The sequence below is a fragment of the Pseudomonas sp. yb_9 genome (assembly GCF_043103635.1).
GTDB classification, from domain to species: domain Bacteria; phylum Pseudomonadota; class Gammaproteobacteria; order Pseudomonadales; family Pseudomonadaceae; genus Aquipseudomonas; species Aquipseudomonas monteilii.
In genome coordinates this window covers 1-114,240 of the sequence record NZ_JBICKA010000007.1, presented here as the reverse complement: position 1 = coordinate 114,240, position 114,240 = coordinate 1, and the positions used below count along the sequence as shown (strand labels likewise).

Below are 114,240 nucleotides of genomic sequence, written 5' to 3'. Positions count from 1 at the left end.
AGCGCCCATCCTTCACGGCCTGTTCGAGGTTTTCGTGGGTGGCGGCGATCACCCTTACATCCACCGGCCGCGTGCGGCTGTCACCCACGCGCTCCAGTTCGCCTTCCTGCAGCACACGCAACAGGCTGGCCTGGGCGCGCGGGGTAAGCTCGACGATTTCGTCCAGGAACAGCGTGCCGCCGTTGGCCCGTTCGAAGCGGCCCATGCGTGCCTGCTGGGCGCCGGTGTAGGCGCCTTTTTCGACGCCGAACAGCTCGGCTTCGATCAGGTCCGGGGGTATGGTCGCGCAGTTCAGCGCCACGAACGCGGCGCCAGCACGCTCGCTGCGCAGGTGCAGGCTGCGGGCGATCACTTCCTTGCCAACCCCGGTTTCGCCCAGCAACAGCACCGAGGCCTTGCCAGGGGCGACTTTGTTGGTGAGTGCGCAGCAGCGCCGGTATACCGCCGACTGGCCGATGCCGTAGAACTGCCCCGACTCGTACTGCAGGCGCTGGCGCAGGTTGGCCACCTGCACCTGCAGCGACTGCAGCTCGTCGATCACCGGGTCGCTCTGGAAGTAGCGCAGGAAGGTGTCGGCATCCTCCCATTGCTCCACCGGCTTGCCAATGATGCGGCATTCGCTGCCACCGCAGCCACGGCAACTGACCTCCTTGTACAGCACCTGGCGGCCGAGGAAGAACGAGCTGTAGCTGATGGCGTAACCGAGCAGCATCCAGCACACCGGCTGCTCGGAATGCAGGGCTTCGGACTGGCAGTTTTCCACCTCGAAGGAGTCTTGCCATTCGATGTCGGCGTAGAAATGGCCGTTGTCCAGGTCGATTTCCAGCTGCAGCGGGCGCACCTTCACCATGCCCTTGAGCGAATGCAGTTGCGGGCCGATGAAGAACATATCCACCGGGTTGCCATTGGGCCGCAGCTTGCGCGCCAGCTCGGCGTCCTTCAGCCCCGACTGGTAGCCCAGGCGCAGGAAGAAGCCCTTGGCCCGCTCCACGCCGAGCATTTCGATCAGTTCGCGGCGCATGCTGGCCATGGTTGCGGCCTGCACCAGCAGCATGCGCTGCTCGTCCAGCCAGATCTTGCCTTCGGTGCCTTCGAACCGTACCCGTTCGGTCAGGTCCTTCAGCGCCGGCGCAGGTTCCGGCGCCCTGTACTGGGTAATCATTCGCTTGCGCCCCTTGCTTGTAGTTGTATGGGGAGTCGGCGTGCGCCCGCTCAGGCAAGGCGGGTTTGCTGGTCACGCCGGGACGACCGCAGTCTGCAGGCAAGGCCTGGGTCGTTCTCTTTTCTAAACCGCCTGAAAGCGGCGCAAAAGTCAATCGTCGGTGACGTTTGCCATTTGCTCAAACGGCGCTGGCGCATTTGAGCAAATGATCAAACGGGCAGCCGGCAGCGTGCGCATAGCGCTGCCTCAGGGCAACGCGTAAAAAAATTAAAAGCCATTAAATACAATTGGTTGGGTTGAGTTTTTGGCGAACTTAACGCGCCTGGCACAGCCGTTGCTCAAGCCCATGGCACGTCCAACCAGAGCACCAGCGCATGACTCAAACCACCACCACCTTCGAGCAAATGCCGCGCTACGTCCGCGTACGTAGCGAGCCGGACGCCGCCTTCGTCGAGTTCGACTTTGCCATCGGTTACCCGGACCTGTTCGTCGAACTGGTCCTGCCACGCACGGCGTTCGCCAGTTTCTGCGCCAGCAACCGGGTGCGCCATATGGACGCTGCGATGGCCGCTGCCGTCGATGCCGACATGCGCAAGTGGCGCTATGGCGAAATCCGCGACGCGGACGAGTAGCGCGCCGCTTGCTGGCGCATTGCATTCCCACAACAACAAGTACAGGACGCCTTGCATGAGTATCGAGATCAAGACGGCCACGGTCGAGCCGATCCGCCAGACCTTCAGCCACACCCGCCGCCGTTTCGGTGACAAGCCGGCCAGCCGCTACCAGGAAGCCAGCTTCGACATCGAGGCCGCCACCAACTTCCACTACCGCCCGTTGTGGCAGCCCGACAAGCTGCTCAACGACCCCAGCCGTACCGCCGTGCAGATGGCTGACTGGTACGCCGTCAGCGACCCGCGTCAGTACTACTACGGCGCCTACGTGCAAGCCCGGGCGCGCATGCAGGAAAACGCCGAGCACAGTTTTGCCTTCTGCGAAAAGCGTGAGCTGCTGGCCAGCCTGCCGACCGAAACCCGTGCATTGGTCGCGCGCCTGCTGCTGCCGCTGCGCCATGCCGAGCTGGGCGCCAACATGAACAACAGCGGCATTGCCGCCGATGCGTTCGGCACCAGCGTCACCCAGATGCACATGTTCCACGCCATGGACCGCCTGGCCATTGCCCAGTACCTGTCGCGCATCGGCCTGCTGCTGGAGGACGACGGCCTGGCGTTGTTGGCCGAGGCCAAGCAGCGCTGGCTGGACGAGCCGGCCTGGCAAGGGCTGCGCCGCTACGTAGAGGACAGCCTGGTGGTGCGTGACTGGTTCGAGCTGAGCCTGGCGCAGAACCTGGTTAGCGACGGCCTGCTGTACCCGCTGTTGTTCGAACACTTCGATGCGCAACTGGTGGCCATCGGGGCAGGGCAGCTGGGCATGCTCACCGAGTTCATGCGCCTGTGGTTTGCCGAGAGCCAGCGTTGGGTGGATGCCCTGGTCAAGACCGCCGTTGCCGAAAACACGCACAACCAACAGTTGATCGAAGGCTGGGTGTGTGAATGGCGCAGCCGTGCCGTGCAAGCGCTGCTGCCGCTGGCCGAGGCCGGCCCAGGCCGTGACGCGCTGGATGCTTGTGACAGCGCCTTTGGCGCACGCCTGAAAAAACTGGGCCTCAGTGGAGACGCCGCATGACTTCCCTCGTGTACATCGCCTTCCAGGACAACGACAGCGCCCGCTACATCGTCGAGGCCATCACCCAGGACAACCCGCATGCCCAGGTGCAGCACCAGCCGGCGATGATCCGCGTGCAGGCCGAAGGGCGCCTGGAGATTCACCGCGCCACGGTGGAAGAAAAGATCGGCCGTGAATGGGACGTGCAGGAAATGCTGATCGACGTGATCACCCTCGGCGGCAACGTCGAGGAAGACGAAGACTGCTTCGCCCTGCACTGGAACTGATCCGCACAACGACAAGAACAAGGGAGACCACCATGGCCGCCAAACGCCTCAACCAGAAAGACAAGTACCGCTGCCTGACCCGCGACCTGGGCTGGGAACCAAGCTACCAGAGCAAAGACGCCATCTACCCCTACGAGCGGTTCGAGGGCATCAAGATCACCGACTGGGACAAGTGGGAAGACCCGTTCCGCCTGACCATGGACGCCTACTGGAAGTACCAGGCCGAAAAAGAAAAGAAGCTGTACGCCATTTTCGATGCCTTCGCCCAGAACAACGGCCACCAGAACATCTCTGACGCCCGCTACGTCAACGCCCTGAAACTGTTCCTGAGCGGCGTCACCCCGCTGGAGTACCAGGCCTACCAGGGCTTCGCTCGTGTCGGCCGGCACTTTGGTGGCGCCGGTGCACGGGTGGCCTGCCAGATGCAGGCCATCGACGAACTGCGCCACGTGCAGACCCAGGTGCACGCCATGAGCCACTACAACAAGCACTTCAACGGCCTGCATGACTTCGCCCACATGCACGACCGGGTGTGGTTCCTGTCGGTGCCCAAGTCGTTCTTCGAGGATGCGCGCACAGCCGGCCCGTTCGAGTTCCTCACCGCCATCTCGTTCTCGTTCGAGTATGTGCTGACCAACCTGTTGTTCGTGCCGTTCATGTCGGGTGCCGCGTTCAACGGCGACATGGCCACGGTCACCTTCGGCTTTTCGGCGCAGTCCGACGAAGCCCGGCACATGACCCTGGGCCTGGAGGTGATCAAGTTCCTGCTGGAGCAACACGAGGACAACGTGCCCATCGTGCAGCGCTGGATCGACAAGTGGTTCTGGCGCGGTTACCGGCTGCTGACCCTGGTCGGGATGATGATGGACTACATGCTGCCCAACAAGGTGATGTCCTGGGCCGAAGCCTGGGAGGTGTACTTCGAACAGGCCGGTGGTGCGCTGTTCAAGGACCTGGAGCGCTACGGCATCCGCCCGCCGAAGTACGTCGAGCAGACCACCATCGGCAAGGAGCATATCAGCCACCAGGCCTGGTCGATCTTCTACCAGTACAGCCAGGCCACCAACTTCCATACCTGGATCCCCACCGACGAGGAGCTGGACTGGCTGTCGGCCAAGTACCCGGACACCTTCGACCGCTACTACCGGCCGCGCTACGAGCATTGGCGCGAGCTGCAGGCGCGTGGTGAGCGCTTTTACAACCCGACGCTGCCGATGCTGTGCCAGATCTGCCAGATCCCGCTGGCCTTCACCGAGCCGGATGCGCCCACGCAGCTGAGCCACCGCAGCCTGGTGCATGAGGGCGAGCGCTACCACTTCTGCTCCGATGGCTGCTGCGACATCTTCGCCTTCGAGCCGGACAAGTACGTGCAGGCCTGGCTGCCGGTGCATCAGATCCTGCAGGGCAACTGCGGTGGCGGCGATGTCGAGGCGGTGGTGCGTGATTACTACAACATCGACCCCGGGCAGGACAACTTCGAGTATCAGGGTTCGCCCGAACAGCAGCGCTGGCAGGCCTTGCAAGGTACCGGGCGCAAGGCCGGCTGAAGCACCGAACCACCAGGGCGCCGTTAACGCGCCCTGGCCCTACAAGAACAAGAGGAACAACGCCATGCCCGTGACTGCCATCGGCACCTACACTGCCCAGCCCCTGGACCGCCAGGCCAACTTCCACGGCGCCCAGCTGGTGTACCTGTGCTGGGAAAACCACCTGCTGTTCTGCGCACCGTTCACCCTGCCGGTGGACCCGGCGCTGCCCTTTGCCGCTTTCATCGAGCAGGTGGTCAAGCCGGCCATTGCCCTGCACCCGGATGCTGCCCAGGTGGACTTCGCCACTGCACGGTGGCGCCTGGATGAGCAGCCCTTCACGCCCGACCTGGCCCGAGGGCTGGCAGCCAACGGCATCACCCACAAAAGCCTGCTGCACCTGCACACCCCCGGCCTTGAAGGCCTGGGCGGCAGCCACAACTGAGGAATGCCGCCATGAGCTATCAAGTCACCATCGAACCCACTGGCGAACAGATTGAAGTGGAGGAGGGGCAGACCATCCTCGAAGCCGCCTTGCGCCAGGGCGTGTGGCTGCCGTTTGCCTGTGGCCACGGCACCTGCGCCACCTGCAAGTGCCAGGTACTGGAAGGCGAGGTCGACCTCGGTGCCGCTTCGTCCTTCGCCCTGATGGACATGGAACGCGACGAGGGCAAGGTACTGGCCTGTTGTGCCATCCCGCAGAGCGACCTGGTCATCGAGGCTGACATCGACGTCGACCCGGACTTCGCCGGCCTGCCGGTGCAGGACTACCACGCCGTAGTCACTCGGCTGGTCGAACTGTCACCGACCATTCGCGGTGTGCACCTGAAACTCGACCGGCCGATGGCCTTCCAGGCCGGGCAGTATGTGAACCTGCAACTGCCTGGAATTGAAGGCAGTCGCGCATTCTCACTGGCCAACCCGCCCCAGCAGGCGGACGAGGTGGAACTGCATGTGCGCCTGGTGGAAGGCGGCGTGGCCACCGGGTACATTCACCAGCAGCTCAAGGTGGGCGACGCGCTGGCGCTGTCCGGCCCGTACGGGCAGTTTTTCGTGCGCAGCTCCCAACCGGGCGACCTGATTTTCATCGCTGGCGGCTCGGGGCTTTCCAGCCCGCAGTCGATGATTCTCGACTTGCTGGCGCGTGGCGATACCCGCCGCATCACTCTGTTCCAGGGCGCCCGTACCCGTGCCGAGCTGTACAACCGCGAACTGTTCGAAGCGCTGGCTGCCCGCCATGCCAACTTCAGCTATGTGCCAGCCCTCAGCCAGGCTGCCGAAGACGCGCAGTGGCAGGGTGTGCGCGGTTACGTGCACGACGCCGCCAGGCAGCATTTCGAGGGCCGCTTCAACGGCCACAAAGCTTACCTGTGCGGCCCGCCGCCGATGATCGACGCGGCCATCACCTGCCTGATGCAGGGCCGCCTGTTCGAGCGCGACATCTTCATGGAGCGCTTCTACAGCGCCGCTGATGGGGCGTCTGAAGGCCAGCGCTCGGCCCTGTTCAAACGCATCTGACCCTTTGACGCCTGGCTCCCTGGCCACAGGGGGCTGGCGTGCACCCGACCGATAACAACAAAAAAGGTTGACCCGATGACTCCGACCCTTGCAAACCTGCTGCGCCTTGCCGTGTGCGCCTCGTTGTTCGGCGCTGCCAACCTGTCCCATGCAACCGAAGGCGGCGGCACGTCCTACCCGCTCGGTGCCGAAAACTACATGTCCGGCGCCATGCCACCGCCGGGTTTTTATGGCCAGCTGTTCGTCAACCACTACGAAGCCGACAACCTGCGTGGCAACGACGGTCGCAAACTGCCGGTGGACTTTCGTGTACGCGCCAATGCCATTGTGCCGCGGTTGATCTGGGTAAGCGATTACACCGTGCTGGGTGGCAGCCTGGCGCTGCATGCCATCGTACCGCTGGTAGACCTGAAGGTATCGCTCAACGGCCAGTCGCAGCATAACAGCGGCCTGGGCGACGTGATCTTCGGCCCGGCGCTGGGCTTTCACCACAGTGACAAGTTCCATAGCATCCTGGCCTTCGACATGATTGCCCCCACCGGGCGCTACGACAAGAACGACCTGGCCAACCCCGGGCGCAATTACTGGGTGTTCGAGCCGGTGTATGCGATGAGCTACATCGACCCGGCCGGGCTCAACCTGGATGCCAAGGTGATGTACGACTTCAACCGGCGCAACCCGGCCACCGATTACCGTTCGGGGCAGGAGTTTCATGTGGACTATGCCGTGGGATGGGGGCTTGGCAATGGCTGGGTGCTGGGGGTAGGGGGGTATTACTACCGGCAGACGACTGACGACCGCCAGGACGGTGAGCGTATCGAAAACAACAAGGGGCGCAGTTTTGCCATCGGCCCGTCGATCAAGTACAGCGGCAAGGATGGCTGGTTCGTGACGGCGAAGTGGTCGAAGGAAACCGAAGTGCGCAACCGCGCCCAGGGTGATGCCTACTGGTTGAAGCTGACCTTGCCCTTCTGAAAGGGGGCTGCTGCGCAGCCCATCGCCGGCAAGCCAGTGCAGGCATTACAAGGCTCCCTGCACTGGCTGATTCATCAGGCCACATCCACCAGCACGATCTCGCTGTCTTCGATGGCGGTCACCCGCAGCACTTCTTCCTGCTCGATTGCCACGCCATCACGTGCCTTGGCCCGCAACCCGTTGACCTCTACCAGCCCCTTGGCCGGCACCAGGTAACCCCGGCGTGCGGCATCGAAGCGGTACTCGGCGGTTTCCCCAGCTCGCAAGGTGGCAGCCACCAGCCGCGCATCGGTGCGAATCTGCAGGCTGTCTTCATCGCCCACGCGGCCGCTGGCCAGGGTCACGAAGCCTTCACCACGTTCGCCTTTGGGGAACGGCCGAGAGCCCCACTGCGGTGCTTCTCCGGTGCGCTCCGGCACGATCCAGATCTGGAAGATGCGTGTGTCGACGTCCTCCAGGTTGTACTCGCTGTGCACGATGCCGGTACCGGCGCTCATCACCTGCACGTCACCGGCTTCGGTACGGCCCTTGTTGCCCAGGCTGTCCTGGTGGCTGATCGCGCCTTCACGCACATAGGTGATGATTTCCATGTCGCGGTGCGGGTGCGGCGGGAAGCCGCTGCCGGCTGCGATCAGGTCGTCGTTCCATACCCGCAGGTTGCCCCAGTGCATGCGCGCCGGGTCGTAGTACTCGGCAAACGAGAAATGGTGGTGGGCGTCGAGCCAGCCATGGTTGGCGTGGCCGAGGCTATCAAACGGTCGCAGTTTCAGCATGATGGTGCTCCTTGAATCAGTGGAATGACGCCATGATGCGCGAAAAAAACATCGAAAATAAGCGTAAATATAGGCTTAAAGTAATCAGTTTAATAGATGTGATTTCTGTTGGCCTTTCTTCGCTTCATCGCCTAATCCACTGATCTGCAAGCATTCGCTGGCGATTTTCCTTCGATGCAGCGAACATGCCCGCTGATTTTGTTTTTCAACGGAGTGACCGTGGCCCACGAGCAACCCCAGGCCCCCGCCGACCTTACCCCGCCCGCCCAACTGCCCTGGTTTCGTCGCCTGGTCGCCCGCCTGCTGGGGCGTGGCCTGACCCGCCTGCAGGCTCAGCACCGCGACTCATGGTTCCTGGGGCACGCCGAGGGCCAGCGCAGTGGCCATGCCGAGGCTGAGCGTGAAGGGTTTGAGCGTGGACGGATGGAAGGCTATGAGGCCGGGCGCCAGGTGCTGGTGATCCGCGACTCCCGTCCAGACACCGCTGGTGTGCCGGGCCGGGACGATAACCTGTTCGACGACTGGCGCCTGCCGTTGACGGCCGAGCTGAAAAAGCGCTTCAAGGCCGATGTCGCCCAGCGTTTGCCCGCCGAGGCCCAGCCCAGTGCCGCACAGTGGAAGCTGATTTTCAGCGACACCCCGTCCACCTGCGTGGTGGCTGGGGCTGGCGCGGGTAAGTCCACGTCGCTGGTGCTGCGCATTTTGCTGCTGCGCCATTACCTGGGGTACGAGCTGGATGCGATGACCGTGGTCACCTTCACCCGCGAGTCGCGCAAGGATTTCATCAAGCGCCTGCTTCAAGTGTTTGCCCTGTGGCAGATCAATCTGCAACCGGTGCAGGCCCGCGAACTGGTGCGTACCTTCCATTCGCGCATCCTGCCGCTGGTGCGCAGCCTGCCGGGCTTCGACCAGGTGCGCGCCTTCGAGACGCTGGGCAACGAGATGCCCGCCGGGCGTGAGGCCGAGGCCGACAGCAACCCGTTCGACCTGCGCCTTAACGATGCCCAGCGTCAGCAACTGAACCAGTGCTACAGCAGCTTGCTGGGCGAGAGCCCGCGTTTTGCCGAACTGGTCGGCCTGTTGCGCAGCGAAGCGTTGCAACTGAAACCACTGGACCCGAACAACCCCGATGTGCAGAAGCGCGCACAGGTAACGCAGCTGGCGGCCCAGCGCGACGAAGAGCTGTGCGATGTGATCGAGGACCTGTGGTTCGCCGCTGGTGCCTGGCCGATCAAGGGCATCGAACCCTGCCGCGAAACCGTCGACATCCGTGGCAGCCGCTTCCATGTGCATGGCCGGCTGGAAGGCCAGGGGCCTTGGGTGGTGCTGGGCTTCGACCCCGCAGAAAGTGCCCAGTACCAGCGCCCCGGCGCCAAGCTGGCAGTGCGTGCCGAGTGGGCGGTCAAGCGCACTTTGTTGCAGGCCTTCTGCGACCGGCCGCTGATTTGGCTGGACAACTACGCCATGGCCCGGCGCCTGGCGGCCTCGCTGGCGGGTGATGCCGTGGCTGGCCCGGGGTTCGAGTACAAGGTCAAGGGTGAGCTGGCCCCGGCGCCACTGCTGGATGCCTTTGTCGGCGCGGCCAATTTCATCGAGAACCTTGGCCTGGACGTAAATAACGCAGTGGCGGCGATGAGTTTCCCGTCCGGCGACAGCGATGCCTTGTTCTTCGAGGCCCTGGCCCTGTACTGGAAAGCCCTGGAAGCGCACCTGCTGGACCAGTCGCCACCGGTGATGAGCTACAACCGCATGTTCGCCCTTTTTGGCGAGAACAACCCGGAAAACCTGCAACTGCTGCCCGACCCGCTGCTGCGGCCACTGGCGCACCTGATGATCGACGAGTTCCAGGACGTGTCGCCGCAGATTGTCAGCTGGCTGCGTGCCTGCCTGGCCGAAATACGCCGACGTGGCCCGGCCATGCACACCGGGCGCCATGCGCAGCATTCCTCGCTGCTGTGCGTGGGGGACGACTGGCAGTCGATCTACGGCTGGCGTGGCAGTTCGCCCAAGTATTTCATGGAGTTCACCAAGGCCTTCCCGTCGCCGGCCAACACCCGGGTGATGCTGGTCGACAACTACCGCTGCCAGCAGCAGGTGATCGACGCGGCCGAGCATCTGGTCAAGGGCACTCCGGCGATTGCCGGCAAGAAAGCCCGGGCCAGTGGCCCCGCAGCCGAGCTGCCGGGTTCGCCGGTCAAGGTGTTCGACCGTGACGAGGCCGCCTTGGGCGAAACGCTGATCGAGCACTACCAACGGGGCGAGACGGTGATGATGCTTTACCGCAAGGGCAGCGACAGGGCCTTGATGAACGAGCACCTGCAGAGCGTGCTGCACGCCGAGGCGGCATTGCCGGCCGAGCAGCGCCGACTGCGTCAGCTCACCTACCACAGTGCCAAGGGTTTGCAGGCCGATGCGGTGTTCATGTTGGGCGACTGCCAGTACCTGACGAGTTCGCCTTACAAGAACCAGGTGTACCGCCAGGCCGGGCTGGGCAGGGCCGGTGATGCGCAGGCGTTCGATACGGCGCAGAAGGAAGAAGTGCAGCGCCTGGCCTACGTGGCGGTGACCCGCGCCGTGCAGCACTGCTACTGGCATGTGGAGGCCGCCAATGGCGAAGCGGCGGCCCCGCGGGCGTCCAGCCAGGTGGATGGCCGGCAGGCCTTCTTCGAAGACCTGCGCGGGCAGTGATTACCGCTTAGCCGCCGAGGGTTTGCGCCTGGCGAGTGAGGCTGGTCAGCAGGCCGGTTTCAACCTGTTGCTGCTCGGCAGTCAGCACGTCCACCCCTTGGCGGTACTGCTGCTCGTTGATCGAGACGCGACGCAGCACTCCTTGAGCACTCAATGGGCTTTCAGGCATGACGCCGGCCAGCGCTCGTAGAACAGAACTGTCCAGGGAGGTGACCGGGTCGGCGGTTTCATCCAGGCAGTAGTACAGGTAGTCCAGGCCCGGCCGCCAAAAGTCGGTGATCAGGCTGAACTGTGCCGCATGCTCACGTTTCAGGTACTCGACCCAACCCGGCTGCTGGTTCAACCATTGTTCCCGCGCGTTGGCATCCGTATCCAGCGCCAGGACCGCAGCTTTCACTCGGTCGATGATGGTCTGGTTGATCCTGGCTGTGTCGCGGTACAACATGCCTCGGCTTGGCTCAGGATAGTCCAGCGCGGTGGCCAGAGACTGGCGCAACGCCAGGCGCACCTCGATATCGTCCACCAGCCCCGTTTCCAGGTCGAAGTCCGGAAACGCGGAGGGCTCGTCGAGCACATCGTAAGCGGGAAGATCTTCATCGAAGACGCCATCGAGCAGCGCCTGTTTGCGCAAGGATCTTTTCCAGCTGATGCGGTCGGCCAGTTGATTGACCTGGTCGCGTCGGTACAGCTTGCGATACAGCCTCAGCAGATCGGTGGGTCGGCTACCGGCACGGCCTGCGGCTTCGTGGGCCAGTACCTCTATTTCCAATGCGCTGAAAGCGTCGGCGCCTGCGTCTCCACAGGTTGGGGGGAAGTCGCCCGCCACGGTGGCCAGGCGCTCACGTAGCTCGGTGTCTTCAGCAGCCTTCTCCAGCAAGTCCCAGACACGTTCGCTCACGGTTTCGGCATCGCGCAGCGCTTCTGCCGACTGGGCGAGACGCTCCAGTACCCCTAGCAACGCCGCGTTTTCACCTTGGTCGAACAAGTCGCTCCACAGTTGCTCTTCGGCATTGCTCGCGTCGCCACGGAAAATGCTTTGCCACTGTGGCACGTCCTCTGCGTGTTCGAATACGTTGACGCCACTGCTGCCCAGGCGTGCACGTGTCTGGGCTTCCAGCGTGTTGTAGTTGAACAGCCAGCGGCGCTTAGGCAGGCGCGCGGCGACGTCACGGGCGAAGGGGGTACGCAGCACCCTTGGCAGGTCTGGCAGTGTGCGAATGCGGTTGGAGGAGAGGTTGAGATAGCGCAGTTGGTACTGGGGCTGGCTCATGAGGGTGGTCAAGCTGTCGGGCCATTGCTGCAGTTCGCAACGCTCGAGGTCCAGGTGGCTGAGGCGGGCCATGAAGCGCAGGTCGGGTGGCTGCTGCAATGGGTTGCCGGGCATGTGCAATACCATGGGGTGAATCATGTCCTGAAAACGGGCTGCGAGGGTTTCATCGAGTGTGATCTGATTGTTGCCCAGGCCCAGTGCATCCAGTGGCAAGCGCGCAAGGAAACTCAAGCTGGCGTCATCAAGTTGCAGGCGGTTACGGCTGAGGCCAAGTATTCTCAGGCCGGGCATCGCCTCTATGGCTTGTTGGGCAGTGGCTGTAAGGGCAGTCAAGCCATTGCTTGTCAGGCCCAGCTCGCGTAGCCGTGGCGCAGACTTGAGCGCCTCGAACAGTGTTTCGGCGTCCATGTCGGGGTTGCCGATGATTTCCAGTTTTTCCAGGTTAGGGAAGTTTGACAGCAAGCCGCTGTCCAGGCGCCGCAGTTGCAACCCTTCAAGCGTCAGTTGCCGGATATGCGGCATGCGAGCAGTGAACGTTGGCAGCGCTTCCAGCCGCATGCGGTCCAGCACGAGTGCCTCGCGTTGCGCGCCACCTTCACGCCGGGAAGCACTCATCAGCCGTTCGGCGCATTGCTGGCGATCAAAGCGCTCTTCCAGCGAAGCTGAAGCGTTGGCCCAGCGGTTGAGGTCACGGCTGAGGGTACGCTGTTCTGCTTCCAGCCGACTGATGGCGATACCCAGGTCGCCCCCTTGGGCAAGATCAGCTTGCAGCGCACTGATTTGCGGGCTACTGAGTTCGGGGTAGAGTGCTCGAAGGCGGCAGGCGGCGGGCAGGCCCCGACCACTCAAAGGGTAGCCAAGTTGGCCGTTGGCCATGCGCAAGGGGGAGCGGAAGCTCGGCTTGACGGGCTGTTGGCCAAGCAGTGAGGCGCAGCGCTGGCGATCGGCGAGGGCAAGTTGCAGCAACTGGGCCGAGTCAGCCTGTGGGTGCTCGGCTTGCAGGGCCTGTTTCAGGCGTTGGCTGTCATCGTTAGCCAGGCTGCGCCTGAACATGCCGAGGATGGCGCGGTCTAGCCGCGCACGGGCTTGCAGACGGCGGGCTTCTTCGGCAATGCGAAGCGGCACCCGTCCGTTTGTCAGGCTTAGCCGTTCGGCGTTGCTGATGTTGGCCAGTAACGCTTCAAGCGCACTGTCCGGCAAGCCGGGAAACTGCCGGGCGAGGGGGTGGGCGGCTGGGGGGAGGACGGGCCGGCGGCTTTGCTGCAGGCTGCTGAACAACGCCTCGCGATGCGCTTCCAGATGTGTCGCGAGCGCGTTGTTCAAGGCAGAAGATCGTTGCTCGGGCGGTGTGTCACCCAGCAGTCTCAGCGAGACTTCTTCATCCATTTGAGCCAGCACGGTCTGGCTCAGTTGGCCATTTTCCAGGTCGCTGCGGGTGACTTCGATTTCTATTTGCCCCGTCGAATGGGGCGGGCCGTAGCGCATAGACTCGCCCCAGGGTTCTGGCCCTTTGTAAACCTTGAGTACAATCCCCTCAGACCACCCCGGCAGGCGCAGCAGTTCAGGTAAGACAAAGTCCTTGTACGCTGCCAGCGGCAACCCATGGCGTACGCGATCGATGATCTGTCGAGCCTCGTTGTCGAGTTGCAGGCGTTGCAAGGTGTCGATCAACAGGGCGGGTGGGCGTGAGCCTGTTGCCTGGTTACGGCGTAATACACTTTCATCGGTACCGGTACTGCGCATGGCGTAGTCCAGCTCGCTTTTGTCCAGGCCAGTGGTGTAGTTGCCCAGGCGGCTCATGAGTTGCTGGTGGTCCCATTCCAGCGGTTGTTCATGGTCGAGTTGCCAGCGAGCGTCACCCTGATGCAACAAGCGCGGCGCATAGGCCTGTGCATCCTCGGGGTGGCGCACGCGCCATTGTTGCTCGGCGTCCTGAAACACTTCGTATAGCGTCCCATTCAGCTTCAGGTAGGTCTTCCCATCGACGTGCACATGGCCGAGCGAATCGGGTTGAACTCCCTCAGGGATAGCCGCTGGGCTTGCATACGGCTTCATGTCGGGGTGCCAGAGCACCTCCTGATCGTCGTGCCACACACTCGTCAGTGCATCGACGAAGCCTGATGCCTGAACGATCTTGGCGCCTACCGCAAAACCGGCGATGACCGCCGCATTGATGGCCAATGATTCCAGTTGCACCAGCGCTTGCTGGGTATCGCCTTCTTCCCAGGCCTCGAACCCGGTGAACACAGAACTCATCAGGTCGTAGGCGAAAACACCAAGCATGACGGTGTTCAGCCCGGGCACGAAGAACGCAGCCACGTTGAGCACAGTCATGCCGATATCGAGCCAATGCTTCAGGCGCTCGTTGCGGGCCTTGGCGTCTACGTCGGCAGTGGGGACAGCAATGATTTTCGCGTCGGCCTTCATGCGCGCAAGGTGCGCGTTGTACAAGGTGGCCCAGGGATCGGTGCGGATGGGCGAGGGGGTGAAATGGAGTACAGGCTTGTGTCGGGGTCTGTGTATGCCTGCATCGTCCTTCTCGAACAGCGCGTTCTCCAGTTTGTCGGCCAGCTCCTGTTGCCTGTCCTTGTAGGCGAAATGGACCAACGCACGACGGAATGTCCTCTGCAGCAAGCGTCTGCGCAGGTGCTTGCCTGCTGCCTGGAGTGAGGCAAATTCCCTGACCGGGTGCTCGTTGTCTTCAGGTATGTAAACAATGCACGGGTTTATCTGGCTAGGCTCGTCGGGCCCGATGAAGAGGATCTCGTGGATGGGGATACCGAACAGGCTGAAGTTCCAGCAGCGCAACGGCTGTTCATCATAGGTGGGCCGGGGCTTGCCATCGCATAACTGAATGAGCGCATTGCCCCCGCGGTCGCTCAGCAGGCCTTTGAGCTTTGCGATCAGTGCCTGCACCCTCAAAGCTTCACGGCTGGCTTGAATCGACAGGCGCTGGACTTCAGCGCGGTTGGCGCCCTCATGGGTTGCCAGCAGGTGATCTTGATAGCGCTGGCCCAGGTCCAGTGCCCGACAATGCTTGACGAAGTCCGCCATCGTCAGCCCTGGCAAAGGGGTTTCGCTGCCTGGTGCACAGGTGAGCCTGCTGTAGGCGCCTACTTCATCCAGGCTTTCGAAGTTGTGCAGGGCCGCCTCCAGCAAGCTACGTGCTTGCGGCTCGCCCATGGGGCGGGTGGCCAGCACATCCACCTTCCGGTCAGGAAACAAAGGCACTTCCAGGTCAGGAACGCCGGTCCAGATATCGGCATCGGCTTCAAAGGGCTGAAAGACATACTGCGCCCTGTCTACGGGCACACTCACATTCAACTGCTTGGTTAGCAGAGGCGTGCTGAATGTGATGATGTCCTTGAAGCCCGCAAGAGCTGCCTTGAGTTGCGCCAGGCATTTGTTTCGCGCCTTGATGGCGTTGCGCAACTGCTCGCGCGCGGGCGCATCGGCAGTGGCATACCATGGGTAAGGGGTGCCATCTTCAGCCAGATAGTCCCTGCGCAGGCTTTGCACCACTTTTTGCGTGTGTGCGGGGTGTAGCGCCTTGCTCCATTTGGGCAATGCACGGGTTATCTGGTTTTTATGCAGCGGCGTGGGGGTTGTCATGGTCATGACCTCTTGCGTAGAGGGGATAGTCCACACTCATCAAGGCGCCGTGGTGCGGTAGATAGTTGTCGGTAGCGGTCGGTCTTGCGCATGCGTGTGTCGGTGAGGGGCCAGCAGCAGGGGGAGATCTGCGAGAGGGTGGAGGCAGGCCATGGCGCAGGCTTCAGCCAAGGAGAGTTGCAATGCGTTCGCTGTGCAGTCCGAAAGACCACCTGCTAGACCTTGATGGTATTGAAATAGCGGTCCGCACCTGGGGCGCCGAAGACGGTATTCCCGTATTGGCCTTGCATGGCTGGCTGGACAACGCTGCCTCGTTCGAACGCTTGGCACCGATGCTGGACGGTTGTTTCGTGGTGGCCCCCGACCTGGTTGGTCACGGCCGTTCGGACCATCGCCGCCGCGACAGTGGCTATTACCTCTGGGAGCATGCCGAAGATATGCTGGCGGTGACCGACAGTCTGGGGCTGGCGCAGTTCCATGTGCTGGCCCACGGCATGGGGACCGGGGTGGCATCGCTGCTGGCGGCCATGACCAGCGGCATTGCCAGCATGACCTTCCTCGACGGCATGGGGGCACCGTTCACGGTGGCCGAGGATGACCGCGTGCAGCACCTGGCGCGGGCCTACCGGCTCAAGCGCATGGTGCAGCGCAGCCAGCTGCCGGGGTTTGCCGAGCCAGACCCCGGCCGCTTCGACGACCTGGACACCGCCCTGGCGCAACGCCGCGAACGCCTGGACACCGAGCTGTCGGAAGGTGCCGCACGGCTGCTGGCGCTGCGCGACCTGCTGCAACTGGGCGATGGCTACTGCTGGCGCCACGACCCGCGGCTGGTGCTGCCCGAACCGATGCCGCTGACCGAGCGCGAAGCCTGCGAACTGCTCAACCAGATCAGCTGCCCGTTGTACCTGCTGTTTGGTCGCCAGGGGGCATTCACCGGCGAAGCCTTTACCCGGCGCGAGGCCGCCTTGCCTGGTCAGGCGAAGATTTCGTGGCACCCGGGCGGGCACCACTTCCACTTGGAGACCCCGGACCGGGCGCTGGTCGACCAACTGTTGCGCATCCTGACGCGGCATGAAGGGCGCGTGCTGCAACGGTTGGTTAACGAGTAGCTGATTCTGGTCACGCCGGGCGAAGCTGGGCTATGGTGGCGAACGTATTCGCGCACACGGAACAAGGAGCCCGGCATGCGACCGTTCGCTATCAAGCACATAGACCATCTTGTTCTGCGCGTCAGCGACCTGCCGCGCAGTGTTGCCTTCTACACCGAGTTGCTGGGTTGCGCTGTCAGCCGCGTGCGCGACGACCTGGGCATGGTGCACCTGGCCACGGGCACGGCGATGATCGACCTGGTGACCCTGGACGGCCCGCTGGGCCAGCCAGGCGGGGCGGCACCGGGGGTGGAGGGGCGCAACCTGCACCATTTCTGCCTGCGTATCGAGCCGTTCGATGAGGTGGCATTGACGGCCTACCTGGAAGCCGCCGGGGTCAAGGTTGAGCCCGCAGAGAAGCGTTATGGTGCCGAAGGCGAGGGGCTGTCCCTGTACTGTTACGACCCGGATGGCAACCAGGTCGAGTTGAAGGGGCCGGTGCCGGCGGCGGTATGAGCGCACTGCACAGCCATGAGCATTGGATCGACACCGCCCAAGGCAGGCTGTTCGCTCAGGAGTGGGTACCCCTGCAGGTGCAGGGGGCGCCCATTGTCCTGCTGCATGATTCGCTGGGTTGTGTGGCGTTGTGGCGCGACTTTCCGGTGCAGTTGGCCCACGCCACCGGGCACCGGGTAATCGCCTACGACCGCCTGGGCTTTGGCCGGTCCGACGCACACCCGGGCAGGTTGCGCCTGGGGTTTGTCGAGAACGAGGCGCAGCAAGGGTTCACGGCGCTGCGCGAGTACTTTGGCATTACCGATTTCATTGTCTTCGGTCACAGCGTTGGCGGTGGCATGGCCGTGGCCTGTGCGGCGGCCTTCGCCAGCCAGTGCGTGGGGCTGATTACCGAGTCGGCGCAAGCGTTTGTCGAAGCGCGTACCCTTGAGGGCATTCGTGCCGCCGATCTGCGGTTTGCCGCGCCCGGCCAGCTGCAACGGCTGGAGCGCTACCACGGCAGCAAGGCCGAATGGGTACTGCGCGCCTGGGTGGACAATTGGCTGGCTGAGGATTTTGCCGAGTGGAACCTGGATGCCGTGTTGGCGCAGGTCCGCTGCCCGCTGTTGAGCCTGCATGGCGATAACGACGAGTTCGGCTCGCCAGTGCACCCCGAGCGGCTGGTGGCGCTGGCGGGTGGGCCGGCGGCGATGCAGTTGCTGCAAGAGTGTGGGCATGTACCGCATCGGGAACAGGCTGAGGGGGTGCTGGCAGCGGTCGTGCAGTTTTTGCGGTAACGCTGTTCTTGAAGTGGACGCCGGTTCCGCGTAGCGGCCAAGCATGCGCCGTTCTTTCAAGCGCCCACCTTGCCTAAGGCCTAACACTGGCGGCTCCTGACTGACTGGAGTCGCCCATGCGCACCCTGTATGCCCCACTGTTCTTCTTTGGCTTCATTGCCGCCGCACTGTCACTGGCAGCCCAGCCGTTGTGGCTACTGCCCCTGCTGGCCAGTGCCGTGTTGCTGTCATTTATCTGCGAACGGCTCATCCCCTTCAAGGTTGTCTGGAATCAGGTACAAGGCGAGGGGCGACGTGACCTTTGCCATGCGCTGGTCAATGAATGCCTGACCCTCTGCAGCGTGGCGACCATTCCGCTGCTTGCCACCTGGCTCCCGGGTACGGGGCTTTGGCCTGATCACTGGCCGTTGGCCCTGCAGTTGCTGCTAGCCATTGCGCTGGCCGATCTGGGCATCACCCTGGTGCATTACGCCAGCCACCGCAGCCCGCTGCTGTGGCGGCTGCATGCGGTGCACCACAGTGTCACGCGCCTGTACGGTTTCAACGGCCTGATGAAGCATCCTCTACACCAGTTGCTCGAAACCCTGGGCGGCACCTTGCCGTTGTTGCTGCTTGGCTTGCCCGTCGAGGTGGCATCGCTGCTGGCGTTCAGTGTGTCTATCCAGCTGTTGCTGCAACACAGCAACGTGGACATGCGCATTGGCGGCTTGCGCCATGTGTTCGCCTGGGCGCCGGTGCATCGCCTGCATCACCTGAAGTACGGCAGCACTGGCGACGTCAACTTCGCGCTGTTCTTTCCGCTCTGGGACCGGCTGCTTGGCACGGTCCTGTACCTGCCAGGCTATGCGCTCGCGGACGACGACATGGGCATCGGGGATCGGCCCGACTATCCGCAGGCCTACCTGGCGCAATTGCGCGAGCCGTGGGTGAACGGCGATGCTCATTCACCTGCGGTATTGCCAGCGGGGTTGTGTCAGGCGTTAGCCGACCGTACGTAGACGCAATCCGCACAAGGCGGCCCGGGGGCTGAGGCCGAACTGCCGGCGAACGCTGCGGGTGAAGTGGGCCGAGTCGGCAAACCCTGCCGCCAATGCCGCTTCGGTCAGGCTGGCGCCGCTCAGCGCCCTTTGCATGGCCACACGCAAGCGCTGCCACAACACCAGCCGCCGCACCGACAGCTTCAGTGAACCGCTGAACAGGCGCTCCAGCTGGCTGATCGACAGCGTCGCGGTACTGGCCAGTTCCCGGGCCGGCAAGGCTTGCTCATCGAGCGCGCGGATGCGCTGCAGGGCTTTTCCCAGGCGGGGGTCGAGCCGGCGGCGCGGCCAATGCCCAAGGCTTTCTGCCAGGTGTTCTGCACGGTTGCCCGCGTGCTCGCAGGCCAAGGCAAGTTCTGCCAGGTCGAATGCCAGCGGCTCGGCGAACAGGGTAAGGCACGGTAAGCCATGACTGAGGATGGCATGAGGTTGCTGCGAGGCAATCAGCACCTGCGGGCCGCTGCAGATCTGCTCGCCCACGCGCACCTCGATATCGGCGCCGAGGCCGACAAGCACCTGATGCGCGTAGTGCACATGACGGTCGGTCGTGCCGAGTGTAGAAAGCAGCAGGCAGTGATCGTCAGCCAACCAGATATCGCCTAGCCAGCCCGGTGTAGCCGTATTGTTCATGCTGCCCTCCGCAGTGCGGCCAGGCGGGTGGATATCCCGCCAAACCCGATTATGCTTCAGTTACCTTGCTGCGATCCGAGGCGGCCTGCCTCGTCGTGCTTCGCGCAACCAAAGCAAGCCCCAGGGCCTGGGTGCGACGGTGAAGTGGTTGTGAGGTGCTCCGGCCTGCATGAAGACATGACGGAGGCAACCCATGGCGGTTTTCGACAGCACATCCACGGGCAGTAGCGCGCCCCAACGCGGTATCTCCCGGGAGGAGCGCAAGGTCATCTTCGCCTCTTCCCTGGGCACGGTGTTCGAATGGTACGACTTCTACCTGTACGGTTCCCTGGCGGCGATCATCGCCAAGCACTTCTTTGCCGGGGTCAATGAAACCACCTCGTTCATCTTCGCCTTGCTCGCCTTTGCTGCCGGGTTCGCCGTACGGCCATTCGGTGCCATCGTATTCGGCCGCCTGGGCGACATGATCGGGCGCAAGTACACCTTCCTCATTACCATCGTGATCATGGGCCTGTCCACCGCTGTCGTCGGCCTGCTACCTGGCTACGCCGCAATCGGTGTGGCCGCGCCGATCATCCTGATCACCCTGCGCCTGCTGCAGGGCCTGGCACTGGGTGGCGAGTACGGCGGCGCGGCCACCTACGTGGCCGAGCATGCACCGAAGGGGCGGCGCGGCTTTTTCACCGCCTGGATCCAGACCACAGCCACCTTGGGGCTGTTTCTGTCGCTGCTGGTAATCATGGCGTGCCGCACGGCCATGGGGACCGAGGCCTTCGAGGCCTGGGGCTGGCGGGTGCCATTCCTGCTGTCGATCCTGCTGCTGGCGATTTCGGTGTACATCCGCATGCAGCTCAACGAGTCACCGGTGTTCATGAAGATGAAGGCCGAAGGCAAAGCCTCCAAGGCACCTCTGACGGAGTCGTTCGCCCGTTGGGACAACCTCAAGGTGGTGATCATGGCGTTGTTGGGCGGCACTGCTGGCCAGGCCGTGGTGTGGTACACCGGGCAATTCTATGCGCTGTTCTTCCTGTTGCAGATGCTCAAGATCGAGCCACAGACGGCCAACCTGCTGATTGCCGGCTCGCTGCTGATCGGCACGCCGTTCTTCATCTTCTTCGGCAGCTTGTCTGACCGCATTGGCCGCAAGAAGATCATCATGGCCGGCTGCATTATCGCTGCGCTGACTTATTTCCCGATCTTCAAGGCGCTGACCGAATACGGCAACCCGGACGTGTTCGTTGCCCAGGAGCAGAACCCGGTGGTGGTGGTGGCAGACCCTGGCCAGTGCGCGTTCCAGTTCGACCCGGTGGGCAAGGCCAGATTCACCAGTTCCTGCGACATCGCCAAGAGCCTGCTGGCCAAGCGCGCCATTCCCTACACCAACGAGGCGGCCGAACCTGGCAGCGTGGCGCAGATCCGTATTGGTGAGCGGTTACTGCCGAGCTTTGAAGGCAGGAGCATGGCCGCAGCGGACTTCAAAGTGCAGAGCGAGGCGTTTACTGCAACCTTGAGTGGTGCATTGAAAGAGGCGGGCTACCCGGAAAAGGCTGACCCGGCGAAGATCCACTACCCGATGGTGCTGTTGCTGCTGACCCTTCTGGTGATCTACGTGACCATGGTCTACGGCCCGATTGCCGCCTGGCTGGTAGAGCTGTTCCCGGCGCGTATCCGCTACACCTCGATGTCGCTGCCTTACCACATCGGCAACGGTTGGTTCGGCGGCTTCCTGCCGACGGTTGCGTTTGCCATGGTGGCGGCGACCGGGGATATCTATTACGGCTTGTGGTACCCGATCGTGATTGCCGTGATGACGGCGGTACTGGGGATCTTCTTCATGCCAGAGACCAAGGATCGGGATATCAGCCATACCTGAGATTAATGGGTCGCCTGCGCGGGCCCTTTCGCGGGCAAGCCCGCACACAGGTACAGTACAGCTTTCAAGTCCTGGGCTGTACCTGTGGGAGCGGGCTTGCCCGTGAAAGGGCCGGAACAGGCTATCAATCAATCGAAATAGCCACGCAAGCCAAAGGCATATCCGGTATCCACATCAGCAGCCTGACCCCGACTCCAGCGCTTCTTCAAAACAAACTCGAACGCCGGCTCGTACACACCGTCCCGCACCAGTGCCCCCGCCAGCACCTCCACGTCATACCAGCCATTGTCCAGCTCGATGATCGGCCGCCCCGGCACCTGGTAGCGAGCCATCAGGTCGCCCAAGGTCTTGGGCGTGAAATGCTGCAGGATGCGCCAGGTGTACAGCATCAGCGCACCGTGCTCCACCCGCAACACGTAGCCATTGCGCCGGTGCTTCAGGCGGCTGCCGGGTTCGCGCAGGGCCGGGGTGTAGCCATCGAGGGTGAAGAGGATGCGATAAGGCAGGTTGTCGACCCCGGCCAGCGGCAGCACGATGCCTTCGCGTACGGCCTGGTCGCCACTGTCGTCATGGGTGAATGCATAGGCAAGGTCGTCGGGCAGCTCATGTTCCTGTTTGAAGCGTTCGAGCAGCTGGATATCGCCAAGCAGAAAGTAATCGACCAGGTCGTTGAGCACTTCGCTGAATTCGTGGCGCATCTGTTTTCCTTGTTGTTGCGCGTGAGGGTGGATTATCAGTGCTTCTGGGCAATCTGGATCAGGTTGCCACACGTGTCATCGAACACGGCCACCGTGACGGGGCCCATGTCGGTGGGGGTCTGGGTAAACTGCACGCCCGCCGCGCACAGCCGGGTGTATTCGGCCTGGATATCGCGCACGCCGAACGAAGTGGCAGGAATGCCGTCTTGCTTCAGCGCGGCCTTGTACACCTTGGACGCCGGGTGCGCGTCGGGTTCCAACAGCAGCTCGACACCGTTGGGGTCGTTGGGCGAAGTGAGGGTCAGCCAGCGGTGCCGGCCCATGGGGATGTCATGCTTGGGCTCGAAACCGAGTACATAGTGATAGAAGGCCAGGGCCTTGGCCTGGTCGTCGACGAAAATGCTGGTAACCACGATCTTCATTGGCGCACTCCGTATCGCTGAGGCCGTTGGGTATCAGTAAAGACGTTCAGAGATTATTGGCCAGTGGCCGGGTTTCCAGATGGGGTACCGGGTGAGCGGACGATAGAGTCTATCTGGCAAGTTCACCCAACCCAGGAGTAACGTACATGCAAGATGAACCGAAAGCCGAATTGCCAGGTAACGCTGAACAACAGACGCTGGAACATGTGGAGTCTGAAGTGAAACTCTCCAGGCGCAAGCGTGGCGTGGCCCCTGTCGTGGGGATGCCATGTGAATCAGGGTACAAACTTGTTGGGGATGACTGTGCGATGGCGAATATAGACTTCGAGTGATCCGGTGGGGGCTTCAGGTGGCCCCCCTCAAAAAACCTGCTCAAGCCATAGGTAAATCCTTTATCACCCAGCCCCCATTCGCCAGCGCCCAGGGTTAAAGTGTCAGCCATGATCCCTGCGTGCCCATCGGGCACCAAAGAGGTACCCGTGGCTGCCTATACCCTGCGACAACTCAAGTACTTCGTCACCACCGTGGAGGCCGGCAGCGTTGCCGAGGCTTCGCGCCAGCTGTACATCGCCCAGCCGTCCATCTCCACGGCCATCAAAAGCCTGGAGGAAAGTTTTGGTGTGCAGCTGTTCATCCGTCACCATGCCCAGGGTGTGTCGCTGACGCCCAGTGGCAAGCGCTTCTACGCCAAGACCAAGTCGCTGCTGCAGATGGCCCATGAGTTTGAGCAGAACGCCCTGGCCGACAACGACACCGTGGCCGGGCAGATCGACATCGGCTGCTTCGAAACCGTGGCACCGTTGTACCTGCCGCGGCTGATTGCCGGCTTTCGTCAGCGTTACCCGGGCGTGGATATCCGGCTGCGCGACGGCGAGCAGCAGGACCTGATCCAGGGCCTGACGGCCGGCACCTTCGACCTGGCATTTCTCTACGATCACGACCTGGACGGTACCATCGAAGCCGAGCCGCTGATGCCGCCGCAAAAGCCCTATGTGCTGCTGCCGGAAAACCACCGTTTTGCCGGCCAGGCCCAGGTCTCGCTGCGCGACCTGTGCCCGGAGCCGATGATTCTGCTGGACGTAGCCCCCAGCCGCACCTACTTCGTCAGCCTGTTCAACGAGATGAGGCTGACGCCGAACATCGTTTTCAGCTCGCCGTCGATCGAGATGGTGCGTGGCATGGTCGGGCAGGGCTTTGGCTTTTCGCTGCTGGTGACACGTCCGCATTCGGAATACACCTACGACGGCCAGCGCCTGGCCATGCTGGACATTGCCGAGCCGGTGGCGCTGTCAGGGTTGGCGGCGGCGTGGTTGAAGCGGGTGCAGCTGACCAAGCCTGCACAGCTATTCGTGGAGTTCTGTAGGGAAGAGCTGGCGAAGTTCTGAGGCCGGCACGCCATGCCGCCTGATTCAACGGCATGGCGTGCCAGGGTGGTCAAGGATTGACCTGATAGCCGCGGCCTTGCAGGCAGCCGCTGTAGGCACTGGCATGGGCCTGGGTTTTTGCTTCGTCCTGGCCGCGCCTGTCCTGGCACCGATCCTGACGCTGACGCATGCCACCGACTGCGGCACCGGCGGCAGCCACTTCGCCAGCGCGGTTTTGCCGGTATTGCTGCTTGGCATCGTCACTGGCCCGGTCATACAACGTTTCATGCTGGTTGCCGCGCACTTGCGCGCCCACTGCACCGGCAGCCGCGCCGCGTACCTGAAAACAATAAAGGAGTCTCTGTATCCGCCGTGGATAAATGCCCGGCACGATACCAGGTGTGCAGCCGATCAAGGAGATCATCGATGAACCAGCCCCATGGAACACTCGCCACACTGGCCATGACGGCCACGCTGTTCAGCCTCGCTGCCCAGGCCGGTACCTATCCGGACTATGGCTATGCACCACCCGACAGCTACAAAGGGCCGACATTTACCCTCAGCCAAAGCTACCCGACGTCACCACCCAATGGCGTGCCGGCGTTCTTTGCAAAGCTGCCTGACAAGCGCGACAACAACTTCGAGACATGGCGCCCGTACATGGAGGCGGCGAAGCGCTATTGCCTGGAGGGTAACGTCGAGGCTGACTGGTATGTGCAGCACAACAGGATTCGGCAGTGGTACCACATGCCCTGGCAGCATTACGGGCCGCTGGGGCGTGAGGGCATACACGGGCTGACCAAGGAGGCGCAGATCCAGGTCAAGCAACTGGCCAGCACGCAGACAGCGACCGGCCAGACCTATGCCGTGGGTATCTACAACGACATTGGCGCCTACACCCTTGGGCAAGTCTGGAAAGACCCGAACAACCCGGACCCCAGCCATACCGCCCAACCCAACAGCTTTACCAACGGTACGGTGGTGTGCAAGGCGCTGTTCGCCGACATCGACCGCAGCACGGTGCCGTTCCTGGCCAACCCGGTACTGTGGCAGGGCTATATCACGGACACGTTCACCTCGGCCAACCGCAAGCTCAAGGACGTGGCGCTGATCCAGATGGACGTTGCCGTGCGCGACACGCGCATTGCCGAAACCGGGTGGATTTTCGGTACGTTCCAGTACAACGGGGCCATGAGCGGCAAAGCCAGCTGGGACAACCTGGTACCGGTGGGTGTCATGTCGGGCAACGACCCGCAGGTCACCGGTAATGAACACACCAACCCTGAGCCCACCCAGACCCGGATCAACAAGGCGCTGCAACAGACGGCCATCAACGCCAATACCCGAGAGCTGCCGCCCACCCACCTGGGGTGGAACGGCCGCCTCAACGGGCCGGTGGACAACCCCAACAGCTCCTGCCTGAGCTGCCATGCCACCGCCGAGGCGCCGCAAGTGGCGATCATGAATCCGCTGTTCCAGTCCAACCCGCCATCTCCGGGTTCGGACGAGTGGATGAAGTGGTTCCAGAACATACCGGCAGGGCATGCCTTCACCCCGGGTACGCAAAGTACCGACTACAGCCTGCAGATGTCCGGTGGCATGGTTAACTTCTACCAGTGGAAGTGCGACATGAGCGGTATCTATGCGGACGGCAGGAATGCCTGCGCCAAAGTTGCCAGCATGAAGTTGAAGATGGCCACCCCGGGTAGCGCCGCGCAGCAGCAGCCGGTGCAGCGTGTGATACGTGACCCGAGCCTGGAACAGTTGCTGGAGTAACCCTGTGCAAACCTCCGGGTAGCACGTGCCCGGAGGTTTCACGACAAGGTGCGCATGCACCGAACGCATTACGGTTTTCCCGTCTAGGCTTGCTGACGTAGCTGTGCCCTGCAGGCCTACCCGCGGGAGCCAACATGACCCAGCCCCAAGGTCTGATCATTTGCGAGTACTGCGACACGGTGTATCACCGTGCGACGCTGCGCAAGCATCAGCGCGCCCTGTGCCAGCGCTGTGGCGGCGTGCTGTACCGGCATACGTCCTTGACCCTTCAGCAGAGGCTGGCACTGAGTGTGACCGGTGGCATCCTGCTGGTGTTCGCCAATGCCTACCCGGTGATGACCATCGGCATGCAGGGGCTTACCCATTCGGCGACGTTGTGGGACTCGGTGCAGATCCTCAGCCACGGCAGTATTACCTTCATCGCCCTGGTCATGGCGCTGTCGATCATCGTTGCGCCGGTGCTGCAGATTGCCGTGTTGTGCTGGGTGCTGAGCTTTGCCCTGGCTGGTCAGCGTGCCCCCGGCTTTGCCCTGTGCATGCGCGGGCTGGAGAGCCTGCGGCCCTGGAGCATGCTGGAGGTGTGCCTGCTGGGGGCGATGGTGGCGGTGATCAAGCTGGCCGGGTTGCTCGATGTGATCCCGGGCATCGGTTTGCTGGCCCTGGCCGCGCTGAGCATGCTGATCATTCATATCGCCGGCAAGGACATCCGCGATTTATGGGAGCAGGTATGACTGCCCCGGCCAGCGCTGACGACCTCGGCCTGTGCCTGTGCCATGGCTGCGGCCAGGCGTGTGACCTGAGCAGCGGCGCGCAAACGTGCAACCGCTGTGGCGCTGCCATCCATCGGCGCAAGGCCAATGCCATCAGCCGCGGCTGGGCGTTTCTGCTGGCCGCGCTGGTGTTTTACATCCCGGCGAACCTGCTGCCTGTCATGCACACCGAAATGCTCGGCAGTGGCAGTGAAAGCACCATCGGCGGTGGGGTGCTGGAGTTCTGGGAGGCGGGGGCCTGGGACATCGCACTGATCATCTTCATTGCCAGCGTGGGTGTGCCTGCCATCAAGTTCTTTTCGCTCGGCCTGCTGCTGTATACCGCCCAGCGTGGTTCCACCTGGGCCTGCCGGCAACGGTCGCAGCTGTACCGCTTCGTCGAGCTGATCGGCTACTGGTCGATGCTCGATGTCATGGTGGTGGCGCTGGTGGCGGCACTGGTGCAGTTGCGCGGGCTGGGCACCATCGAGCCACGGGTGGGCATCCTGTTTTTCGGCATGGTGGTGGTGCTGACCATGTTGTCTGCAATGAGCTTCGATCCACGCCTGATCTGGGATAGCCATGCCAACGAGGGGAGGCCGCACTGATGGGGCAACAGACTGACGAACGTGAGGGGGTGGGGCAGGTTGAAGTGCGCACCCGACGCTGGAGCGTATCGCTGGTGTGGATCGTGCCGATACTGGCCATCCTGATCGGCGCTTCGCTGGTGGTGCGCAACTGGATGCAGCAAGGGCCGGTCATTGCCATTTCCTTCCACACAGGGGAAGGGCTGGTGGCGCACAAGACCCAGGTGAAGTACCGCAGCGTGGTGATTGGTGAAGTGACCACGGTGGAACTGGCCGACGACAGGAAGAGCGTGGTGGCCAAGGTGCAGTTGTCGGACGATGCCCGTTCGTTCGCCACACAGGGCGCGCGCTTCTGGGTGGTGCGCCCGCGCATCGGCGTGGGTGGGGTGTCCGGGGTGGACACGCTGCTTTCGGGCAGTTTCATCGGGGCTGACTCCGGCGAGTCGAACGTGCCGGAAAAGGCCTTTGTCGGCCTTGAACTGCCGCCCCCGATCACATTCGACGAAAAGGGCAAGCGTTTTACCCTGACTGCCAGCGACCTTGGCTCGCTGGACGTGGGCTCATCGATCTACTACCGCAAGATTCCAGTGGGTGAGGTGGTGTCGTTTGCCCTGCAGGACGATGGCAAGGGGGTAGAGATTGGCGTGTTCGTGCAGGCACCCTATGACAGCTTCGTCACCACGGATAGCCGCTTCTGGAACGCCAGCGGCATCGACATGCAGATTGGCGCCAACGGCCTGAAGGTGGATACCGAATCGCTGTCATCGATCCTGGTGGGTGGGCTGGCTTTCGGCTCGCCTGATTTTTCCCCCCAGGCCGAGGCTGCTGCCGACCAGGCCCGCTTCCAGCTGTTTGCCGACCGCGACACCGCGTTGGCACCCCCTAATGGCCAGGCGCAGTATTTGCGTTTGCGCTTCGACCAGGCCATGCGCGGCCTTTCGGTGGGTGCGCCGGTGGAGTTCAAGGGCGTGGAGTTTGGCCGGGTTACCTCGGTCCAGCTTGACTACGATGCCGCCCGCCAGAGCTTTCCGGTGGTGGTCGATGCGGTGATCTACCCGCAACGGCTGGGGCCGGTGCACCGCAAGATGCTGTCGGTGTTCAAGCACGCCGAGGGCGATATGGATGGGGCCAGGCGGTTGATCGGCACCTTCGTCGAACATGGCCTGCGGGCCCAGGCGCGCAGCGGCAACCTGATCACCGGGCAGATGTTCATTTCCCTGGATTTCTACCCGGATGCCCCCAAGGTCGCCTTCGACATGGCCGCCAACCCCATCACCATCCCCACACTGCCGGGTAGCCTGGAACAGTTGCAGGAGCAGTTGCAGCGGGTGGTCGAGCGCATTGCCAAGCTGCCGCTGGAAAGCATCGCCGGCAACCTGGACGGCAGCCTTCGAGAATTGCGCGCCAGCCTCAAACAGTTCAATGGCCAGACGCTGCCGGACGTGAAGGTCGCGCTCGATGAAGTGCACAAGACCCTGCGCACGGCCAACTCGGCCATTTCCGAAGGTTCGCCACAGCGCGAGCGGATGGGCGAAACACTGGATGAGCTGGAGCGCATGTCGCGTTCGCTGCGTGACCTCGCCGATTACCTGGGCCGGCACCCCGAGTCGCTGATTCGCGGGCGGCCAAAGGCGGCCGGCGCCGAAGCGCTTGAACCCTGAGGAGACAGCCGATGCAACGACTGCGCAATGTGTGTGTGGCCAGCCTGCTGGTGTGGCTCGGGGGCTGCAGCAGTACGCCGAACAACTACCACACGCTGATGGCGAGCGAGCCGGTGCGCGACAGCGGGCAGCGCATCCAGGTGACCCGGGTGGTGGTGCCGCCGCAGGTGGACCGCCCGCAACTGGTGGTGCGGCAGGGCCAGAGCGGCCTGGCCATTCTTGAAACGGAATGGTGGGGCGCCAACCTGGTGGATGAATTTCGCAGCGCCTTGCAGGACCAGTTGGGCGGGCCGGCGGCAGGCAGCAAGGCGGCACTGCGGGTGGATGTGCAGCGCTTCGATACGGTGCCGGGCCGCTATGCCTCGCTGGAGGCCGTGTGGCGCCTGAAGCAGGCAGGGCAGGCCGAACTGACCTGCCGCACGTCGGTGCAGACGGCCGCGGACAACAGCATCACCAGCCTGGTGAATGCGCACCAGGCCAACCTGCGCAAGCTGGCCGAGGCGGTGCGGGGGAGTGCCCGGAAAGGCAGTTGCGCTGCATCGGTATGAGTCCCACGCGGGCGGCGCGCTGGCATCCTGGCTTCAGGACTGTGTGGCGCGGCGCAGCGGCACTTCGCGCAGCAGCCAGGACAGTGCAAAGGCCACGCTGGTGATCAGCCCGGCCAGCAGGAATACACCGTGCATCGCAACAGCGACACACCAACGATGAAACCGATCTGCCCGGCGAGCACGAAGCGGACGGGATATCGCAAACCCTGCAGGAGCAGCACAAGGCTGCTCCTGCAGGTGTCGGCTTACTGCCGGGTGCTGGCTGTTTCCTGTGCCTGCTCAGGCTTGTCCAGCGGCAGGTGGTCGAACTCGCGCAAGCCATCCTTGCGGTAGGGGTCGCCGATCCAGCGCTGTGTTGCCACGAACTGCGGGCTTACCAGGCTCTTGGCCGGCTCGAAGCGGTCATAGCTCAGCCCGGCCAGGTCGGACAGGGTATGAATCAGGTGCGAGCTGCTGTACGGGCGGTTGGCCATCGCCTGCAAGTCACGAGGGTGCTCGGCCTGCCAGCTGGGCGAGGTCCACAGCAGGAACGGAATGGTGTACATCGGCCGGGTCGGCGCGCCCTCGTTGCGCCCGAGGCGGTCGTGGTCGCCGGAGCTGTACACGTCTTCACCGTGGTCGGACAGGTACACCAGGAAGCCATTGGGGTTACCGGCCGAGTAGCGCTTGATCAGGCTCGAGACCACGTAGTCGTTGTAACGCACCGCATTGTCGTAGAAGTTGTAGGTTTTGACCTGGTCCGGCGTCAGTTTGCCTGGCACACCCTGGTTGTCGGTGAAGTGCGTGTAGTCGTCCGGGTAGCGGTAGCGGTAGTCCATGTGCGTGCCCAGCAGGTGCACGATGATGAACTTGTTCGGTGCAGGGTCCTGCAGGGCCTTTTCGAACGGCGCCAGCACCACGTCATCGTACTGGCTGGCATTCTGGTTGCGCTGGTTGTTCAGGTACACCGGCGCGTCCGTCTGCTGCGAGAAGGTGGTGAGCATGGTGTTGCGCTTGGTCATGGTCTGCTGGTTGGTGATCCAGAAGGTCTTGTAGCCTGCCTGTTTCATCAGGTTGATCAGCGACGGGTCGGTGAGGAAGCGGTCCGGGTTCTGCTCATCGCCGAAGGTGAGTATCTGCTGCATCACTTCGATGGTGTACGGGCGTGGCGATACCACATCGCGAAACACCGTCAGGCCTTTGTCGCTGGCGGCCAGGGCGTCGAGGTTGGGCGTGGTGTCGCGGTTATACCCGTACAGGTGCATGTGCTCGCGGGTGGTGGACTCGCCCAGTACCAGCACCAGGGTGCGGGGCGCCGTTCCGCTGCTGTCACGCAGGTTTTGCAGCGGCGGCAATGCGGCGTTCTGGGCCAGCAGTTCCTGCATGTTGTCCAGTTGCTGGCGGTACTGCCGGTAGCCGACCAGCAACTGCCAGGGCACGGCGGGTTCCATGCGCTGCTGCACCTTCTCGGCGGCATCGGCGAAATTGCGCTCCTGGGTGACCATCTGCTTGTAGAACGGGTACACAAGGTTGGCTACCAGCAACAAGGCGACCACCGGCAGGCGGCTGCGCAGGGGCAGGCTGACCGGGCGTACGCGTTTCCACAGCAGCACCGCCACCAGCGTGTACAGCAGCAATGCCAGGCCCAGCCAGATGCTGAAGTACTGGCTGAAGTACTCACCGGCTTCGGCGGTGTTGGACTCGAACATTACGAAGATGACGCTTTGCGAGAACTCCTGGCGATAGATGCCGAAGTAGCTCAAACCCACCAGCGATGCCCCCCACAGCACCAAGCCGATGACCGCTGCAGTCGCGCGGGTGAAGCGCGGCACCAGCAGCACCGGGGCCAGCCACAGGCTACTGAGGAAGAGCGCATCACGAAAACCGGCAAACCCGGTCGTTCCGCTGAACAGCAGCAACGCCTGGGTTACACCGGAAAAGTACCAGAAGAACAGCAAAAGCCAGCCCAGGCCGGCCCAGTCCACGCGCTTGTGCGCGGCGGGGGATGTAGTGTGTGACACGTATGCCTCGTCGTACCTTGGTAGCCAGCAGGATTGCTGCGGCCAGAAAGGGTGTGACGCTAATCTGTGGGCTGTGAAAATAACGTCAACGTGGCGAAATGCGCAGGCCGCACGGGTATGATGGCAGCCGCTAAAACGTACTGACAGGCCCTGTGGATATGAACCGTCGTAAGAAGATCAAGCAGCTATTGCAGGCGCATGCCAAAAAGGCCAGTGCCAAGCTGGCACCGCGCAAGCCCAAATACATTTGCAAGGCTGACCGTTTGAAGATGGAAGCCGAGGCAGCGGGGGATGCCGCTAACCTTACTGAAAGCTGATGCCAGAAACGCCTGCCATGGATCAATGCATAAAGCTCTGATTAAGCAGCGATCCTGTGAGAGCGTGCTTGCCCGCGAACACCGGCGAAGCCGGTGCCATACACCGCGTCGTCTTCTTCGCGGGCAAGCCCGCTCCCACAGGGTAGAGAGGCGCCTGCCGGGGCTCGCCGGTCAGCGGCGGTAGTAGCGGTGGTCGTCATAGTGACGCTGGTGCATTGCCCGCTCATGGCGGCGCTCCCAGTCACGGCGGCGTTCCCAGTCCCGCCGCCGCTCCCAGTCCCGTCGGGCTTGCTCGCGCCGCCATTGCTCACGGCGCCAGTCGCTTCTGTGGTCATGCCAGCGGTCGTCATCATGCGCCAACAGCGTGGCCGGCTGTTCGACGGCCATGGACGCCACGCTCGACCAAGGGTTGCCGGCAGGCTGCAACGGTGACTGAACGGCGGGGGCCTGGGCCACCGGGGCTTTCATTTGTGTTGCCGATGCCGAACCCATTGCCGCGAACGAGAACAGGCCGAGCAGCATCAACCTTGCGACATGTATTTTCATGAGCGAAGCCAACCTCTGATAACAATTGAGCCATCTGGCCAGCAGGTGGGGGCGCGGCGTGTCTCACGTTACGCTACCTTTCTGTGCCTCCCTCATAGACACGCAATCAAGAAAAAGTTCGCTGCAGCAACAACTTGTAGAACTTCGATGGCCTATCACCCGGCGGCGGCCGTTGATAGGCACCCAGTCATTCTTCTGCGAACACCTCTCGCAGGTGCGCCCGGTAACTGTCGAACGCGGCAATCGCGCCAGCGACCACTGCGGCTTCGTCCTGCTCGTCCAGCACCAGGCCGTCGAGCCGGGCAACGAACTCGCGCCAATGCAGCGCCCGGCCGTCCGGGTGTGGCGCCAGGTGGCGGGCGCCTTGGTCGCCATCGAGCCCCAGGCGCTGGGTTTGCTTGAACAGAAACGCCGCACCCAGATTCGAACCTTCGCTGCAATATAGCCAGCCCAGGGCCTCGACTGGGTCGACGCAGACTTGTTGAGGGTGCGTGGGCAATGGCAGGCCGAGATCACGCAGGTCGGTTTCGACCGCAGCGAAGCGCGACAGCCCAACCAGCCCCGGCAGGTGCTGGTTGAGCTGCGCATCGTTGTACAACGTCAACAGGCTGCCGTGAAAGCGGTACTGTACCTGCAGGAAGCGGCCATAGCGCTCGCGGTTTTCGAAAGGGCGTGCCGCCATCACCAGTTGATCGACGCTGTCATGGTCCCTACTGCTGGCTGCTTTCAAGCGTTTGCAGCGGCCGGGCTCCACGAGGGGGGAGGGTGCAGCGGTCATAGGCGTATCCGTGGTGTGAGGGGTATACGCCCATCATGCTTGCCATCCTTGGCCAGCATCAAGCACCACGTGGCTGGCTTGGCCGAGGGTGGTGGCCCGATATCGCCAGAACACACGCCTGATTTACCATGGTAGACGCTTTCACGTTTCCAAGGAATCAGCCATGAGTACTCCCCAGTTCCGCACCCCCACCGCCGCAGACGCCGAGCGCTGCTACGCCATTGAAATCGGCGCCTATGAAGGGGATGAGGCGGCCACCCTGGAGAAGATCCGCACCCGCATCGCACAGTACCCACAGGGTTTTCTCATTCTGGAAAACGCGGGTGAGATCGTCGGTTTCATCAACAGCGGCTGCGCCCACGAAGTTGTCATGTCTGATGAAAACTTCAAGGAACTGGTCGGCCACGACCCGGTAGCACCGAACGTGGTGATCATGTCGGTGGTGGTGGACCCGGCACATCAGGGCAAAGGCTACGCCAAACGGCTGATGGAAGCATTCATCGCCCGTATGAAAGCGTCGGGCAAGCAGACCATTCACCTGATGTGCAAAGAGCAGCATGTGGCCCTGTACCAGAAGCTGGGCTACCGGTATGTGAAGCCGTCACCGTCGGACCATGGCGGCATGGCCTGGCACGAGATGATCATGGGCCTGTAAGCGAGGACGTGCTTCAGGCCGGGCGGCCGAACAGGTTGTGGATCACCTCCCTCAGCCAGCGGTTGCCACTGTCCTGGTGGTAGCGAGCGTGCCAGTGTTGCTTCACCGTGAAACCCTCAACTGCAAACGGGCAGTCGTGCACTTGCAGGTCATGCATATCGGCTAGCGTCTGCCCGATGTGCCGAGGCAGGGTTGCGACCAGGTCCGTAGTGCCGACGATCATCCCCAGCCCGAGAAACGCGGGTAGCTCCAGCACGATGCGACGTTCGATGCTGGCGCGCGCCAGCCCCGCTTCCAGCAACTTCTGGCCGGTCCCCGCGCTGATCTGCACATGGCCCTCAGCGTGGTAGCGGGCCAGGTTCATGCCGCCTTCCAGCCGCGGGTGCTGGCGGTTGCTCAAACATACCCAGTCCTGTTCGAACAGGACCTGCTGGTACATCCCGCCACCCAGCCAAGGGACAAAGCCGATGGCGAGGTCGGCCTCACCCGACTCCAGCGCGCTTTCACTATTGCCATCGATGCGCACAGCCTCCAGGCGGATGCCCGGCGCATGCGTGCGCAGGTGGTTGAGGATGCTTGGCAGCAGGGTGATATGGCTGGCATCGCTGACACACAGGCGAAAGCGCCGTTGTGCCGTGGCGGGGATGAACTGCGGCTCCCAGGCGGTGAGCCTGCGCAGCGACTCAAGGACTTCGCGGCAAGGCCCGATCAACTGGTCGGCGCGCGGGGTAGGGGCCATGCCGCCGGGGGTGCGCACGAACAGAGGGTCGTTCAGTTGCTGGCGCAGGCGGGCCAGCCAGATGCTGATGGTCGGCTGGCTCTGGCCCAGCTGTTCGGCGGCACGCGTAACGCTACGGCAGTGGTAGAGCACATCGAACAATTGCAGCAGCTTGGGCTCGGGCAGGGCGTCGGCAGCAGGCATTATTGTAAATCTCAATTAGCATATTGCGGTCATTGTATAGCGCGAATAAAGCCCGCTGCATAAGGTAATCGCAAACCACAGGAGGTCTGCGATTTGAAAGTCTGCATTCTGGGTGCCGGCGCCTTGGGCTGCGCCATTGGTGCGGCGCTGAGCGAGGCCGGGCATGAAACCTGGCTACTAAACCGTGGCCGCGAGCATGTCGAAGCGATGAACCTGCACGGGTTGCAGGTGCAGGATGAGCGCGGTGAGCGCCAGGTGCTCGTCAACGCCACCACTGATGCCAACGACGTGGGTGTGGCCGAGCTGGTCGTGGTGCTGGTGAAGTCATTCCACACCGCCGAAGCGATGGCCGGGGCCACCGCGCTGCTGGGGCCGCAGACGCTGGTGCTGTCGCTGCAGAACGGCTTGGGGCACGAGGACATTCTGGCTGAGGTGGTCGGACGGGAACGGGTGCTGGCGGGTAAGACCTATGTGGGCGGCGTGCTACTTGCACCCGGTTCGATTCGCGCTGGTGTGGCGGGCAAACACACTTACATCGGTGAACTCGACGGGCAGCTTTCAGCGCGTGTCCAGGCCATCGCCGAGGCCTTCAACGCTGCCGGGCTGGCCACCACGGTCAGTGACAACATCCTCGGTACCATGTGGGACAAGCTGTTGGTCAATGTCGCCACGGGCGCACTCAGCGGTATCACCAAGCTCAGCTACGGCCAGTTGTACAGCGAGCCGCTGCTGGCCAGCACTGCCAAAGCGGCGGTGGCCGAGGCGATTGCGGTGGCCGAGCGTGCCGATATAAGCCTGAGCCTGACCAGCCCCGACGCCGCGTGGGCCTTGGCCGCCGAGGGCCTGCCATCGAGCTTCCGCACCTCGATGCTGCAAAGCCTGGAAAAAGGCTCGTTCACCGAAATCGACTTCATCAATGGCGCTGTCGTGCGCTGGGGCCAGCGCCACGGCGTCGCCACACCGGTAAACGCCACGTTGGTGGCCTGTATCAAGGGCATCGAACGCGCGATGGCCGATCATCAGAAAAGGGACAACCCATGAGCCAGCCAAAAGCCTACCTTGAACACGTGGCGTTCTGGGTGCAGGACATCCAGTGGCATATCCGTTTTTTCAGCGAAGTGTGTGGCATGACCATGCGTGAGGTGCAGGGCAGCGTCGAGCAACCGGCGCAGTACTGGACGCTGGGCGGCCTGCAGTTCATTCACCAGCCCGACTTTGCCGGCCCTGAGGGGCGCATGGCACACCTGGGCATCATGTGCGAAGACCTGGAGAGCGTCCTGGCAGCCGCCCAACGCTATGGCGTCAGCGAAATGCCCCAGGGCCGCAACTGGCTGCGCTTGCCGGACGGTCTGGCGGTGGAGTTCATTCAGGCGTTGCCGGCGAAGTGTGTTGCCCAGGCACTGGCCATCGACCCGCGTGCGCAGGTGCAGGCATGAGCGTGGTGCAAAGGTACTGGGATGATGCCCGCGAAGGCGATGAGTGCATCAGCCCCACCTATACCGTAACCCGTGAGCGCATCCTGGCCTACGCCGATCTCACGGGTGATCACACCCCGGTGCACGTTGACGAGGCCTACGCCAACGCCAGCCACTTCGGCTGCCTGGTTGCGCACGGTCTGTTCGGGCTGTCGATCGCCGATGGCCTGAAGACCCAGTGCGAGTACCGCTTCTTGCCGGGCATGTCGCTGGGCTGGACCTGGGATTTCGTGTTGCCGATCAAGGTCAACGATGTGTTGCATGTACGCATGCGGGTGGGGGCGATGCGGCCGAGCAACAGCCGGCCAGGCTGGGGCATCGTGGTACTGCCGTCAGAGCTGGTCAACCAGCATGGCCAGGTGGTGCAGCGCGGCGAGCACCGGTTGATGGTGCCACGGAGGGGGCAGGCATGAGCCAGGCATTGCCATTGGCGGGTATCCGCGTCATCGATTACAGCCACTTCCTTGCCGGGCCCTATGTGGGGCGCTGCCTGGCGGCGCTGGGCGCTGAAGTGATCAAAGTCGAGCGGCCGGGCAGCGGCGATGCTGGCCGCCAGCACGCCTTTACCCTGGATGATCAGCAGAGCGGCTACTTCCTGCAGATGAACATGGGCAAGCAGGGCGTCAGCGTGAACATGAAGGACCCACGAGGAAAAGCCTTCATGCAGCGCCTGGCCGACTCGGCCGATGTATTCATTGAAAACTACCGCCCCGGCGCGCTGGACAAGCTGGGGCTGGGCTATGCCGAGCTGTCGGTGCGTAACCCGCGCCTGGTGTACTGCTCGATCTCCGCCTATGGCCACACCGGGCCGGATGCCCACCGCGCCGGTTTCGGGCTGATTGCCGAGGCCAAGAGCGGGATCATGCAGATGGTCGGTGTGCCGGGTGAGGCGCCGCCATTGCTGCGCATTTCGCTGGGCGACATGTACACCGGTATTCACGCCGTAGCAGCGATCAACGCGGCACTGTTGGGGCGCGTGAGCAGTGGGCGCGGCCAGCACATTGACATGGCGCTGTACGACACCTTGGTGTCGATGCACGAGTACGCCGTGCAGTGCTACACGCTGTCCGATGGCACAGTGCTGCCCGAGCAGACCGGCCACGACATGCCCACGTCTACCTTGTACGGCGTGTTCCGCGCCGCTGATGGCGATCTGGTGATTGCAGCCCAGGTCGATGATGCCTGGCGGCGCTTCGCCGCCATGCTCGAAGCCAACGGCGGCCCGGCAGGTTTTGGCAGCGATAACCGCTACCACGACCTGAATGGCCGCAATGCCCACCGCGAGGCGATTCTGGCGGTGGTGCGTGAATGGGCGGGTGCGCGCTCGGTGGCGGAGATCCTTGCCTTGCTCGACACCGTCGACATTCCCAGTGCCAAGGTACAGCGTATCGATGAGGTGTTGGCCGACCCGCAAATCCAGGCGCGCAACATGGTCATCGAACAGCTGCACCCTCGCTACGGTACCCTGCGCCTGCCCAATCTGCCGTTCCGGTTTTCCGACTGTGACACCACGATCCATCAGGTAGCCCCGGACCTCGGCCAGCACAACGCCGAAGTGGCCGCAGCGCTTGGCTTCAGCCCTGAAGAAATCACCGCCCTGCAGGCAGACGGTGTGTTGTTTACCCACGGAGATACACGATGAGCGACCGCTACGCAGTGATCGGCCGACCGATCAACCACACCAAGTCACCGCTGATTCATGGCCTGTTCGCTCAGGCCTGCGGCCAGCAACTGGAATACGGGGCTATTGAAGGCTCGCTGGACGGTTTTGAGGCCCAGGTGTTGCAGTTTTGCACTGACGGTGGGCTGGGCATGAACATCACCGCCCCGTTCAAACTGCGTGCCTTCGAGCTGGCCGACCGGCGCAGCGAGCGCGCGCAGTTGGCCCGGGCCGCCAATGCGCTGAAGTTCGAGGATGGCCATATCACAGCTGAAAACTTCGACGGCATCGGCTTGCTGCGCGATATCGAAGCCAACCTCGGTGAGCCGCTGCGCAACCGCCGCGTGCTGATGCTTGGCGCCGGTGGTGCAGTGCGCGGCGCGCTATTGCCGTTCTTGCACGCGCAGCCCAGCGAGCTGGTGATTGCAAACCGCGACATGACCAAGGCCTTGGCACTGCGTAACGAACTGGATCACCCAAGGCTGCGTATCAGCCGTTACGAAGCGCTGGAAGGGCAAACCTTCGACATTGTGGTCAACGCCACTTCCGCCAGCCTTGTCGGTGAACTGCCGCCGCTGCCTGGCGGGGTGCTGGGCGACGCGCGACTGGCGTATGAACTGGCCTACGGCAAAGGCCTCACGCCGTTCCTGCGCCTGGCGCGCGAGGCCGGTGTGGCACGCCTGGCGGATGGCGTGGGTATGCTGGTCGAGCAGGCCGCAGAGGCGTTTGCCTGGTGGCGAGGCGTACGGCCTGAAACCCGTGCCGTGATCGACCGCCTGACGATTGCGCTGGAATAAGCCATGGTTGCCAATGTCCTGATGCTGCACGGTATCAACCACAACATGTTTGGCAAGCGCGACCCGCGCCAGTATGGCACGGCAACCCTGGCCGACATCGACCAGGCCTTGGAGGCGCTGGGCGCGGAGCTGGGGGCAAGGGTCGAGAGCTTCCAGAGCAACTTCGAAGGTGCCCTGTGCGAGCGTATCCATCGGGCCTTTGACGACCGGGTGGATGCAGTGCTTATCAATGCCGGGGCGTGGACGCATTACAGCTACGGTATTCGTGATGCACTGGCCATTCTTGAGGTGCCGGTGGTTGAAGTGCATATGTCGAACATCCATGCTAGGGAACCGTTTCGGCACCATTCGGTGTTTGCCGAGGTGGTGCGTGGGCAGATCTGCGGGTTTGGTGTCGAGACTTACCTGCTGGCGTTGCGTGCAGTCATGCGCATGCTCTAGGTCCCGGCTCCCACGGGGCCGCTCACGGCCCCATGGATTCATTGCCAACCAGAAGGACGCGTACCTTGGCCAATCCGGCAGCCCCCTATACCTCGCGCCAAGCCACCTGCATCGCCTTGCTGGTCGCCATCACCTTCTTCATGGAAAACCTCGACGCCACTGTCATTGCCACGGCGCTGCCGCAGATGGCCAGTGATTTCGGCGAAAATGCGGTCAGCCTGAACATCGGCATCAGTGCCTACCTGCTGGCGGTGGCGGTATTCATTCCGCTGAGCGGCTGGGTGGCCGACCGCTTCGGCGCGCGACAGGTGTTCGCCGGGGCCATTGGCCTGTTTACCGTGGCGTCGCTGCTGTGTGGGATGGCCACCAACCTGCAAACCTTCATCGCCGCGCGGGTATTACAGGGTATTGGCGGTGCCTTGATGGTGCCGGTAGGCCGGCTGGTGGTGCTGCGTACCACCGAAAAGAAAGACCTGGTGAAAATGCTTGCGGTGATCACCTGGCCCGGGCTGGTGGCACCAGTCCTGGGGCCACCGCTCGGTGGCCTGATCGTCACCCATTGGTCGTGGCCCTGGATCTTCTACCTGAACATCCCCCTCGGGTTGGTGGCGATCGCGGCGGCCTGGTTACTGGTTCCGAATGCCCGTTTAGATGAAACGCGCCGTTTCGACATGCTGGGCTTCGTGTTTCTGGCTTCGGCTTGTGCGGCGTGGCTGGTCGGCCTGGAAATGCTTGGTTCACTGGCGGGGGGCAGCCTGGAGGGCGGGCTGACGCTGGTGTTGCTGGGTGGGGGGTTGAGCGGGTTGGCGATCCGTCACTGCAAGCGCCATCCTGCACCGCTGTTGCCACTGGAGACCTTGGCTATCCCCACGTTCAGGGTCAGCATCGTGGGCGGTACCTTGTTCCGCCTGTCGATCAGCGCCTTGCCGTTTTTGATCCCTCTGCTGTTGCAGATCGGTTTTGGCCTGTCGCCAGTGGATGCCGGGCTGCTGGTGCTGGCGATCTTCGCGGGCAACCTGGCGATGAAGCCGTTCACCACCCGCTTGCTGCGCCGTTATGGCTTTCGCCGGGTGTTGCTGGTCAATGGCGTGATTGGCGTTGGATGCATTCTGGCTTGCCTGGGCTTGCAGCCAGGCATGCCGTGGTACTGGATGGCGGTGGTGCTGTTCGTGGGCGGGCTTTCGCGCTCGATGCAATTCACCACCTACAACGCTGTCGGCTTTGCCGAAGTGCCCAAGCAGCAGATGGGCGAGGCTTCGACGTTGTTCAGCATGTGCTTCCAGCTGGCGATGGCCTTGGGGGTGGCGGTGGTGGCGCTGCTGCTACGCGTAGCGATGATGGTGCGGGGGGGCGAGAGTGAGATGTCAGTCAGCGACTTTCACTGGGCGTTGATCGGCGTTGCATTGATCGCCTGTGTCGCGTTGGTGGATGCCATCCGCTTGCCGAGCAACGCCGGGGAGCACGTGCTGCGCACTTGATCGTTGAAGGGTCCGGCTACAAGGCATCACGCAGCTGGATGACACCGTCGAGCGCCAGCGCCTGGGCCGAGTAGCACAGGCCGATGCGTCGGCGCAGGTCCAGTTGTGGCATAGGCTCGCTGTGTACGCCACGGTGCTCGGCCGCCAGTGACTCCGGCACGATCGCGGTGCCCAGGCCTGCGGCGACCAGCTCCAGGGCCAGGGCAAAGCTATCGGCCTCTGCCACAGGCGTGCCGCTGTAAAACGGTTGCAGGCGCTGATGGCTGGGCTGTGCAGGGCAGGTGATCCACTGGGCCTTGGTGGGGGCCTGCGGTGCGGTCGCCAGGACGAACCGGTCGCTGTGCAGCGGCAGAAACAGTTCATCCTCACAACGCAGTTCCTCGCTGGCGAGCCGCACTGCGCCCATGCAGCCGGTCACCAGTTGCAGGCGCACCGGAGGCTGGAGGGCTGCCGCTGCCAGCACCACCTTGCCCAGCACCGCCGCGCTCACATCCTGCTCGACACCGATCTGCAACGGCGTGCGTTCACGATCCCCTTTGAAGCGCCCAAGCAGGCGGTTGGCATCGGCGACCATGCGCTGCGCCTCGGGGTACAGCGCCCGGGCATCCTCTGTTACCTCAACGCCGCGGGCCTGGCGAACGAACAGCGTGGTGCCCAGCGCTTCTTCCAGTGCCTTGATGCTGCCGGAAAGCGCCGGTTGGCTAAGGTGAATCGAGCGCGCGGCGGCGGTGATGTTGCGCTCTTCGAACACGGCGATGAAGGCACGAAGCTGGCGATAGTCCATAGGGTACCCATAAGTGATGCCGATGGCTGTGAAAGGAATTTCCCATTTTTCGCAAGAAAAACAGGTTTCTATACTGGCTCTACTTCTTACCCATAGGCAAATCGGATAACAGGATGGTGACCATGACCAACACCCATAAACCCTTGGTAGTCATTACCGGCGCCAGCTCCGGCATCGGCCTGGCCACCGCCAGGCTACTGTCCAGCCGTGGCCACGCCTTGCTGCTGCTTTCGCGTCGCCTGGCGCCGATGCAGCAACTGCAGTTGCCAAACACGCTGGCACTGTCGGTTGATATCACCGACCGCACTGCGGTGCAGGCCGCCGTCGCCGAAGCCGAAACGCGCTTTGGGCCGGTAGACGCGATCATCAACAATGCGGGGGTGATGCTGTTGGGCAACATCACCACCCAGGACCCGGAGCAGTGGGACCGCATGCTCGACGTCAACGTGCGTGGGCTGCTCAACGGCATCCATGCCGTGGCCAGCGGTATGGTCGAGCGCAAGCACGGCACCCTCATCAACGTCAGCTCCGTGGCCGGTCGCAAGGCATTCCCCAACCATGTCGCCTACGTCGGTACCAAGTTCGCCGTCACTGGCCTTTCGGAAAACCTGCGTGAAGAACTGGCGCCGAGCAACGTGCGGGTGATCACCATCGAGCCAGGCGCGGTCGATACCGAGCTGCTCAGCCACACGACCGATGATGCCATCAAGGCCGGCTACAACGACTGGAAGCAGGAAATGGGCGGGGTACTCACGGCCGAGACCATTGCCGAGACCATCGGCTTTGCCTACGGCCAGCCTCAATCGGTGTGCATTCGGGAAATCGTGGTGTGCGCTACCCGCCAGCAGGCGTGACGGGTAACGCGGGGTGCATCACGCACCGCTGACCAGTTGGTGCGCCAGCTGGTTGTGGCGCTCCAGCACGCGGGGCAGGTCGACGGTGGTCAACTGGCCGTCCTGGACCACCACACGGCCGTTGATCACGCTGGTGTGCACCTGGGTCGGGGTGCAGAACACCAGTGCCGCCAGCGGGTCGTGATGGCCGCCGGCATAGGCCACGTGGCCCAGGTCGAAGGCGACGAAGTCGGCGACCATGCCGGGCGCCAGGGCGCCGATGTCATTGCGGTTGAGCACCTTGGCACCGCCCAGGGTGGCGATTTCCAGGGCTTCGCGTGCGGTCATGGCGTCGGGGCCGAAGCCTACCCGTTGCAGCAGCAGGGCCTGGCGCACTTCACCGATCATGCTGGCGCCATCGTTGGACGCCGAACCATCGACCCCCAGGCCCACCGGCACGCCGTGGTCGCGCATCTTGCGCACCGGGGCGATGCCCGAGGCCAGGCGCATGTTCGAGCAAGGGCAGTGGGCGACCCCGGTGCCGGTGCGGGCGAACAGCTCGATGCCGTGCTGGTCGAGCTGCACGCAGTGTGCATGCCAGACATCATGACCGACCCAGCCGAGGTCTTCGGCGTATTCGGCGGGTGTCATGCCGAATTTCTCGCGGCTGTAGGCGATATCGTTGACGTTTTCGGCCAGGTGGGTGTGTAGCGACACCCCGTATTGGCGCGCCAGCGCGGCGGCTTCGCGCATCAAGTCGCGGCTGACCGAGAAGGGCGAGCAGGGCGCCACCACGATACGGCGCATCGCGCCATGGCTGGCATCGTGGTAGTCCTCGATCAGGCGCTGGGACTCCTTGAGGATGTCGGCCTCCTTTTCCACCACCGCGTCAGGCGGCAGGCCGCCCTGGCTCTGGCCCACGCTCATGCTGCCGCGCGCGGCGTGGAAGCGCATGCCGATTTCGGCGGCGGCATGGATGCTGTCGTCGAGCTTGCAGCCGTTGGGGTAGATGTACAGGTGGTCGCTGGAGGTGGTGCAGCCGGACAGGATCAGTTCGGCCATCGCGGTCTGGGTCGACACCGCGATCATTTCGGGGGTAAGGCGTGCCCAGATCGGGTACAGGTTGGTCAGCCAGTTGAACAGCTCACCGTCCTGGGCAGCAGGCACCACGCGGGTGAGGCTCTGGTACATGTGGTGGTGGGTGTTGACCAGGCCCGGGATCACCACTTTGCCGGCCATGTCCAGGATGACATCGGCCTGTTTTGGCAAGGTGTCGCTGGAGCCGACCTGCTTGATCAGGTTGCCTTCGATGAACAGGCCGCCGTGTTTGATTTCGCGGCGTTCGCCGTCCATGGTGACCAGGAGTGCAGCGTTTTTGACGAGGAGGGTTTTCTTGCGGGTTGCAGATGACATGGCTAAGGCCCGTCGCAATACGCATCGGCGTTTACCGATGTCGTAGGCGAATGGTTATGTAATCAGAATTCCTGAAAGTTGTATACATTGACCGGTTATTGATGAATATGGATCATTTAATTTGTGAAATATGACCAGAAATAGGAATTCATTTTGCCAATAGACTGACAGCCTCTTTTCTGGAGCCTGTCTTGATGTCTGTTCATGAATCCAGCCTTGGGGCTGCCACTGCCGGCCGAAACGTTGCTATCAGCATCGCCATCCTGGCCTTCTCGGCATTCCTGATCGTCACCACTGAGTTCCTCATTGTCGGGTTGCTGCCCGCGCTCAGCCAGGACCTGGGGATATCGATCTCGATGGCGGGCCAGTTGGTCACGCTGTTTGCCTTTACCGTCATGCTTACCGGCCCGGTCTTGACAGCCGCACTGGCCCATCTGGACCGCAAGCGGTTGTTCATCACCATCCTGCTGGTGTTTGCCGCAGCCAATGCGCTGGCTGCGGCATCGAACAGTTTCTGGGTGCTGGCTATCGCGCGGGTGATTCCGGCTTTGGCATTGCCGGTGTTCTGGGGCACGGCCAGCGAAACGGCCGGGCACCTGGCCGGGCGTGATCGCGCGGGGCAGGCCATCGCCAAGGTTTATCTGGGCATCTCGGCGGCGATGTTGCTGGGCATTCCGCTGGGTACCGTGGCGGCCAATGCCGTGGGCTGGCGTGGCGCGTTCTGGATACTGGCCGCGCTGTCGCTGCTGATGGCGTTGGCCATGGGGTTGTGGATGCCGCGAGTCGCCCGCACGGCGAAAATCGATTTCATGCAGCAGGCGCGCATTTTCAAGGAGCGCTATTTTCTCGCCAATGTGCTGCTGTCGGTGGTGGTGTTCACTGCGATGTTCACCGGCTACACCTACCTAGCCGATCTGCTGCAGCGGGTTGTCGGCGTCGCACCGGCACATACCGGCTGGTGGCTGATGGGCTTTGGCGCAGTCGGCCTGTTTGGCAACTGGATCGGCGGGCGCGCAGTGGACCGTTCACCGCTCTGGGCGACGGCGCTGTTCCTGCTGCTGCTGGCCATAGGTATGGCGGCGCTGGTGCCGCTGGCAGGTTCCGGCCTGGCATTCTGCCTGGCACTGGCGGTGTGGGGCATTGCCAACACGGCGCTGTACCCCGTCAGCCAGGTGCGGGTGATGGGTTCGGTGACGCATGCCCAAGCCTTGGCCGGTACCACCAATGTGTCGGCGGCCAACGCTGGGATCGGCCTGGGCGCCGTGCTCGGTGGCATGACCATCCCTGGTTTGGGTATCGAGTACCTGGGCTACATGGCCGCCGGTGTCGCGCTGTTGGCGCTGGGCCTGGTGCCGCTGGTGAGCAGCCTTTCGCGTCAGCCCGCTGTGCTGGCACGGGTGCCGTGAGGCGACAACCGGGGCAGCAGATAGTCACGCAAGGCGCGCACCTTGGGTAACCCTTCGCGGCTTTTCAGCCACACCAGGTTCATCGGCAGGCCGTCGGTGGCCAGGGCCGGCAACACCTCCACCAGGCGCCCTTGATCGAGGTGTTGCTGGGTCAGCCAGGTGGGCAGCTGGCCGATGCCATGTCCGGCCAGCACGGCTGCAACTTCCCCCTCGCCGTCGCCCACCGCGATGCGCGGCTGCACGGTGCGTCGCTCCATCTCGCCAGGTTGGCGGCCCTTGAAGAACCATGGGCTGACCATGCCGTCGGTGTGGCCATAACCGATGCAGTGATGGTGTTCCAGGTCGCGCTCGTCTTGCGGCACGCCGTGCTTTTCCAGGTAGGAGGGGGCGGCACAGAACATCAGGCGCTGGGCACCGAAGTACTGGTGGCCGAGCGCGGCCGGCCATGCATCCGGGCCTCCGATGCGCACGACGATATCGATGCCTTCGTGCACCGGGTCGACAAAACGATCGGAAAACGACACATGCGGCTGCAGCAGAGGGTGCAGGCGGATGAAGTCGAGGATCAGTGGCAGCACATGCAAGCGACCGTAGGAGGCGGGCAGCTCTATTCGGACTTTGCCGTGGGGTTGACTATCGCTGGCGACCAGTGCGTGCTCGACCTCTTCCAGGTCAGTCAGCACCGAGGTGCAAGTGCGGTAGAACACCACGCCCGCCTCGCTGAGCGACAGGCTGCGGGTGGTGCGATTGAACAGGCGTGCGCCCAGGCGAGCCTCCAGCCGGGCCACGCTCTTGCTGATGGCCGAGCTGGTGAGGTTGAGCCGCTCGGCGGCTGCGGTGAAGCTGCCCATATCGGCGACGGCGACGAAAACATCGATGCCTTTGAGGCGTTCGGAGGAGTACATGGCCGGCCTTTTGATGAATTGGGTTTGATTGTCGGTGCTGCATTATTCAATGCTGACAACCAAAATTCATCAATGGTGTGAGCCTGTAACGTCCTCTTCGCGGCGATTAGGCGCCTCGAAGAGGACGGCACAGGCTACCTCAGTGCCCGATCAAACCGTCTCCCGGGTGGCCACACCATCCACCAACCGCGCAATCCCCAGCGGGTTGGCGCTTTTCAGCGCATCCGGCAGCAGTGCCTCCGGGTAGTTCTGGAAGCACACCGGGCGCAGGAAGCGGTCGATGGCCAGGGTGCCGACCGAGGTGCCTCGGGCATCGGACGTGGCCGGGTAAGGCCCGCCATGCACCATCGCGTCCGATACCTCTACGCCGGTCGGGTAGCCGTTCAGCAGCAGGCGCCCGGCCTTGCGTTCCAGCAGTGGCACCAGTCCGGCAAAGGCGTGCAGGTCGTCAGGCTCGGCAATCAGGGTGGCCGTCAGCTGGCCCTGCAGGTGGCGCAACGCCTCGGCCAGTTGCTGGGCATCGGCCACTTCCACTACGACGGTGGTCGGGCCGAATACTTCTTCCTGTAGCAGTGGGTCGCCGTTCAGCAGCAGGCTTACGTCAGCCTTGAACAGCTGTGGCCGGGCCTGGTTACCGGTTTGCGGCTGCCCGGCCAGATGCTTGATGCCTGGGTGTGCCAGCAGGTGCTGCACATCGTTCTGGTAGCTGCGCAGGGTTCCGGCATTGAGCATGGTCTGTGGACCCTGGTCGGCCATCCGCGCCACCAGCGTGTGCACGAAGTGCTCGAACTGCGGCGACCGAATACCGATGACCAGGCCCGGGTTGGTGCAGAACTGCCCGCAACCCAGCACCACCGAGGCGGCCAGCTCTGCAGCCACTTGCTCGCCACGGGCCAGCAGCGCCTGGGGCAGCACGATGACCGGGTTGATGCTGCTCATTTCGGCGAACACCGGGATTGGCTGCGGGCGCGCGGCAGCCATGTCGCACAGGGCGCGGCCACCCCGCAGCGAGCCGGTGAACCCCACTGCCTGAATGGCCGGGTGCTTGACCAGCGCTTCGCCCACGCCGGCACCGTAGATCATGTTGAACACCCCTGCCGGCATGCCGCTGCTGGCCACGGCGCGGTCGATGGCTGCGGCGACATAAGCGGCCGTGAGCATGTGCCCGCTGTGCGCCTTGAACACCACGGGGCAGCCCGCTGCCAGCGCCGAGGCGGTGTCACCCCCTGCGGTGGAGAAGGCCAGTGGGAAGTTGCTGGCGCCGAACACGGCCACCGGGCCCACGCCGATGCGGTACTGGCGCAGGTCCGGGCGTGGCAGCGGGGTACGCTGGGGCAGGGCGCGGTCGATTCGGGCGGCGTAGAAGTCGCCACGGCGTACCACCTCGGCAAACAGGCGCAACTGGTTGCTAGTACGGCTGCGTTCGCCACGGATGCGGGCTTCGGGCAGTGCGGTTTCGCGGGTGACATGCTGGATGAAGTCGTCGCCCAGGGCGTCCAGTTCGTTGGCGATGGCGTCGAGGAAGGCGGCGCGCTGTGCCGGGCGGGTACTGCGGTAGGCCGGGTAGGCAACCTCGGCAGCCTGCACGGCAGCCTCGATTTCGTCGCCGGTTGCCTGGTGGAAGGCGTACGGCAGCGGCTCGCCGCTGTGGGCGTCGAAGCTGTTCAGCAGCACGTCCCCGTTGCCGCTGAGTTGGCCGGCGATGTGGTTCAGGCGATGTTCGATGGACATTTCGGTTCCCGTTGGCAATGACAGTCGTTGCGCTGGGACTGTAGGCGGCTAACGGGAGGCTGAATAATGATTAATGCGGATCGGGTGATAACGAACGGTTATCACCCGGTGCTCAGCGTCACTCGGCCATCTGCAACTCCGGCAGCTTCACCCGGAACGCCTTGGTCAGCCCCATCAGCACCACCAACCCCATGCCCATCCAGCACAGGCCGATGGTGAACGACAGGCTGGTCAGGCTGCTCCACAGCCACAGGGTGCTAAGGAAACCCAGGCCGGGAATGGCGCCATACAGCAGGTAGTTGCGGCCACCGCGTAGCTTCTGATCGACCAGGTAGTGCTTGACCACCGCCAGGTTTACCGCCGAAAAGGCGAACAGGGCGCCAAAGCTGATCATGTTGGCCACGGTGTCGAGGGTGATGACCAGGGCGATGAGGGACAGCAGGCTGACCACCAGAATGGCAGTCGCCGGTACGCGCTTTTTCGTCACCAGCTGGCCGAACGCACGCGGCAATGCGCCGTCGCGGCCCATGGCGAACAGCACGCGTGAGACGCTGGCTTGGGACACCATGGCCGAGGCGAAGCAGCCGGCCACGTAGGTGGCGGTGAACGCAGTTACCAGCCATTCGCCGCCCACACGGCGCATGACATCCACCGAGGCCGAGTCCGGGTCGGCAAAGCTGCCCCAGTCGGGGAACACCATTTGTGCGCAGTACGACACTACCAGGAACAGCAAGCCGCCGATCAGCGACACGGCCAGGATCGCCACGGGAATGCGGTAGGTCGGGTTGTTGGTTTCCTCAGCCATGGTCGACACCGCGTCAAAGCCGAGAAACGACAGGCACAGCACGGCGGCGCCCGTCATGATCAACGGCACGTTGAAGCCTTCGTGATGGAAGGGGGCCAGCAGCGACACCGGCTCCGCCTGTCCGTTGAGCTTGAGCACGGACAGGGCGACGAAGACGATGATGAACACCAACTGCGCTACCACCAGGATCCAGTTGACGCGGGTGATCGACTCGATGCCGATCAGGTTGAGGAACGTGACCAGGGCAATGGAGCCCGCCACCCACACCCAGGCGTGGATCGCCGGAAAGTATTCCGACATGTAGATGCCGATCAGCAGGTAGCTGAGCAGCGGCAGGAAGATGTAGTCGAGCAGCAGCGTCCAGCCGGTGATGAAGCCGATGTGGCTGCCGAAGGCTTTGCGCGTGTAGGTGTAGACCGAGCCGGAGTAGGGGTGGGCCTGGACCATGCGGCCGTAGCTGTAGGCGGTGAGCAGCATGGCGGCGAGGGTGAGCAGGTAGGCGGTGGGCAGGTGCCCTTTGGTCATCTGGGTGACCAGCCCGTAGGTGGTGAAGACGGCCAGGGGCACCATGTAGGCCAGGCCGAACAGCACCAGGGCGGTCATGCCCATGGACTTACGGAAGCGGCCGGTGCTGAAGCCGGGGTGTGACGGTGCATGCGAAGCAGGCGAATGGGCTGTACTTGTTGTTGTATGCATTGCTAACTCCTGGAAAGGGATGCAGGGCACCGCAGTACGCGAGCAGGCTCGCTACCGGTGGGGGGTGTGCAAGGAGGTCGAGCGCAAGGCTCGCAGCGCTGGGGCGGTTTGATGCTCCCACACCCTGTGGGTGCCCGGAATCACCCTTTGGGGTGAGGGGGCGCCCCTTGGCCGACTCACCCCAACGGGTGATTTCGGTACCTGCAGCGGCGTGGGAGTATCTGGTCAACAACGCACCGCACTGGCGGCGGTGCCACTGAATAGAAACGGCAGGCCCACAGTGACTAATCAATTGCTTTCAGAACAGTGGTTCGAGCACCTGGCCAAGGTCACCGAGGCCATCGGCCGCCCGGGCTTCGCCGACAACCTGTTTGCTGCACTTGGCGTGATCCGGTCGATCCAGGCGACCACGGTGTACCTCTACCCGCACGACGGCATGCCTTGCGCGCTGTTCGAGCAGGACGACAAGGCGCCCTGGCAGCCCGAGGGCAATGTCAGCCGCTACCTGTCGGGCTTCTACCTGCTCGACCCGTTTTACGGTGCTTGCGTGGAGCAGGTCGCGTCCGGTTGCTATGGCCTGTTCGAAGTGGCCCCCGACCACTTCGAGGTCAGCGAGTACTACCAGTCGTTCTACCGCCACTCGCACCTGGAAGATGAGCTCAACTACATCCTGCAGGTGGCGCCCGGGCAAAGCCTGGCGGTGTCGCTGGCGTTTACCGACAAGCTCGATACACAGACCCGCGAGCTGTTCGGGCGCGTCACGCCCTGGGTGCTGGCGGTACTCGGCAAGCACTTCGCCGGGCTGGACAGCCGCGCCGGGCGTTTCGAGAACATCCTCGAACAGCGCATCCACGCTGCGCTGAACAACTTCGGCAGCTCGTTGCTGACCGAGCGTGAATGCCGTATTGCCCAGCTGATCCTGCGTGGCCACTCGACCAAGTCGCTGGCCGAGCGCCTGGGTGTTTCGGAAGACACCATCAAATCGCACCGCAAGAACGTCTACGCCAAGCTCGACATCGGTACCCAGTCCGAGCTGTTTTCCCTGTTCATCGACGCGCTGGCCAATGCCCAGGGTGTGCTGGGCAAGGACCCGCTTGAAAGCTACATGGGCAAGCTGCGCTGAGCGACGGCTGCCCTGCAACCCCACCGCAAAGGAAAACCAACAATGAACGCGCCTTTCGCCCCGCAACGCCAGACCCGTGACTACCAGGCAGCCGACGCCGCACACCATATCCATGCCTTCCTCGATCAGAAGGCGCTGAACGCCGAAGGGCCGCGGGTGATCGTGGGGGGCGAACGCATGCACCTGTGGGACAGCGAGGGCAAGCGCTACCTGGATGGCATGTCTGGCCTGTGGTGCACCCAGCTCGGTTATGGCCGCCGTGACCTGACGGCCGCCGCTGCCACGCAGATGGACCAGCTGGCGTACTACAACATGTTCTTCCACACCACCCACCCGGCGGTGATCGAGCTGTCCGAGTTGCTGTTCAGCCTGCTGCCGGGGCACTACAGCCACGCGATCTACACCAACTCGGGCTCCGAGGCCAACGAGGTGCTGATCCGCACCGTGCGCCGCTACTGGCAGGTGGTGGGTCAGCCAAGCAAGAAAATCATGATCGGCCGCTGGAACGGTTACCACGGTTCGACCCTGGCGGCCACTGCACTGGGCGGCATGAAGTTCATGCACGAAATGGGCGGGTTGATTCCGGACGTTGCGCACATCGATGAGCCGTACTGGTACGCAGAGGGTGGCGAGCTGACCCCGGCCGAGTTTGGCCGCCGTTGCGCCTTGCAGCTGGAGGAAAAAATCCTTGAGCTTGGCGCCGAGAACGTTGCCGGCTTTATTGCCGAGCCGTTCCAGGGCGCGGGCGGCATGATCTTCCCGCCGGAAAGCTACTGGCCGGAAATTCAGCGCATTTGCCGCCAGTACGACGTGCTGCTGTGCGCCGATGAGGTGATTGGCGGCTTTGGCCGCACCGGCGAGTGGTTTGCCCACGAATACTTCGGCTTCGAGCCCGACACCCTGTCGATCGCCAAGGGCCTGACCAGTGGCTACGTGCCCATGGGCGGCCTGGTGCTGAGCAAGCGCATTGCCGAGGCGTTGGTAGAGCGCGGTGGGGTGTTTGCCCATGGCCTGACCTATTCCGGCCACCCGGTGGCGGCGGCGGTGGCCATTGCCAACCTGAAGGCGCTGCGCGACGAAGGCATCGTGCACCAGGTGAAGGACGACACCGGGCCCTACCTGCAACGCATCCTGCGCGAGGTGTTCGCTGACCACCCGTTGATCGGCCAGGTGCAGGGTGCCGGACTGGTGGCGGCGTTGCAGTTTGCCGAGCACAAGCCAACGCGCAAGCGTTTTGCCAACGAGAACGACCTGGCCTGGCAGTGCCGTACGTTCGGTTTCGAGGAAGGGGTGATCATTCGCTCGACCCTGGGCCGGATGATCATGGCCCCTGCCTTGATCGCCAACCACAGCGAGCTGGATGAGCTGGTGGAGAAGACGCGGATTGCCGTGGACCGCACGGCCCGGTTGGTCGGCAAACTCTAACCCGCTCGCAAGCCCGACACATTTCTCTGTGGGAGCGGCCGAGCCCGCGAATCAGCCGCCGCAGTGCATGGCACCGGCTTCGCCGGTGTTCGCGGGTAAACCCGCTCCTACAGGAGACGCGCAGCCCTTCACCAAAAGACTGCTCCAAAGGTTTAAGGAGTACAAATGTACACCCTCGAATTCTGGCAACAACGCGCCTCGGACCTGTACCTCCCGTCGCAGGCACTTATCAGCGGCAAAGCCGTCCACGCCCAGGATGGCGCCACCTTCGCCGCCATCAACCCCGCCACCAACGCCGTACTGGCCCAGGTCACTGCCTGCGGCCAGGCTGAAGTCGACCTTGCAGTGGCCAGCGCCCGCCGGGCCTTCGAGCAAGGCCCGTGGCCACGCATGGCCCCCGGCGAGCGCAAGAAGGTGCTGCTGCGCCTGGCCGAGCTGATCATGGCCCATCGCGAAGAACTGGCCTTGCTGGACTCGCTGAACATGGGCAAGCCCGTCATGGATGCCTACACCATCGATGTGCCGGGCTCGGCCCAGGTGTTCGCCTGGTACGGCGAGGCGCTGGACAAACTCTACGACCAAGTGGCACCCACTGCACCCAACGCGCTTGCCACCATTACCCGGGAAGCGCTCGGTGTGGTCGCCGCCGTGGTGCCCTGGAACTTCCCGCTCGACATGGCCGCCTGGAAGCTGGCCCCGGCGCTTGCGGCCGGCAACAGCGTGGTACTCAAACCCGCCGAGCAATCCCCGTTCTCGGCCCTGCGTCTGGCCCAGCTGGCCCTGGAAGCGGGCTTGCCGGAAGGTGTGTTGAACGTGATACCGGGCCTGGGTGAGCAGGCGGGGCAGGCGCTGGGCCTGCACCCCGACGTAGACTGCCTGGTATTCACCGGCTCTACCCAGGTTGGCAAGTACTTCATGCAGTACTCGGCGCAGTCCAACCTCAAGCAAGTGTGGCTGGAATGCGGTGGCAAAAGCCCCAACCTGGTGTTCGATAACTGCCAAGACCTGGACCTGGCGGCGGAAAAGGCCGCCTTCGGCATTTTCTTCAACCAGGGCGAGGTATGCTCCGCCAACTCGCGGCTGTATGTGCAGCGCTCGATCCATGACGAATTCGTCGAGCGCCTGCAGGCCAAGGCACGCCAGTGGATGCCGGGTAACCCGCTGAACCCGGCAAGCCGCGCCGGTGCCATTGTCGATGCCGAGCAGACCGGCCGCATCGAGGCCGCCATTACCCGCGCCGGGCAAGAGGGCGCCAGGTTGGTGTGTGGCGGTCGGCGTTTGACTGTCGAAGGCTCGGACAACTACATCGAGCCGACCATTTTTGCCGGTGTCGAGGGGCGCATGCGCCTGGCGCGGGAGGAAGTGTTCGGGCCGGTGCTGGCGGTCAGCGCCTTCGACACGGAAGAAGAGGCGGTGCGCCTGGCCAACGACAGCCTGTATGGCCTGGCTGCCTCGGTGTGGAGCGATGATTTCAATCAGGTGCACCGGGTGGCGCGGGCGTTGAAGGCCGGCACGGTGTCGGTGAACACGGTAGATGCGCTGGATGTGACGGTGCCGTTCGGCGGGGGCAAGCAGTCGGGGTTTGGCCGCGACTTGTCGCTGCATTCGTTCGACAAATATTCGCAGCTCAAGACCACCTGGTACCAGCTGCGCGCCTGATGCGTTGTTCATGAACTGCGTCGCCTGCTTCGCGGGTTCACCCGCGAAGAGGCCAGCGCAGGGCAGCGATCAGGCCTTGCTGTCGAGCAAGCGCTGATACCGCGACAGGCTCTCTTCCAGGTGTTTGCGCAGCGCCGTGCGCGCACTGGCTACGTCGCCCATGCTGATTGCCGACAGGATTGCCCCGTGTTCACGGGCGATTTTCTTGATATGCGCCTGGCGGTTCTTGCCGGTGACCTGCCCATGCTTGAGGTTCAGGTCGAGGATGATGTCCGGCCCCAGCGCCTCCAGCAGTTGGGTGAAGTGCGGGTTGCTAGTGGCGCGGGCAATCGCCAGGTGGAACTCGAAGTCGGCCTTGGCTTCTTCCTCTTGCGTGGCGCCGTCCAGCGAGTTGAAGCGGTCGAACGCCTCGGTGATCGCCGCCATGCTCGCAGGGCTGCGGCGCTCGGCGGCGCGGGCGACCGATTCGGTCTCGATGCCCAGACGCAGTTCAAGGATCTGCGCTGCAGCGCGTACATCATCGACAACGCTGTCGATGGCGAAGCCGATGCGCTTTACATCCTGCTCGACCACGAATACGCCCACACCCTGGCGAGCGATCAGGCGCCCGCCAAGGCGCAGCGAGGCCACCGCCTCGCGGATGACCGGGCGGCTGACGTTGAACTCTTTGCACAGCTCCTGTTCGGACGGCAGTTTGTCGCCCGGGCCGTAGGTGCCGTTGTCGATCCGGCTGGAAAGCTCCTGGATCACGGTTTCCGCCAGGTTGGCGCGGCGCGTGCCTAACGACGCATTCATAGAAGGGTTGCTCCTGAAACTGATTGGCTCATCACGGTTGATTCTCCGACAGGTTGCGCGCAGCCCTGATGCCCCTTGCGGCGGGATCCGTAGCCAACCAGCGGTGATGTTGTCGGCATATGTTATCAAACATCTTACTAGTCAGGCTCACGCCCTGCTTTTTGATTGCGTGCATCGCTTGTCGCCGGAAAGATTATTTTACCTTCTCCCGTAGCATACACCCATTGACAGTTGCCTGCTGACTGTTATCTTACAAGTGCGATGGCGTTCCGGCCAATTCGCATGCGGTAAGCGATGTCGAGGTTCGTCCAACCACTACTGGGAGCTGAGCATGAATAACAACAAAGGAGGGCGTACAGCCCTCGCGACCGCGGTAACATTGCTGATGGCCATGGGGACGGCACACGCAGCAGACAGTGAAATCGTCAGGATCGGCTTCGCCGGCCCCCTGACCGGGCCTTCGGCGCACCAGGGACAGGACGTCGAGCATGGCATCCAGATCGCGGTGGAAGAGGCCAACCAGCAGCAGCTGAAAATCGGTGACAAGGTGGCCCGGTTCAAGCTGGTTTCCGAAGACGATGTCGCCGACCCGCGCACAGGCACTGCGGTGGCGCAGCGGCTGGTGGACTCGAAAGTGGCGGTGGTGATTGGTCACTACAACTCTGGCACCAGTATTCCCGCTTCGAAAATCTACGCCGCCGCCGGCATTCCGCAAATCTCGCCTTCGGCCACCAACCCCACCTTGACCCGCCAGGGTATCCCCTCGGTGTTTCGCACCGTCAATGACGACGCCACCCTCGGCCGTTATGCCGGCAATTACCTGGTCAGCCAGCTCAAGGCCCAGCGCATTGCCATCTTCGATGACCGCACTGCGTATGGCCAAGGCCTGGCCGATGAGGTGACCAAGGCGGTCAAGGCGGCGGGTGGCAACGTGGTGGTGCGCGAGTACACCAATGACAAGTCGACCGACTTCAATGCTATCCTCACCACGGCCAAGGCGCAAAAGGCCGATGCAGTGTTCTTTGCCGCCCTCGACTACCAGGCCGCCCCGATGGCCAAGCAGATGAAGAACCTGGGCCTGAAGGCGCGCTTCATGAACATCGGCAACCTGCCCAACGATTCGTTCAGGCAGATGGCCGGCAGCGCCGCCGAAGGCACCTACGCCTGGAACTACGGCACGCCGTTGCAGGACATGCCCAAGGGCGCGGCTTTCGAGCAGAAGCTCAAGGACAAGTTCGGCGTGGGCGTGGTGCAGTCGTCGCCCGCCGCCTATGACGCCACCTGGGCGGCAATCAACGCCATGGTCAAGGCCGGTTCCGACGACCCCAAAGTGTACCTGCCTGTGCTCAAGAGCCAGAGCTACGAAGGCGTCACCGGCACCATCGCCTTCGACGACCAGGGCAACCTGAAGAATCCGGCGGCCACCGTGTTCCAGTTCGCTGACGGCGGCTGGAAAACCCTGTCGGTCGAGCGCGACTAAGCAGCACCTCATAACAAGCAGGCGCCGGCCTGCGACATAACAAGAAGACTTTTCCCACCTGCCAGGCCTGTTGGCGTGTGGCGCTGAGCCGCCGCGCGCCGACGACAACGCAGTTTCGAGGATTCAGCGCGTGGACGGTAATTTCGATATCTTGTTGCAACAGGTCCTCAACGGCCTAGTGCTGGGCAGCATCTATGCCCTGGTAGCCCTGGGCTACACCATGGTCTACGGCATCATCGGCCTGATCAACTTCGCCCACGGCGAGGTGGTGATGGTTGGCGCCATGGTGACCATTTCGGTACTGACAATGCTCGCTGGCGCAGGCTTTGCCCCCGGGCTCATTACCTTGCTTCTGGCGATCATGGCCGCCGCGGTGGTGTGCATGCTGCTGGCCCAGGGAATGGAAAAGTACGCTTATCGGCCCTTGCGCAAAGCCCCGCGGTTAACCCCGCTGATTCTCGCCATTGGCATCTCCATCGCCCTGCAGAATCTGGCGATGATGATCTGGGGGCGCGGCTACAAGACCTTCCCTGAAGTGGTCGAGACGCAGCCGGTCGACGTGTTCGGCGCCACCATCACCAACGTGCAGCTGTCGATCATGCTGATAGCCGTGGTGATCATGCTTGGCCTGTGGCTGCTGGTGGACAAAACCCGCCTGGGCAAGGCCATGCGCGCCACCGCGCAAAACCAGGAAGTGGCCGGGTTGATGGGCATCAACATCAACCGCGTGATCAGCGCCACCTTCCTGATCGGCGCCAGCCTGGGTGCCATCGCCGGGGTAATGCGTGCGATCAACTATGGCCAGGCCGATGCCTACATGGGCTTGCTGCTGGGCCTGAAGGCGTTCTCGGCGGCGGTGCTGGGCGGTATCGGCAACCTGTTCGGCGCCATGGCCGGCGGCCTGTTGCTGGGGCTGATCGAGTCGCTGGCAGCGGGCTACACCGGCCAGATCACCGGCGGTTTCCTGGGCGCCAACTACCAAGACATCTTCGCCTTCGCGGTACTGATTCTGGTGTTGCTGTTCCGGCCAAACGGCCTGCTTGGCGAACGCCAGGCCGACCGGGCGTGAGGAGGCGGTCATGAAAAACCTCAAGACCCAGTACCTGCTGTTGATCCTCGGCTTCATTGCCTTGCCGTTCCTGATCGAGGCCATCCCCATGCTCGGCCCCACCTGGGTGCGCATCCTTGGCTTTGCCATGCTCTACGTGCTGCTGGCGTTGGGCCTGAACATCGTCATCGGTTACGCCGGGCTGCTCGACATGGGCTACATCGGCTTCTACGCCATTGGTGCCTACCTGTACGCACTGCTGGCCTCGCCGCACTTGCAAATGGCCGGCCTGATCGAGGCTGTGCTGGACTGGCCGGTGTGGGTGATCATCCCGCTGGCAGCCGTGGCCGCAGCCATTTGCGGTGTGCTGATCGGGGCGCCGGTGCTCAAGTTGCGCGGCGATTACCTGGCTATCGTCACCCTGGGTTTCGGCGAGATCATCCGCATTTTCATGAACAACCTGGACCAGCCGGTGAACCTCACCAACGGCCCCCAGGGCATCAGCAACATTGCCCCGCTGCACGTCGATTTCGGGCCATGGGCCCATGCGCCGGATGTAGGTGCGGCACCGGTGCTGTCGTTGCAGCAAAGCTGGAGCTTGCTCGGCCTGCAGGTTTCGCCGGTGATCAGCTACTACCTGTTCTTCCTGTTCATCGTCATCCTCTGCATCGTGCTGTCCAAGCGCCTGGAGGTGTCGCGCATCGGCCGTGCCTGGATGGCCCTGCGTGAAGACGAAGTGGCCGCCGAGGCCATGGGCCTGAACAAGCGCAACCTCAAGTTGCTGGCGTTCGCCATGGGCGCGACCTTTGGCGGGGTGTCTGGCGTGCTGTTCTCCAGCTACCAGGGCTTTGTCAGCCCCGAATCGTTCACCCTGATGGAGTCGATCATGGTGCTGGCCATGGTAGTGCTCGGCGGCATGGGCTCGATCCGTGGCGTGGTGCTGGGGGCGCTGATCCTGTCAGTGATGCCCGAGCTGTTCCGCGACCTGGTCAACTGGATCCAGCCATGGGTGATGGACAACGTTACCTTCATCAGCCGCGACATCCTGCGCAACGTGCTGGATGCCTCGACCCTGCGCATGCTGGTGTTCGGCCTGGCGCTGATCCTGGTCATGCGTTTCCGGCCCGAAGGGCTGTGGCCATCCGACCGCCGCCGTGCCGAGCTGCACGAGGGTGAAGCGCAAACAGAGCCCCCGCCGGTCGTTGCAGTACCTCAACAGGCACCCTTCGAACTCCCGATCAAAGAGGCTGACAAGGCATGAGCGATATCCTTCTCGAACTGCATCAGGTCAGTAAATTCTTCGGTGGCCTGCAGGCCCTGCACGGCATCGACCTGAATATTCGCCGTGGCGAGATTCGCGGGCTTTTGGGCCCTAACGGTGCTGGCAAGACCACCCTGTTCAACGTGCTTACCGGCCTGTACCGGGCCGAACAGGGTCGTGTGATGTTCGACGGCAAGCCGCTGCGCATCAGCAAGCCGCACAAGGTGGTGGAGGCGGGTATTTCCCGCACCTTCCAGAACATTCGCCTGTTCCACAACATGACCGCTCTGGAAAACGTGATGATTGGCCGCCATGTGCGCACCCGCAGCGGTGTGCTCGGCGCCATCCTGCGTACCCCGGCCTGCGTGCGTGAAGAGCGCGAAATCCGCCAGGCCGCCCGTTACTGGCTGAATTACGTGGGCATCGGCCACCTGGCCGGCGAGTTGGCCAAGAGCCTGTCCTACGGTGACCAGCGTCGCCTGGAAATCGCCCGGGCACTGGCCACCGAACCCAAGCTGATTGCGCTCGACGAGCCGGCTGCAGGCATGAACGCCTCGGAAACCGAAGGCCTGCGCCAACTGATGTGCAAGATGCAGGCGGATGGCAAAACCGTGTTGTTGATCGAGCACGACGTGAAACTGGTGATGGGCCTGTGCGACCACATCACCGTACTTGAATTCGGTCGCAAGATCGCCGACGGCTTGCCGGCCGACGTGCGCAAGGATCCACGTGTGATCGAGGCTTATCTGGGTGCAGAGGCAGTGGCATGAAGAACATTCTGCAGGTGAGCGACCTGAAGGTCAGTTATGGCGCCATCCAGGCCATCAAGGGCATCGACCTGAGGGTGGGCGAGGGTGAGATGGTGGCGCTGATCGGCGCCAACGGCGCGGGCAAGACCACCACCTTGAAAACCCTGGCCGGGCTACTGAAACCGAGTGCCGGCAGCATCACCTTCGATGGCAAGGCGCACGCGGCGATCAAGGGCCACGACCTGATCCGCGAAGGGCTGGCGCTGGTGCCGGAGGGGCGAGGGATCTTTCCCAAGCTGACGGTGCACGAAAACCTCGAAATGGGCGCCTTCAGCCGGCGCGACGGCAAGGACGCCATCGCTGCCGACATCGAGCGCATGTACGGTATCTTCCCGCGCCTGAAGGAACGCGCCTTCCAGCTGGCCGGCACCATGTCGGGTGGCGAGCAGCAGATGTTGGCGATTTCCCGGGCATTGATGGGGCGGCCCAAGCTGCTGTTGCTGGACGAGCCGTCCATGGGGTTGGCGCCGATCATCGTGCAGAAGATTTTCGAAACCATCGTCGAGGTGGTCAAGGGTGGGGTGACGTTGCTGCTGGTGGAGCAGAACGCCCGGCTGGCATTGCAGACCTGCCAGCGCGCTTACGTGATTGATGGTGGGCGCATCAGCCTGGAAGGCTGCGCCAAGACCTTGCTGCATGACGACCAGGTGAAGAAGGCCTACCTGGGCGAATGATTCACTCACAATGACAAGAGCGTCTGTCCTGGGGGTGAGCGTTTGTATCGCTGGCCTCTTCGCGGGCTTGCCCGCGAAGAGGCCGGTAAGCCCATGCCTGATTTTCGCCCTGGCGAGGCACACCAAAATGCTTAAATGTGTGGCGCGCTGTGAGCCGTCACTCCTGCCGCAAACTCAGGTTTCAGATGCCCCTGCTCATCCAGCAGATAAGCATCCATCACCTCCCGCACCACCGGCCCTGCCACCCGGCCCCCAGCCTCACCGTTCTCGATCATCACCGCCACCACCACACTCGGGTGGTCGGCCGGTGCAAAGCCGACAAACAAGGCGTTGTCACGGTGCCGCTCCAGGGTCTTGTTGCGGTTGTAGCGCTCACCTTGCTTGATCGCCACCACCTGCGCGGTACCACTCTTGCCGGCAATCCGGTACTGTGCCCCCGCTGCCGCCGCACGGGCGATGCCACGCGGGTCGTGCATGACCATCTGCATGCCCTGGCTGACCTGGTCCCAGGCATGTTTGTCGTGCAGCACGATGTTGGGCATCGGGTTAGGGTCGACTGGCGCATCGCCGCCCACGGTCATCGCCAGGTGGGGGCGGTGCCACACCCCTTTGCTCGCCAGCAGGCTGGTGGCCTGGGCCAGTTGCAGCGGGGTGACCTGCATGTAGCCCTGGCCAATGCCCAGGATCAGCGTTTCGCCCGGGAACCATGCCTGGCGGCGCGTGGCGCGCTTCCACTCGGCCGACGGCATCAGCCCGGAGGCTTCCTCGAACATGTCCAGTGACACCTTCTGGCCCAGCCCGAATTCGGCCATGTAGTCGTGCAGGCGGTCGATGCCCAGCTTGTGCGCCAGGTCGTAGAAGTAAGTGTCGTTGGAGCGCATGATGGCGGTGTACATGTCCACCCAGCCGTCGCCGCTGCGGTTCCAGTTGCGGTACTTGTGGTCGTAGTTGGGCAGCTCGTAGTAGCCCGGGTCGAATACACGGCTACCCGGGGTGATCACGCCGCTGTCGAGGCCTGCGATGGCTACCTCCGGCTTCACCGTCGAGCCTGGGGCATACAGGCCGCGCAGCACGCGGTTGAACAGCGGGCGGTCGATGGAATCGCGCAGTTCGGCGTACTGCTTGAAGCTGATGCCTTTGACGAACAGGTTGGGGTCGAAGCTGGGGTTGCTGACCATTGCCAGTACATCGCCATTGGCCGGGTCCAGCACCACCACCGAGCCGCGGCGGTCGCCCAGCGCTTTTTCTGCGGCTATCTGCAGGTGGGCGTCCAGGGTCAGGACGATGTCCTGGCCTGGGGTCGGGTCCTTGTGGTTGAGCACGCGCATCACCCGGCCCTGGGCGTTGGTCTCGACCTCTTCGTAGCCCACGTGGCCGTGCAGCTGGCTTTCGTAGAAGTGTTCGATGCCGGTCTTGCCGATCGATTGGGTGCCTCGGTACTCGGTACTGTCGAGGACCTTGGCCTCTTTCTCGTTGATACGCCCCACATAGCCTACCGAATGGGCGAAATGTTCGGCCAGCGGGTACTCGCGGATGAACTGCGGCTCAACCTCCAGGCCTGGCAGGCGGAACTGGTTCACGGCCACCAGGGCGATCTGCTCTTCGCTCAGGCCCACCATCAAGGTGACGGGCTCGAACGGTTTGCGGCCCCGGCGCAGGTCCTTGTCGAACTGCTTGCGGTCGTCGTCGGTCAGGCCCAGTACCTGGGTCAGGGCATCGAGCACCTTGGCCGAGTCGCCACCGGCCCGCTCGCGGGTCATGGTCAGGTCGAAGCTGGGTTTGTTGTCTGCCAATACCACGCCGTTGCGGTCGTAAATCAGCCCGCGTTCGGGGGCGATGGGCAGTACGTGCACGCGGTTGTTTTCCGACACGGCTGTCTGCTGGTCGTGCTGCAGCACCTGCAATACGTACAGCCGTCCCACCAGAACGGCACACAGGCTGAACACCAGGGCGGCGCAGGCCAGAAGCCGGCGGTTGACCAGGTGCTTTTCCTTTTCGTGGTCCTTGAGGGGGATGGGCTGTGGCATCGGGGCTCTTCTTTCTACGGGTATCGCGTTGGCCGTGCGGGCGCGCGAACGGGCGGGGGATGCTACGCAACACGCCCCGCAGCCTCAAGGTGAGTGGAGCCCATCAGAAAGCGCGTAGGGGCTGTGTGCCCCGTGATCAGGGCGCTGGCGCACATCATGAAGATTTGTTCATGGCTAACCCTGGGTGAAGGGGATTGGGGGCGATTCTGGTGTATTTGTGGATCCATAGATAAAATTTGTGCGATAAACGAACAAGAAATCATTTATAGGATAAATGTATAAGCTGTTGAAAATACGTAATAAAAATTTATTTTAGTCGTTTTATTTCTTTGTTAACCGCGTTTCACCCCGAGCCTCCACCTTCGAAGTGATTGTTTGTGGATCCACTATCTGGTTGATTAGCGCCTGACAACGGCCGGAGCCCTCCAGCCGTATGCGACAACAATTACAAAAAGGGTCCAGTCATGAGTGGTTTTCCAGGGCTACGGAACCGTCAGGGTTCCTTGCGCTTTGCCTGCGTGTGCGTATCTGTTCTCCCACCTGTGAACCGGCAGGTGACCTTATGAATGCCGATCTCAAGCAACGCCTGGACAATGACCCGATGGGCCGCTTCCAGTGCCTGGCCATTGGTATTTGCATCATCCTCAACATGATCGATGGCTTCGACGTACTGGTGATGGCCTTCACGGCTGCCTCGGTGTCTGCCGAGTGGGGCCTGAACGGGGCACAGGTAGGGCTGCTGCTCAGCGCCGGCCTGTTCGGCATGGCGGCCGGCTCGTTGTTCATTGCGCCGTGGGCCGACCGCTTTGGTCGCCGCCCGCTGATCCTGCTGTGTTTGGCGCTGTCTGGTGTCGGCATGCTGCTTTCGGCGATGAGCCAAACCCCGTTGCAACTGGCGTTGCTGCGTGGCCTGACCGGGCTGGGCATCGGCGGCATCCTGGCCAGCAGCAACGTGATTGCCAGTGAGTACGCCAGCAAACGCTGGCGCGGGCTGGCGGTGAGCCTGCAGTCCACCGGCTACGCCCTGGGCGCGACGTTGGGCGGCTTGCTGGCGGTGTGGCTGCTGGGGCAATGGGGCTGGCGCTCGGTGTTCCTGTTTGGCGGCATTGTCACCGTGCTGGTGATCCCGCTGGTGCTGCTGTGGTTGCCGGAGTCGCTGGACTTTCTGCTGGCACGTCGCCCGGCCAATGCGCTGGCACGGGTCAATCGCCTGGCCGTTCGCCTCGGCCAGCCGGCGCTGGCACAACTGCCAACACCCACTGCAAGGGAACAGGGCGCCGCCAGCGGCTTCCGGCAACTGCTGGCGCCTGCCATGCGCCGCACCACGCTGGTGATCTGGCTGCTGTTTTTCCTGGTCATGTTCGGCTTCTACTTCGTCATGAGCTGGACGCCGAAACTGCTGGTCGCCGCTGGCCTGTCGGCACAGCAGGGCATTACCGGCGGGGTGCTGCTGAGCGTCGGCGGCATCCTCGGTGCGGCGCTGATCGGCGGCCTGGCTTCGCGTTGGCCGCTCACGCGGGTGCTGGCGTTGTTCATGCTTATCACCGCAGCGCTGCTGGTGTTGTTCGTGGCCAATGGCGAGTCGGTCAGTGCGGCGCTGGCGCTGGGGCTGCTGATCGGGCTGTTTTCCAATGGCTGCGTGGCCGGGCTGTATGCGTTGTCGCCGGTGGTCTATGACGCTTCGGTACGTGCGACAGGCGTGGGTTGGGGCATCGGCATCGGGCGCATGGGGGCGATCCTGTCGCCCACCGTGGCCGGTGTGTTGCTCGATGGTGGCTGGCAACCGCTGCACCTGTACGGGGTGTTCGCCAGCGTGTTCGTGCTGGCGGCAGGGTGCTTGCTGTTGCTGCGACCGGTGGCCAAGCCGGCACCTGCTCTACCTACCGATGCATTGAGCCACTAAGTGCCGCCCGGCCTGGCCGGGCACCTGAATGCAGCTTATCGCCCCAGGTGTCTGTTGGTCTGGGGCTGGCGGCTGCGCCCAAGTAAAGCGGAGAACAATAATAATGATGCACACAACTTGCACGCTGGCCCGTTCGGTCCTGGCGGTATCGCTGGCGCTTGGCCTGGGTTTGCCGGCCTGGGGCGAGGAGGGAGGCTTCCTTGACGATGCCAAGGCCGGGCTGACCCTGCGCAACTATTACTTCAACCGCGATTTCCGCGACCCGGGGGCGGCCAAGAGCAAGGTCGAAGAATGGGCCCAGGGCTTCATCTTCAAGTTCAGCTCTGGCTACACCCCGGGGGTGATCGGTGTTGGCCTGGACGGTATCGCCATGTTCGGTGTGAAGCTGGACAGCGGCGGTGGCACCAGCGGTTCCGAATTGCTGCCGGTGCACGATGACGGGCGTGCAACCGACGATTATGGCCGGGCAGGGTTGGCGGCGAAGCTGCGTATTTCCGCGACCGAACTGAAGGTTGGTGAGCTGCTGCCCGACATCCCTCTGCTGCGCTACGACGATGGCCGCCTGCTGCCGCAGACATTCCGTGGGGCGATGCTTGATTCGCGAGAGATCGAAGGCTTGAGTCTGCAGGTCGGCCAGTACCGTGAAGTAAGCCTGCGCAACTCGTCCGACATGCAAGACCTTTCTGCCTGGGCCGCGCCCGGGGTCACCTCGGACGGCTTCAACTACGCCGGTGCCGAGTACCGCTTCAACCAGCAGCGCACACTGATCGGTGCCTGGCATTCGCAGCTGGAGGACATCTTCCAGCAAAGCTACTTCAACCTGCTGCACAACCAACGGGTGGGGGAGTGGACGTTGGGGGCCAATCTTGGCTATTTCATCGACCGGGATGACGGCCAGGCGCGCATCGGCGACATCCAGAGCCGTACGGGTTACGCCTTGCTGTCGGCCTCGCACAGTGGCCACACGCTGTACCTGGGGTTGCAGAAGGTCAGTGGCGACAGCCAGTGGATGTCGGTGTATGGCAGCAGTGGCCGTACCTTGGGCAACGACATGTTCAACGGCAACTTCAGCAACGCCGACGAGCGCTCGTGGCAAGTGCGTTATGACTACAACTTTGCCGCATTGGGGGTGCCAGGGCTGTTGGCCATGGTGCGTTACGGGCATGGTGAGAACGCGACCACGGCGGCCGGCCGCAATGGCAAGGAGTGGGAGCGCGATACCGAAGTGAACTACACCTTCCAGAGCGGGGCGTTGAAAAACCTTAACATCCGGCTGAACAACGCGACCAACCGGCGTAGCTTCAACAGTGATTTCGATCAGACCCGCCTGATTGTCAGCTATCCGCTGTCGCTATAAAGCTTTTACCGCGCCGCCTTTAAGGCATTGGGGCTGCGCAGCAGCCCCAATGACACGCCGCACCGTCTCTCGTATTGCCCGAACAAACCAACAGCACCTCCCCGCCATACGCTAAGATGCCCGCTCATGTCCCTGGAAGTAGCCCAGATGAGCAAGCCTGGTCAAATGGTGCTGGTCGCGTTGCGCAAGATGATCGCCTCGGGCGAGCTTGCAGCTGGCGAGCGCTTGATGGAAGTCCCCACCGCCGAACTGTTCGGCGTGTCACGCATGCCGGTGCGCATGGCGTTTCGCACCCTTGAGCAGGAAGGTCTGCTGGTGCGTTTTGGCGGTCGGGGTTTTCAGGTGCGTTCGGTCAGTGCCGATGACATCGCCGGCGCCGTCGAGGTACGCGGCGTACTGGAAGGCCTGGCTGCCCGCCAGGCTGCGGAACGTGGCCTGTCAGCCCAGGCCCGCGAAGCGCTGCAACGTTGCCTGGTCGAAGGCGACCAGTTGTTCGACAAGGGCTTCGTCACCGAGGAAGACCTGCAGGCCTACCACGACCTCAACATGCGCTTTCACCAGGTTATCATCGAAGCCAGCCACAACCCGGCCATCGCCGATGCCCTGGCGCGCAACGATCACCTGCCGTTTGCCTCCGTCACAGCGCTGGCCGTGGACCGCCACGACCTGCCCCGCGAATACCGGCGCTTCAACTTCGCGCACATGCAACACCATGCGGCGTTCGATGCCTTGGTCAATCGCCAGGGCGCCCGCGCCGAAGCCATCATGCGCGAGCACGCCAACGCCACCTTGCGCTACGCCGAAACCTTCGGCGGGGCAACGGTGGAAGAGGGCATGAAGGTGATTCTGCCCTCGTCGTAGGCCGGTTCAGATATCCAGCACCAGCAGGGGTGTCTTCGAGCGCGAGCAGCAGGGCGTGAACTGGTCGTTCAGCGCCTGCTCTTCGTCGGTCAGGAACATGTCGCGATGGTCTGGCGTGCCTTGCAGCACGCGCGTCAGGCAGGTGCCGCAAATGCCCTGTTCGCACGACACCGCAACCTCGATACCGTGCTGTTCCAGTACCTGCACCACCGTCTGGTCGGCAGGCACCTCGAACACCCGGCCGGTGCTGCCGACCTGTACCGAGAAGCTGCCGTCGTTGCTGGCATCCACCGGCGCTGCGGCAAAATATTCCCGATGCAGGCAAGCCTCCTGCCAGCCCAGGCCCCTGGCGCTGTCCAGCACATGCTGCATGAAACCACCTGGCCCACACACATACAGGTGTACATCCGGCTGCGGGTTATCCAGCACCCGGGCGATGTCCAGTGCCGTTTCCGGCTGCTCGTCAAAATGCACGAACAGGCGGTCGGCGAAAGGCGCTTTACGAATGCGTTCAACAAAGGCGGCACGCTCACTCGAGCGGGCGCAGTAGTGCAGTTCGAAATCCCCACCGCTTTGCGCCAGCTGCTCGGCCATGCATAGGATAGGGGTAATCCCGATACCTCCGGCAAACAGCACACTGCGCCGAGCCCCTTCCGCCAGCGGGAACAGGTTGCGGGGTTCGCTGATGCGCAGGCGTGCGCCGGCCTGTACCTGCTCGTGCAGGCGGCGTGAACCACCCCGCGAGGCCGGGTCGTTGAGCACACCGATCAGGTAGCGGTGGCGCTCTTCGGGGTGGTTGCACAAGGAATACTGGCGCACCAGCCCATCGGGCAAGTGCACATCTATATGTGAGCCCGCGCTGAACGCGGGCAGCAGGCTGCCATCCGCTGCTGCCAGCTCGAAGCTGCAAATGCCCTGCGCTTCATCGTTGCGGGAAACCACTATGGCATCGATCATCTTGGCTTCTCCTCAGGCAGGGGTAGCGCTGGTGGCAATCAGTTGTGGTTGCGGCATGCGCTCTTTGGCAATCAGCCGCTCCAGGATCTTGCGCGACTGCACGCCACCGGCATCGATGTTCAGCTTCAGCAGGTTGCGTTCCGGGTAGGCCAACAGGTTCTGTTGCTGGCGCTCCAGCATCTCCAGGTCTTCGCTGAAGATCTTGCCCTGGCCTTCCCGGATGTTGTCGGTCAGCGCCTGGTCCTGCGCCGCAAAATTGCGCGCCATGCCCCAGAAGTACCAGATCGAGGTGTCGCTCTCTGGCGTGATGAAGTCCACCACGATGCTCGACGCCTTATGCTGCGCCTGCGCGTGGTAGCCCCCTTTGCCGGCATGCGCCACGCCCACTTCGATCAGCACATGGCTGGGCGGGGTGAAGCGGCAGATCTGCCAGCGGTCCACCGGCACATCGTCTGCCAGCCCGTTGCCACGCAGGGCCATGCGCCAGAAGGGCGGGGCCATGATGTTTTCCATGTGCCGGGCGGTGACCACTTCGTCGCCGGTGACGGTGGTGACGGGCGGTGCCTCGTCGATTTCTTTCTGGCCGATGCTGGAGGCGTGCACGTAGGTTTCGTGGGTGAGGTCCATCAGGTTGTCAATCATCAGGCGGTAGTCGCAACCGATATGGAACAGCCCACCGCCATAGGCCCACTCTTCATTGACGGCCCATTCCAGGTGCGGGATCAGCGCCGGGTCGGCCAGCGCCTGGTCGCCGGGCCAGACCCAGATGAAGCCATAGCGCTCGACGGCGGCGAAGGTTTTGTTGCAGGGAAAGCCCCGTACCCGCTGGCCCGGCATCGACACGGTCTTGCCATCGCAGCCCATCACCAGGCCGTGGTAACCACACACCAGGTTGCCGTCTTCAACGTAACCCAGCGACAACGGCGCACCACGGTGCGGGCAGAAGTCCTCCACGGCGGCCACGCGGTTTTCCTGGGCGCGGTAGAACACGATCTTCTCGCCGCAGATCTGTCGGCCCAAGGGTTTGGTGGCGATTTCGTCGGGGGTGCAGGCTACGTACCAGGTGTTTTTGGGGTACATGGGGGAGGCTCTCCGGGTTTTGTTTTTATTTAATGGATCCATTAGAGCCAGGCCTGCCTTCCTTGGTCAACACAAAAATCTATGAATAACGATGTTATGGGCGATTATCGGATTTATAATGGATCCATAATTGATGGCGTACCGCGTTCCCTGTGGGAGCGGGTTCACCCGCGAACACCGGCGTAGCCGGTGCCATACACCGCGTTGCGCCTTCGCAGGTAGTCGCGTATCGCCATTCGGGTGGTGGCGATGACCACGGCCCTCACGACGGATTTCGCATCGAGTGGTGGTATGTCACCGCCAACCTCAAGGACGCCCAGGGGCGCGACTGGGGCGCGCAGTGGACGCTGTTCCGCTCGGCACTGCGCCCCGGCCCAGAAACCGCTGACTGGAACAGCCCGAACCTGTGGATGGGGCATGCGGCTTTGACCGGCCCGGATGGGCATCAGTCTGGCGAAAGCCTGGCGCGCGGTGGTATCGGCCAGGCCGGCGTGCACGCCCAGCCGTTTCGGGCGTGGATTAATGACTGGGTATTGCAGGGCAACGATGGCATCGAAAGCCTGCGGATGAGCGCCAGTGGTGAAGCGTTCCGCTACGACTTGCGCTTACGCAGTGAGCGGCCCTTGGTGCTGCACGGCGACCAGGGTTACAGCGAAAAATCTGGCAAGGGGCAGGCTTCCTATTATTACAGCCAGCCTTTTTACCGCGTGCACGGGGACGTGGAGCGTGATGGCCTGTGCATTGCTGTCACTGGTCAGGCCTGGCTGGACCGGGAATGGAGCAGCCAGCCGCTGGCTGCCGGGCAGGCGGGATGGGACTGGTTTTCCCTGCATCTGGACAGTGGCGCCAAGCTGATGCTGTTCCAGGTGCGCGAGGCCCAGGGTGAAGCGTATCGCGCCGGCACTTGGGTAGGCCCGCAAGGAGAGGTGGAGGCGCTTCATGGGGAGCAGATCCAGATGCAGGCGCTTGCTTTGGTGACTCAGAAAAATGACAAGCAGGTGCCAACGCGCTGGCGGGTGCAGGTACCAGCGCATGGGGTAGATATACACGTGGATGCAGTGGAACCGCAGGCATGGATGGATACGCGGTTTCCGTATTGGGAAGGGCCGGTGCGGTTGACGGGGAGTGCGGGTGGGCGCGGGTATCTGGAGATGACCGGATACTAGCCTCAGCCCATTCAATCCTTGATCAGGCCCCTTAACACGGTCCGTGCTTCCTCGGTACGCAAACAGTCGATAAACAGCCGGCTCTCCCGCGCCACCGTCGCCTCCAGCTCGGCCCGCTGGCTGTCCTTGAGCAGCCGCTTGCTGATACGCAGCGCCGCCTGCGGGTAGCCTTGCAGCTGCTGCGCAAGCCGCCGGGCGGCGGCCAGGCACTGTTCGCCATCCTCATGCAGCTCGTTGGCCAGCCCCCAGGCCACCATCTGTTCGCCATTGAGCAGTTCATTGCCCAGCAGCAAGCGGGCCGCACGGGCCTGGCCAAGCAAGCGAGGCAGCAGCAGGCTGGAGCCAAACTCCGGGCACACACCCAGTGGCGCGAACGGCATGCGCAGCTTGGTCGAACGGCTGACAAGCACCTGGTCGCAATGCAACAGCAAGGTGGCACCAATGCCGATGGCCGCGCCACTGACTGCCGCGATCAGCGGCTTGTCCAGGCCCATCACCACCCGCATCAGGCGAAATACCGGGCTGTCCAGATCACCGGGCGGGTTGTCGAGAAAATCGCGCAGGTCGTTGCCCGCGGTGAAGCACTGCGGCCCACCGGTGATGATGATTGCCTCCACACCCGGGTCTTCACTGGCCGCCAACAGCAGGTCACCCAGCCGCTGGTACATGGCCGTGTTCAGTGCGTTGAGCTTGTCGGGGCGGTTGAAGGCCAGGGTCAGCAGGCCCTGGTCCAGGTCGCGTGTGATCAGGTCGTTCATGGCAGCCGCTTTTGTTGTTGTGGGCAGGAGAGCCAAGGGTTTATCACGCACGCCGGCTTGTTGTACAGTCGTTCAGTCCAGCCCCCGAACCGAGAGCCGCCCATGAACCAGGAAGCCCGCTACCACCGCATGCTGCCGGAATTGCGCAAAGCCAACCTGGTCGAAGCGACCCTGGTGTGCCTCAAGCGCCATGGCTTCCAGGGGGCTTCGATCCGCAAGATCTCGGCCGAGGCGGGGGTTTCGGTAGGGCTGATCAGCCACCACTACGCCGGCAAGGACGAACTGGTGGCCGAGGCCTACCTGGCGGTTACCGGGCGGGTGATGGGCCTGTTGCGTGAAGCCATGGCCCAGGCCGCGCCCAATGCCCGCGAGCGGTTGTCGGCGTTTTTCCGCGCTTCGTTCTGCGCAGAGTTGCTCGACCCGCAACTGCTTGACGCCTGGCTGGCGTTCTGGGGCGCGGTCAAGACAGCTGATGCAATCAACCAGGTGCACGACCATTCCTATGGCGAGTACCGCAAGGAGCTGAGCCAGCTGCTGGCCTCGCTCGCCGGGGATGAGGGCTGGCAGGGCTTCGATGCCGACCTCGCCGCCATTAGCCTCAGCGCCTTGCTCGACGGCCTGTGGCTGGAGTCGGGGCTCAACCCCGGCACCTTCACGCCCGAGCAGGGCGTGACTATCTGCGAAGCCTGGGTCGATGGCCTGCAAGCCGGTGGTCGGCGCCGTTTCAGCCTGCCCGAGGGCTGTTGATCGCCTGTTCAGTAACGAGTACGCTGCTGGCGCGAGTGTGTAGAACAACACCAATAAAAAGAGACGACACGCAATGACGCCTCGGGTATTGATCGTCGATGACGATCCGCTTATTCGTGACTTGCTGCAGGCCTATCTTTCCCAGGAAGGCTACGACGTACACTGCGCTGATACGGCAGAAAAAGCCGAAGCCTTGCTCGGCAGCCAGGATGTCGACCTGGTGCTGCTGGATATCCGCCTGCCCGGCAAGGACGGCCTCACCCTGACCCGCGAGCTGCGGGTGCGCTCGGAGGTGGGCATCATCCTCATCACAGGGCGCAACGACGACATCGACCGTATCGTTGGCCTGGAATGCGGCGCCGATGACTACGTGATCAAACCGCTCAACCCCCGTGAGCTGGTGTCGCGCGCCAAAAACCTGATCCGCCGCGTGCGCCATGCTCGCGAAGTGCACCCCGTGCCGGCCTGTGCGCAGTCGCTGAAGCAGTTTGCCGACTGGGCGCTGGACACCGACCGCCGCCGCCTGATTGACGCGCGCGGGGGGCAAACCCTGCTCACCCACGGTGAATTCCAGTTGCTCAGCGTGTTTCTGCGCAACAGCGGCCATACCCTCAGCCGTGATCAGTTGATGGACCAGATTCGCAACCGTGAGTGGGTGCCCAACGACCGTTCCATCGACGTGCTGGTCGGCCGCCTGCGGCGCAAGCTGCACGATGACCCGGCCGAGCCGCAACTGATCATCACCATCCACGGTACCGGCTACCTGTTCACTGCCAGCGTGGCAGCATGACCCCCCGCGCCTTGGGGGTGGCGCTGGTGCTGCTCGCCGCGCAGGCCGGTGCGGCCGAGACGGTGCGCTATTGCGACTACCCGGTGTACCCGCCGATCTCCTGGAGCGATGGCCACCAGGTGCGCGGCCTGGCGCCGACCGTAGTGCGCGAGCTGTTCACCCGCATGGGCTACGACGTGCAGACGGTAGTGCTGGGCAACTGGAAGCGCTGCCTGATGGACGCCGCCGCCGGGCGAGTGGACGTGGTATTGGCCTACAACAGCGACCAGCGTGACCAGCGCATGCGTTTTTCCACCGAGCCGGTGGTACGCGAAGAGGTGGCGGTGTTCTACAACCGCCTTCGGCCGGTTCGGTTCCAGCGCGTGGAGGACCTTGCGGGCTACCGTGGCGGCCTGCTGTACGGTGAAAGCTACGGCGCCGAATTCGACCGCTTCGTGGCCCGCCACCAGAACATCGAGCGTGTGTCTTCCAGCCAGCAGAACTTCGGCAAGCTGATCCGTGGGCGCATCGATTATGTGATCCAGGAGCGGCGCACCGGCCAACTGTTCATCGAGCACCTGCCCGGGGCGCAGGATATCCGCGTATTGCCCAGCGCCCTGAGCGTGGACTACCTGCGCGTTGCGGTGTCGCGGCGATCACCCCTGAACCGGCACATGGACGAAATCGACGCGCAGTTGCAGCGTATGAACCAGGCCGGAGAGATCGCGCGCTGGCTGGAGCAGAGTGAAGTCACCTACAGGGACATGATCAACCTGCCGGTGGATGCCCGATGATCCCGCTGCGCGCTGACGGCCTGCTGCGCCGCCTGCTGTTGTTCATCCTGTTGTTCAGCTTGTGCTTCACCGTGCTGGCCAGCGGGGTGCAGCTGTACTTCGAGTACCGCCGCGAGATGCGCGACATTGACGCGCGTATGGCGCTGATCCGTGCCGGCTACCTGGCCAGCCTGGAGCGCAGCTTGTGGGACCTGGACGAGGCGCAGCTGGACACCCAACTGCGCGGCCTGGTGGACTTTTCCGATGTGGCCCGGGTGCGCCTGGTCAGCGACGACTTCCAACTGCAGCGAGGGGCGGCCGAGCCCAAAGGGCCGCTGCGCGTCGAGCGCTTCCCGCTCGACTTTCAGCCCCCTTCGGGGCCTGCCAGGCACCTGGGTGAGCTGGAAGTGACCATTGACCTGGGGGCCGTGCATCAGCGGCTGTATGCCACCGGCTTGACCAGCCTGCTGTGGATGGGCGTGTTTTTGTGCGGGTTGGCGGTGGCGCTGTCGGGGCTTTTCTACCGACTGGTCACCCGCCATCTGCAAGTGATGGCCGAGTTCGCTCGCCGTATTGGCGCCGGCCAGTGGCAGGAGCCGTTGCGGCTGGGCCGTCGCCCTTCATCGCGCCCGGATGAAATCGACACGGTGGCCAATGCCTTGGACGATATGCGCCGCGCCATCCTCAGCGACATCGAGCGCCGCGAGCGTGATCGGCTTGAACTGCAGGACAAGCGCGACGAACTGCAGGCCATGGTCGAGCGGCGTACCGCCAGCCTGGCCCGGGCCAAGGACGAGGCCGAGGCTGCCAACCTGGCCAAGTCGCGCTTTCTGGCGACCATGAGCCATGAGCTGCGTACGCCGCTTAACGGCATTCTGGGCATGGCCGAATTGTTGCGTGGCGGGCGGCTGGAGTTGCCTGACCGTCAGCGCGTCGAGGCCTTGTACAAGGCCGGCGAGGGGCTGCTGGCGATTCTCAACGAGGTGCTGTATTTCGCCCGGCTCGAAGAAGGCGAGAGCCGGGCCGAGCGGGTGGATTTTTCCTTGCGCCAACTGTGCCAGGAAGTGTTGACGCTGCTTGAGCCCATGGCCAAGGACAACGGCGACACGTTGCACCTGCATATCGATGAGCAGCTGGGCGAGTACCAGCACGGTGCTGAGCAGTACCTGCGTCAGGTGCTCAGCAACCTGCTGGCCAATGCCATCAAGTTCACCGAGCACGGCCAGGTGCAGCTTGGGGTGCGGGTGCTTGCCAGTAGCGAACACGCGCAGCGCTTGCGGCTGTCGGTCAGTGACAATGGCATCGGCATCGAGCCCGCCGTGCAGGCGAAAATCTTCGACCGCTTCGTCCAGGCCAGCGAGGCCGTGGCCCGTCGCTATGGCGGCACCGGCCTGGGCCTGGCGATCTGCAAGCACCTGGTGGAAAAACTGGGCGGCAGCATCGGCCTGGACAGCGTGCCGGGGCAGGGCAGTTGCTTCTGGTTCGAGCTCGAAATGGCCCACGGGCAACCCGTGCCGGGCCGGTCACCCGCCATGCCGCCCATGCCCAGCCTGGATATCCTGGTGGTCGAAGACGTGGCACTGAACCGCGAGGTGGCGAGTGGGTTGCTGCTGCGCGATGGCCATCGGGTGAGCTTTGCCGAAGACGCCGGGCAGGCCCTGCAGGTTTGCGCGCAGCTTCGCTTCGACCTGATCCTGCTGGACGTACACTTGCCGGGCATGAGTGGGGTGGCACTGTGCCAGAGGCTGCGTGCCTCGCCCGGACCGAACCGCGCCAGCCGGATTCTGGCGCTGACGGCCGGGGTGCAACCGGGGCAGGTATCGGGTTATCTGGCGGCCGGCATGCAGGGGGTATTGGCCAAGCCGTTGCGGTTGGAGACCCTGCGCAAGGCGTTGGCCGAAGTGGCGCCCAGCGAAGGGGGCGGCACTGACGCAGACATGGACTGGTCGCTGCTGGAGACCCACCGTTCGCTGCTGGGTGAGCAGAAACTGCAGGGCTTGCTGAAGGTGCTGCGCCAGTCACTGGAGCAGCACGCCACGGCACTGACCGAGGCGCTGCTGGCCCAGGACGATACCGAAGTGCTGCACCTGGCCCATCGTTTGGCCGGCAGTTGCGACTCCCTGGGCTTTTCTGGCCTGGCGGTGCTATTGCGCTGCCTTGAAGAGGCGGCCCGGCAGCACGACGAACAGGCGTTGAAGGCGCTTGGCGAGCCATTGGCAAGCCAGCTCGGTCAGGCCCGCGCCACCCTGGAGCAGCTGATCCAGGGCTGACGTACAAAAAACTTACGACTTTTTACATCTTCGATCCGTTCGTACAACGGCGCCTTACATCTGTTTCCAATAATCCATGGCAACCGTGCTGTACGCGGTCCATGAGGCTTACTGGAGACAAGAACAATGACATGCCCTAGTGCTCAGCCCTTCCTTCGTACCACCCCGCGCACCGGCCGTAATGGCGAGGTGCACCATGACTGACACCCACGAGAAGATCCAGCTCACCCGCGCACTGAAAAGCCGCCACATCTTCATGTTGTCGCTGGGCGGGGTGATCGGCACCGGCCTGTTCATGGGCTCGGGCGTGACCATCAACCAGGGTGGCCCGGTGGGCGCGATCCTGGCCTACCTGGTGGCAGGCTTGCTGATGTATCTGGTGATGGTCTGCCTGGGTGAGCTGTCGGTGCAGATGCCGGTGTCCGGCTCGTTCCAGGCCCACGCCACCAAGTTCATCGGCCCCGCCACCGGCTTCATGATCGGCTGGGTGTACTGGATGAGCTGGGCCACTACGGTGGGCCTGGAGTTCACCGCCGCCGGCATGCTGATGACCCGCTGGTTTCCCGAGGTGCCGATCTGGTACTGGTCGGCGCTGTTCGTGGTCGTGCTGTTCGGCCTCAACGCCTTGGCCACCCGCGCTTTTGGCGAGGCGGAGTACTGGTTCTCGGGCATCAAGGTGGCGACCATCCTTGGTTTCATTGTCATTGGCTTGTTGGTGATTTTTGGCGCCATCCCGCTGAGCAGCGGGGCACCGGCACCGATGCTGGACAACCTGGTGGGCGAGTCGCTGTTCCCACACGGCCTGTCGGCAGTCTTCGCCGTGATGATGACCGTGGTCTATGCCTTCCAGGGGTGTGAAATCATGGGGGTGGCAGCCGGTGAGACCGAGCACCCGGAAAAGAGCATCCCGCGGGCCGTGCGCAACGTGGTGTTCCGTGTGCTGATCTTTTATGTGCTAGCGATTGCCGTGCTGTCGGCCATCGTGCCGTACGAGCAGGCCGGCTTGATGGAAAGCCCGTTCGTACAGGTGTTCGACATGGTCGGCATCCCTTACGCCGCCGACCTGATGAACTTCGTCATCCTTACCGCCATCCTGTCAGTGGGCAACTCCGGGCTGTATGCGTCCACGCGCATTCTGTGGGCCATGTCCAAGAGCGGCATGGCGCCGAAAAGCCTGTCGCCGCTGAGCAAGCGTGGTGTGCCGCTGCGGGCGCTGAGCATCACCCTGTGCTTTGCGTTGATCTCGTTGATGACCAGCTTCATTGCCGCCGACACCCTGTTCATGGTGCTGATGGCGGTGAGCGGCATGTCCGGCACCGTGACCTGGATCGTCATTGCCCTGGCGCAATACCGCTTCCGCAAAGCCTACCTGCGTGAAGGTGGGCAACTGCAAGGGTTGAAGTACAGGGCGCCGCTGTACCCGTTGGTGCCGCTGCTGTGCATCACCTTGTGCAGTTCGCTGTTTGTGTTCCTGGCGCTGGATGAAACCCAGCGGCCGTCGCTGTACTGGGGCTTTGGCTTCATTGCCCTGTGCTATGCGGCGTACTTCTTTGTCAATCGCCGTCGGCAGGGGGCCTTGGAGGCAAGTGCACCGGGGATTTGATGCCGTAGTCCGTTGGTTGCTGGTGTTCGTCGCAGCATGTTTGTTGCCCGTGAGATCGAGCGCCGCCCGCGCGGCGCATCGCGAGCTACGCTCGCTCCTACGTTTGTTTCGGGCCAGTAACGCCTGTGGCAGGCGCGCGCGACCGCCTTGTTTATACGATGCGATATCGCGCCGTGCGCCAAGGCGTACGCGCGCGAATCCCCCAGGAATAATTGGCCTGAAACAAACGTAGGAGCGAGCGTAGCTCGCGATGCGCCGCGCGGGCGGCGCTCGATTTCACAGTCGGTAAACATGTCGCGGCATGCACAACAAAAACTGAGTTGTGCGAAGTTGTAACAGCCCATCCCGCCTTGCTGAACACTCGTTTAGTATCTCCCTCGTCAGCCCCTCAAATAGACACAACAATACCGAGGCCCACATGACCACCCCGTCGTCGTCTCTGTTGAGCAAGGTCGAAGCCGGCGTTGCCTGGATCACCCTCAACCGCCCCGAGCAGCGCAACGCGCTGGATATCTCCACCCTCAAGCAGCTGCACGCCTTGCTCGACAGCCACAACGGCGACCCGGCCGTACGCGTGGTGGTATTGACCGGCAGCGGCCGCAGCTTCTGCGCCGGTGCCGACCTGGCCGAGTGGGCCGCCGCCGAGGCCGCAGGCACCCTGGAAACCTATGGCTGGACCGAAACCGCCCACGCCCTGATGTTGCGCTTGCACAGCCTCGACAAGCCCACCCTCGCTGCCATCAACGGCACCGCCGTGGGCGGGGGCATGGACCTCAGCCTGTGCTGCGACCTGCGCATAGCCGCCGCCTCGGCGCGCTTCAAGGCCGGTTACACCAGCATGGGCTACAGCCCCGATGCCGGCGCCAGCTGGCACCTGCCTCGGCTGATCGGCAGCGAACAGGCCAAGCGCCTGTTGTTCCTCGATGAACTGTGGGGCGCCGAACGCGCCCTGGCAGCCGGGCTGGTCAGCGAAGTGTGCCCTGACGAACAACTGCCCGCCGTAGCCGCCGACCTGGCCGGGCGCCTGGCCAACGGCCCGACCTTTGCCTACGCGCAAACCAAGCGGCTGATCCGCGACGGCGCCCGGCGCACCCTGCCCGAACAGCTGGAAGCCGAGCGCCATGCCGGCCTGCTGTGTGGCCGTAGCCAGGACGGCGCCGAGGCGCTGCAAGCCTCGGTTGAACGTCGCGCCCCCCGTTTCACCGGCCAGTAACCCGATACAGACCCTGACCAGGACCTTCGCAGATGAATTTCCAACTGACCCAAGAACAAGAAATGTTGGTGGAAGCGGTACGCAGCTTTGTTGCTAAAGAGCTGCAGCCCCATGAGGAAGCGGTGGACCGTGCCGATGCCGTGCCCCCGGAACTGGCCGCGCAGATCCGTGGCAAAGCCCTCGCTGCCGGGTTCTACGCCTTCAACATGCCCGAGGAAGTCGGCGGCGGTGGCCTGGACTACCTGTCCCAAGCGCTGATCGAACGCGAGCTGTCCAAGGTGTCCTGGGCGCTGCATGTGTTCGTTGCCCGGCCTTCGAAAATCCTCATGGCCTGTAAAGATGAGCAGATCAACGACTACCTGCTGCCCTGCGTACAGGGCGAGAAAACCGATTGCTTCGCCCTCACCGAGCCGGGGGCCGGCTCTGATGCCAACGCCATCAAGACCCGCGCCGTGCGCCAGGGCGATGACTTTGTCATCAATGGCAGCAAGCACTTCATCAGCCACGCGGGCCATGCCGACTTCGCCATTGTCTTTGCCGTCACCGACACCTACGAGCACAACGGGCGCAAGCGCAACGCGGTCACGGCCTTCCTGGTGGACCGTGGTACGCCGGGCATGACCATCCGCCGTGGCCCCAAGTGCGTGAGCAACCGCGGCTATCACACGTATGAGCTGTTCTTCGACGATTGCCGGGTGCCGGCCAGCAAGGTGCTGGGTGAAGTCGACAAAGGCTGGGAAGTGGCCAACGCCTGGCTCACCGCCGGCCGGGTGATGGTGGCCGCCAACTGCGTAGGCCAGGCCCAGCGGGCCCTCGACCTGTCGCTGCAATGGGCCGCCGACCGCAAGCAGTTCGGCCAGGCCATTGGCAGCTATCAAGGTGTGTCGTTCAAGCTGGCCGACATGGCCACGCAGATCCGCGCTGCGGAAATGCTCACCCTGCACACTGCCTGGAGGATGGACCAGGGCAGCATGACCGATGGCGAGGCCGGCATGGCCAAATTGTTCGCCAGTGAAGTGCTGGGCAAGGTGGCCGACGAAGCCGTGCAGATCTTCGGTGGCATGGGCCTGATGGATGAAGGGCCGGTCGAGCGCATCTGGCGCAATGCGCGCATCGAGCGCATCTGGGAGGGCACCTCGGAAATCCAGCGGCACATCATCGCCCGTGAACTGCTGCGCCCGCTGTTGCGCTGACCGGCCTGGAGAACGCACATGTCGCAATCGATTCGTGACAACCTCAAGCGCCTGCTGGCGCCCCGGCACCTGGCCTTCGTGGGCGGGCGCAGCATGGCGCGGGCGCTCAAGCGTTGCGCTGAAGGGGGCTTTGGCGGCGAGCTGTGGCTGGTCAACCCGCAGCACGAAAGCCTGGAGGGCATCCCTTGCGTAGCGCGTGTGGCCGACTTGCCCTATGCCCCGGACGCGGTGTTCATCGCCACCAACCGCGAGCTGACCTTGCAGTGTGTGGCCGAGTTGGCTGCACGCGGGGCCGGTGGCGCCATCTGCTATGCCTCGGGCTTTGCCGAATGTGGCGAGGAGGGCCGCCAGTTGCAGCAGTGCCTGCTTGATGCTGCTGGCGACATGGCTTTGCTCGGCCCCAACTGTTACGGCCTGCTCGACTACCTGCACGGGGCCGCCCTGTGGCCGGTGGCCCATGGTGGTAAACAGGTGGAAAAGGGTGTGGCGATTCTCACCCAGAGCGGCAACTTTGCCTACAACCTGTCCATGAGCGACCGCTCGCTGCCGGTGGCCTACATGGCCTCGGTCGGTAACCAGGCGCAATTGGGTGTGGCCGAGTTGATGGACGTGTTGCTTGACGACCCACGGGTAACGGCGATCGGCCTGCATCTGGAAGGCCTGAAAAACGTGCCGGGCTTCGCGCGTGCCGCTCACAAAGCGCTGCAGAAGGGCACGCCGATCATTGCCCTGAAAACGGGCGTGTCGCAGATCGGTGCTGAACTGGCGCTCAGCCACACCAGCTCGTTGTCCGGCTCCGATGCCTTGTACGACAGCCTGTTCCAGCGCTTGGGGGTGATCCGTGTCAGTGGCCCGGTCAGCTTTGTCGAAACCCTCAAGGCCGCCGCTTGCGGGCGTCTGCCGGCAGGCGGTGAACTGATCGCGCTGGCCTGCTCAGGCGGCGATGCCGGCCTGATTGCCGACTATGCCGAACGCAACCAGCTGAATCTGCCAAGCCTTCAACAAGAACAGGTGACTGCACTGGCCGACGTGCTGCCAGCCTATGCCAACCTGGTCAACCCGCTGGATTTCACCACGGCCATCTGGGGCGATGAAGCCGCCCTGCAACGCATGCTCGACAGCACGATGAGCGGCGCAGCCGATGCGGCCATGCTGGTGCTGGATTACCCGGCAGCATTTACCGGCGAACGCAAGGAGTGCGACCTGTTGCTGGGGCTGTACTGCGATGCGCTGGAACGCCACGGCAAGATTGGCTTCGTTACCTCGGCCTTCCCGGAGCTGCTACCCGCCAGCGCACGTGAGCGCCTCCATTTACATGGCATCGCTGCCTTGCAGGGTGTGGAGGACGGCTTGGCGGCCTGGGGCCGCATCGTCGGCTACCAACGCAACCGCCAGCGGCTGCTGGAACAGGGCGAGACCGCACAGGTCCCGTTATGCCCGCAGGCGCTCACGGGCGAAAGCCAGTTGCTGGATGAATGGCAATCCAAGCAAGCGCTGCGGGCCTTTGGCTTGCCGGTGCCAGCGGGCGTACTGAGCACGCCCGAGCGTGCCGTGGCAGACGCCGCACGCGTGGGTTACCCGCTGGTGCTGAAGGCCGTCAGCGCGCAGTTGCCACACAAGACCGAAGCCGGTGCGGTGGCGCTGAACCTGCGCGATGCTGCTGCGCTGGAAGCCGCACTGGTGCAGATGCGCCAGCGCATCGCCGCCTACGCCCCGCACGTAGCATTCGACCAGGTACTGCTCGAACCCATGGCCGAGCCGCCGCTGGCCGAGCTGATCGTTGGCATCAAGCGTGAGCACGACTTCGCCCTGGCGCTGGTGATGGGTGCCGGAGGCGTGTTGGTCGAGCTGCTCAAAGACAGTGTCAGCCTGTTGTTGCCCACCACCGACAGCGCCATCCGTGCCGCACTGCTGAATCTGCGCAGCGCCAGCCTACTGCAAGGCTTCCGTGGTCGCCCGGCTGCGGACCTCGACGCCCTGGTTGCAGCCATCCGCGCGGTGGCCGACTACGCCTGCGAAAACGCCGGGCACCTGCTGGAACTGGATGTGAACCCATTGATGGTGGGTGCCCGCGGCACCACTGCGGTCGACGCGTTGATCCGTCTCGGCCAGGCGTAAGGAGAACGACATGAATAACCACAGCATGACTGCCGGTCAGGCGCTGGTACGGCTATTGGCCAATTACGGCGTGCAGACCGTGTTCGGCATCCCCGGCGTGCATACCCTGGAGCTGTACCGTGGCCTGCCGGGCAGTGGCATCCGCCATGTGCTGACGCGCCACGAGCAGGGCGCCGGTTTCATGGCCGACGGCTACGCGCGGGTCAGTGGCAAGCCTGGGGTGTGCTTTGTCATCACCGGCCCCGGCGTGACCAACGCCGCCACCGCCATCGGCCAGGCCTATGCCGACTCCATCCCGATGCTGGTGATTTCCAGCGTCAACCACACCGCCAGCCTGGGCAAGGGTTGGGGCTGCCTGCACGAAACCCAGGACCAGCGCGCCATGACCGCGCCGATCACCGCGTTTTCCGCTGTGGCCCTGCGCGGCGAAGACCTGCCCGAGCTGATCGCCCGCGCCTGGGCCGTGTTCGACAGCGAACGGCCGCGCCCGGTGCACATTTCGGTGCCACTGGACGTGCTGGCCGCGCCGGTAAGCCGCGACTGGAGCAATGAGGTGGTGCGCCGCCCCGGCCGTGGCCAGCCGTGCCGGGAAACCCTCGACCGGGCGGCCCTGAAGCTGGCGGCGGCCAAGCGGCCGATGATCATCGCCGGCGGGGGGGCGCTGCACGCTGCCGAGCCTCTGGCGCAGTTGAGCACGCGCCTGGCGGCACCGGTGTTCACCAGCGTGGCCGGCAAGGGCCTGCTGCCACCGGATGCGCCTCTCAATGCCGGCTCTAGCCTGTGCGTGGAGCCCGGTTGGCAACTCATCAGCGAGGCCGATGTGGTGCTGGCCGTGGGCACCGAAATGGCCGACACCGATTTCTGGCGCGAGCGCCTGCCGATCACGGGTGAACTGCTGCGCGTGGACATCGATCCGCGTAAGTTCAACGACTTCTACCCCTGTGCCATGGCCCTGCACGGCGATGCCCGGCAAACCCTGTGCGGTTTGCTCGACCACCTGCCGGAGCTCGCCCGCGAACCGGCTCAGGCCCACGAAGCCGTGGCCAACCTGCGCCAGGCCATTCGCAACGGGCATGCGCCATTGCAGGCCACGCACCAGGCCATTCTGGACCGCATTGCCGCCGTGCTGCCCGACGATGCGTTCATCAGCAGCGACATGACCCAGCTGGCCTACACCGGCAACTACGCTTTCGCCAGCCGGGCGCCACGCAGCTGGCTGCACCCCACCGGCTACGGCACCCTCGGCTACGGCGTGCCGGCCGGCATCGGCGGCATGCTCGCCACCGATCACCGCCCAGGCCTGGTGCTGGTGGGTGACGGCGGTTTTCTTTACACCGCCCAGGAACTGGCCACTGCGGTCGAAGAACTGGACCGCCCGCTGGTCGTGCTGCTGTGGAACAATGACGCCCTCGGTCAGATCCGTGACGACATGCTCGGCCTGGACATCGAGCCGGTCGGCGTACTGCCGCGCAACCCGGACTTCATCGGCCTGGCCCGCGCCTTTGGTTGCGCAGTGCGCCAGCCGCGAGACCTGGACGCGCTGCAGGCCGACCTGGCCATTGGCTTCGCCACACCTGGCGTGACCTTTATCGAACTCAAACACACCTGTGTGCGCTAAACCGCGCACAACACCCATAACAAGAGAAACCACCATGCCATTTCGCCGTACCCTTCTGGCCGCTTCCCTGGCCCTGCTGATCACTGGCCAGGCTCCGCTGTACGCCGCGCCGCCGCTGTCGATGGACAACGGCACCACCGCCTTGACCGTGCAAAACAGCAACGCCTGGGTCGAAATCAGCGCCAGCGCCCTGCAACACAACATCCGCACCTTGCAGGCCGAACTGGCCGGCAAGTCCAAGCTGTGTGCCGTGCTCAAGGCCGATGCCTATGGCCACGGTGTCGGCCTGGTGATGCCGTCGATCATTGCCCAGGGCGTGCCCTGCGTGGCGGTGGCGAGCAACGAGGAAGCCCGCGTGGTCCGCGCCAGTGGCTTCACCGGGCAACTGGTGCGGGTACGCCTGGCCAGCCTCAGCGAAGTGGAGGACGCCTTGCAGTACGACATGGAAGAACTGGTGGGCAGTGCCGAATTCGCCCGCCAGCTCGACGCCATCGCCGAGCGCCATGGCAAGCCGTTGCGCATCCACCTGGCGCTCAACTCCAGCGGCATGAGCCGCAACGGGGTGGAGATGAGCACCTGGTCCGGCCGTGGCGAAGCGCTGCAGATCACTGACCAGAAACACCTCAAGCTGGTCGCGCTGATGACCCACTTTGCGGTGGAAGACAAGGACGATGTGCGCAAGGGCCTGGCAGCGTTCAACGAGCAGACTGACTGGCTGATCAAGCACGCCAAGCTCGACCGCAGCAAGCTCACCCTGCACGCCGCCAACTCGTTCGCTACGCTGGAGGTGCCGGAGGCACGCCTGGACATGGTGCGCACCGGTGGCGCGCTGTTCGGTGACACGGTACCGAGCCACACCGAGTACCAGCGTGCCATGCAGTTCAAGTCGCGTGTGGCCGCCGTGCACAGCTACCCGGCCGGCAACACCGTCGGCTATGACCGCACCTACACCCTGGCCCGTGATTCGCGGCTGGCCAACATCACCGTTGGTTACTCCGACGGTTACCGTCGGGCGTTTACCAACAAGGGCCATGTGCTGATCAATGGCCACCGCGTACCGGTGGTGGGCAAGGTGTCGATGAACACGCTGATGGTCGATGTCACCGACTTCCCGGATGTGAAAGGGGGCAACGAAGTGGTGCTGTTCGGCAAGCAGGCCGGGGGCGAGATCACCCAGGCCGAAATGGAAGACATCAACGGCGCGTTGCTCGCCGACCTGTACACCGTGTGGGGCAGTTCCAACCCGAAGATCCTCGTCGACTGAACCCGCCATTGAAGGGAGATTGCCATGCGCTACGCCACGCTCACCCAACGCATCGCCGGCGACGGGGCTGCGGCCTGGGACATTCACTACCGCGCCCTGGCGCTGCAGGCCGAGGGCAAGGACATCCTGTTGCTGTCGGTGGGTGACCCGGACTTCGACACCCCTGCGCCGATTGTCCAGGCGGCCATCGACAGCCTGCGAGCGGGCCACACCCATTACGCCGATGTGCGCGGCAAGCTGGCCCTGCGCCAGGCCATCGCCAACCGCCACCGGCAGCGTAGCGGCCAGGCGGTCAGCGCAGACCAAGTGACCGTGTTGGCGGGTGCCCAGTGCGCGCTGTACTGCGTGGCCCAGTGCGTGCTGGACCCGGGCGACGAGGTGATCGTTGCCGAGCCCATGTATGTCACGTACGAGGCCGTGTTCGGTGCTTGTGGTGCCAAGGTGATACCGGTGCCGGTCAAGCCGGAGAACGGTTTTCGCGTCTGCCCGCGAGACGTGGCCGAGCGCATCACGCCGCGCACCCGCGCGCTGGCCCTGAACAGCCCGCACAACCCCTCGGGTGCAAGCCTGCCCCGTGCGACCTGGGAAGCACTCGCCGAATTGTGCATCGCCCATGACCTGTGGCTGATTTCCGACGAGGTATACAGCGAGCTGCTGTACGAGGGTGAACATGTGAGTCCAGCCAGCCTGCCGGGCATGGCTGAACGTACCGCCACCCTCAACAGCCTGTCGAAATCGCATGCCATGACCGGCTGGCGGATGGGCTGGGTGGTCGGTTCGGAGGAACTCGCCACGCACTTGGAAAACCTCGCCCTGTGCATGCTGTACGGTTTGCCTGACTTCATTCAGGACGCTGCGGTGGTGGCCCTGGAGCAGCAGCTACCAGAACTGGACGCCATGCGCGAGGCCTATCGCCAGCGCCGAGACCTGGTGTGCGAGCAACTGGCTGGCTGCCCGGGCCTCAAGGCGTTGAAGCCCGATGGTGGCATGTTCGTGATGGTTGATATCCGCGAAACCGGCCTCAGTGCCCAGGCCTTCGCCGACCGCCTGCTGGACAGCCAGGGCGTGTCGGTACTGGCCGGCGAAGCCTTTGGCCCCAGCGCCGCCGGGCATATTCGCCTGGGGCTGGTGCTGGGCAACGAGGCGTTGGTCGATGCCTGCCAGCGCATCGCACGCTGTGCCGGCGAGTTGATGCAAGGCTAAGCGACGGCGGCCAAACATCCTGTTTTGTGCAAGGAGAACACAAGTGAATGTACTGATCGTCCACGCTCACCCCGAGCCACAATCGTTTACCGCCGCACTGCGCGACCAGGCCGTGGAAACCTTCCGTGCCCAGGGCCGCCAAGTGCAAGTCAGCGACTTGTACGCCATGGGCTGGAACCCGGTGGCCAGTGCCGAAGACTTTACCCATCGTGAGAACCCGGACTATCTGGTGTATGCCCTGGAGCAACGCCAGGGGGTCAAGCGCGGTGCCATTGCCGAGGACATCCAGCAGGAGCTGGACAAGCTGCTGTGGGCTGACCTGCTGGTGCTTAACTTCCCGATCTTCTGGTTCTCGGCGCCGGCCATGCTCAAGGGCTGGATCGACCGGGTGCTGGTGTCAGGGGTGTGCTATGGCGGCAAGCGCTTCTACGACCAGGGCGGTTTGGCGGGCAAGAAGGCGCTGGTGACCGTGACCCTCGGCGGGCGCGAGCACATGTTTGGCGAAGGGGCGATTCATGGGCCGCTGGAAGACATGTTGCGGCCGATTCTGCGGGGTACCCTGGCCTACGTGGGGTTCGAGGTGTTGCCCCCGTTCGTGGCCTGGCATGTGCCGTACATCAGCGATGAGGCGCGCCAGGGCTTCTTGCAGCAGTACCGACAGCGGCTGGAGCAGCTCTCGGATGATCAGCCGCTGGTGTTCCCGCGGTTGGCGCAGTTCGATGAGGCGCTGTACCCGCTGACCTGATCTTTCTCCTGTACCAACCCTTGGGGCCGCAACGCGGCCCCAACCTGTTATCGGCATACGACATTGCGCAAACCTGGCAATGCCGTATGCCAAAAACGACCACCCACACATTCGGGGTATGTTCCCCCTCGGCAAATCCCCCGATAGTGAACCCAACGGCTCGAACCGGAGCATTCACACGATGGAGTTGCCATGCGCAAGGTACTGAAGGTGATGGGTGGTCTGCTGCTGGTGTCTGGCGCCAGCCTCGCCCAGGCGGCAGCGGTAGACAGCGGCAACACGTTGCGGTTGTACAACTGGACCGACTACATCGGCGAAACCACCTTGGCCGACTTCGAGAAGGCCACCGGCATCAAGGTCATCTACGACACCTTCGATGGCTACGAAACGGTGCAGACCAAACTGCTCACCGGCCGTTCCGGCTACGACCTGGTCATGCTCAACGCCTCCCTGGTACCCCCGCTGATCAGTGCCGGCGTGTTCCAGGCGCTGGACAAGCAGCAGCTGCCCAGCTGGCACAACCTCGACCAGCAAGTCGTCAACAACCTGCAAGGCTATGACCCTGGCCTGAAGTACTCGGCGCCCTACACCTGGGGCAGCTCGGGGGTCACCTACAACGTCGACAAGATCACCGCACGCATGCCCGACGCCCCCATCGGCTCGCTGGCCATGCTGTTCGACCCCAAGATCGTCTCGCGCTTCGCCGACTGTGGCGTCACCCTGATGGACGCGCCCACCGAGGTCATCCCGCTCGCCCTGCAATACCTGGGCAAGGACCCGCGCAGCGCATCTGCGGCCGACCTCAAGGCCGCCGAACAACTGCTGCTGAGCATCCGCCCCTACATTCGCAAGTTCGACTCGGTCAACTACCTCACCAGCCTGCCCAACGGCGATGTCTGCCTGGCACTGACCTGGTCCGGCGACTACGCCACCGCCCAGGCCCGGGCGGTGGAGGCGAAGAAGGACATCAAGCTGTCGTTCTTCATCCCCCAGGAAGGCTCGTTGATCTGGTTCGACAACCTGTACATCCCCAAGGATGCGCCGCACACGGCCAACGCCCACCGCTTCATCGAGTTTTTGCTGCAGCCGCAGACCATGGCCAAGGTCACCGACTACATCCACTACGCCAACAGCAACGCCGCCGCCACTGCACTGGTGCGTGACGACATCCGCCAGGACCCGGCGATCTACCCAGATTCATCCACCCGCGAACGCCTGTTCGCGCAGAAAACCCAGAGCCCCAAGGACATGCGCGCCATTACCCGGGTCTGGAGCACGGTCAAGACCGGTTTCTGAATACTGCCCAACGATTCCCGCCAAGGAGCTGCCCATGGCCACCCCAAGCAACGCATTCGCCATCGCCCACGACCCGCTGGTGGAAGCCGACAAGGCCCACTACATGCACGGCTACCATGTGTTCGACGAACACCGCGAGCAAGGCGCACTGAACATCGTCGCCGGCGAGGGCGCGTACATTCGCGACACCCACGGCAACCGCTTCCTCGATGCCGTTGGCGGCATGTGGTGCACCAACATCGGCCTGGGCCGTGAGGAAATGGCCTTGGCCATCGCCGACCAGGTTCGCCAACTGGCCTATTCCAACCCGTTCTCCGACATGGCCAACGATGTGGCCATCGAGCTGTGCCAGAAACTGGCGCAGCTGGCCCCTGGCGACCTGAACCATGTGTTCCTCACCACCGGCGGCTCGACCGCTGTCGACACCGCTTACCGGCTGATCCAGTACTACCAGAACTGCCGCGGCAAGCCACATAAGAAGCACATCATTGCCCGCTACAACGCCTACCACGGCTCCACCACCCTGACCATGTCGATCGGCAACAAGGCCGCCGACCGGGTGCCGGAGTTCGATTATCACCATGACCTGATCCACCACGTCTCCAACCCCAACCCGTACCGCGCGCCGGACGACATGGACGAGGCCGAGTTCCTCGACTTCCTGGTGGCCGAGTTCGAGGACAAGGTCCTGTCGTTGGGCGCTGACAACGTGGCAGCGTTCTTCGCCGAGCCGATCATGGGCTCGGGCGGGGTGATCATTCCACCCAAAGGCTATTTCGAACGCATGTGGCAGCTGTGCCAGACCTACGACATCCTGTTCGTCGCCGACGAGGTGGTGACCTCGTTCGGGCGCCTGGGCACCTTCTTCGCCAGCGAGGAACTGTTTGGCGTTACCCCCGACCTCATCACCACCGCCAAGGGCCTGACCTCGGCCTACCTGCCGCTGGGCGCGTGCATTTTCTCCGAGCGCATCTGGCAGGTTATCGCCGAGCCGGGCAAGGGCCGTTGCTTCACCCATGGTTTCACCTACAGCGGTCACCCGGTGTGCTGCACGGCGGCGCTGAAGAACATCGAGATCATCGAGCGCGAGCAGTTGCTGGATCACGTCAAGGACGTTGGCAGCTATCTGGAACAACGCCTGCAAAGCCTGCGCGAGTTGCCGCTGGTGGGCGATGTGCGTTGCATGAAGCTGATGGCCTGCGTCGAGTTCGTGGCCGACAAGGCCAGCAAGGCGCTGTTCCCGGATGAGGTTAACATTGGTGAACGTATCCACAGCAAGGCCCAGGCCAAGGGGCTGCTGGTACGCCCGATCATGCACCTGAACGTGATGTCGCCGCCGTTGATCATCACCCATGCGCAGGTGGATGAAATCGTCGAGACCCTGCGCCAGTGCATCATCGAAACCGCGCGCGAGCTCACCGCGCTTGGCCTGTACCGGGGCCGATGAGCCTGGCGCAAAGGGCTGTGCGGGGGCGTGCCTGGCAGGCTAGACTGCCGGGCATGACCCAGGCCACCCCCGACACCCCGCTTACCCTCACCATGGGCGCGCTGCAGCAATGGCATGCAGCGTTGCAGCGCGCGCTGGCCAATAGCGAAACGCCTGAGGCGCTGGAGTATGTGGCCGCTGCCATCGGCCAGCTGGTACAGGTGGAATCGATGATGATCAGCCTGGAGTGCCAGGGGCGGGCGCCGCAGCTGTTGTACCAGCAAGGCATCCCCGAACTGCACCGCGCCGCTGTGCTGGAACGCTACTTCAGCGCCGGTTACCTGCTCGACCCGTTCTGCCTGGCGGTGCAAGGCGGCCTGGCCGAAGGCTTTTACCACCTGCAGGAAATCGCCCCCGACAACTTCTTCGACAGCGACTACTACAAGACTTATTACCTGGCCACCGGTTGCAGCGAAGACAGCTACTACATCGTCGACCTCAGCGCGGGTCGCAAGCTGTCATTGAGCCTGTTCCAAGGTTGCAGCGGTACGCCCCTGAGTGCCGGGCAGGTCGACCTGCTGCGGGCGCTGGAGCCGATGGTGCGCGAACTGCTGGGGCGCTATGCCCGACACAACCTGGAGCCTGGCACTGCATCGGTTGAGCGCGGCGGCTTGCAGGCGGCATTTGATAGCTTTGGCTGCCAGGTGCTCACTGACCGCGAGCGCGAGGTGGCACACATGATCTTGCGCGGGCATTCGGTGAAGTCGACTGCGCTAGAGCTGGGTATCTCGCCTGAAACGGTGCGCATGCACCGCAAGAACCTGTACCTGAAGCTGGAGATCAACTCGCAGTCCGAGTTGTTTGCGCGGTTTATCGACTGGTTGCGCGGCGATCACCTGGAAATCTAGAAGCTATCGCCGCCCCTGTGGGAGCGGGCATGCCCGCGCAACAGGCACTGCGGTGGATGGCACGGGCTCTGCCGTGTTCGCGGGCTTGCCCGCTCCCACAGGGATCGCGTCAGCTTTGAAATTTCGGGTTGGTTACGAAGCGGCCAGCCGGGCCTCCAGTGCGGCAATATGCGCCTGCAGCCGTTCATGTTCCTGGCGCTCGGCGCTGATGTCTTCGAACACGCTGATCAGGTGTTCCGGCTCGCCATTGGCATGGCGCTGCAACGAGGTGCGGGCGCGCACCCAGATGTACGCGCCGTTTTTGTGGCGCACGCGTTTTTCTACCTCGTAACGCTCGGTTTCACCGGTCAGCATGCGTTGTAACAGCTGCAGGTTCTGCGCCAGGTCGTCGGCGTGGGTGATCTGCTGGAAGGTCATGCCGTAGAGCTCTTCGGCGCGGTAGCCCAGCAGCTCGCACAGGCTGTTGTTGACCCGCTGCCAGGTGCCGTCCGGGTCGATGTAGGCGAGGGCGCCCCAGGCGAGTTCGAAGATCGCCCGGAAGCGTTCCTCGCTTTGGCTCAGCGCCTGTTGGGCCACCTGACGTTCGGTGTTGTCCATGCTTATACCGACCATTTTCACCGAGCGCCCAGCGCTGTCGCGCACTACGGTGGCGCGGGAGGAAATCCAGCGTACTTCGCCATCGGGGCGGGTGATGCGGAAGTCGCACTCACAACCCGTTCCTTCGGCTACCGCCTCGGCGTACATCGCCTGCATGCGCTGCACGTCTTCGTCGGGCAGGTGCTTCCAGAAGTCTTCGTTGTGGTGCACCGGCCAGCCGTACACCTGCTCGACGTTAGGCGAGTAGGTGACTTCGTCGCTGATCAGGTTCCACTCCCAGGTGACGATGCGCGCGCCTTCCTGGGCCAGCTTCATGCGCGTTTCGCTCTCCATGATCTCGGCGGTCAGGCGCCGGCGCAGGTCGGTCATCGGCAGCTCGACCACCTGCGGTTGCTGGATGTTCTGCAGGGCTTCGTCGCCATAGCGCAACCAGATCCAGTTGACTTTGAGAAAGTCGGCCAGCTTGCGTAGGTTGTCGTAGTCGATCTCGCCGCCACGGGTCCACTTGTGCACCGCGGTGCGCGAGATGCCCAAGGCCGTGCCCACGGCTTGCAGGGTCAGCTTGTGATGCTCAAGCAGTTCCTTGAGGCGGAAGGCGAAGCTGTTTTCCAACATCGGCAGGGTGTCCTGATCTGGGCCAAGAGCCTGCCAGTATACGCAAGCCGTCAACTTTTGGTTGACGGCCGTTGCAGCGGTCACTTACAGATCCAGCACCAGCCGCGCTGTACGGGCGCGCGAGACGCACAGCATGATGCTCTGCTGGGCAGCCTTCTCCTCGTCGCTCAGGTACTGGTCATAATGCTCGGCCTCGCCCTCCAGAATGGCGGTCTCGCACGTACCGCACACGCCTTCGCGGCACAGGCACTCGACCTTGGCGGCCTTGGACTTTTCGATGGCCTGCAGAATGGTCATGCCTTCTTCCACCTGCAACTCCACGCCCGACTGCGCCAGCACCACGGTAAAGGCGCTGCCGGTAACGGGGGGGGCGGCAAACTGTTCCCAATGCACGCGGTGCTCGGCAATGCCGGCCTGGGCCGCGCAGGCGATGACCGCGTCAATCAGCGGTTTGGGGCCGCACACGTACAGGTGCGCTTGCTCGTCCAGCCCTGCGCACAGGGCGGCGAGGTCGAGCTTGCGGTCGAGGCTGTCGATGTAGAAACGGGTATTGGCCGCGTGCGGGCCACTGGCCAACTGGTCCTGAAACGCGCCATGCTCCGGTGCGCGGAAGGCATAGTGCAGCTCGTAGTCGGTGCTGCCACCTTCCAGTTCATGCAGTTGCGCCAGGAACGGGGTAATGCCGATACCGCCGGCAATCAGCACATGGCGGCCAGCAGAAGGGTCCAGGGCAAACAGGTTGTTGGGCGACGAAATGGTCAGGCGGGTGCCGACTTCCACCTGCTGGTGCATGAACGCCGAGCCGCCCTTGGACTGCTCTTCCAGGCGCACGCCAATCTGGTAGCTGCGGGTGTCGCGCGGGTCGCCCATCAGCGAGTAGGCGTTGCTGAACTGGCTGCCGTCGGCGCCTTGCATCTGCACGATGACGTGGCTGCCACCGGTGAAGGCGGGCATCGCCGCGCCGTCTTCGCGGGCCAGGGTAAAGCGCTTGATCAGCGGCGTGGCGTGTTCCACGTCGGTTACGCGGACGCTGAACATTTCATAAGTGTTGGCCATGGTTCACCTCGACTGCCGGGGTGCGCGGCAGGCCCTGCCGCGCACCTTTACGTGCCAAAAAACGTGGAGGGGTTGCCATCAATCGTCGAGGTGGGCCACGGCGATCAGGTTGTGGAAGTGGGCGATGCCGTGCTCGCTCATGCCGCTGCGCTCGCGGTCGGCCATGATGCGGCCCTGGCCACGGTAGCCACGCGATTTCAGGCCCTTCTGCACGCTTTCGACCAGGCGCAGGTCTTCTGGGCGGAACACTTCGCGGTACCAGTCGATCAGCTTCTGCTGCTCTTCAGTGATGTCCTTGTTGAGGAAGTAGATGTCGTAGTGCTGCAGGGTGGTTTCGGCATCGACCGGGAACTCGTAGATCACGGTCATGAAGTTGGCCCCTGGCGGCACGTTGAACATGGTGCACGGCCAGGCCCAGAAGCCGGCGAACGACGGGTCCTTCACGTTTTCGTCGAACTTGAACGACTGCTCCGAAGGCTTGGCCAGGCCGTACTGCAGGGTCCAGTTGCCGTGCAGGCTGTGGCTGTACTGGCCAACGTCCACCGAGTCGGAGAAGCCTGGGTGCGCCGGGGCGCAGTGGTAGCACTCCAGGTAGTTGTCGACGATCGACTTCCAGTTGGCCGGGGTGTCGCTGACGAAGCGCGCGGCCAGGTGCAGGTCGTCGATTACCGCGCAGGCTTCACGCATGCGGGCTTGCATACCTGGCAGCTGGTCTTCGACGGAGCCGGCGTCCATGTCCATGTTGATGAAGATGAACCCAGCGTATTCTTCTACGCGCAGCTGCACCAGGGTGGAATTTTCCTTGTCGAAGTTGACCACGTTGTCGCAGTTGCGGGCGTGGGCCAGTTCGCCGTCGAGCTTGAAGGTCCAGGCGTGGTACGGGCAGGTGATGACGTTCTTGGCCTTGCCGCTGCCGCTGAGCAGCTGGTGGCCACGGTGCGGGCAGACGTTGTAGAACGCACGCAGCACGCTGTCACGGCCGCGCACGACAATGATGCTTTCGCCAATCACTTCGCGGGTGATGTAGGCGTTGTTGTCTGCCACTTCGCTGCGGTGGCCCACGCAGATCCAGCTGCGGGCGAAGATGGCTTCTTTCTCGTGCTCGAACACGGCGGCCTGGGTGTAGAAGTTGGCCGGGAGGGTGAAGGCCTCGTCGGCATTCGCGCAGAAATCGGCGGGCAGGCGTTTGAAGTCGTTCATGACAGGTATCTCACAAGCTCGGTTTATAGTTGTTGGTTAACGCGTATCTGCTGGTTAACAGATCAGGCAAAAAAATTTGCAGTCTTGCAAAGGGGCTGTGGTGCAGCCCCGATGATTCAATCAATGCACGGCAGCGGCGCTGCGTGGGGCATGCTCGGCGGGTTCCTCTCCGGCCATGCGTGCAGCTTCTTCCTCGATGACGTGGGCCGACACTTGGCCGTAGTCAGCGATCATCCACTTGAAGAAGCCGTAGATCTTCACCAGCAGAATTACCATGAACGGGATCGCGGTCAGCACCACGGCCGTCTTCATGGTCGACAACGACGCCTTGGCGAACAGCATGGCCAGCGGCACCAGGGTCAGCACCACGCACCAGAACAGACGGTGGGTTGGCGTCGGGTCGTCGCCTTCACGCAGGTTGCGGGTGCTGGTGGCGGCCACCGCGTAGGCTGCGGCATCCATGTGCGAAGCACAGAAGATGGCCATGATGAACAGGTACACACCGAGGAACACCTGGCCCCACGGCAATGCCAGCAGCAAGTGCGTCACGGCCGATTCGCCGCCTTGTTCAGCGAGCATCTTCGGTACATCCACCGCGCCGGTGATGAACTGGTGCATGCTGTAGCTTTCCAGCGCGCCGAAGAAGAACCAGCAACCGAAGCTGCCACCCAGCAGCAGGGCCAGTACCACTTCCTTGATCTGCCGGCCACGCGAAACGCGGGTGACGAACATGGCCACGCCGGGTGCGTACGACACCCACCACAGCCAGTAGAACACCGTCCAGTTGCGGGTGAAGGCGCCGTCGCCGGCCGGGTCGGTGAACAGGCTCATGTGCACGTAGTTCTGGATCATCAGGCCAATCGAGTTGGCGGTGTTGTTGATGGTGAACTGGGTCGGGCCGACCAGCAGGATCACGGCAGCAAACACCAGCGCGCCGATGCACACCATCTTGCTCAGGCGCTGCAGGCCGCCATCGATACCGATGTACGAGCTGAGCGAGAACATCACCGCCACGCCACCGATCACCATCAGTTGCACGGTGAAGGTGTCCGGGGTGCCGGTCAGGTCATGCAGGCCACGGGTGAGGGTGGAAGCGGTCAGGGCCAGCGACACGGTCAGTGCGCCCATCATGGTCAGCAGGAAGATCAGGTCGACGCTGCGGCCCACCGGGCCGGTGGCCTTGAAGCCGGTCACCGCTTCGACGATCGAGGCCAGGTTCAAGCCGCTCTTCTTGCGTACATGGAAGTGATAAGCCATGGCCAGCGAAGCCAGGGCGTAGATCGACCAGGCGCTGATACCCCAGTGGAAGAACGAGTAGCCGACGCTGTATTCCAGTGCCTTCGGGGTGGCGGCGGCGATGTTCAGGCCCGGGGTCTGGTAGTAGTAGGCCCACTCCATCACACCCCAGTAGAGGGTCGACGACCCCATGCCGGCGCAGATGAACATGAACACCCAGGTGGCGGTGGCATATTCTGGCTTGCCACTGCCCAGGCGAATGTTGCCGTACTTGCTGAAGGCCAGATACAGCACGGCCAGGGTACTGGCGAACACCAGCACCTGCACGCTGGTACCGAAGGTGCGGGTGGACAGTTCGAACAACTGGTTGGCGGCGCTTTCAGCCTGGGCGGGGAAGGCTGCAAGGCCAATCACGGTGAGCAGTACGGCAATCAGGCTCACGGTAATCAGGAACACATCAATCTTTTTATTCTTGTGCGACATCATCGTCTCCTGGACGTTGGCGTACTTGTTATACCCGGCAGGCATCCGGGGTGTTGCGGTGCTGCTCCTTCCTTGGTTGTTAACCTTTAGTTTACTAGAATCTAATGGTTAACAGATTTTGCATACAATCCACGCCGCTCGCAAGAGGCAAGCGGCCGATTGTCAGACAGTTCTGACAATCGGCCCCTGTGTATCAGGCTTCGACCAGTGCGGTAATGGCCTGGCCCACTTGTTGGGTGGACTGCTGGCCGCCCATGTCGCGGGTCACCTCACCGGCGGCGATGACCTGCTCGATGGCCTTGAGGATGTCGTCGTGGGCGGCGCGGTAACGTGGATCGGCGCCGTCGTTGCCGAGGAAGTCCAGCATCAGTGCGCCCGACCAGATCATCGCGATCGGGTTGGCGATGTTCTTGCCGTAGATGTCTGGCGCCGAACCGTGTACCGGTTCGAACAGCGACGGAAACTTGCGCTCGGGGTTGAGGTTGGCCGACGGTGCGATGCCGATGGTGCCGGCGCAGGCCGGGCCGAGGTCGGACAGGATGTCGCCGAACAGGTTCGAGGCTACGACCACATCGAAGCGGTCGGGCTGCAGCACGAAGCGGGCGCAGAGGATATCAATGTGCTGCTTGTCCCAGCTGATTTCCGGATAATTGGCCGCCATGGCGGCGGTGCGCTCGTCCCAGTACGGCATGCTCACGGCCATGCCGTTTGACTTGGTGGCCGAGGTGACGTGCTTGCGCTCGCGGGTCTGTGCCACATCGAAGGCATACTTGAGGATGCGGTCGACACCGCGGCGGGTGAACACCGACTCCTGCAGCACGAACTCGTTGTCGGTGCCTTCGAACATGCGGCCACCCAGGGAGGAGTATTCGCCTTCGGTGTTTTCGCGGATGACCACGAAGTCGATGTCACCTGGCTCACGGCCAGCCAGCGGGCACGGCACGCCCGGGAACAGGCGCACCGGGCGAATGTTCACGTACTGGTCGAAATCGCGGCGGAACTTGAGCAGCGAACCCCACAGCGAGATGTGGTCCGGCACCTTGTCTGGCCAGCCCACGGCACCGAAGTACAGGGCGTCGAAGTCCTTGAGCTGTTCGAACCAGTCGTCCGGCATCATCTTGCCGTGGGCCAGGTAGTAATCGCAGCTGGCCCACTCGAAGAACTCGAAGCTGATGTCCAGGCCGTGCTTGCGCGCAGCGGCCTCGACCACGCGAATGCCTTCTGGCAGTACTTCGTTTCCGATGCCGTCGCCAGGGATTGCCGCGATTCTGAAGGTCTTGCTCATGGGGTGCACTCGTTGTCTAGGGAACAGGTGCTGGCCATGCTATAAGGGCTTGCTTCGGAGATAATCTGGCCAATCATGGATTCTTGGAACACGCTACGTGAATAATCTGCCCAGTCTGGACGACCTCAACATTTTCCTGCAGGTGGCCAAACGTGCCAGCTTCGCGGCCGTGGCCGACGAGTTGGGTATGTCGGCGGCGTACATCAGCAAACGCATTCGCATGCTCGAACAAACCCTGGAGGTGCGGCTGCTGCACCGCACCACACGGCGGGTAACGGTGAGCGAGGAGGGCGAGCGGGTGTATCAGTGGGCGTTGCAGATTTTCGATGCCGTGCAGCGCATGGGCGATGACATCAGCGCCCAGCACCGCGAGCCGGCCGGCCAGCTGCGCATAGCCAGCAGCCTGGGGCTGGGGCGGCGCTTCGTGGCGCCGGCCTTGTCGGAGCTGGCCGAACGCTACCCGCGACTGGACATTCGCCTGGACGTGCACGACCGCCTGGTGGACCTGATTGCGGAGGGCGTGGACCTGGACATCCGCGTGGGTAATGCCATTGCCCCCAACCTGATTGCCAAGCCGCTGGCGCGCAACCGCCGGGTGCTGTGCGCCGCGCCGGCCTACCTGGCGCGGCGCGGTGCGCCCAAGGTGCTGGGCGACCTGGCCAGCCATGATTGCCTGGTGATCAAGGAGCGCGATCACCCGTTTGGTGTGTGGCAACTGATGGGGCCTAACGGCGAAGAAAGCGTGCGGGTGACCGGCGGCCTGTCGACCAACCATGGTGAGGTGGCGCACCAGTGGTGCCTGGACGGGCGCGGGATATTGCTGCGTTCGTGGTGGGATGTGCACGACAGCCTGCAGGACGGGCGCCTGGTGCAGGTGCTGGAGGACTATCACCAGCCGGCGGATATCTGGGCGGTGTATACCTCGCCGCTGGCCAGTTCGGCCAAGGTGCGGGTGGCGGTGGACTTTTTTCGGCAGTACTTTGCCGAGCGTTACAGCTTACCGGGCTAACTTCTGCTGGCTGGCACAAAATCTTAGCGCTTGCGCGATCCCTGTGGGAGCAACTCACAAGCGGGCTTGCACGCGAACACCGGCGCAGCCGGTGCCATGTACCGAGTCGCCTGCTTCGCGGGCAAGCCCGCTCCCACAGGGTCCCTGCTAAATCAATGGGTTCGCTCGTGTATACCTCCCGGTATATGGACAGCCCATCACCTTGCCGCATAGCTTAACCCCTCGACGGGGCGCACCTTGCACACGCTATAACAACAGCGATGCCCCGGGACCTTTCAGTCCTGCCAACCCGACAACTCTAAAAATGAGGCGGCAAATGGAAAGCATCGGCACCTATGTCATCTACGTCATCATGGTGTGCGCGGTATTGGGTGCGGTGGCATCCATTTACAATCCCGAGGGCGAGCTGGGCCAGGAGTTCATCGCCGGCCTGCACAGTATCGGGCCCATCTTCATCCCGGTAGCGGGCATCATGGCGGCGATCCCCTACATTTCGGCGGGCATCAGCCATGTGATCGCGCCGCTGTTCCTGGCCATCGGTGCCGACCCCGGCATTGCCGGCCCCATCTTCATCGCCTCGGACATGGGCGGCTACCAGCTGGCCAAGGCCTTGGCGCAAAGCCCCGAAGGCTGGATCCTGGGCCTGATTACCGGCTTTCAGTGCGGCGCCACGATCATCTTCGTCATCCCGGTGGGGCTGGCCATGTTGCGCAAGGTCGACCACAAGTACATGGCCCTGGGGATCATGGCCGGGCTGCTGACCATCCCGCTGAGCATCATGATCATCGCCATGGCCATGCAGGCCCTGGGCCTGAGCGTGCGCCCCGACATCGCCACCACTGGCGCCGCCACCCAGGCGCTGCACTTCACCTGGGCGATGCTGCTGCGCAACCTGATGCCGCTGATCCTGTTCTGTATCGCCCTGGCGGCGGCGTTGCGCTATTTCCCGACGCTGATGGTGTACCTGTTCCTCAAGCTCGGCCAGTTCATGTACATCGCCGTGGTGCTGGTGCTGGTGGCGTCCATCGTGCAGTACTTCACCGGCCTGTTCAGCCACCTGTTCGGCAATTGGGGGTTCGCGCCAATCATTGCCGACGCCGACGACCAGTTCCGTGCCCTGGAAATAGCCGGCTACATCGGCCTGATGCTGTGCGGTGCGTTCCCCATGGTGCACCTGCTCAAGCGCTTCCTGGCGCGGCCGATCGAGCGGGTGGCCTCGCGCTTTGGCATGTCCGGTGTCGGTGCGGCCGGGGTGCTGGCGGCCTCTGCCAATATCCTGGCCATGTTCCGGCTGGTCAGCGAAATGCCGCCCAAGGACAAGGTGCTGGTGATCGCCTTTTCGGTGTGCGCCGCCTTTACCTTTGGCGACCACATGGCCTTCTCGGCCAACTTCCAACCCTCGTTGATATTGCCGCTGATGATCGGCAAACTCAGTGGTGGCCTGATCGCCATGCTGCTGGCCAGTTGGCTGGCGGTGCCCAAGGCGCAGGAGATGGGGCGCCAGGATGATGCCGCCGGTGCGTTCAAGGTAGCGGCCGAGCCGTCCTGAGCCAAAAACGTCATGCACATGATCTGGAGCGTCCAGGGCGCCCCGGATTTTGTGTTTTTTGCCAATCAAGCCGGTAAGGTCGCACAGGCCTTCCGTGCACGAGAGCGCGGTGAACAATGACAAAAGATGAGGCGAAGGGGCTGGCGGCGGTAATCGAGGCGACCGGCAGCGAGCAACTGGGGCCGGCGCTGGATGCCTGGCTGCGGGGCACGCTGGCGTTCGACATGAGTTGCGCTTACCTGTTCCAGTTCAACCAGCCTGCGCTGTTGGTGCATAACGGCTACAACCATTCGGTAACCGAGCGCACCCTGAATGCCTACGTGCGAGGCGGTTACCTGCTCGATCCTTTCTACGTTGCCTGCGTCAACGAGCATCCGGCCGGGGTGTGGCGCATGAGCGAGCTGGCGCCTGACTGCTTCTTCTCTTCGGGCTTTGCCATCTCCAAGGATATCCACCCTTGCGTGTCGTCCGACTACGGCACGGCGATTGAAGAGGTGGGCTTCATCATGCCGTTGCGGTCCCAGGTGGCGATGGTCTATTCGCTGATGCGCAACCACGGCAGTGGCGATTTCAGTGCTGCGGAAATGGACCTGCTGGCGGGCATGGTGCCACTGCTGGCGTCGGTGTTCGGCCAGCATTGCCGGTTGCGTTATGCCGATTGCCTGCGCGCTACGCCGGAGGGGGCGGTGTTGGAGGATGCTTTTGTCGAGATCCTGCAAGGGCAGTTGACCGAGACTCAGCGCCTGATCGCCAAGTTACTGTTGCAGGGGCACAGCAATGCGTCGATTGCGCGGCAGCTGAGTATTTCTGATGGGACGGTGAAGGTGCACAAGCACAACATCTACCAGCGTCTGGAGATTTCCACCAACGCCGAGTTGTTCCGCCTGTTCATCGACTACCTGGCCAAGGCCTGATAAAGCAAAGGGCTGCAACGCAGCCCTAGGATGTGAAAGCAGCAGGTTATTTGAACAGCGGGCTCAGGTGCTCGCTCAGGTAGATGCCCTGCGGGTCAAGCTGCCGGCGCAAATTACGGAAGTCCTCAGCCCGCGGGTAGATGGCGCTCACATCCTCACCGGTCAGGAAGTGCAGCTTGCCCCAGTGCGGCCTGGCGCCATACGAACGCAGAATCTGATCCACCGCCCGCAGGTAGTCCCAGTAATCGGTACCCGGTTGGCCAGACACCGAAATGGTCACGCTGTCCTGCTCGAAGAACGGGCTCATCCATGCGCCATCGCCGGCCGTGAAACGGTACTCGATGGGGTAGATGGCCTCGGGGAAGTCCTCCAGCATCAGCTTGCGCACTGCGCGCAGCGCTTCCTTGCTGTGTCGTAGCGGCACGGCGTATTCCAGTTCGTGGAAATTGGGCAGGTACTCGATCGGGTACACATCCGAGCTGTACGCCACTTTTTCGAATTCGCTTTCCCAGGCCGGGCGGTCGGTAATGTCCATGACCTTCACTTCGCACACGTCGGTAGTGCGCCCGGTGGTGGAGGTCGCGGCAGTATCGGGCAGGCAATAGCAGTGGCGGCTTTGTTCGTACGGGCACCAGAAGAAGCTGAAGTGGCGGTGCGTGCGCGCCAGTTCATCGTGCTTTTCCATCACGCTTTCGAAGTCTTCGCGCCAGATGCGCTCGTGCAGGTTGAAGCTGTCGGTTACCTGCAAGGTCAGTTCCGAAACGATGCCCAGCACGCCAAGAGAAACCCGGCCAGCCTGCAACAGGTCGGGGGTGCTTTCGTCCACCACAAGGATTTCGCCATTGGGCTGCACCAGCTTCATGCCAACGATGGACGAAGCCAGATTGCCCAAGGTAAGGCCGGTGCCGTGGGTGCCGGTGGTCAGGGCGCCGGCAATCGACTGGCTGTCGATGTCGCCCTGGTTGACCATCGACAAGCCCGCTGCACGCAGTGCCTTGCCAAAGGCATTGATGGTGGTGCCGGCGGCAGCGGTGACGCGCTTTTTCTCAGGGTCGATGTGGCGCACGCCACTCATGTTGGCCAGGCTCAGGTGCAGGCCATTGGTCAGCGCCACCGGGGTAAAGGAATGTCCGGAACCGGCCACACGCACATTCATGCCATTGCTGCTGGCCTGGTTCACCATCGAACACAGTTCGTCTTCACTGGCTGGCGCCCCGCGTGCTGCACGGATGCAGGACTGATTGCCGGCCCAGTTGCGCCAATGCGCGTGTTCCAGGCCAAATTCGTTGATGTGCATGTTGTTGGAAGAGGTGGTCACGTTGGTCTCTCCTGCTGGTTGTTCTTCTGCTCAGATGGCCGTGTAGCCGTTGTCGGCAAACAGGTGTGCGCCGTTGACGAAACTGGCGTCGTCACTGGCCAGGAACAAGGCTGCGCTGGCCACTTCCGAAGGCTCGCACAAGCGCCCCTGAGCGGCTGCAATGGCCTCTTCGCTCACATCCACGCCATGGCGGCGCAGCATGTCGATCTCGCGCAGGCCGTGGGCGGTGGCGATAAAGCCTGGGCAAATGGCGTTGGCGCGGATGCCCCGGTCACGGAACTCCACGGCGATGGCCCGGGCGAACATGTGCGTGGCGCCCTTGCTGGTGCAATACAGCACCTCCATGGGTGTGCCCACCACAGCCGAGATGGATGAGGTGCAGACGATGCTGCCGCCACCGGCGGCCAGCATGCCCGGCAGGACGGCGCGGGTGACCAGGAACATGCTTTTCACGTTCACTGCCATCACCCGGTCCCACTCTTCTTCGCTGGTGTCCAGAAAGGGCAGGGCCGCGAGGATGCCGGCGTGGTTCATCAGCACGGTAATGTGCCCGAAGGCTTGCTCTACAGCCGCCACTGCCGCCTTCACTTGCTGTGCGTCCGACACATCGGCCGCCGCGAAAATAACGTCGTGGCCTGCATCGCGCAGTGCCCGGGCTACCTCGGCGCCCTTGCTGTCTGGCAGGTCGACAATGCCCACCCGAGCCCCTTCAGCTGCAAACAGCTGCGATGCAGCCAGCCCGCAGCCCCCCGCGCCACCAGTAATCAGCGCTATCTTGCCGTTGAGACGTCCCGCCATGTTCGACTCCCGTTGTTTGTTATTGATCTGTTCTTGCAGCCCGGGCGTTTCGCGATTCGCGTGGCGGAGCATGAAACAGAACAACGGGAACATCCATATACCGATGGGTATACGGGCGGCGGGCTAGTGGTTTTGCCGTTCGATCAACGTCAGGCACCGCTGCACGACCGGGCTCACATCACCCTTGCGGCGGCTGAGGATGATCGGGCTCACCGCGCCGCTATCCAGCAAACCTACATACTCGATATCGGTACGGTGCTGCTGTTGCACCGACGCCGGCACCAGGGTCACCCCCACGCCCACCGCCACCAGGCCAATGGCGGTTTGCAGTTCGTTGGCCCACTGGCTGACGCGGATGCTCATGCCGTGCTGGGCGAACAGCGCCAGTACGTGGTCGGCATAACTGGGCCGGGGGTTGGCCGGATAGAGGATGAAGGCCTCGCTCGCCAGCTGGGCAAGGCTAAGCGGGCTGCCCGCCAGCGGGTGGCCCTTGGGCAGCACGGCCACCAGCGGGTCCTCGCGCAATACCTGTTGCGCAATGGCCGCGTCATCGATGCGAATCCGCCCGAAGGCGATGTCGATGCGCCCGCTTTTCAACGCTTCCACCTGCTGCAGCGTGGTCATCTCGCTCAGGCCCAGTTCCAGCTCGCTGTCCTGGCGCAGCTCGCGGATCAGCTCCGGCAGCACGTTGTACAGGGTCGAGGGGGCAAAGCCGATGCCCAGCCACTGGCGCTGGCCCTGGCCAATGCGCCGGGTGTTGTCGCTGATATTTTGCAATTGCTGCAACACGGTGCAGGTCTGCTCATAGAAGAAGCGACCCGCCTCGGTCAGCCGCAACGGGCGTTCGCGCACCACCAGCAGGGTACCGAGCTGGTCCTCCAGTTGGCTGATCTGCCGGCTCAGGGGTGGCTGGGCAATGTGCAGCAGCTCGGCGGCGCGGGTGAAATTGAGGGTTTCGGCCAAGACTTTGAAGTAACGCAGGTGGCGCAGCTCCACAAGACCTCCAGGGTATGGTGGGAGATTCATTTGATATTGGACGGTCATCAGGGTCTCGCGCAATCCTTGAACACGCAAGTAAATGCACCATTCGGGATTGCCACTGGCAGCCCGACCTGACGGGACCTGGCTACAATGACAAGCGCGCTGATTGAACGCATAGAAGCAATTATCGTCGACCTGCCGACCATTCGCCCGCACAAGCTGGCAATGCACACCATGCAGCAACAGACCCTGGTGGTATTGCGTGTGCGCTGCAGCGATGGCGTGGAAGGTATCGGCGAGGCCACCACCATCGGCGGCCTGGCCTATGGCTACGAAAGCCCCGAGGGCATCAAGGCCAATATCGATGCGCACCTGGCGCCTGCGCTGATCGGCCTGGCGGCAGACAACATCAACGCTGCCATGCTCAAGCTGGACAAGCTGGCCAAGGGCAATACCTTTGCCAAATCGGGTATCGAAAGCGCGTTGCTCGACGCCCAGGGCAAGCGCCTGGGCCTGCCGGTCAGCGAGCTTCTGGGCGGCCGTGTGCGTGACAGCCTGGAAGTGGCCTGGACCCTGGCCAGTGGCGACACCGCCCGCGACATCGCCGAAGCCCAGCACATGCTGGAGATTCGGCGTCACCGTGTGTTCAAGCTGAAGATCGGCGCCAACCCGGTGGAGCAGGACCTCAAGCACGTGGTGGCCATCAAGCGTGAGCTGGGGGACAGCGCCAGTGTGCGCGTCGACGTCAACCAGTACTGGGACGAATCCCAGGCCATTCGCGCCTGCCAGGTGTTGGGCGACAACGGCATCGACCTGATCGAACAACCGATTTCACGCATCAACCGGGGTGGCCAGGTGCGCCTGAACCAGCGCAGCCCGGCACCGATCATGGCCGATGAATCGATTGAAAGCGTCGAGGACGCCTTCAGCCTGGCCGCCGATGGTGCGGCCAGCATCTTCGCATTGAAGATCGCCAAGAACGGTGGCCCGCGTGCCGTGCTGCGTACTGCGCAAATCGCCGAGGCCGCCGGTATCGCCCTGTATGGCGGCACCATGCTCGAAGGTTCGATCGGCACCTTGGCGTCGGCCCACGCCTTCCTCACCCTGCGCCAACTCACCTGGGGCACCGAGCTGTTTGGCCCGCTGCTGCTGACCGAAGAGATCGTCAACGAGCCGCCGCAGTACCGCGACTTCCAGCTGCACATTCCCCGTACCCCGGGCCTGGGCCTGACCCTGGACGAACAGCGCCTGGCGCGTTTCGCCCGTCGCTGATCAGCAAGCAAGGAGATAATCATGCTGTTCCACGTGAAGATGACCGTGAAACTGCCCGTCGACATGGACCCGGCCAAGGCCGCCCGGCTCAAGGCCGACGAAAAGGAACTGGCCCAGCGCCTGCAGCGCGAAGGTACCTGGCGCCACTTGTGGCGCATTGCCGGGCACTATGCCAACTACAGCGTGTTCGATGTGCCCAGCGTCGAGGCGCTGCACGATACCCTCATGCAACTGCCGCTGTTCCCGTACATGGACATCGAGGTGAACGGCCTGTGCCGGCACCCTTCGTCGATCCACAGCGACGACCGCTGATTCGCACCTGACTACCCTACAAGAACAATACGAGGTAAGCACGATGACCGTGAAAATTTCCCACACTGCCGATGTTCAAGCCTTCTTCAACAAGGTGGCTGGCCTGGACCATGCCGAGGGCAACCCACGCTTCAAGCAGATCATCCTGCGCGTCCTGCAGGACACCGCGCGCCTGGTCGAAGACCTGGAAATCACTGAAGACGAATTCTGGCACGCCATTGACTACCTCAACCGCCTGGGCGGCCGGAACGAGGCGGGCCTGCTGGCCGCAGGCCTGGGTATCGAGCACTTCCTCGACCTGCTGCAAGACGCCAAGGACGCCGAAGCCGGCCTGGGTGGCGGCACTCCGCGCACCATCGAAGGCCCGCTGTACGTGGCCGGTGCGCCGCTGGCGCAAGGCGAAGCGCGCATGGACGACGGCACCGACCCGGGTGTAGTGATGTTCCTTCAGGGCCAGGTGTTCGATGCCGATGGCAAGCCGCTGGCCGGTGCCACCGTCGACCTCTGGCACGCCAACACCCAGGGCACGTATTCGTACTTCGATTCGACCCAGTCCGAATACAACCTGCGCCGCCGCATCATCACCGATGCCGAGGGCCGCTACCGTGCGCGCTCCATCGTACCGTCGGGGTACGGCTGCGACCCGCAGGGCCCGACCCAGGAATGCCTGGACCTGCTTGGCCGCCACGGCCAGCGCCCGGCGCACGTGCACTTCTTCATCTCGGCACCTGGGTACCGTCACCTGACCACGCAGATCAACTTCGAGGGCGACAAGTACCTGTGGGATGACTTCGCCTACGCCACCCGTGACGGGCTGATTGGCGAGCTGCGCTTTGTCGAAGATGCCGCTGCCGCGCGTGATCGCGGTGTTCAGGGTGAGCGCTTTGCCGAACTGGCGTTCGACTTCCACCTGCAGGCGGCTGCAGCGCCGGAAGCCGAAGCGCGCAGCCATCGGCCGCGTGCGTTGCAGGAAGGCTGAGTTCTAGCCTGGATTCACCGTGTTTTGGCCTGGGCCTTTCCGTGCGGGGAGGGCCTGGGCTTTTTGCTGTCGGCCGCTTGTCATCTAGAATCGGCCTTTTACCCCGAGCCCGCACCATGCTCCCGATCGCACTGCTACAGACTACCGCCGACCAGGCCCCGCTGATCCGTAACCTCTATCAGTTCTATGCTTACGAGTCCTCCGACTGGGAGCAGGAAGACGTCGAAGTGGATGGTCGCTTCTACATCCACGACGAGCACCTGCAGCGCCACTGGCAGGACGACGGTTGGGGCGCCTACCTGGTGCTGGCGGACGGCTTCATCGCCGGTTTCGTACTGGTGGAACGCAGCGAGCTGCCGGGCATCGATGCCCTCGAACTGGCCGACCTGTTCATCCTGAAGAAATACCGCCGGCAGGGTATTGGGCAGGCGGTGGCGTTGCAGTTTTTGAGCGGTGAGGGCGACTGGTTGCTGCGCTGTTACGCACAGGATCCACCCGCGGTGGCGTTTTGTAACGCTGTGCTGGCGAACCTGTCGCGCCCGGCACGGGCGATTGCCTTGGACGATGAACCTGACTTGCTGAATTTCCTGGTGAGTGGCGCCCGCCATTGAGGCTTTATCCGTCTTCGTTCGTTCTTGAAGGGGAATAGCGAGATTTTTGTGAGTCACTTCACAAAATCGCCGTGAGCGGCATAATGCCATCAACGCATTCCAAGACCCGGCCACAGCGTGCTGGGATCCCTTCTCATGCCCCTCGAGGGTTCAGGTAAAGTTCATGTCGCTAGCTGCAAACCCCGACATCATGTACCGGCTGTTGATCCAGAGCGTGGTGGACTATGCCATCTACCTGCTCACCCCCGAGGGTATTGTCGCCAACTGGAACCCCGGTGCCCAACGTGCCAAGGGCTACCATGCCGATGAAATTGTCGGCCAGCATTACTCGTTGTTTTATAGCGATGCCGAGCGTGGAGCCGGGCTGCCGGCGCTGAACCTGGAGCAAGCGCGCAGCACCGGGCGCTTTGAAGAAATGGGTTTGCGCCTGCGTAAGGACGGCACCGCCTTTCACGCCCATGTGGTCATCGAAGCGGTGCACGACGATGCCGGGCAACTGGTGGGGTTCGCCAAGGTCACCCGCGACATTTCTGAGCGCCATCGCCAGGAGCAGGAGTTGTTACAGGCCAAGGAACTGGCCGAGCAGTACAGCCAGGAAATGACCAAGCTGTCTCAGTTCCTGGATTCGGTGATTGCCAACATTCCTGCCAGCGTCATTGTCCAGGACCTGGAAAGCCAGCGCATCCTGTTGGCCAACCAGCAGGCCGAGCGCCTGTTCGGCGGGCCGGGGCGCAGCATGATCGGCCAGTTGCCCGGTGACTGCCTTGCCCCCGCAGCGGCCGACTACCTTGAGCAGCAACTGGCGCGTGGCGCCCGCAGTACCAAGGGCCATGCTGCCGAAACCCGCGTCGACACGGCCCGCGGCCCGCGCACCCTTCGCAGCCGCACCTTGCTCAGCCAGAACCGCGAGGGCCAGGCTGACTACGTGCTGTTCGTCGCCGAAGATGCCACTGAAGAGTTGGCCGCCCATGCGCAGATCCACCACATGGCGCACCATGATGCGCTTACCGGGTTACCCAACCGAACGCTGTTCAACGAACGCCTGCGACAGGCCCTGGTGCGCGGCAGCGAAAACGCCAAGCTGACCGCCGCCTTATGCCTGGACCTGGACAATTTCAAGAACATCAACGACTCGTTGGGCCATGCCTTTGGTGACAAGCTTTTGCGGGCCTTGGGCAAGCGCTTGCGCCGAGAACTGCGTGAGCACGACACCTTGGCCCGTCTGGGCGGTGACGAGTTTGCCGTGGTGCTGACGGGCCTTGATGGTCGCGATGCCGCGTGCAACACCGCGCAGCGGCTGATCAACGCCATTTGTCCGCCGTTCCAGATCGAAGGGCATCAGTTCACGGTAGGGGTGAGCATCGGCATTGCTATCGCCCCCGATGACCACGACCAGGCCGAGCAGCTGCTCGGTTATGCCGACATGGCGCTGTACGAGGCCAAGCGCAATGGCCGCAACCGCTACGAGTGTTTCGACGTTGAGCTGGACGTCGCGGCCCGCCAGCGCCGCCTGGTGGAAACCGACCTGCGCACCGCACTGCATCTGGGCCAGCTGCAGCTGCACTATCAGCCGGTGGTCGACCAGCAGACGAGCAGCGTTACCGGTTACGAGGCGTTGCTGCGTTGGGAGCACCCGACCCGTGGCATGGTCATGCCCATGGACTTCATCCCCATCGCCGAAGAAACCGGGCTGATCCACGAACTGGGCACGCGTGCACTGAACCTGGCTTGCCAGGAAGCGGCCAGTTGGGACAGCGAGCAGACCGTGTCGGTCAACCTGTCGGCGGTGCAGTTCAAAAATGGCAACCTTGTCCATATCGTCGCCCTGGCGCTGGCCGACTCAGGCCTGCCGCCGCAGCGGCTGGAGCTGGAAATTACCGAATCGGTACTGCTGGGCAACAGCGAGGAAAACGTGCGCACCTTGCGTGCGTTGAAAGACCTGGGTGTGTCCATTTCGCTGGACGACTTCGGGACCGGCTACTCATCGTTGGGGTACCTGCGGTCGTTCCCGTTCGACCGGATCAAGATCGACAAGTCGTTCGTGCACGACATGTGCGACAGCCGCGAAGCAATGTCGATCATTCGCGCCATTACTGACCTGTCCAACAGCCTGATGATCAAGACCACGGCCGAGGGGGTGGAGTCGGAAGAGCAGATGCGACGGTTGGCGGCGGAAGGGTGTTCGCACTTTCAGGGTTACCTGTACGGGCGGCCGGCGCCGGCGAGTGAGCGCCTCAAGGAGGTCATTACGCCAGGCTGACGGCTTACGCGGTCTTACTCAAAATCTAAAAGCTTGTGCAATCCTTGTGGGAGCGGGCGTGCCCGGGAGCACCGGCGCAGCCGGTGCCAGCCACTGAGTTGATTTCTTCGCGGGCGCGCCCGCTCCCACAAGGCCCGTGTCGCGCTTATGAATTTCAGCTATTCCAATCCGGCGCAAACGCCGGGCTTACCAGCCGCTGGTCCTTCGGCAACCCGGCAATCGCCGCACGGTCTTCGTCATCCAGTTGCACGTCCAGCGCTGCCAGGTTGGCCATCTGGTTTTCGCGGCTGCTGGCCTTGGGAATCGCTGCCACGCCATCCTGGTCCAGCAGCCATTTCAGCGCCACCTGGCTGGGCAGCACGCCGTGCTTGTGGGCAATCGCCTGGATCACCGGCTGCGCCGCCGCCTGGCCACGGGCCAGCGGGGTGTAGGCGGTGAGCAGCAGGTCATGGCGACGGGCGTAGTCCAGCAGCGGTTGCTGGTCGAGCAGCACGTGGTACTCCACCTGAATGGCCGACAATGGCGCACCGAGTGTTTCCACCACCTGGCGCAACAGTCCAAGCGGGAAGTTGGCCACGCCGATATGCCGCGCCTTGCCTTCGTCACGCAGCGCTACCAACGTTTCGATGCTGCGGGCCAGGTCCCAGTCCTGGCCGGGCCAGTGAATGTGGAACAGGTCGACGTGCTCGGTGCCCAGCGCGCGCAGGCTGTCTTCCAGTGACTGACGCATGGCCTTGGGTTCCAGGCGGTCCCACCACACCTTGGTGGTCAGGTGGATCTGCTCGCGCGGCACGTCGCTGTCGCGCAGGGCCTGGCCGACAGCCGCTTCGTTGTCGTAAGCGGTGGCGGTATCGATGTGTCGGTAACCCACGTCCAGCGCCTGGCGCACGGCCTGGGTGCACTCGGTGCCAGTCATCGGCCAGGTGCCCAGGCCAATTGCGGGCAGGGCCAGGCCGTTACGGGTGGTGAGCCTTTGCATGTCAATTCCTTGTAGGGTGTGCAGGGGTAGCGTCGATGGTCGACGATCAGCACGGCACGGACCATGCGCGCGGAGCACAAAGTGGTCGATCAGCGAACAGAAAATGCTGTCGGCCTGGACAAGCGGCAATTGAACTTCCTTATGCTGCGTCATCTCTTCTAGAATCCGAACTGTTGTACCCGCCAGGCCATGCCTGTGCGGCCTTCCCTGGGCGCTGCCTGCTGGCGCGCCGTCATCGAGAGAGCCATGAGTTCCAGCACACCGCTGTCCGGCGTCAACCAACCTCTGCGTGGCATCGCCCTCGTTGTGGTGGCGACGTTTCTGTTTGCCAGCCACGATGCCCTGTCCAAATTCCTCGGCGGCCTGTACCCGATCATCATGGTGGTGTGGGCACGCTATTTAGTGCATACGCTGCTGATGGCCGGTATCTTTCTGCCCAAGTCGGGTATGAACGTGCTGCGCACCCGTCGGCCGCTGTTGCAGACACTGCGTGCCCTTAGCCTGCTCAGCACCAGCCTGTTGTTCACCACGGGCCTGCAATACCTGCCGCTGGCCGAGGCCACGGCAGTCAACTTCCTTGCCCCGGTGCTGGTCACCGCGTTGTCGGCACCGCTGCTGAAAGAGCGGGTGACGGTGGGGCAGTGGGTGGCGGTGGTGTTGGGCTTTATCGGTGTGCTGGTGGTGGTACACCCGGGGGGAGCAATGTTCACCCCTGCCATTCTGTACCCGTTCGGTTCGGCGCTGGGGTTCTGTTTCTACCAACTGCTGACGCGCATCCTGGCGGCGCACGACAGCCCGACCACCAGCAACTTCTATGCGGGGCTGTGCAACACCTTGGCATTAAGTGCGCTGGTGCCATTCTTCTGGGAAATGCCGCGTTGGGACCATGCGTTGCTGATGCTGGCGCTGGGGGGCTTTGGCATGACGGCGCACCTGCTGCTGACCCAGGCCTTCCGCCATGCGGCGCCAGCGTTGCTGGCACCGTTCAGCTACTGCCAGATCGTGTTTGCCGGGTTGCTCGGGTTCGTGATCTACAGCCAGGTGCCGGATACCTTGAGCCTGGTGGGTATTTCGGTGATTTGCCTCAGTGGGCTGGGGGCGGCGTGGATGCAGCGGCGTAAATGAGGCGCTCGCCGCTGCGACAATGTCAGGGCTGGTAGTCGCCCGCCTTGATGTATTCAGCGCCTGTGAGATCGAGCGCCGCCCGCGCGGCGCATCGCGAGCTACGCTCGCTCCTACGTTTGTTTCTGGCCAGTAACGCCTGTGCCAAGCGCGCGCGATCGCCTTAGTTTGCACGACGCAATATAGAGGCATGCGCCAAGGCGTCCGCGCGCGAAACCCACAGGAATAATTGGCCCGAAACAAACGTAGGAGCGAGCGTAGCTCGCGATGCGCCGCGCGGGCGGCGCTCGATCTCACAAGCGCCAAACTTCTTCAGTCAGGCACCTACCGAGCCATGAACTGGAGGATGCGCTCGCGCAGCCAGCGCTCGGCGGGGTCGTTGTCCTGGGCGCCGCTCCACACCATCGACAGCTCGGCCTCGGTGATATCGAACGGCGCCGGGTCGGCGCGCAAGCTGCCGTCGTCGGCCAGGGCGCAGGCGGCGTAGTCCGGCACCGTGGCGATCATCTCGGTATTGCGTAGCAGGGCACGCAGGCTGCCGAACTGCGGCACCGCCAGCACCACCTTGCGGCAACGGCCGATGCGCGCCAGGTCCAGGTCGATATTGCCGCTCATGTCGCCGGAGAACGACACCATCACATGCGGGCGGGCGCAGTATTCGTCGAGGGTCAGCGGGCCGGGCCTGTCGTCGGCACGCAGCACCCGCACACCGATGTTACGCAGCTTGCGGCGCTTGGCGGTGGCCGGCAGGTCGGTGGTATAGCTCACACCCACCGAAATTTCACCGCTGGCCAGCAAGCCGGGCATCAGCAGGAAGTTGGCACGCCGTACCACCACGCTGATGTCCGGGGCCTCTTCGCGCAAGGCCTGCAGCAGGGCCGGGAACAGGCCGAATTCGGCGTCGTCCGACAGGCCCAGGCGGAACACGTTGCAACTGCTGGCCGGGTCGAACTCGCGGGCTCGGCTGATGGCGGCGGAAATCACGTCCATGGCCGGGCCTAGCTCCCTGAAGATTTGCATGGCCCTTGGCGTGGGCTCCATGGCCCGACCGCTACGGATCAGCAGCGGGTCGTCGAACAGCTCGCGTAGGCGGGCGAGGGCGGCGCTGACGGTGGACTGGGTGATGAACAGTTTTTCACCCACGCGGGTCAGGTTGCGTTCGATCATCAGGGCTTCGAACAGCACCAGCAGGTTCATGTCGACGCGGCGCAGGTCGTTGCGGTTCATTGGGCTCGGGTTCCGGGGGTAGAGGGCTTGGCGATGTATTGAAGCATGGGGGCGGCCTGCTTGCCTTGTATGGATGTGCCGGCCAACGCCTGACAGAGCCAGCCTATCACCCCCTAACAGCCACTCTATTAGAAGTCTGCCCAAGCTCGGCTAGTCTTTCCCCTGGCCCCGCGAATTGCGCTAGGGGGCGGTGTGTCAGCACCTGCGTGCAAGACCGCACCGGCCCGCCGTGACAGCTTCGCAAGCCCCGTGTAGACCTGATGAGGGGTAGCACGAGCCCACGCGCTCGGCTGAAAGAACACCTGGCATAGACCGGAAATCTGGATAACCGACCCAAAGGTACCCGCAGATGTCGAACGAATCGAAATGCCCGTTCCATCAAACCGCAGGTGGCGGCACCACCAACCGTGACTGGTGGCCCGACCAGCTCAACCTGAGAATTCTTCACCAACATTCGTCCAAGTCCAGCCCTGACCCGGACTTCGATTACGCCAAGGCGTTCAAGAGCCTGGACTTCCAAGCCCTGAAAAAAGACCTGACCGCCTTGATGACCGATTCGCAGGACTGGTGGCCCGCCGACTTCGGCCACTACGGCCCGCTGTTCATCCGCATGGCCTGGCACAGCGCCGGTACCTACCGCATTGGCGATGGTCGGGGTGGTGCGGGCTCGGGTCAGCAGCGTTTCGCCCCGCTCAACAGCTGGCCGGACAACGTCAGCTTGGACAAGGCCCGGCGCCTGCTGTGGCCGATCAAGCAAAAGTACGGCAACAAGATTTCCTGGGCCGACCTGATCGTGCTTACCGGCAACGTCGCTCTCGAATCCATGGGCTTCAAGACGTTCGGCTTCTCGGGCGGGCGCGCCGATGTGTGGGAGCCCGATGAAGACGTGTACTGGGGTTCGGAAAAGGTCTGGTTGGGGGGCGATACCCGCTACGGCAAGGACCAGGTCAAGGCCCAGCCGCCAGGCCAGGGTGACCTGGTGGCCGAGCCGGCCAAACATGGCGAAGAGCAGAACCGCGACCTGTCGGCCGAGCGCAACTTGGAAAACCCGCTGGCCGCCGTGCAGATGGGCCTGATCTACGTGAACCCGGAAGGGCCGGAGGGTAACCCCGACCCGGTGGCTTCGGGCAAGGACATCCGCGAGACCTTCGGCCGCATGGCCATGAACGACGAAGAAACCGTGGCGCTGATTGCAGGTGGACACGCCTTCGGCAAAACCCACGGTGCCGGCCCCGCCGACAACGTCGGCCCCGAGCCGGAAGCCGCAGGCCTTGAACTGCAGGGCCTGGGCTGGGCGAACACGTTCGGCAGCGGCAAGGGCGGTGATGCCATCACCAGCGGGCTGGAGGTGATCTGGACGTCGACCCCGACGAAGTGGAGCAACGAGTACCTCAACAACCTGTTCAACTTCGAGTGGGAGCTGACCAAAAGCCCGGCGGGCGCTCATCAGTGGCGGCCAAAAGAAGGCAAGGGCGCAGGCACCGTACCGGATGCGCACGACCCGGGGAAAAAGCACGCACCGTCCATGCTGACCTCCGACCTGGCGCTGCGCTTCGACCCGATCTACGAACCGATCGCCCGCCGCTTCAAGGACAACCCCGAGCAGCTGGCGGATGCGTTCGCCCGCGCCTGGTACAAGCTGATCCACCGCGACATGGGCCCGCTGGCGCGTTACCTGGGCCCGGAAATGCCCAATGAAGAGCTGCTGTGGCAGGACCCGTTGCCCAAAGCTGAGGCATCCACTGTCAGTGAACAAGACATCGCGGCCCTCAAGGCCAAGGTTTTAGCATCGGGTTTGAGCGTGGGCGAGCTGGTTTCCACCGCCTGGGCATCGGCCTCGACCTTCCGTGGCTCCGACAAGCGCGGTGGTGCCAATGGCGCCCGCTTGCGCCTGGCGCCGCAGAAGGGCTGGGCTGCAAACCAGGGTGTAGACAAGGTGCTGGCGGCGCTGGAGAAGATTCAGGCCGACTTCAACAATGGCGGTAAAAAGGTCTCGATGGCCGACCTGATCGTGCTGGCAGGTACCGCCGCCGTTGAAAAGGCCGCCAAGGATGCCGGCTACAGTGGCAGCGTTGGGTTCCGCCCGGGGCGTGTCGATGCGTCCCAGGCGCAGACCGATGTCGAATCGTTTGCCGTGCTGGAACCGTTGGCCGATGGTTTCCGCAACTTCACCAAGGCTCGCTATAGCGTCAAGGCCGAGAAGCTGTTGCTAGACAAGGCCCAGTTGCTGACCCTGACCGCACCGGAGCTGACCGTGCTGATCGGTGGCCTGCGCGTGCTGGGCGCCAACCATGGCGGCAGCAAGCAGGGCGTGTTCACCGACAAGCCCGGCACCTTGAGCAATGACTTCTTCCGCAACCTGCTGGACATGGGCGTGGAATGGAAGGCGACTTCGGCAGACAACGAAAGCTTCGAAGGCCGCGATCGCAAGACCGGGCAGGTGAAGTGGACCGGTAGCCGGGTTGACCTGGTGTTTGGTTCGCATGCCCAGTTGCGGGCGTTGAGTGAGGTGTATGGCAGCAGTGATGGGGGGGATAAGTTCGTCCGGGACTTCGTTGCGGCCTGGCAGAAGGTTATGGAACTGGACCGCTTTGACCTGAAATAGCAGCGCTGGAAACGGGGGCGCGTTGCGTCCCATTCGCGGGCAAGCCCGCTCCCACAGGTACAGCGCCGCCTTTCAGGGCTGCGAAGAACCTGTGGGAGCGGGCTTGCCCGCGAATGGGCTGCAAAGCAGCCCCCAGGGGCAGTGGCCATCCCGCCAATTCCAGGTCGGATAGATACAAAAGCGTCCTCGTCGGTTCTGTTGCAATGCTTCTCAGGCGGCAAGCCTGAACCGCGTGCTCACAACGACAAGGAACCCCGACCATGCAAATGCCCAAAACCCTGAAAATCCGCAATGGCGACAAGGTGCAGCCAACCTTCTCGGCCCAGGAATATGCGGCCCGCCATGCCCGGCTGCGGGCCTACATGGACGAGCAGGACATCGAAGCGGCGATCTTCACGTCGTACCACAACGTCAACTACTACAGCGATTTTCTCTACTGCTCGTTCGGCCGCCCGTATGCACTGGTGATCACCCAGGACAAGGTGGTCTCGATCAGTGCCAACATCGACGGCGGGCAACCCTGGCGGCGCACGGTGGGCACTGACAACATCGTCTACACCGATTGGCAGCGCGACAACTTCTTCGTCGCCATTCAGCAGGCCCTGCCGCTGGCCTCGCGCATTGGCGTGGAACATGACCACCTCAACCTGCAGAATCACGGCAAGCTCAGCGCCTGCTACCCCAAGGCCGAGCTGGTAGACATCGGTGCACCCTGCATGCGCATGCGCATGATCAAGTCGGCCGAGGAACAGGCGCTGATTCGCCATGGCGCGCAGGTGGCCGATATCGGCGGTGCGGCGGTGGTAGAGGCGCTGCGCGATCAAGTGCCTGAGTATGAAGTGGCATTGCATGCCACCCAGGCGATGGTACGGGAAATTGCCAGGCGCTTCCCCGATGCCGAGCTGATGGACACCTGGACCTGGTTCCAGTCCGGGCTCAACACCGACGGTGCGCACAACCCGGTAACCAGCCGCCGTGTGGGCAAGGGTGAAATCCTCAGCCTCAACTGCTTCCCGATGATCGCTGGCTACTACACCGCGCTGGAGCGCACACTGTTCCTCGACCACTGCCCGGACGAGCACTTGCGCCTGTGGCAGGCCAACGTCGAGGTACACGAGGCCGGGTTGAAGCTGGTACGTCCGGGCATGCGCTGCAGCGATATCGCCCGTGAACTGAACGAGATTTTCCTGCGCCACGACCTGCTGCAATACCGCACCTTCGGTTATGGCCACTCGTTCGGCACCTTGAGCCACTATTACGGCCGCGAAGCCGGGCTGGAGCTGCGCGAAGACATCGACACGGTGCTGGAGCCGGGCATGGTGGTGTCGATCGAACCGATGATCATGCTGCCTGAAGGGCGATCGGGGGCAGGTGGGTACCGCGAGCATGACATCCTGATCGTCAACGACAGCGGCGCCGAGAACATCACCAAGTTCCCGTATGGGCCGGAGCACAACATCATT

At 63.3% G+C, this 114,240-nt stretch carries 99 protein-coding genes and 1 pseudogene (1 of these 100 only partly in view); 69 read left to right on the top strand and 31 right to left on the bottom strand.

All coding sequences use genetic code 11. The features are described from left to right. Positions 1-1,162 carry the 5' portion of a sigma 54-interacting transcriptional regulator gene (locus ACF8MI_RS02065; RefSeq protein WP_392517350.1) on the bottom strand. The gene continues 515 nt to the left of window position 1, outside the view, so only the first 1,162 of its 1,677 coding nucleotides appear in the window; the start codon lies at positions 1,160-1,162; its stop codon lies off the left edge, out of view. 374 nt (positions 1,163-1,536) lie between these two features. Here ACF8MI_RS02065 and ACF8MI_RS02060 point away from each other — a divergent pair, with 374 nt between their 5' ends. From ACF8MI_RS02060 to ACF8MI_RS02030, 7 genes are all read left to right on the top strand, one after another. Continuing rightward, positions 1,537-1,794, top strand: a complete 258-nt coding sequence (locus tag ACF8MI_RS02060; RefSeq protein WP_104834529.1) for a phenol hydroxylase subunit — start codon at positions 1,537-1,539, stop codon at positions 1,792-1,794. 55 nt (positions 1,795-1,849) lie between these two features. Then, complete coding sequence (locus ACF8MI_RS02055; RefSeq protein WP_060497196.1) at positions 1,850-2,845, top strand: aromatic/alkene monooxygenase hydroxylase subunit beta; 996 nt, start codon at positions 1,850-1,852, stop codon at positions 2,843-2,845. Continuing rightward, on the top strand, positions 2,842-3,111 hold the full coding sequence (locus ACF8MI_RS02050; protein ID WP_019097310.1) for an MmoB/DmpM family protein: 270 nt from the start codon (positions 2,842-2,844) through the stop codon (positions 3,109-3,111). The genes ACF8MI_RS02055 and ACF8MI_RS02050 overlap by 4 nt, the downstream gene beginning before the upstream one ends. A gap of 32 nt (positions 3,112-3,143) precedes the next feature. Beyond that, positions 3,144-4,658: an aromatic/alkene/methane monooxygenase hydroxylase/oxygenase subunit alpha gene (locus ACF8MI_RS02045; RefSeq protein ID WP_104834531.1), complete on the top strand. Its 1,515-nt coding sequence runs from the start codon at positions 3,144-3,146 to the stop codon at positions 4,656-4,658. Positions 4,659-4,722: 64 nt separating this feature from the next. Then, entirely contained in the window at positions 4,723-5,082 is a 360-nt protein-coding gene (locus tag ACF8MI_RS02040) for a phenol hydroxylase subunit P4 (RefSeq protein WP_016714637.1), read from the top strand. 11 nt (positions 5,083-5,093) lie between these two features. Beyond that, positions 5,094-6,155, top strand: a complete 1,062-nt coding sequence (locus ACF8MI_RS02035; RefSeq protein WP_060497194.1) for an NADH:ubiquinone reductase (Na(+)-transporting) subunit F — start codon at positions 5,094-5,096, stop codon at positions 6,153-6,155. A gap of 75 nt (positions 6,156-6,230) precedes the next feature. Continuing rightward, a complete protein-coding gene (locus ACF8MI_RS02030) occupies positions 6,231-7,130 on the top strand; it encodes a transporter (protein ID WP_182408420.1) in 900 nt (299 codons plus the stop codon). A gap of 74 nt (positions 7,131-7,204) precedes the next feature. Here the strand turns inward: ACF8MI_RS02030 and ACF8MI_RS02025 are convergent, their stop codons facing one another. Beyond that, positions 7,205-7,903: a pirin family protein gene (locus ACF8MI_RS02025; protein WP_200928437.1), complete on the bottom strand. Its 699-nt coding sequence runs from the start codon at positions 7,901-7,903 to the stop codon at positions 7,205-7,207. A gap of 174 nt (positions 7,904-8,077) precedes the next feature. On the opposite strand from ACF8MI_RS02025, the gene ACF8MI_RS02020 reads away from it, so the two are divergent. Further along, positions 8,078-10,591, top strand: a complete 2,514-nt coding sequence (locus ACF8MI_RS02020) for a UvrD-helicase domain-containing protein (protein ID WP_200928436.1) — start codon at positions 8,078-8,080, stop codon at positions 10,589-10,591. 7 nt (positions 10,592-10,598) lie between these two features. Here ACF8MI_RS02020 and ACF8MI_RS02015 read toward each other — a convergent pair whose 3' ends face one another. Continuing rightward, a complete protein-coding gene (locus ACF8MI_RS02015) occupies positions 10,599-15,473 on the bottom strand; it encodes an NEL-type E3 ubiquitin ligase domain-containing protein (RefSeq protein WP_325076035.1) in 4,875 nt (1,624 codons plus the stop codon). Between the two features lie 182 nt (positions 15,474-15,655). Between ACF8MI_RS02015 and ACF8MI_RS02010 the strand changes: the two genes are divergently transcribed. From ACF8MI_RS02010 to ACF8MI_RS01995, 4 genes are all read left to right on the top strand, one after another. Then, positions 15,656-16,582: an alpha/beta fold hydrolase gene (locus ACF8MI_RS02010; protein WP_060497189.1), complete on the top strand. Its 927-nt coding sequence runs from the start codon at positions 15,656-15,658 to the stop codon at positions 16,580-16,582. A 75-nt stretch (positions 16,583-16,657) separates the two neighbouring features. Then, the gene (locus ACF8MI_RS02005; protein WP_200929443.1) at positions 16,658-17,077 is read left to right on the top strand and encodes a VOC family protein; all 420 of its coding nucleotides are present in this window, start codon (positions 16,658-16,660) and stop codon (positions 17,075-17,077) included. Beyond that, positions 17,074-17,853: an alpha/beta fold hydrolase gene (locus ACF8MI_RS02000; protein ID WP_060497187.1), complete on the top strand. Its 780-nt coding sequence runs from the start codon at positions 17,074-17,076 to the stop codon at positions 17,851-17,853. The genes ACF8MI_RS02005 and ACF8MI_RS02000 overlap by 4 nt, the downstream gene beginning before the upstream one ends. Before the next feature lie 116 nt (positions 17,854-17,969). Then, complete coding sequence (locus ACF8MI_RS01995) at positions 17,970-18,851, top strand: sterol desaturase family protein (RefSeq protein ID WP_104834534.1); 882 nt, start codon at positions 17,970-17,972, stop codon at positions 18,849-18,851. Here the strand turns inward: ACF8MI_RS01995 and ACF8MI_RS01990 are convergent. Beyond that, a complete protein-coding gene (locus tag ACF8MI_RS01990) occupies positions 18,834-19,520 on the bottom strand; it encodes a helix-turn-helix domain-containing protein (RefSeq protein ID WP_060497185.1) in 687 nt (228 codons plus the stop codon). The two genes, ACF8MI_RS01995 and ACF8MI_RS01990, sit on opposite strands and share 18 nt — an antisense overlap. Positions 19,521-19,713: 193 nt before the next feature. Here ACF8MI_RS01990 and ACF8MI_RS01985 point away from each other — a divergent pair, with 193 nt between their 5' ends. Continuing rightward, entirely contained in the window at positions 19,714-21,393 is a 1,680-nt protein-coding gene (locus ACF8MI_RS01985; RefSeq protein ID WP_060497184.1) for an MFS transporter, read from the top strand. Between the two features lie 128 nt (positions 21,394-21,521). Here the strand turns inward: ACF8MI_RS01985 and ACF8MI_RS01980 are convergent, their stop codons facing one another. Next, the gene (locus ACF8MI_RS01980) at positions 21,522-22,091 is read right to left on the bottom strand and encodes a hypothetical protein (RefSeq protein WP_104834535.1); all 570 of its coding nucleotides are present in this window, start codon (positions 22,089-22,091) and stop codon (positions 21,522-21,524) included. A 35-nt stretch (positions 22,092-22,126) separates the two neighbouring features. Further along, on the bottom strand, positions 22,127-22,513 hold the full coding sequence (locus ACF8MI_RS01975; RefSeq protein WP_060497182.1) for a VOC family protein: 387 nt from the start codon (positions 22,511-22,513) through the stop codon (positions 22,127-22,129). Between the two features lie 146 nt (positions 22,514-22,659). Here ACF8MI_RS01975 and ACF8MI_RS01970 point away from each other — a divergent pair, with 146 nt between their 5' ends. Beyond that, positions 22,660-22,845 carry a hypothetical protein gene (locus tag ACF8MI_RS01970; RefSeq protein ID WP_060497181.1) on the top strand — a complete coding sequence of 62 codons (186 nt, stop codon included), beginning with the start codon at positions 22,660-22,662 and terminating at the stop codon, positions 22,843-22,845. A 147-nt stretch (positions 22,846-22,992) separates the two neighbouring features. Then, positions 22,993-23,898 (top strand): LysR family transcriptional regulator, encoded by a 906-nt coding sequence (locus ACF8MI_RS01965; protein ID WP_200929441.1) that lies wholly within the window; start codon positions 22,993-22,995, stop codon positions 23,896-23,898. A gap of 49 nt (positions 23,899-23,947) precedes the next feature. Here the strand turns inward: ACF8MI_RS01965 and ACF8MI_RS01960 are convergent. Beyond that, positions 23,948-24,211: pseudogene (locus ACF8MI_RS01960) on the bottom strand (hypothetical protein); the annotation flags it as partial. A gap of 92 nt (positions 24,212-24,303) precedes the next feature. Here ACF8MI_RS01960 and ACF8MI_RS01955 point away from each other — a divergent pair. The 5 genes from ACF8MI_RS01955 to ACF8MI_RS01935 all read left to right on the top strand — a co-directional run bounded on the left by ACF8MI_RS01955 (position 24,304) and on the right by ACF8MI_RS01935 (position 29,198). Then, complete coding sequence (locus tag ACF8MI_RS01955; RefSeq protein WP_200929440.1) at positions 24,304-25,653, top strand: hypothetical protein; 1,350 nt, start codon at positions 24,304-24,306, stop codon at positions 25,651-25,653. A gap of 134 nt (positions 25,654-25,787) precedes the next feature. Further along, entirely contained in the window at positions 25,788-26,384 is a 597-nt protein-coding gene (locus ACF8MI_RS01950; RefSeq protein WP_060497180.1) for a paraquat-inducible protein A, read from the top strand. Then, positions 26,381-27,010, top strand: coding sequence for a paraquat-inducible protein A (locus tag ACF8MI_RS01945; RefSeq protein WP_060497179.1), 630 nt, complete (start codon positions 26,381-26,383; stop codon positions 27,008-27,010). The genes ACF8MI_RS01950 and ACF8MI_RS01945 overlap by 4 nt, the downstream gene beginning before the upstream one ends. Then, positions 27,010-28,650, top strand: coding sequence for an intermembrane transport protein PqiB (locus ACF8MI_RS01940; RefSeq protein ID WP_060497178.1), 1,641 nt, complete (start codon positions 27,010-27,012; stop codon positions 28,648-28,650). Before ACF8MI_RS01945 ends, ACF8MI_RS01940 begins: the two co-directional genes overlap by 1 nt. An 11-nt stretch (positions 28,651-28,661) precedes the next feature. Continuing rightward, positions 28,662-29,198 (top strand): membrane integrity-associated transporter subunit PqiC, encoded by a 537-nt coding sequence (locus tag ACF8MI_RS01935; protein WP_060497177.1) that lies wholly within the window; start codon positions 28,662-28,664, stop codon positions 29,196-29,198. Between the two features lie 245 nt (positions 29,199-29,443). On the opposite strand, the gene ACF8MI_RS01930 is transcribed toward ACF8MI_RS01935, so the two are convergent. Beyond that, positions 29,444-31,198: a phosphoethanolamine transferase CptA gene (locus tag ACF8MI_RS01930; RefSeq protein ID WP_082426318.1), complete on the bottom strand. Its 1,755-nt coding sequence runs from the start codon at positions 31,196-31,198 to the stop codon at positions 29,444-29,446. A 158-nt stretch (positions 31,199-31,356) separates the two neighbouring features. On the opposite strand from ACF8MI_RS01930, the gene ACF8MI_RS01925 reads away from it, so the two are divergent. After that, positions 31,357-31,515: a DUF2986 domain-containing protein gene (locus tag ACF8MI_RS01925; protein ID WP_082426317.1), complete on the top strand. Its 159-nt coding sequence runs from the start codon at positions 31,357-31,359 to the stop codon at positions 31,513-31,515. Between the two features lie 171 nt (positions 31,516-31,686). Here ACF8MI_RS01925 and ACF8MI_RS01920 read toward each other — a convergent pair whose 3' ends face one another. Then, positions 31,687-32,037, bottom strand: a complete 351-nt coding sequence (locus tag ACF8MI_RS01920; RefSeq protein WP_060497175.1) for a hypothetical protein — start codon at positions 32,035-32,037, stop codon at positions 31,687-31,689. Positions 32,038-32,248: 211 nt separating this feature from the next. Continuing rightward, positions 32,249-32,839, bottom strand: coding sequence for a biliverdin-producing heme oxygenase (locus ACF8MI_RS01915; protein ID WP_200929439.1), 591 nt, complete (start codon positions 32,837-32,839; stop codon positions 32,249-32,251). A gap of 163 nt (positions 32,840-33,002) precedes the next feature. Here ACF8MI_RS01915 and ACF8MI_RS01910 point away from each other — a divergent pair, with 163 nt between their 5' ends. Then, on the top strand, positions 33,003-33,494 hold the full coding sequence (locus tag ACF8MI_RS01910; protein WP_060497173.1) for a GNAT family N-acetyltransferase: 492 nt from the start codon (positions 33,003-33,005) through the stop codon (positions 33,492-33,494). Between the two features lie 13 nt (positions 33,495-33,507). On the opposite strand, the gene ACF8MI_RS01905 is transcribed toward ACF8MI_RS01910, so the two are convergent. Further along, positions 33,508-34,416 (bottom strand): LysR family transcriptional regulator, encoded by a 909-nt coding sequence (locus ACF8MI_RS01905; protein WP_060497172.1) that lies wholly within the window; start codon positions 34,414-34,416, stop codon positions 33,508-33,510. A gap of 93 nt (positions 34,417-34,509) precedes the next feature. Between ACF8MI_RS01905 and ACF8MI_RS01900 the strand changes: the two genes are divergently transcribed. The 7 genes from ACF8MI_RS01900 (at position 34,510) to ACF8MI_RS01870 (ending at position 40,267) form a co-directional block, all read left to right on the top strand. Continuing rightward, positions 34,510-35,457: a ketopantoate reductase family protein gene (locus ACF8MI_RS01900; RefSeq protein ID WP_104834544.1), complete on the top strand. Its 948-nt coding sequence runs from the start codon at positions 34,510-34,512 to the stop codon at positions 35,455-35,457. After that, positions 35,454-35,852, top strand: coding sequence for a VOC family protein (locus ACF8MI_RS01895; protein WP_016714609.1), 399 nt, complete (start codon positions 35,454-35,456; stop codon positions 35,850-35,852). Before ACF8MI_RS01900 ends, ACF8MI_RS01895 begins: the two co-directional genes overlap by 4 nt. After that, positions 35,849-36,304, top strand: coding sequence for a MaoC family dehydratase (locus ACF8MI_RS01890; RefSeq protein ID WP_200929438.1), 456 nt, complete (start codon positions 35,849-35,851; stop codon positions 36,302-36,304). The genes ACF8MI_RS01895 and ACF8MI_RS01890 overlap by 4 nt, the downstream gene beginning before the upstream one ends. Continuing rightward, positions 36,301-37,533 (top strand): CaiB/BaiF CoA-transferase family protein, encoded by a 1,233-nt coding sequence (locus ACF8MI_RS01885; RefSeq protein WP_060497169.1) that lies wholly within the window; start codon positions 36,301-36,303, stop codon positions 37,531-37,533. The genes ACF8MI_RS01890 and ACF8MI_RS01885 overlap by 4 nt, the downstream gene beginning before the upstream one ends. Then, positions 37,530-38,348 (top strand): shikimate dehydrogenase, encoded by an 819-nt coding sequence (gene aroE, locus ACF8MI_RS01880; RefSeq protein WP_104834545.1) that lies wholly within the window; start codon positions 37,530-37,532, stop codon positions 38,346-38,348. The genes ACF8MI_RS01885 and aroE overlap by 4 nt, the downstream gene beginning before the upstream one ends. A 3-nt stretch (positions 38,349-38,351) precedes the next feature. Beyond that, positions 38,352-38,789 carry a type II 3-dehydroquinate dehydratase gene (gene aroQ, locus ACF8MI_RS01875; RefSeq protein WP_060497167.1) on the top strand — a complete coding sequence of 146 codons (438 nt, stop codon included), beginning with the start codon at positions 38,352-38,354 and terminating at the stop codon, positions 38,787-38,789. A 65-nt stretch (positions 38,790-38,854) separates the two neighbouring features. Then, positions 38,855-40,267 (top strand): MFS transporter, encoded by a 1,413-nt coding sequence (locus ACF8MI_RS01870; protein ID WP_104834546.1) that lies wholly within the window; start codon positions 38,855-38,857, stop codon positions 40,265-40,267. Positions 40,268-40,283: 16 nt separating this feature from the next. Here ACF8MI_RS01870 and ACF8MI_RS01865 read toward each other — a convergent pair whose 3' ends face one another. Continuing rightward, entirely contained in the window at positions 40,284-41,051 is a 768-nt protein-coding gene (locus ACF8MI_RS01865) for a LysR family transcriptional regulator (protein ID WP_060497165.1), read from the bottom strand. A gap of 122 nt (positions 41,052-41,173) precedes the next feature. Here ACF8MI_RS01865 and ACF8MI_RS01860 point away from each other — a divergent pair, with 122 nt between their 5' ends. Next, positions 41,174-41,905 carry an SDR family oxidoreductase gene (locus ACF8MI_RS01860; protein WP_060497164.1) on the top strand — a complete coding sequence of 244 codons (732 nt, stop codon included), beginning with the start codon at positions 41,174-41,176 and terminating at the stop codon, positions 41,903-41,905. Between the two features lie 18 nt (positions 41,906-41,923). On the opposite strand, the gene ACF8MI_RS01855 is transcribed toward ACF8MI_RS01860, so the two are convergent. Further along, complete coding sequence (locus ACF8MI_RS01855; protein ID WP_060497163.1) at positions 41,924-43,297, bottom strand: 8-oxoguanine deaminase; 1,374 nt, start codon at positions 43,295-43,297, stop codon at positions 41,924-41,926. Between the two features lie 194 nt (positions 43,298-43,491). On the opposite strand from ACF8MI_RS01855, the gene ACF8MI_RS01850 reads away from it, so the two are divergent. Continuing rightward, on the top strand, positions 43,492-44,703 hold the full coding sequence (locus tag ACF8MI_RS01850; RefSeq protein WP_060497162.1) for an MFS transporter: 1,212 nt from the start codon (positions 43,492-43,494) through the stop codon (positions 44,701-44,703). On the opposite strand, the gene ACF8MI_RS01845 is transcribed toward ACF8MI_RS01850, so the two are convergent. The 3 genes from ACF8MI_RS01845 to ACF8MI_RS01835 form a co-directional block, all read right to left on the bottom strand. Next, positions 44,673-45,608 (bottom strand): LysR family transcriptional regulator, encoded by a 936-nt coding sequence (locus ACF8MI_RS01845; RefSeq protein ID WP_060497161.1) that lies wholly within the window; start codon positions 45,606-45,608, stop codon positions 44,673-44,675. The two genes, ACF8MI_RS01850 and ACF8MI_RS01845, sit on opposite strands and share 31 nt — an antisense overlap. 150 nt (positions 45,609-45,758) lie before the next feature. Beyond that, the gene (locus ACF8MI_RS01840; protein ID WP_104834548.1) at positions 45,759-47,339 is read right to left on the bottom strand and encodes an aldehyde dehydrogenase (NADP(+)); all 1,581 of its coding nucleotides are present in this window, start codon (positions 47,337-47,339) and stop codon (positions 45,759-45,761) included. A 118-nt stretch (positions 47,340-47,457) separates the two neighbouring features. Beyond that, on the bottom strand, positions 47,458-48,840 hold the full coding sequence (locus ACF8MI_RS01835) for an APC family permease (protein WP_060497159.1): 1,383 nt from the start codon (positions 48,838-48,840) through the stop codon (positions 47,458-47,460). 280 nt (positions 48,841-49,120) lie between these two features. Between ACF8MI_RS01835 and ACF8MI_RS01830 the strand changes: the two genes are divergently transcribed. The 3 genes from ACF8MI_RS01830 (at position 49,121) to ACF8MI_RS01820 (ending at position 53,047) form a co-directional block, all read left to right on the top strand. After that, the gene (locus tag ACF8MI_RS01830; RefSeq protein WP_060497158.1) at positions 49,121-49,963 is read left to right on the top strand and encodes a helix-turn-helix transcriptional regulator; all 843 of its coding nucleotides are present in this window, start codon (positions 49,121-49,123) and stop codon (positions 49,961-49,963) included. 42 nt (positions 49,964-50,005) lie between these two features. After that, on the top strand, positions 50,006-51,388 hold the full coding sequence (locus ACF8MI_RS01825; protein WP_060497157.1) for an aspartate aminotransferase family protein: 1,383 nt from the start codon (positions 50,006-50,008) through the stop codon (positions 51,386-51,388). A 165-nt stretch (positions 51,389-51,553) separates the two neighbouring features. After that, complete coding sequence (locus ACF8MI_RS01820; protein WP_104834549.1) at positions 51,554-53,047, top strand: aldehyde dehydrogenase; 1,494 nt, start codon at positions 51,554-51,556, stop codon at positions 53,045-53,047. A 69-nt stretch (positions 53,048-53,116) separates the two neighbouring features. On the opposite strand, the gene ACF8MI_RS01815 is transcribed toward ACF8MI_RS01820, so the two are convergent. Continuing rightward, entirely contained in the window at positions 53,117-53,842 is a 726-nt protein-coding gene (locus ACF8MI_RS01815) for a FadR/GntR family transcriptional regulator (RefSeq protein WP_016714594.1), read from the bottom strand. Positions 53,843-54,173: 331 nt separating this feature from the next. Between ACF8MI_RS01815 and ACF8MI_RS01810 the strand changes: the two genes are divergently transcribed. From ACF8MI_RS01810 to ACF8MI_RS01790, 5 genes are all read left to right on the top strand, one after another. Beyond that, positions 54,174-55,322, top strand: a complete 1,149-nt coding sequence (locus tag ACF8MI_RS01810) for a branched-chain amino acid ABC transporter substrate-binding protein (RefSeq protein WP_225521840.1) — start codon at positions 54,174-54,176, stop codon at positions 55,320-55,322. Positions 55,323-55,452: 130 nt separating this feature from the next. After that, positions 55,453-56,391: a branched-chain amino acid ABC transporter permease gene (locus ACF8MI_RS01805; RefSeq protein WP_060497153.1), complete on the top strand. Its 939-nt coding sequence runs from the start codon at positions 55,453-55,455 to the stop codon at positions 56,389-56,391. A 10-nt stretch (positions 56,392-56,401) separates the two neighbouring features. Continuing rightward, entirely contained in the window at positions 56,402-57,631 is a 1,230-nt protein-coding gene (locus ACF8MI_RS01800) for an ABC transporter ATP-binding protein (protein ID WP_164524634.1), read from the top strand. Continuing rightward, positions 57,628-58,401 carry an ABC transporter ATP-binding protein gene (locus ACF8MI_RS01795; RefSeq protein WP_200929437.1) on the top strand — a complete coding sequence of 258 codons (774 nt, stop codon included), beginning with the start codon at positions 57,628-57,630 and terminating at the stop codon, positions 58,399-58,401. The genes ACF8MI_RS01800 and ACF8MI_RS01795 overlap by 4 nt, the downstream gene beginning before the upstream one ends. Then, positions 58,398-59,114, top strand: coding sequence for an ABC transporter ATP-binding protein (locus tag ACF8MI_RS01790; protein ID WP_060497150.1), 717 nt, complete (start codon positions 58,398-58,400; stop codon positions 59,112-59,114). The genes ACF8MI_RS01795 and ACF8MI_RS01790 overlap by 4 nt, the downstream gene beginning before the upstream one ends. A 131-nt stretch (positions 59,115-59,245) precedes the next feature. Here ACF8MI_RS01790 and mrdA read toward each other — a convergent pair whose 3' ends face one another. Then, on the bottom strand, positions 59,246-61,141 hold the full coding sequence (mrdA, locus tag ACF8MI_RS01785; protein WP_060497149.1) for a penicillin-binding protein 2: 1,896 nt from the start codon (positions 61,139-61,141) through the stop codon (positions 59,246-59,248). Positions 61,142-61,703: 562 nt separating this feature from the next. Here mrdA and ACF8MI_RS01780 point away from each other — a divergent pair. The 3 genes from ACF8MI_RS01780 (at position 61,704) to ACF8MI_RS01770 (ending at position 65,262) form a co-directional block, all read left to right on the top strand. Continuing rightward, positions 61,704-63,044, top strand: coding sequence for an MFS transporter (locus ACF8MI_RS01780; RefSeq protein ID WP_060497148.1), 1,341 nt, complete (start codon positions 61,704-61,706; stop codon positions 63,042-63,044). Positions 63,045-63,147: 103 nt separating this feature from the next. Then, entirely contained in the window at positions 63,148-64,401 is a 1,254-nt protein-coding gene (locus tag ACF8MI_RS01775; RefSeq protein ID WP_177337065.1) for an OprD family porin, read from the top strand. Between the two features lie 147 nt (positions 64,402-64,548). Beyond that, positions 64,549-65,262, top strand: coding sequence for a GntR family transcriptional regulator (locus tag ACF8MI_RS01770; RefSeq protein WP_060497147.1), 714 nt, complete (start codon positions 64,549-64,551; stop codon positions 65,260-65,262). 6 nt (positions 65,263-65,268) lie between these two features. Here ACF8MI_RS01770 and ACF8MI_RS01765 read toward each other — a convergent pair whose 3' ends face one another. Both ACF8MI_RS01765 and ACF8MI_RS01760 read right to left on the bottom strand, forming a co-directional pair. Beyond that, positions 65,269-66,219 carry a PDR/VanB family oxidoreductase gene (locus tag ACF8MI_RS01765; RefSeq protein ID WP_060497146.1) on the bottom strand — a complete coding sequence of 317 codons (951 nt, stop codon included), beginning with the start codon at positions 66,217-66,219 and terminating at the stop codon, positions 65,269-65,271. Between the two features lie 12 nt (positions 66,220-66,231). Next, the gene (locus ACF8MI_RS01760) at positions 66,232-67,299 is read right to left on the bottom strand and encodes an aromatic ring-hydroxylating dioxygenase subunit alpha (protein WP_156867412.1); all 1,068 of its coding nucleotides are present in this window, start codon (positions 67,297-67,299) and stop codon (positions 66,232-66,234) included. A gap of 152 nt (positions 67,300-67,451) precedes the next feature. Between ACF8MI_RS01760 and ACF8MI_RS01755 the strand changes: the two genes are divergently transcribed. Further along, positions 67,452-68,465, top strand: coding sequence for a lipocalin-like domain-containing protein (locus tag ACF8MI_RS01755; RefSeq protein WP_325076349.1), 1,014 nt, complete (start codon positions 67,452-67,454; stop codon positions 68,463-68,465). Positions 68,466-68,476: 11 nt separating this feature from the next. Here the strand turns inward: ACF8MI_RS01755 and ACF8MI_RS01750 are convergent, their stop codons facing one another. Next, the gene (locus ACF8MI_RS01750; protein WP_060497144.1) at positions 68,477-69,223 is read right to left on the bottom strand and encodes an enoyl-CoA hydratase-related protein; all 747 of its coding nucleotides are present in this window, start codon (positions 69,221-69,223) and stop codon (positions 68,477-68,479) included. A gap of 102 nt (positions 69,224-69,325) precedes the next feature. Here ACF8MI_RS01750 and ACF8MI_RS01745 point away from each other — a divergent pair, with 102 nt between their 5' ends. The 15 genes from ACF8MI_RS01745 (at position 69,326) to ACF8MI_RS01675 (ending at position 88,369) form a co-directional block, all read left to right on the top strand. Beyond that, on the top strand, positions 69,326-69,970 hold the full coding sequence (locus ACF8MI_RS01745; RefSeq protein ID WP_060497143.1) for a TetR family transcriptional regulator C-terminal domain-containing protein: 645 nt from the start codon (positions 69,326-69,328) through the stop codon (positions 69,968-69,970). Positions 69,971-70,043: 73 nt separating this feature from the next. Further along, the gene (locus ACF8MI_RS01740) at positions 70,044-70,760 is read left to right on the top strand and encodes a response regulator (protein WP_016715658.1); all 717 of its coding nucleotides are present in this window, start codon (positions 70,044-70,046) and stop codon (positions 70,758-70,760) included. After that, the gene (locus ACF8MI_RS01735; RefSeq protein ID WP_060497142.1) at positions 70,757-71,533 is read left to right on the top strand and encodes an ABC transporter substrate-binding protein; all 777 of its coding nucleotides are present in this window, start codon (positions 70,757-70,759) and stop codon (positions 71,531-71,533) included. The genes ACF8MI_RS01740 and ACF8MI_RS01735 overlap by 4 nt, the downstream gene beginning before the upstream one ends. After that, positions 71,530-73,782, top strand: a complete 2,253-nt coding sequence (locus ACF8MI_RS01730) for an ATP-binding protein (protein WP_200929436.1) — start codon at positions 71,530-71,532, stop codon at positions 73,780-73,782. The genes ACF8MI_RS01735 and ACF8MI_RS01730 overlap by 4 nt, the downstream gene beginning before the upstream one ends. 196 nt (positions 73,783-73,978) lie before the next feature. After that, positions 73,979-75,385 (top strand): amino acid permease, encoded by a 1,407-nt coding sequence (locus ACF8MI_RS01725; RefSeq protein WP_060497140.1) that lies wholly within the window; start codon positions 73,979-73,981, stop codon positions 75,383-75,385. A 418-nt stretch (positions 75,386-75,803) separates the two neighbouring features. Then, positions 75,804-76,598 (top strand): enoyl-CoA hydratase/isomerase family protein, encoded by a 795-nt coding sequence (locus ACF8MI_RS01720; protein ID WP_200929435.1) that lies wholly within the window; start codon positions 75,804-75,806, stop codon positions 76,596-76,598. 32 nt (positions 76,599-76,630) lie between these two features. Next, positions 76,631-77,791 (top strand): acyl-CoA dehydrogenase family protein, encoded by a 1,161-nt coding sequence (locus ACF8MI_RS01715; RefSeq protein ID WP_200929434.1) that lies wholly within the window; start codon positions 76,631-76,633, stop codon positions 77,789-77,791. Between the two features lie 18 nt (positions 77,792-77,809). Next, on the top strand, positions 77,810-79,909 hold the full coding sequence (locus ACF8MI_RS01710) for an acetate--CoA ligase family protein (RefSeq protein WP_200929433.1): 2,100 nt from the start codon (positions 77,810-77,812) through the stop codon (positions 79,907-79,909). 10 nt (positions 79,910-79,919) lie between these two features. Next, positions 79,920-81,527: a 5-guanidino-2-oxopentanoate decarboxylase gene (locus ACF8MI_RS01705; RefSeq protein WP_104834558.1), complete on the top strand. Its 1,608-nt coding sequence runs from the start codon at positions 79,920-79,922 to the stop codon at positions 81,525-81,527. A gap of 34 nt (positions 81,528-81,561) precedes the next feature. Then, positions 81,562-82,791, top strand: a complete 1,230-nt coding sequence (gene alr, locus ACF8MI_RS01700) for an alanine racemase (protein ID WP_060497124.1) — start codon at positions 81,562-81,564, stop codon at positions 82,789-82,791. 24 nt (positions 82,792-82,815) lie between these two features. Continuing rightward, positions 82,816-83,994 carry a pyridoxal phosphate-dependent aminotransferase gene (locus ACF8MI_RS01695; protein ID WP_060497123.1) on the top strand — a complete coding sequence of 393 codons (1,179 nt, stop codon included), beginning with the start codon at positions 82,816-82,818 and terminating at the stop codon, positions 83,992-83,994. A 43-nt stretch (positions 83,995-84,037) separates the two neighbouring features. Continuing rightward, the gene (locus tag ACF8MI_RS01690; protein ID WP_060497122.1) at positions 84,038-84,739 is read left to right on the top strand and encodes an NAD(P)H-dependent oxidoreductase; all 702 of its coding nucleotides are present in this window, start codon (positions 84,038-84,040) and stop codon (positions 84,737-84,739) included. A 192-nt stretch (positions 84,740-84,931) separates the two neighbouring features. Beyond that, positions 84,932-86,035 carry a polyamine ABC transporter substrate-binding protein gene (locus tag ACF8MI_RS01685; RefSeq protein WP_060497121.1) on the top strand — a complete coding sequence of 368 codons (1,104 nt, stop codon included), beginning with the start codon at positions 84,932-84,934 and terminating at the stop codon, positions 86,033-86,035. Between the two features lie 34 nt (positions 86,036-86,069). Then, entirely contained in the window at positions 86,070-87,482 is a 1,413-nt protein-coding gene (locus tag ACF8MI_RS01680; protein WP_060497120.1) for an aminotransferase, read from the top strand. 53 nt (positions 87,483-87,535) lie between these two features. After that, complete coding sequence (locus ACF8MI_RS01675) at positions 87,536-88,369, top strand: helix-turn-helix transcriptional regulator (protein ID WP_223623931.1); 834 nt, start codon at positions 87,536-87,538, stop codon at positions 88,367-88,369. A 132-nt stretch (positions 88,370-88,501) separates the two neighbouring features. Here the strand turns inward: ACF8MI_RS01675 and ACF8MI_RS01670 are convergent, their stop codons facing one another. The 5 genes from ACF8MI_RS01670 to ACF8MI_RS01650 all read right to left on the bottom strand — a co-directional run bounded on the left by ACF8MI_RS01670 (position 88,502) and on the right by ACF8MI_RS01650 (position 94,841). Then, positions 88,502-89,581: a helix-turn-helix transcriptional regulator gene (locus ACF8MI_RS01670; protein ID WP_060497139.1), complete on the bottom strand. Its 1,080-nt coding sequence runs from the start codon at positions 89,579-89,581 to the stop codon at positions 88,502-88,504. Positions 89,582-89,665: 84 nt separating this feature from the next. Further along, positions 89,666-90,637, bottom strand: a complete 972-nt coding sequence (locus ACF8MI_RS01665) for a PDR/VanB family oxidoreductase (protein ID WP_200929432.1) — start codon at positions 90,635-90,637, stop codon at positions 89,666-89,668. A gap of 78 nt (positions 90,638-90,715) precedes the next feature. Next, the gene (locus ACF8MI_RS01660; RefSeq protein WP_200929431.1) at positions 90,716-91,837 is read right to left on the bottom strand and encodes an aromatic ring-hydroxylating dioxygenase subunit alpha; all 1,122 of its coding nucleotides are present in this window, start codon (positions 91,835-91,837) and stop codon (positions 90,716-90,718) included. A 120-nt stretch (positions 91,838-91,957) separates the two neighbouring features. Then, on the bottom strand, positions 91,958-93,556 hold the full coding sequence (locus ACF8MI_RS01655; protein WP_060497138.1) for a BCCT family transporter: 1,599 nt from the start codon (positions 93,554-93,556) through the stop codon (positions 91,958-91,960). 193 nt (positions 93,557-93,749) lie between these two features. Then, entirely contained in the window at positions 93,750-94,841 is a 1,092-nt protein-coding gene (locus ACF8MI_RS01650) for a tartrate dehydrogenase (RefSeq protein ID WP_119369588.1), read from the bottom strand. 97 nt (positions 94,842-94,938) lie between these two features. On the opposite strand from ACF8MI_RS01650, the gene ACF8MI_RS01645 reads away from it, so the two are divergent. The 3 genes from ACF8MI_RS01645 to ACF8MI_RS01635 all read left to right on the top strand — a co-directional run bounded on the left by ACF8MI_RS01645 (position 94,939) and on the right by ACF8MI_RS01635 (position 98,313). Then, on the top strand, positions 94,939-95,850 hold the full coding sequence (locus tag ACF8MI_RS01645) for a LysR substrate-binding domain-containing protein (protein WP_104834564.1): 912 nt from the start codon (positions 94,939-94,941) through the stop codon (positions 95,848-95,850). Between the two features lie 316 nt (positions 95,851-96,166). Continuing rightward, on the top strand, positions 96,167-97,399 hold the full coding sequence (gene eutH / locus ACF8MI_RS01640; protein ID WP_200929430.1) for an ethanolamine utilization protein EutH: 1,233 nt from the start codon (positions 96,167-96,169) through the stop codon (positions 97,397-97,399). Positions 97,400-97,515: 116 nt separating this feature from the next. After that, entirely contained in the window at positions 97,516-98,313 is a 798-nt protein-coding gene (locus tag ACF8MI_RS01635) for a helix-turn-helix transcriptional regulator (protein WP_060497113.1), read from the top strand. 46 nt (positions 98,314-98,359) lie between these two features. Here the strand turns inward: ACF8MI_RS01635 and ACF8MI_RS01630 are convergent, their stop codons facing one another. The 3 genes from ACF8MI_RS01630 to catR form a co-directional block, all read right to left on the bottom strand. Then, positions 98,360-99,631, bottom strand: coding sequence for a D-arabinono-1,4-lactone oxidase (locus tag ACF8MI_RS01630; protein WP_104834566.1), 1,272 nt, complete (start codon positions 99,629-99,631; stop codon positions 98,360-98,362). A gap of 30 nt (positions 99,632-99,661) precedes the next feature. After that, positions 99,662-100,429, bottom strand: a complete 768-nt coding sequence (locus tag ACF8MI_RS01625) for an SDR family NAD(P)-dependent oxidoreductase (protein ID WP_060497137.1) — start codon at positions 100,427-100,429, stop codon at positions 99,662-99,664. Positions 100,430-100,552: 123 nt separating this feature from the next. After that, positions 100,553-101,425: an HTH-type transcriptional regulator CatR gene (gene catR / locus ACF8MI_RS01620; protein WP_060497111.1), complete on the bottom strand. Its 873-nt coding sequence runs from the start codon at positions 101,423-101,425 to the stop codon at positions 100,553-100,555. Positions 101,426-101,560: 135 nt separating this feature from the next. Between catR and ACF8MI_RS01615 the strand changes: the two genes are divergently transcribed. From ACF8MI_RS01615 to ACF8MI_RS01595, 5 genes are all read left to right on the top strand, one after another. Then, the gene (locus ACF8MI_RS01615; RefSeq protein WP_060497110.1) at positions 101,561-102,682 is read left to right on the top strand and encodes a muconate cycloisomerase family protein; all 1,122 of its coding nucleotides are present in this window, start codon (positions 101,561-101,563) and stop codon (positions 102,680-102,682) included. Between the two features lie 21 nt (positions 102,683-102,703). Next, a complete protein-coding gene (catC, locus tag ACF8MI_RS01610) occupies positions 102,704-102,994 on the top strand; it encodes a muconolactone Delta-isomerase (protein ID WP_060497109.1) in 291 nt (96 codons plus the stop codon). Positions 102,995-103,037: 43 nt separating this feature from the next. Continuing rightward, entirely contained in the window at positions 103,038-103,973 is a 936-nt protein-coding gene (gene catA / locus ACF8MI_RS01605; protein WP_060497108.1) for a catechol 1,2-dioxygenase, read from the top strand. A 116-nt stretch (positions 103,974-104,089) separates the two neighbouring features. Beyond that, positions 104,090-104,584 carry a GNAT family N-acetyltransferase gene (locus ACF8MI_RS01600; protein ID WP_104834568.1) on the top strand — a complete coding sequence of 165 codons (495 nt, stop codon included), beginning with the start codon at positions 104,090-104,092 and terminating at the stop codon, positions 104,582-104,584. Between the two features lie 163 nt (positions 104,585-104,747). Further along, complete coding sequence (locus ACF8MI_RS01595; RefSeq protein ID WP_392517348.1) at positions 104,748-106,844, top strand: putative bifunctional diguanylate cyclase/phosphodiesterase; 2,097 nt, start codon at positions 104,748-104,750, stop codon at positions 106,842-106,844. A gap of 154 nt (positions 106,845-106,998) precedes the next feature. Here the strand turns inward: ACF8MI_RS01595 and ACF8MI_RS01590 are convergent, their stop codons facing one another. Next, a complete protein-coding gene (locus ACF8MI_RS01590; protein WP_104834570.1) occupies positions 106,999-107,823 on the bottom strand; it encodes an aldo/keto reductase in 825 nt (274 codons plus the stop codon). Positions 107,824-108,069: 246 nt separating this feature from the next. On the opposite strand from ACF8MI_RS01590, the gene ACF8MI_RS01585 reads away from it, so the two are divergent. After that, a complete protein-coding gene (locus ACF8MI_RS01585; RefSeq protein ID WP_060497105.1) occupies positions 108,070-108,948 on the top strand; it encodes a DMT family transporter in 879 nt (292 codons plus the stop codon). A 321-nt stretch (positions 108,949-109,269) separates the two neighbouring features. Here ACF8MI_RS01585 and ACF8MI_RS01580 read toward each other — a convergent pair whose 3' ends face one another. Then, on the bottom strand, positions 109,270-110,172 hold the full coding sequence (locus ACF8MI_RS01580) for a LysR family transcriptional regulator (RefSeq protein WP_016715685.1): 903 nt from the start codon (positions 110,170-110,172) through the stop codon (positions 109,270-109,272). Between the two features lie 349 nt (positions 110,173-110,521). On the opposite strand from ACF8MI_RS01580, the gene katG reads away from it, so the two are divergent. Together katG and ACF8MI_RS01570 are read left to right on the top strand one after the other, a co-directional pair. Next, on the top strand, positions 110,522-112,777 hold the full coding sequence (katG, locus tag ACF8MI_RS01575; protein WP_060497104.1) for a catalase/peroxidase HPI: 2,256 nt from the start codon (positions 110,522-110,524) through the stop codon (positions 112,775-112,777). 260 nt (positions 112,778-113,037) lie between these two features. Next, positions 113,038-114,240, top strand: a 1,203-nt coding sequence (locus tag ACF8MI_RS01570) for a M24 family metallopeptidase (RefSeq protein WP_392492282.1), incomplete at its 3' end; no start/stop codon positions are given.

Excerpts from the sequence above, each read along its gene's own strand:
- ACF8MI_RS02060 (WP_104834529.1), top strand. The coding sequence starts at position 1,537 with ATGACTCAAACCACCACCACCTTCGAGCAAATGCCGCGCTACGTCCGC.
- ACF8MI_RS02055 (WP_060497196.1), top strand. The coding sequence starts at position 1,850 with ATGAGTATCGAGATCAAGACGGCCACGGTCGAGCCGATCCGCCAGACC.
- ACF8MI_RS02050 (WP_019097310.1), top strand. The coding sequence starts at position 2,842 with ATGACTTCCCTCGTGTACATCGCCTTCCAGGACAACGACAGCGCCCGC.
- ACF8MI_RS02045 (WP_104834531.1), top strand. The coding sequence starts at position 3,144 with ATGGCCGCCAAACGCCTCAACCAGAAAGACAAGTACCGCTGCCTGACC.
- ACF8MI_RS02040 (WP_016714637.1), top strand. The coding sequence starts at position 4,723 with ATGCCCGTGACTGCCATCGGCACCTACACTGCCCAGCCCCTGGACCGC.
- ACF8MI_RS02035 (WP_060497194.1), top strand. The coding sequence starts at position 5,094 with ATGAGCTATCAAGTCACCATCGAACCCACTGGCGAACAGATTGAAGTG.
- ACF8MI_RS02030 (WP_182408420.1), top strand. The coding sequence starts at position 6,231 with ATGACTCCGACCCTTGCAAACCTGCTGCGCCTTGCCGTGTGCGCCTCG.
- ACF8MI_RS02025 (WP_200928437.1), bottom strand. The coding sequence starts at position 7,903 with ATGCTGAAACTGCGACCGTTTGATAGCCTCGGCCACGCCAACCATGGC.
- ACF8MI_RS02020 (WP_200928436.1), top strand. The coding sequence starts at position 8,078 with ATGCAGCGAACATGCCCGCTGATTTTGTTTTTCAACGGAGTGACCGTG.
- ACF8MI_RS02015 (WP_325076035.1), bottom strand. The coding sequence starts at position 15,473 with ATGACAACCCCCACGCCGCTGCATAAAAACCAGATAACCCGTGCATTG.
- ACF8MI_RS02010 (WP_060497189.1), top strand. The coding sequence starts at position 15,656 with ATGCGTTCGCTGTGCAGTCCGAAAGACCACCTGCTAGACCTTGATGGT.
- ACF8MI_RS02005 (WP_200929443.1), top strand. The coding sequence starts at position 16,658 with ATGCGACCGTTCGCTATCAAGCACATAGACCATCTTGTTCTGCGCGTC.
- ACF8MI_RS02000 (WP_060497187.1), top strand. The coding sequence starts at position 17,074 with ATGAGCGCACTGCACAGCCATGAGCATTGGATCGACACCGCCCAAGGC.
- ACF8MI_RS01995 (WP_104834534.1), top strand. The coding sequence starts at position 17,970 with ATGCGCACCCTGTATGCCCCACTGTTCTTCTTTGGCTTCATTGCCGCC.
- ACF8MI_RS01990 (WP_060497185.1), bottom strand. The coding sequence starts at position 19,520 with ATGAACAATACGGCTACACCGGGCTGGCTAGGCGATATCTGGTTGGCT.
- ACF8MI_RS01985 (WP_060497184.1), top strand. The coding sequence starts at position 19,714 with ATGGCGGTTTTCGACAGCACATCCACGGGCAGTAGCGCGCCCCAACGC.
- ACF8MI_RS01980 (WP_104834535.1), bottom strand. The coding sequence starts at position 22,091 with ATGCGCCACGAATTCAGCGAAGTGCTCAACGACCTGGTCGATTACTTT.
- ACF8MI_RS01975 (WP_060497182.1), bottom strand. The coding sequence starts at position 22,513 with ATGAAGATCGTGGTTACCAGCATTTTCGTCGACGACCAGGCCAAGGCC.
- ACF8MI_RS01970 (WP_060497181.1), top strand. The coding sequence starts at position 22,660 with ATGCAAGATGAACCGAAAGCCGAATTGCCAGGTAACGCTGAACAACAG.
- ACF8MI_RS01955 (WP_200929440.1), top strand. The coding sequence starts at position 24,304 with ATGAACCAGCCCCATGGAACACTCGCCACACTGGCCATGACGGCCACG.
- ACF8MI_RS01950 (WP_060497180.1), top strand. The coding sequence starts at position 25,788 with ATGACCCAGCCCCAAGGTCTGATCATTTGCGAGTACTGCGACACGGTG.
- ACF8MI_RS01945 (WP_060497179.1), top strand. The coding sequence starts at position 26,381 with ATGACTGCCCCGGCCAGCGCTGACGACCTCGGCCTGTGCCTGTGCCAT.
- ACF8MI_RS01940 (WP_060497178.1), top strand. The coding sequence starts at position 27,010 with ATGGGGCAACAGACTGACGAACGTGAGGGGGTGGGGCAGGTTGAAGTG.
- ACF8MI_RS01935 (WP_060497177.1), top strand. The coding sequence starts at position 28,662 with ATGCAACGACTGCGCAATGTGTGTGTGGCCAGCCTGCTGGTGTGGCTC.
- ACF8MI_RS01925 (WP_082426317.1), top strand. The coding sequence starts at position 31,357 with ATGAACCGTCGTAAGAAGATCAAGCAGCTATTGCAGGCGCATGCCAAA.
- ACF8MI_RS01920 (WP_060497175.1), bottom strand. The coding sequence starts at position 32,037 with ATGCTGCTCGGCCTGTTCTCGTTCGCGGCAATGGGTTCGGCATCGGCA.
- ACF8MI_RS01915 (WP_200929439.1), bottom strand. The coding sequence starts at position 32,839 with ATGACCGCTGCACCCTCCCCCCTCGTGGAGCCCGGCCGCTGCAAACGC.
- ACF8MI_RS01910 (WP_060497173.1), top strand. The coding sequence starts at position 33,003 with ATGAGTACTCCCCAGTTCCGCACCCCCACCGCCGCAGACGCCGAGCGC.
- ACF8MI_RS01905 (WP_060497172.1), bottom strand. The coding sequence starts at position 34,416 with ATGCCTGCTGCCGACGCCCTGCCCGAGCCCAAGCTGCTGCAATTGTTC.
- ACF8MI_RS01895 (WP_016714609.1), top strand. The coding sequence starts at position 35,454 with ATGAGCCAGCCAAAAGCCTACCTTGAACACGTGGCGTTCTGGGTGCAG.
- ACF8MI_RS01890 (WP_200929438.1), top strand. The coding sequence starts at position 35,849 with ATGAGCGTGGTGCAAAGGTACTGGGATGATGCCCGCGAAGGCGATGAG.
- ACF8MI_RS01885 (WP_060497169.1), top strand. The coding sequence starts at position 36,301 with ATGAGCCAGGCATTGCCATTGGCGGGTATCCGCGTCATCGATTACAGC.
- aroE (WP_104834545.1), top strand. The coding sequence starts at position 37,530 with ATGAGCGACCGCTACGCAGTGATCGGCCGACCGATCAACCACACCAAG.
- aroQ (WP_060497167.1), top strand. The coding sequence starts at position 38,352 with ATGGTTGCCAATGTCCTGATGCTGCACGGTATCAACCACAACATGTTT.
- ACF8MI_RS01865 (WP_060497165.1), bottom strand. The coding sequence starts at position 41,051 with ATGGACTATCGCCAGCTTCGTGCCTTCATCGCCGTGTTCGAAGAGCGC.
- ACF8MI_RS01860 (WP_060497164.1), top strand. The coding sequence starts at position 41,174 with ATGACCAACACCCATAAACCCTTGGTAGTCATTACCGGCGCCAGCTCC.
- ACF8MI_RS01855 (WP_060497163.1), bottom strand. The coding sequence starts at position 43,297 with ATGTCATCTGCAACCCGCAAGAAAACCCTCCTCGTCAAAAACGCTGCA.
- ACF8MI_RS01850 (WP_060497162.1), top strand. The coding sequence starts at position 43,492 with ATGTCTGTTCATGAATCCAGCCTTGGGGCTGCCACTGCCGGCCGAAAC.
- ACF8MI_RS01845 (WP_060497161.1), bottom strand. The coding sequence starts at position 45,608 with ATGTACTCCTCCGAACGCCTCAAAGGCATCGATGTTTTCGTCGCCGTC.
- ACF8MI_RS01840 (WP_104834548.1), bottom strand. The coding sequence starts at position 47,339 with ATGTCCATCGAACATCGCCTGAACCACATCGCCGGCCAACTCAGCGGC.
- ACF8MI_RS01835 (WP_060497159.1), bottom strand. The coding sequence starts at position 48,840 with ATGCATACAACAACAAGTACAGCCCATTCGCCTGCTTCGCATGCACCG.
- ACF8MI_RS01825 (WP_060497157.1), top strand. The coding sequence starts at position 50,006 with ATGAACGCGCCTTTCGCCCCGCAACGCCAGACCCGTGACTACCAGGCA.
- ACF8MI_RS01820 (WP_104834549.1), top strand. The coding sequence starts at position 51,554 with ATGTACACCCTCGAATTCTGGCAACAACGCGCCTCGGACCTGTACCTC.
- ACF8MI_RS01815 (WP_016714594.1), bottom strand. The coding sequence starts at position 53,842 with ATGAATGCGTCGTTAGGCACGCGCCGCGCCAACCTGGCGGAAACCGTG.
- ACF8MI_RS01810 (WP_225521840.1), top strand. The coding sequence starts at position 54,174 with ATGAATAACAACAAAGGAGGGCGTACAGCCCTCGCGACCGCGGTAACA.
- ACF8MI_RS01800 (WP_164524634.1), top strand. The coding sequence starts at position 56,402 with ATGAAAAACCTCAAGACCCAGTACCTGCTGTTGATCCTCGGCTTCATT.
- ACF8MI_RS01795 (WP_200929437.1), top strand. The coding sequence starts at position 57,628 with ATGAGCGATATCCTTCTCGAACTGCATCAGGTCAGTAAATTCTTCGGT.
- ACF8MI_RS01790 (WP_060497150.1), top strand. The coding sequence starts at position 58,398 with ATGAAGAACATTCTGCAGGTGAGCGACCTGAAGGTCAGTTATGGCGCC.
- mrdA (WP_060497149.1), bottom strand. The coding sequence starts at position 61,141 with ATGCCACAGCCCATCCCCCTCAAGGACCACGAAAAGGAAAAGCACCTG.
- ACF8MI_RS01780 (WP_060497148.1), top strand. The coding sequence starts at position 61,704 with ATGAATGCCGATCTCAAGCAACGCCTGGACAATGACCCGATGGGCCGC.
- ACF8MI_RS01775 (WP_177337065.1), top strand. The coding sequence starts at position 63,148 with ATGATGCACACAACTTGCACGCTGGCCCGTTCGGTCCTGGCGGTATCG.
- ACF8MI_RS01770 (WP_060497147.1), top strand. The coding sequence starts at position 64,549 with ATGAGCAAGCCTGGTCAAATGGTGCTGGTCGCGTTGCGCAAGATGATC.
- ACF8MI_RS01765 (WP_060497146.1), bottom strand. The coding sequence starts at position 66,219 with ATGATCGATGCCATAGTGGTTTCCCGCAACGATGAAGCGCAGGGCATT.
- ACF8MI_RS01760 (WP_156867412.1), bottom strand. The coding sequence starts at position 67,299 with ATGTACCCCAAAAACACCTGGTACGTAGCCTGCACCCCCGACGAAATC.
- ACF8MI_RS01750 (WP_060497144.1), bottom strand. The coding sequence starts at position 69,223 with ATGAACGACCTGATCACACGCGACCTGGACCAGGGCCTGCTGACCCTG.
- ACF8MI_RS01745 (WP_060497143.1), top strand. The coding sequence starts at position 69,326 with ATGAACCAGGAAGCCCGCTACCACCGCATGCTGCCGGAATTGCGCAAA.
- ACF8MI_RS01740 (WP_016715658.1), top strand. The coding sequence starts at position 70,044 with ATGACGCCTCGGGTATTGATCGTCGATGACGATCCGCTTATTCGTGAC.
- ACF8MI_RS01735 (WP_060497142.1), top strand. The coding sequence starts at position 70,757 with ATGACCCCCCGCGCCTTGGGGGTGGCGCTGGTGCTGCTCGCCGCGCAG.
- ACF8MI_RS01730 (WP_200929436.1), top strand. The coding sequence starts at position 71,530 with ATGATCCCGCTGCGCGCTGACGGCCTGCTGCGCCGCCTGCTGTTGTTC.
- ACF8MI_RS01725 (WP_060497140.1), top strand. The coding sequence starts at position 73,979 with ATGACTGACACCCACGAGAAGATCCAGCTCACCCGCGCACTGAAAAGC.
- ACF8MI_RS01720 (WP_200929435.1), top strand. The coding sequence starts at position 75,804 with ATGACCACCCCGTCGTCGTCTCTGTTGAGCAAGGTCGAAGCCGGCGTT.
- ACF8MI_RS01715 (WP_200929434.1), top strand. The coding sequence starts at position 76,631 with ATGAATTTCCAACTGACCCAAGAACAAGAAATGTTGGTGGAAGCGGTA.
- ACF8MI_RS01710 (WP_200929433.1), top strand. The coding sequence starts at position 77,810 with ATGTCGCAATCGATTCGTGACAACCTCAAGCGCCTGCTGGCGCCCCGG.
- ACF8MI_RS01705 (WP_104834558.1), top strand. The coding sequence starts at position 79,920 with ATGAATAACCACAGCATGACTGCCGGTCAGGCGCTGGTACGGCTATTG.
- alr (WP_060497124.1), top strand. The coding sequence starts at position 81,562 with ATGCCATTTCGCCGTACCCTTCTGGCCGCTTCCCTGGCCCTGCTGATC.
- ACF8MI_RS01695 (WP_060497123.1), top strand. The coding sequence starts at position 82,816 with ATGCGCTACGCCACGCTCACCCAACGCATCGCCGGCGACGGGGCTGCG.
- ACF8MI_RS01685 (WP_060497121.1), top strand. The coding sequence starts at position 84,932 with ATGCGCAAGGTACTGAAGGTGATGGGTGGTCTGCTGCTGGTGTCTGGC.
- ACF8MI_RS01680 (WP_060497120.1), top strand. The coding sequence starts at position 86,070 with ATGGCCACCCCAAGCAACGCATTCGCCATCGCCCACGACCCGCTGGTG.
- ACF8MI_RS01675 (WP_223623931.1), top strand. The coding sequence starts at position 87,536 with ATGACCCAGGCCACCCCCGACACCCCGCTTACCCTCACCATGGGCGCG.
- ACF8MI_RS01670 (WP_060497139.1), bottom strand. The coding sequence starts at position 89,581 with ATGTTGGAAAACAGCTTCGCCTTCCGCCTCAAGGAACTGCTTGAGCAT.
- ACF8MI_RS01665 (WP_200929432.1), bottom strand. The coding sequence starts at position 90,637 with ATGGCCAACACTTATGAAATGTTCAGCGTCCGCGTAACCGACGTGGAA.
- ACF8MI_RS01660 (WP_200929431.1), bottom strand. The coding sequence starts at position 91,837 with ATGAACGACTTCAAACGCCTGCCCGCCGATTTCTGCGCGAATGCCGAC.
- ACF8MI_RS01655 (WP_060497138.1), bottom strand. The coding sequence starts at position 93,556 with ATGTCGCACAAGAATAAAAAGATTGATGTGTTCCTGATTACCGTGAGC.
- ACF8MI_RS01650 (WP_119369588.1), bottom strand. The coding sequence starts at position 94,841 with ATGAGCAAGACCTTCAGAATCGCGGCAATCCCTGGCGACGGCATCGGA.
- eutH (WP_200929430.1), top strand. The coding sequence starts at position 96,167 with ATGGAAAGCATCGGCACCTATGTCATCTACGTCATCATGGTGTGCGCG.
- ACF8MI_RS01635 (WP_060497113.1), top strand. The coding sequence starts at position 97,516 with ATGACAAAAGATGAGGCGAAGGGGCTGGCGGCGGTAATCGAGGCGACC.
- ACF8MI_RS01625 (WP_060497137.1), bottom strand. The coding sequence starts at position 100,429 with ATGGCGGGACGTCTCAACGGCAAGATAGCGCTGATTACTGGTGGCGCG.
- ACF8MI_RS01615 (WP_060497110.1), top strand. The coding sequence starts at position 101,561 with ATGACAAGCGCGCTGATTGAACGCATAGAAGCAATTATCGTCGACCTG.
- catC (WP_060497109.1), top strand. The coding sequence starts at position 102,704 with ATGCTGTTCCACGTGAAGATGACCGTGAAACTGCCCGTCGACATGGAC.
- catA (WP_060497108.1), top strand. The coding sequence starts at position 103,038 with ATGACCGTGAAAATTTCCCACACTGCCGATGTTCAAGCCTTCTTCAAC.
- ACF8MI_RS01600 (WP_104834568.1), top strand. The coding sequence starts at position 104,090 with ATGCTCCCGATCGCACTGCTACAGACTACCGCCGACCAGGCCCCGCTG.
- ACF8MI_RS01595 (WP_392517348.1), top strand. The coding sequence starts at position 104,748 with ATGTCGCTAGCTGCAAACCCCGACATCATGTACCGGCTGTTGATCCAG.
- ACF8MI_RS01590 (WP_104834570.1), bottom strand. The coding sequence starts at position 107,823 with ATGCAAAGGCTCACCACCCGTAACGGCCTGGCCCTGCCCGCAATTGGC.
- ACF8MI_RS01585 (WP_060497105.1), top strand. The coding sequence starts at position 108,070 with ATGAGTTCCAGCACACCGCTGTCCGGCGTCAACCAACCTCTGCGTGGC.
- ACF8MI_RS01580 (WP_016715685.1), bottom strand. The coding sequence starts at position 110,172 with ATGAACCGCAACGACCTGCGCCGCGTCGACATGAACCTGCTGGTGCTG.
- katG (WP_060497104.1), top strand. The coding sequence starts at position 110,522 with ATGTCGAACGAATCGAAATGCCCGTTCCATCAAACCGCAGGTGGCGGC.